Source organism: Bradyrhizobium sp. CCBAU 051011, from assembly GCF_009930815.1.
In the GTDB taxonomy this organism is placed as follows: Bacteria; Pseudomonadota; Alphaproteobacteria; order Rhizobiales; family Xanthobacteraceae; genus Bradyrhizobium.
Genome location: NZ_CP022222.1, coordinates 285,096 through 398,238 on the forward strand (window position 1 = coordinate 285,096; position 113,143 = coordinate 398,238).

General features: G+C 63.5%; 101 protein-coding genes, 1 other RNA gene and 3 pseudogenes (2 of these 105 only partly in view). 43 read left to right on the forward strand and 62 right to left on the reverse strand.

The window, feature by feature from the left end; all coding sequences use genetic code 11:
* From ACH79_RS01405 to ACH79_RS01425, 6 genes and pseudogenes are all read right to left on the reverse strand, one after another.
* On the reverse strand, positions 1-840 hold the 5' portion of the coding sequence (locus ACH79_RS01405) for a hypothetical protein (RefSeq protein ID WP_161849416.1). It extends 426 nt beyond the left edge of the window; the window shows 840 of its 1,266 coding nt (coding positions 1-840); the start codon lies at positions 838-840; its stop codon lies off the left edge, out of view.
* Positions 824-1,231, reverse strand: a complete 408-nt coding sequence (locus tag ACH79_RS01410) for a hypothetical protein (RefSeq protein ID WP_161849417.1) — start codon at positions 1,229-1,231, stop codon at positions 824-826. The genes ACH79_RS01405 and ACH79_RS01410 overlap by 17 nt, the downstream gene beginning before the upstream one ends.
* A gap of 76 nt (positions 1,232-1,307) precedes the next feature.
* Positions 1,308-4,409 (reverse strand): adenylate/guanylate cyclase domain-containing protein, encoded by a 3,102-nt coding sequence (locus ACH79_RS01415; protein WP_246738385.1) that lies wholly within the window; start codon positions 4,407-4,409, stop codon positions 1,308-1,310.
* A 111-nt stretch (positions 4,410-4,520) separates the two neighbouring features.
* Positions 4,521-4,637, reverse strand: a pseudogene (locus tag ACH79_RS44980) (zinc ribbon domain-containing protein); the annotation flags it as partial.
* Between the two features lie 193 nt (positions 4,638-4,830).
* Positions 4,831-5,808, reverse strand: coding sequence for a hydroxyacid dehydrogenase (locus ACH79_RS01420; RefSeq protein WP_161849419.1), 978 nt, complete (start codon positions 5,806-5,808; stop codon positions 4,831-4,833).
* 101 nt (positions 5,809-5,909) lie between these two features.
* A complete protein-coding gene (locus ACH79_RS01425; RefSeq protein WP_161849420.1) occupies positions 5,910-7,955 on the reverse strand; it encodes an adenylate/guanylate cyclase domain-containing protein in 2,046 nt (681 codons plus the stop codon).
* 198 nt (positions 7,956-8,153) lie between these two features.
* Here ACH79_RS01425 and ACH79_RS01430 point away from each other — a divergent pair, with 198 nt between their 5' ends.
* The 9 genes from ACH79_RS01430 (at position 8,154) to ACH79_RS01470 (ending at position 16,056) form a co-directional block, all read left to right on the forward strand.
* Positions 8,154-8,885, forward strand: a complete 732-nt coding sequence (locus ACH79_RS01430; protein ID WP_161849421.1) for a cytochrome c biogenesis CcdA family protein — start codon at positions 8,154-8,156, stop codon at positions 8,883-8,885.
* 137 nt (positions 8,886-9,022) lie between these two features.
* Positions 9,023-9,502 carry a DoxX family protein gene (locus ACH79_RS01435; protein ID WP_202639160.1) on the forward strand — a complete coding sequence of 160 codons (480 nt, stop codon included), beginning with the start codon at positions 9,023-9,025 and terminating at the stop codon, positions 9,500-9,502.
* 74 nt (positions 9,503-9,576) lie between these two features.
* Positions 9,577-11,361 (forward strand): thioredoxin domain-containing protein, encoded by a 1,785-nt coding sequence (locus tag ACH79_RS01440; protein WP_161849422.1) that lies wholly within the window; start codon positions 9,577-9,579, stop codon positions 11,359-11,361.
* Positions 11,362-11,760: 399 nt separating this feature from the next.
* Positions 11,761-12,024, forward strand: a complete 264-nt coding sequence (locus ACH79_RS01445; protein WP_202639161.1) for a hypothetical protein — start codon at positions 11,761-11,763, stop codon at positions 12,022-12,024.
* Positions 12,025-12,217: 193 nt separating this feature from the next.
* Positions 12,218-12,475, forward strand: coding sequence for a hypothetical protein (locus ACH79_RS01450; RefSeq protein WP_161849423.1), 258 nt, complete (start codon positions 12,218-12,220; stop codon positions 12,473-12,475).
* A 101-nt stretch (positions 12,476-12,576) separates the two neighbouring features.
* Positions 12,577-13,482: a DUF692 domain-containing protein gene (locus ACH79_RS01455; protein WP_161849424.1), complete on the forward strand. Its 906-nt coding sequence runs from the start codon at positions 12,577-12,579 to the stop codon at positions 13,480-13,482.
* Complete coding sequence (locus ACH79_RS01460; protein WP_161849425.1) at positions 13,479-14,264, forward strand: DNA-binding domain-containing protein; 786 nt, start codon at positions 13,479-13,481, stop codon at positions 14,262-14,264. Before ACH79_RS01455 ends, ACH79_RS01460 begins: the two co-directional genes overlap by 4 nt.
* Positions 14,265-14,281: 17 nt before the next feature.
* Positions 14,282-15,070 (forward strand): creatininase family protein, encoded by a 789-nt coding sequence (locus ACH79_RS01465; protein ID WP_161849426.1) that lies wholly within the window; start codon positions 14,282-14,284, stop codon positions 15,068-15,070.
* Positions 15,067-16,056, forward strand: a complete 990-nt coding sequence (locus ACH79_RS01470; protein WP_246738386.1) for a hypothetical protein — start codon at positions 15,067-15,069, stop codon at positions 16,054-16,056. The genes ACH79_RS01465 and ACH79_RS01470 overlap by 4 nt, the downstream gene beginning before the upstream one ends.
* Before the next feature lie 58 nt (positions 16,057-16,114).
* On the opposite strand, the gene ACH79_RS01475 is transcribed toward ACH79_RS01470, so the two are convergent.
* Both ACH79_RS01475 and ACH79_RS01480 read right to left on the reverse strand, forming a co-directional pair.
* Positions 16,115-16,813 (reverse strand): outer membrane protein, encoded by a 699-nt coding sequence (locus ACH79_RS01475; protein ID WP_161849427.1) that lies wholly within the window; start codon positions 16,811-16,813, stop codon positions 16,115-16,117.
* 224 nt (positions 16,814-17,037) lie between these two features.
* Entirely contained in the window at positions 17,038-18,432 is a 1,395-nt protein-coding gene (locus ACH79_RS01480; protein WP_371419440.1) for an FAD-binding oxidoreductase, read from the reverse strand.
* A 106-nt stretch (positions 18,433-18,538) separates the two neighbouring features.
* Between ACH79_RS01480 and ACH79_RS01485 the strand changes: the two genes are divergently transcribed.
* Complete coding sequence (locus tag ACH79_RS01485) at positions 18,539-19,063, forward strand: thioesterase family protein (protein ID WP_161849429.1); 525 nt, start codon at positions 18,539-18,541, stop codon at positions 19,061-19,063.
* Positions 19,064-19,072: 9 nt separating this feature from the next.
* Here the strand turns inward: ACH79_RS01485 and ACH79_RS01490 are convergent, their stop codons facing one another.
* Positions 19,073-20,608: a helix-turn-helix domain-containing protein gene (locus ACH79_RS01490; RefSeq protein ID WP_161849430.1), complete on the reverse strand. Its 1,536-nt coding sequence runs from the start codon at positions 20,606-20,608 to the stop codon at positions 19,073-19,075.
* 163 nt (positions 20,609-20,771) lie between these two features.
* On the opposite strand from ACH79_RS01490, the gene ACH79_RS01495 reads away from it, so the two are divergent.
* Together ACH79_RS01495 and ACH79_RS01500 are read left to right on the forward strand one after the other, a co-directional pair.
* Positions 20,772-21,614 (forward strand): class I SAM-dependent methyltransferase, encoded by an 843-nt coding sequence (locus ACH79_RS01495; RefSeq protein WP_161849431.1) that lies wholly within the window; start codon positions 20,772-20,774, stop codon positions 21,612-21,614.
* Positions 21,615-21,772: 158 nt separating this feature from the next.
* Positions 21,773-21,982, forward strand: a complete 210-nt coding sequence (locus ACH79_RS01500) for an alpha/beta fold hydrolase (protein WP_161849432.1) — start codon at positions 21,773-21,775, stop codon at positions 21,980-21,982.
* Positions 21,983-22,016: 34 nt separating this feature from the next.
* On the opposite strand, the gene ACH79_RS01505 is transcribed toward ACH79_RS01500, so the two are convergent.
* Positions 22,017-22,190, reverse strand: coding sequence for a DUF1328 domain-containing protein (locus ACH79_RS01505; RefSeq protein WP_082650163.1), 174 nt, complete (start codon positions 22,188-22,190; stop codon positions 22,017-22,019).
* Positions 22,191-22,480: 290 nt separating this feature from the next.
* Here ACH79_RS01505 and ACH79_RS01510 point away from each other — a divergent pair, with 290 nt between their 5' ends.
* The 4 genes from ACH79_RS01510 to ACH79_RS01525 all read left to right on the forward strand — a co-directional run bounded on the left by ACH79_RS01510 (position 22,481) and on the right by ACH79_RS01525 (position 28,039).
* Positions 22,481-25,099 (forward strand): ATP-dependent helicase, encoded by a 2,619-nt coding sequence (locus ACH79_RS01510; RefSeq protein ID WP_161849433.1) that lies wholly within the window; start codon positions 22,481-22,483, stop codon positions 25,097-25,099.
* A 185-nt stretch (positions 25,100-25,284) separates the two neighbouring features.
* Complete coding sequence (locus ACH79_RS01515) at positions 25,285-26,208, forward strand: ABC transporter ATP-binding protein (protein WP_161856165.1); 924 nt, start codon at positions 25,285-25,287, stop codon at positions 26,206-26,208.
* Positions 26,205-26,966: an ABC transporter permease gene (locus tag ACH79_RS01520; RefSeq protein WP_161849434.1), complete on the forward strand. Its 762-nt coding sequence runs from the start codon at positions 26,205-26,207 to the stop codon at positions 26,964-26,966. Before ACH79_RS01515 ends, ACH79_RS01520 begins: the two co-directional genes overlap by 4 nt.
* A 284-nt stretch (positions 26,967-27,250) precedes the next feature.
* Positions 27,251-28,039 (forward strand): L,D-transpeptidase family protein, encoded by a 789-nt coding sequence (locus tag ACH79_RS01525; RefSeq protein ID WP_161849435.1) that lies wholly within the window; start codon positions 27,251-27,253, stop codon positions 28,037-28,039.
* Positions 28,040-28,083: 44 nt separating this feature from the next.
* Here the strand turns inward: ACH79_RS01525 and ACH79_RS01530 are convergent, their stop codons facing one another.
* The 3 genes from ACH79_RS01530 to ACH79_RS01540 form a co-directional block, all read right to left on the reverse strand.
* Positions 28,084-28,542, reverse strand: a complete 459-nt coding sequence (locus ACH79_RS01530; protein ID WP_161849436.1) for a DUF6691 family protein — start codon at positions 28,540-28,542, stop codon at positions 28,084-28,086.
* Between the two features lie 3 nt (positions 28,543-28,545).
* Positions 28,546-28,971: a YeeE/YedE family protein gene (locus ACH79_RS01535; protein WP_161849437.1), complete on the reverse strand. Its 426-nt coding sequence runs from the start codon at positions 28,969-28,971 to the stop codon at positions 28,546-28,548.
* A gap of 63 nt (positions 28,972-29,034) precedes the next feature.
* Entirely contained in the window at positions 29,035-31,320 is a 2,286-nt protein-coding gene (locus tag ACH79_RS01540) for a spermidine synthase (protein ID WP_161849438.1), read from the reverse strand.
* A 168-nt stretch (positions 31,321-31,488) separates the two neighbouring features.
* Between ACH79_RS01540 and ACH79_RS01545 the strand changes: the two genes are divergently transcribed.
* On the forward strand, positions 31,489-33,090 hold the full coding sequence (locus tag ACH79_RS01545; protein WP_161849439.1) for an NAD(P)/FAD-dependent oxidoreductase: 1,602 nt from the start codon (positions 31,489-31,491) through the stop codon (positions 33,088-33,090).
* Positions 33,091-33,396: 306 nt separating this feature from the next.
* Here ACH79_RS01545 and ACH79_RS01550 read toward each other — a convergent pair whose 3' ends face one another.
* Entirely contained in the window at positions 33,397-33,558 is a 162-nt protein-coding gene (locus tag ACH79_RS01550) for a Flp family type IVb pilin (protein WP_057862367.1), read from the reverse strand.
* A 202-nt stretch (positions 33,559-33,760) separates the two neighbouring features.
* On the opposite strand from ACH79_RS01550, the gene ACH79_RS01555 reads away from it, so the two are divergent.
* Entirely contained in the window at positions 33,761-34,651 is an 891-nt protein-coding gene (locus ACH79_RS01555) for a 50S ribosomal protein L11 methyltransferase (RefSeq protein ID WP_161849440.1), read from the forward strand.
* A 4-nt stretch (positions 34,652-34,655) separates the two neighbouring features.
* Here ACH79_RS01555 and ACH79_RS01560 read toward each other — a convergent pair whose 3' ends face one another.
* A complete protein-coding gene (locus ACH79_RS01560) occupies positions 34,656-34,847 on the reverse strand; it encodes a hypothetical protein (protein ID WP_161849441.1) in 192 nt (63 codons plus the stop codon).
* Positions 34,848-35,036: 189 nt separating this feature from the next.
* On the opposite strand from ACH79_RS01560, the gene ACH79_RS01565 reads away from it, so the two are divergent.
* The 3 genes from ACH79_RS01565 to ACH79_RS01575 all read left to right on the forward strand — a co-directional run bounded on the left by ACH79_RS01565 (position 35,037) and on the right by ACH79_RS01575 (position 39,203).
* A complete protein-coding gene (locus ACH79_RS01565) occupies positions 35,037-36,872 on the forward strand; it encodes an aminopeptidase P family protein (protein WP_161849442.1) in 1,836 nt (611 codons plus the stop codon).
* Between the two features lie 230 nt (positions 36,873-37,102).
* Positions 37,103-38,380 carry a multidrug effflux MFS transporter gene (locus ACH79_RS01570; protein ID WP_161849443.1) on the forward strand — a complete coding sequence of 426 codons (1,278 nt, stop codon included), beginning with the start codon at positions 37,103-37,105 and terminating at the stop codon, positions 38,378-38,380.
* A gap of 217 nt (positions 38,381-38,597) precedes the next feature.
* On the forward strand, positions 38,598-39,203 hold the full coding sequence (locus ACH79_RS01575; protein ID WP_246738387.1) for a WG repeat-containing protein: 606 nt from the start codon (positions 38,598-38,600) through the stop codon (positions 39,201-39,203).
* A 184-nt stretch (positions 39,204-39,387) separates the two neighbouring features.
* Here the strand turns inward: ACH79_RS01575 and ligA are convergent, their stop codons facing one another.
* The 9 genes from ligA to murB all read right to left on the reverse strand — a co-directional run bounded on the left by ligA (position 39,388) and on the right by murB (position 52,310).
* Positions 39,388-41,535 (reverse strand): NAD-dependent DNA ligase LigA, encoded by a 2,148-nt coding sequence (ligA, locus tag ACH79_RS01580; protein WP_161849444.1) that lies wholly within the window; start codon positions 41,533-41,535, stop codon positions 39,388-39,390.
* 16 nt (positions 41,536-41,551) lie between these two features.
* A complete protein-coding gene (gene recN / locus ACH79_RS01585; protein ID WP_161849445.1) occupies positions 41,552-43,225 on the reverse strand; it encodes a DNA repair protein RecN in 1,674 nt (557 codons plus the stop codon).
* Between the two features lie 13 nt (positions 43,226-43,238).
* Positions 43,239-44,138, reverse strand: a complete 900-nt coding sequence (locus tag ACH79_RS01590; RefSeq protein WP_161849446.1) for an outer membrane protein assembly factor BamD — start codon at positions 44,136-44,138, stop codon at positions 43,239-43,241.
* Between the two features lie 322 nt (positions 44,139-44,460).
* Entirely contained in the window at positions 44,461-45,420 is a 960-nt protein-coding gene (lpxC, locus tag ACH79_RS01595; RefSeq protein WP_161849447.1) for a UDP-3-O-acyl-N-acetylglucosamine deacetylase, read from the reverse strand.
* 340 nt (positions 45,421-45,760) lie between these two features.
* The gene (ftsZ, locus tag ACH79_RS01600; protein WP_161849448.1) at positions 45,761-47,569 is read right to left on the reverse strand and encodes a cell division protein FtsZ; all 1,809 of its coding nucleotides are present in this window, start codon (positions 47,567-47,569) and stop codon (positions 45,761-45,763) included.
* An 88-nt stretch (positions 47,570-47,657) separates the two neighbouring features.
* Positions 47,658-48,977 (reverse strand): cell division protein FtsA, encoded by a 1,320-nt coding sequence (gene ftsA / locus ACH79_RS01605; protein WP_161849449.1) that lies wholly within the window; start codon positions 48,975-48,977, stop codon positions 47,658-47,660.
* Complete coding sequence (locus ACH79_RS01610) at positions 48,974-49,969, reverse strand: cell division protein FtsQ/DivIB (RefSeq protein WP_161849450.1); 996 nt, start codon at positions 49,967-49,969, stop codon at positions 48,974-48,976. Before ACH79_RS01610 ends, ftsA begins: the two co-directional genes overlap by 4 nt.
* A 313-nt stretch (positions 49,970-50,282) precedes the next feature.
* On the reverse strand, positions 50,283-51,275 hold the full coding sequence (locus ACH79_RS01615; RefSeq protein WP_161849451.1) for a D-alanine--D-alanine ligase: 993 nt from the start codon (positions 51,273-51,275) through the stop codon (positions 50,283-50,285).
* Between the two features lie 114 nt (positions 51,276-51,389).
* Positions 51,390-52,310 (reverse strand): UDP-N-acetylmuramate dehydrogenase, encoded by a 921-nt coding sequence (gene murB, locus ACH79_RS01620; RefSeq protein ID WP_161849452.1) that lies wholly within the window; start codon positions 52,308-52,310, stop codon positions 51,390-51,392.
* A 20-nt stretch (positions 52,311-52,330) separates the two neighbouring features.
* On the opposite strand from murB, the gene ACH79_RS01625 reads away from it, so the two are divergent.
* Positions 52,331-52,666, forward strand: a complete 336-nt coding sequence (locus ACH79_RS01625) for a GIY-YIG nuclease family protein (RefSeq protein WP_161849453.1) — start codon at positions 52,331-52,333, stop codon at positions 52,664-52,666.
* A gap of 56 nt (positions 52,667-52,722) precedes the next feature.
* Here ACH79_RS01625 and murC read toward each other — a convergent pair whose 3' ends face one another.
* The 13 genes from murC to rsmH all read right to left on the reverse strand — a co-directional run bounded on the left by murC (position 52,723) and on the right by rsmH (position 68,105).
* The gene (murC, locus tag ACH79_RS01630) at positions 52,723-54,126 is read right to left on the reverse strand and encodes a UDP-N-acetylmuramate--L-alanine ligase (RefSeq protein WP_161849454.1); all 1,404 of its coding nucleotides are present in this window, start codon (positions 54,124-54,126) and stop codon (positions 52,723-52,725) included.
* Between the two features lie 158 nt (positions 54,127-54,284).
* A complete protein-coding gene (gene murG / locus ACH79_RS01635) occupies positions 54,285-55,385 on the reverse strand; it encodes an undecaprenyldiphospho-muramoylpentapeptide beta-N-acetylglucosaminyltransferase (protein ID WP_161849455.1) in 1,101 nt (366 codons plus the stop codon).
* A gap of 38 nt (positions 55,386-55,423) precedes the next feature.
* Positions 55,424-56,575: a putative lipid II flippase FtsW gene (ftsW, locus tag ACH79_RS01640; protein ID WP_161849456.1), complete on the reverse strand. Its 1,152-nt coding sequence runs from the start codon at positions 56,573-56,575 to the stop codon at positions 55,424-55,426.
* 303 nt (positions 56,576-56,878) lie between these two features.
* Positions 56,879-58,327, reverse strand: a complete 1,449-nt coding sequence (locus ACH79_RS01645) for a DUF5107 domain-containing protein (protein ID WP_161849457.1) — start codon at positions 58,325-58,327, stop codon at positions 56,879-56,881.
* 109 nt (positions 58,328-58,436) lie between these two features.
* The gene (locus ACH79_RS01650) at positions 58,437-58,649 is read right to left on the reverse strand and encodes a hypothetical protein (RefSeq protein ID WP_161849458.1); all 213 of its coding nucleotides are present in this window, start codon (positions 58,647-58,649) and stop codon (positions 58,437-58,439) included.
* Positions 58,650-58,802: 153 nt separating this feature from the next.
* Positions 58,803-59,186 carry a hypothetical protein gene (locus ACH79_RS01655; protein ID WP_161849459.1) on the reverse strand — a complete coding sequence of 128 codons (384 nt, stop codon included), beginning with the start codon at positions 59,184-59,186 and terminating at the stop codon, positions 58,803-58,805.
* A complete protein-coding gene (gene murD / locus ACH79_RS01660; protein ID WP_161849460.1) occupies positions 59,186-60,586 on the reverse strand; it encodes a UDP-N-acetylmuramoyl-L-alanine--D-glutamate ligase in 1,401 nt (466 codons plus the stop codon). Before murD ends, ACH79_RS01655 begins: the two co-directional genes overlap by 1 nt.
* Positions 60,587-60,701: 115 nt before the next feature.
* On the reverse strand, positions 60,702-61,808 hold the full coding sequence (gene mraY / locus ACH79_RS01665) for a phospho-N-acetylmuramoyl-pentapeptide-transferase (protein WP_161849461.1): 1,107 nt from the start codon (positions 61,806-61,808) through the stop codon (positions 60,702-60,704).
* A 182-nt stretch (positions 61,809-61,990) separates the two neighbouring features.
* Positions 61,991-63,373, reverse strand: coding sequence for a UDP-N-acetylmuramoyl-tripeptide--D-alanyl-D-alanine ligase (gene murF / locus ACH79_RS01670; RefSeq protein WP_161849462.1), 1,383 nt, complete (start codon positions 63,371-63,373; stop codon positions 61,991-61,993).
* A complete protein-coding gene (locus ACH79_RS01675; RefSeq protein ID WP_161849463.1) occupies positions 63,370-64,827 on the reverse strand; it encodes a UDP-N-acetylmuramoyl-L-alanyl-D-glutamate--2,6-diaminopimelate ligase in 1,458 nt (485 codons plus the stop codon). Before ACH79_RS01675 ends, murF begins: the two co-directional genes overlap by 4 nt.
* Before the next feature lie 135 nt (positions 64,828-64,962).
* Positions 64,963-66,717 carry a penicillin-binding protein 2 gene (locus tag ACH79_RS01680; RefSeq protein ID WP_161849464.1) on the reverse strand — a complete coding sequence of 585 codons (1,755 nt, stop codon included), beginning with the start codon at positions 66,715-66,717 and terminating at the stop codon, positions 64,963-64,965.
* Positions 66,714-67,106 (reverse strand): hypothetical protein, encoded by a 393-nt coding sequence (locus ACH79_RS01685; RefSeq protein ID WP_065752716.1) that lies wholly within the window; start codon positions 67,104-67,106, stop codon positions 66,714-66,716. The genes ACH79_RS01680 and ACH79_RS01685 overlap by 4 nt, the downstream gene beginning before the upstream one ends.
* Positions 67,107-67,109: 3 nt before the next feature.
* Complete coding sequence (gene rsmH, locus ACH79_RS01690; RefSeq protein WP_161849465.1) at positions 67,110-68,105, reverse strand: 16S rRNA (cytosine(1402)-N(4))-methyltransferase RsmH; 996 nt, start codon at positions 68,103-68,105, stop codon at positions 67,110-67,112.
* Positions 68,106-68,650: 545 nt separating this feature from the next.
* Between rsmH and ACH79_RS01695 the strand changes: the two genes are divergently transcribed.
* The 3 genes from ACH79_RS01695 to ACH79_RS01705 all read left to right on the forward strand — a co-directional run bounded on the left by ACH79_RS01695 (position 68,651) and on the right by ACH79_RS01705 (position 70,295).
* Positions 68,651-69,436, forward strand: coding sequence for an N-acetylmuramoyl-L-alanine amidase (locus ACH79_RS01695; protein ID WP_161849466.1), 786 nt, complete (start codon positions 68,651-68,653; stop codon positions 69,434-69,436).
* Positions 69,437-69,465: 29 nt separating this feature from the next.
* Positions 69,466-69,681, forward strand: a complete 216-nt coding sequence (locus tag ACH79_RS01700; protein WP_161849467.1) for a hypothetical protein — start codon at positions 69,466-69,468, stop codon at positions 69,679-69,681.
* A 131-nt stretch (positions 69,682-69,812) separates the two neighbouring features.
* Complete coding sequence (locus ACH79_RS01705) at positions 69,813-70,295, forward strand: hypothetical protein (RefSeq protein ID WP_161849468.1); 483 nt, start codon at positions 69,813-69,815, stop codon at positions 70,293-70,295.
* A 72-nt stretch (positions 70,296-70,367) separates the two neighbouring features.
* Here ACH79_RS01705 and ACH79_RS01710 read toward each other — a convergent pair whose 3' ends face one another.
* The 3 genes from ACH79_RS01710 to ACH79_RS01720 form a co-directional block, all read right to left on the reverse strand.
* Entirely contained in the window at positions 70,368-71,612 is a 1,245-nt protein-coding gene (locus ACH79_RS01710) for an RNA polymerase sigma factor (protein ID WP_161849469.1), read from the reverse strand.
* Between the two features lie 14 nt (positions 71,613-71,626).
* Positions 71,627-71,977 (reverse strand): YciI family protein, encoded by a 351-nt coding sequence (locus tag ACH79_RS01715; RefSeq protein WP_161849470.1) that lies wholly within the window; start codon positions 71,975-71,977, stop codon positions 71,627-71,629.
* A 144-nt stretch (positions 71,978-72,121) separates the two neighbouring features.
* Positions 72,122-72,553, reverse strand: coding sequence for a PAS domain S-box protein (locus ACH79_RS01720; RefSeq protein WP_161849471.1), 432 nt, complete (start codon positions 72,551-72,553; stop codon positions 72,122-72,124).
* Between the two features lie 135 nt (positions 72,554-72,688).
* Between ACH79_RS01720 and rnpB the strand changes: the two genes are divergently transcribed.
* An RNA gene (gene rnpB / locus ACH79_RS01725) (RNase P RNA component class A) lies at positions 72,689-73,112 on the forward strand.
* A gap of 61 nt (positions 73,113-73,173) precedes the next feature.
* Here rnpB and ACH79_RS01730 read toward each other — a convergent pair.
* From ACH79_RS01730 to ACH79_RS01740, 3 genes are all read right to left on the reverse strand, one after another.
* Positions 73,174-73,902 (reverse strand): alpha/beta hydrolase, encoded by a 729-nt coding sequence (locus ACH79_RS01730; protein ID WP_161849472.1) that lies wholly within the window; start codon positions 73,900-73,902, stop codon positions 73,174-73,176.
* Between the two features lie 118 nt (positions 73,903-74,020).
* Positions 74,021-74,986 (reverse strand): AraC family transcriptional regulator, encoded by a 966-nt coding sequence (locus ACH79_RS01735; RefSeq protein WP_161849473.1) that lies wholly within the window; start codon positions 74,984-74,986, stop codon positions 74,021-74,023.
* Positions 74,987-75,146: 160 nt separating this feature from the next.
* A complete protein-coding gene (locus ACH79_RS01740) occupies positions 75,147-75,863 on the reverse strand; it encodes an alpha/beta fold hydrolase (RefSeq protein ID WP_161849474.1) in 717 nt (238 codons plus the stop codon).
* 209 nt (positions 75,864-76,072) lie between these two features.
* Between ACH79_RS01740 and ACH79_RS01745 the strand changes: the two genes are divergently transcribed.
* Together ACH79_RS01745 and ACH79_RS01750 are read left to right on the forward strand one after the other, a co-directional pair.
* The gene (locus tag ACH79_RS01745; protein WP_161849475.1) at positions 76,073-76,816 is read left to right on the forward strand and encodes a sulfite exporter TauE/SafE family protein; all 744 of its coding nucleotides are present in this window, start codon (positions 76,073-76,075) and stop codon (positions 76,814-76,816) included.
* 73 nt (positions 76,817-76,889) lie between these two features.
* Positions 76,890-77,825 (forward strand): DMT family transporter, encoded by a 936-nt coding sequence (locus ACH79_RS01750; RefSeq protein WP_161849476.1) that lies wholly within the window; start codon positions 76,890-76,892, stop codon positions 77,823-77,825.
* Here the strand turns inward: ACH79_RS01750 and ACH79_RS01755 are convergent.
* From ACH79_RS01755 to ACH79_RS01770, 4 genes are all read right to left on the reverse strand, one after another.
* Positions 77,807-78,244 carry a hypothetical protein gene (locus ACH79_RS01755; protein ID WP_161849477.1) on the reverse strand — a complete coding sequence of 146 codons (438 nt, stop codon included), beginning with the start codon at positions 78,242-78,244 and terminating at the stop codon, positions 77,807-77,809. The genes ACH79_RS01750 and ACH79_RS01755 overlap by 19 nt on opposite strands.
* A gap of 26 nt (positions 78,245-78,270) precedes the next feature.
* Positions 78,271-80,073 carry an ABC transporter ATP-binding protein gene (locus ACH79_RS01760; RefSeq protein WP_161849478.1) on the reverse strand — a complete coding sequence of 601 codons (1,803 nt, stop codon included), beginning with the start codon at positions 80,071-80,073 and terminating at the stop codon, positions 78,271-78,273.
* A 334-nt stretch (positions 80,074-80,407) separates the two neighbouring features.
* On the reverse strand, positions 80,408-81,991 hold the full coding sequence (locus tag ACH79_RS01765; RefSeq protein ID WP_161849479.1) for a DHA2 family efflux MFS transporter permease subunit: 1,584 nt from the start codon (positions 81,989-81,991) through the stop codon (positions 80,408-80,410).
* Between the two features lie 49 nt (positions 81,992-82,040).
* Positions 82,041-83,324, reverse strand: coding sequence for an HlyD family secretion protein (locus ACH79_RS01770; RefSeq protein ID WP_161849480.1), 1,284 nt, complete (start codon positions 83,322-83,324; stop codon positions 82,041-82,043).
* A gap of 179 nt (positions 83,325-83,503) precedes the next feature.
* On the opposite strand from ACH79_RS01770, the gene ACH79_RS01775 reads away from it, so the two are divergent.
* Positions 83,504-84,145, forward strand: a complete 642-nt coding sequence (locus ACH79_RS01775; protein ID WP_161849481.1) for a TetR/AcrR family transcriptional regulator — start codon at positions 83,504-83,506, stop codon at positions 84,143-84,145.
* 601 nt (positions 84,146-84,746) lie between these two features.
* On the opposite strand, the gene ACH79_RS01780 is transcribed toward ACH79_RS01775, so the two are convergent.
* The gene (locus tag ACH79_RS01780) at positions 84,747-85,880 is read right to left on the reverse strand and encodes a mandelate racemase/muconate lactonizing enzyme family protein (RefSeq protein WP_161849482.1); all 1,134 of its coding nucleotides are present in this window, start codon (positions 85,878-85,880) and stop codon (positions 84,747-84,749) included.
* A 209-nt stretch (positions 85,881-86,089) separates the two neighbouring features.
* On the opposite strand from ACH79_RS01780, the gene ACH79_RS01785 reads away from it, so the two are divergent.
* From ACH79_RS01785 to ACH79_RS01800, 4 genes are read left to right on the forward strand one after another with little or no spacing between them, the layout of a single operon-like run.
* Positions 86,090-86,443 carry a KTSC domain-containing protein gene (locus tag ACH79_RS01785; RefSeq protein ID WP_246738388.1) on the forward strand — a complete coding sequence of 118 codons (354 nt, stop codon included), beginning with the start codon at positions 86,090-86,092 and terminating at the stop codon, positions 86,441-86,443.
* Positions 86,444-86,502: 59 nt separating this feature from the next.
* Positions 86,503-87,159 carry a TetR/AcrR family transcriptional regulator gene (locus ACH79_RS01790; protein WP_161849483.1) on the forward strand — a complete coding sequence of 219 codons (657 nt, stop codon included), beginning with the start codon at positions 86,503-86,505 and terminating at the stop codon, positions 87,157-87,159.
* Positions 87,156-89,846 (forward strand): molybdopterin-dependent oxidoreductase, encoded by a 2,691-nt coding sequence (locus tag ACH79_RS01795; RefSeq protein ID WP_161849484.1) that lies wholly within the window; start codon positions 87,156-87,158, stop codon positions 89,844-89,846. The genes ACH79_RS01790 and ACH79_RS01795 overlap by 4 nt, the downstream gene beginning before the upstream one ends.
* Entirely contained in the window at positions 89,843-90,766 is a 924-nt protein-coding gene (locus ACH79_RS01800; protein ID WP_161849485.1) for a xanthine dehydrogenase family protein subunit M, read from the forward strand. The genes ACH79_RS01795 and ACH79_RS01800 overlap by 4 nt, the downstream gene beginning before the upstream one ends.
* 83 nt (positions 90,767-90,849) lie before the next feature.
* Here ACH79_RS01800 and ACH79_RS42825 read toward each other — a convergent pair whose 3' ends face one another.
* The 3 genes from ACH79_RS42825 to ACH79_RS01810 all read right to left on the reverse strand — a co-directional run bounded on the left by ACH79_RS42825 (position 90,850) and on the right by ACH79_RS01810 (position 93,647).
* A complete protein-coding gene (locus ACH79_RS42825; protein ID WP_202639163.1) occupies positions 90,850-91,035 on the reverse strand; it encodes a hypothetical protein in 186 nt (61 codons plus the stop codon).
* 164 nt (positions 91,036-91,199) lie between these two features.
* Positions 91,200-92,444 (reverse strand): extensin family protein, encoded by a 1,245-nt coding sequence (locus tag ACH79_RS01805; protein WP_161849486.1) that lies wholly within the window; start codon positions 92,442-92,444, stop codon positions 91,200-91,202.
* 357 nt (positions 92,445-92,801) lie between these two features.
* Positions 92,802-93,647 (reverse strand): DUF2147 domain-containing protein, encoded by an 846-nt coding sequence (locus ACH79_RS01810; RefSeq protein WP_161849487.1) that lies wholly within the window; start codon positions 93,645-93,647, stop codon positions 92,802-92,804.
* A gap of 189 nt (positions 93,648-93,836) precedes the next feature.
* Here ACH79_RS01810 and ACH79_RS01815 point away from each other — a divergent pair, with 189 nt between their 5' ends.
* The 3 genes from ACH79_RS01815 (at position 93,837) to ACH79_RS01825 (ending at position 96,818) form a co-directional block, all read left to right on the forward strand.
* Positions 93,837-94,562, forward strand: coding sequence for a DUF2147 domain-containing protein (locus ACH79_RS01815; RefSeq protein WP_161849488.1), 726 nt, complete (start codon positions 93,837-93,839; stop codon positions 94,560-94,562).
* 278 nt (positions 94,563-94,840) lie between these two features.
* Positions 94,841-95,164: a hypothetical protein gene (locus tag ACH79_RS01820; protein ID WP_246738389.1), complete on the forward strand. Its 324-nt coding sequence runs from the start codon at positions 94,841-94,843 to the stop codon at positions 95,162-95,164.
* A gap of 163 nt (positions 95,165-95,327) precedes the next feature.
* Positions 95,328-96,818: a FecR domain-containing protein gene (locus ACH79_RS01825; RefSeq protein ID WP_161849489.1), complete on the forward strand. Its 1,491-nt coding sequence runs from the start codon at positions 95,328-95,330 to the stop codon at positions 96,816-96,818.
* 12 nt (positions 96,819-96,830) lie between these two features.
* On the opposite strand, the gene ACH79_RS01830 is transcribed toward ACH79_RS01825, so the two are convergent.
* Together ACH79_RS01830 and asd are read right to left on the reverse strand one after the other, a co-directional pair.
* Positions 96,831-97,535, reverse strand: coding sequence for an NUDIX hydrolase (locus ACH79_RS01830; RefSeq protein WP_246738390.1), 705 nt, complete (start codon positions 97,533-97,535; stop codon positions 96,831-96,833).
* Positions 97,536-97,651: 116 nt separating this feature from the next.
* Positions 97,652-98,521 carry an archaetidylserine decarboxylase gene (gene asd / locus ACH79_RS01835; protein ID WP_161856168.1) on the reverse strand — a complete coding sequence of 290 codons (870 nt, stop codon included), beginning with the start codon at positions 98,519-98,521 and terminating at the stop codon, positions 97,652-97,654.
* Positions 98,522-98,555: 34 nt separating this feature from the next.
* Here asd and ACH79_RS01840 point away from each other — a divergent pair, with 34 nt between their 5' ends.
* Positions 98,556-100,220 (forward strand): aminotransferase class III-fold pyridoxal phosphate-dependent enzyme, encoded by a 1,665-nt coding sequence (locus ACH79_RS01840; protein WP_161849491.1) that lies wholly within the window; start codon positions 98,556-98,558, stop codon positions 100,218-100,220.
* Between the two features lie 285 nt (positions 100,221-100,505).
* Here ACH79_RS01840 and ACH79_RS01845 read toward each other — a convergent pair whose 3' ends face one another.
* The 3 genes from ACH79_RS01845 to ACH79_RS01855 form a co-directional block, all read right to left on the reverse strand.
* Positions 100,506-101,123: a hypothetical protein gene (locus ACH79_RS01845; RefSeq protein ID WP_161849492.1), complete on the reverse strand. Its 618-nt coding sequence runs from the start codon at positions 101,121-101,123 to the stop codon at positions 100,506-100,508.
* A gap of 122 nt (positions 101,124-101,245) precedes the next feature.
* Positions 101,246-101,935, reverse strand: coding sequence for a class I SAM-dependent methyltransferase (locus tag ACH79_RS01850; protein ID WP_161849493.1), 690 nt, complete (start codon positions 101,933-101,935; stop codon positions 101,246-101,248).
* Positions 101,936-101,995: 60 nt separating this feature from the next.
* Positions 101,996-103,051, reverse strand: a complete 1,056-nt coding sequence (locus ACH79_RS01855) for a glycosyltransferase family 1 protein (RefSeq protein ID WP_161849494.1) — start codon at positions 103,049-103,051, stop codon at positions 101,996-101,998.
* Between the two features lie 131 nt (positions 103,052-103,182).
* Between ACH79_RS01855 and ACH79_RS01860 the strand changes: the two genes are divergently transcribed.
* The 3 genes from ACH79_RS01860 (at position 103,183) to ACH79_RS01870 (ending at position 106,190) form a co-directional block, all read left to right on the forward strand.
* Complete coding sequence (locus ACH79_RS01860) at positions 103,183-104,577, forward strand: TAXI family TRAP transporter solute-binding subunit (RefSeq protein ID WP_161849495.1); 1,395 nt, start codon at positions 103,183-103,185, stop codon at positions 104,575-104,577.
* 115 nt (positions 104,578-104,692) lie between these two features.
* Entirely contained in the window at positions 104,693-104,893 is a 201-nt protein-coding gene (locus ACH79_RS01865; RefSeq protein ID WP_202639164.1) for a sulfite exporter TauE/SafE family protein, read from the forward strand.
* Positions 104,894-105,506: 613 nt separating this feature from the next.
* Positions 105,507-106,190 carry a L,D-transpeptidase gene (locus tag ACH79_RS01870; protein ID WP_161849496.1) on the forward strand — a complete coding sequence of 228 codons (684 nt, stop codon included), beginning with the start codon at positions 105,507-105,509 and terminating at the stop codon, positions 106,188-106,190.
* A 241-nt stretch (positions 106,191-106,431) separates the two neighbouring features.
* On the opposite strand, the gene ACH79_RS43655 is transcribed toward ACH79_RS01870, so the two are convergent.
* Positions 106,432-106,740 (reverse strand): ATP-dependent Clp protease adaptor ClpS, encoded by a 309-nt coding sequence (locus tag ACH79_RS43655; RefSeq protein WP_371419441.1) that lies wholly within the window; start codon positions 106,738-106,740, stop codon positions 106,432-106,434.
* Between the two features lie 90 nt (positions 106,741-106,830).
* Positions 106,831-108,132 (reverse strand): annotated as a pseudogene (locus ACH79_RS01875) (serine hydrolase); the annotation flags it as partial.
* A gap of 339 nt (positions 108,133-108,471) precedes the next feature.
* Here ACH79_RS01875 and ACH79_RS01880 point away from each other — a divergent pair.
* Both ACH79_RS01880 and ACH79_RS01885 read left to right on the forward strand, forming a co-directional pair.
* Positions 108,472-108,690 (forward strand): hypothetical protein, encoded by a 219-nt coding sequence (locus ACH79_RS01880; protein ID WP_161849498.1) that lies wholly within the window; start codon positions 108,472-108,474, stop codon positions 108,688-108,690.
* Between the two features lie 218 nt (positions 108,691-108,908).
* Entirely contained in the window at positions 108,909-110,477 is a 1,569-nt protein-coding gene (locus tag ACH79_RS01885) for a DUF4403 family protein (RefSeq protein ID WP_161849499.1), read from the forward strand.
* 102 nt (positions 110,478-110,579) lie between these two features.
* Here the strand turns inward: ACH79_RS01885 and ACH79_RS01890 are convergent, their stop codons facing one another.
* Positions 110,580-110,894 carry a hypothetical protein gene (locus ACH79_RS01890; protein WP_161849500.1) on the reverse strand — a complete coding sequence of 105 codons (315 nt, stop codon included), beginning with the start codon at positions 110,892-110,894 and terminating at the stop codon, positions 110,580-110,582.
* Here ACH79_RS01890 and ACH79_RS01895 point away from each other — a divergent pair.
* Complete coding sequence (locus ACH79_RS01895; RefSeq protein WP_246738391.1) at positions 110,884-111,738, forward strand: DUF4118 domain-containing protein; 855 nt, start codon at positions 110,884-110,886, stop codon at positions 111,736-111,738. The genes ACH79_RS01890 and ACH79_RS01895 overlap by 11 nt on opposite strands.
* 265 nt (positions 111,739-112,003) lie before the next feature.
* Here ACH79_RS01895 and ACH79_RS01900 read toward each other — a convergent pair whose 3' ends face one another.
* From ACH79_RS01900 to ACH79_RS01910, 3 genes and pseudogenes are all read right to left on the reverse strand, one after another.
* A complete protein-coding gene (locus tag ACH79_RS01900) occupies positions 112,004-112,219 on the reverse strand; it encodes a dodecin family protein (RefSeq protein WP_161849502.1) in 216 nt (71 codons plus the stop codon).
* A gap of 199 nt (positions 112,220-112,418) precedes the next feature.
* The gene (locus ACH79_RS01905; protein WP_161849503.1) at positions 112,419-112,958 is read right to left on the reverse strand and encodes a PRC-barrel domain-containing protein; all 540 of its coding nucleotides are present in this window, start codon (positions 112,956-112,958) and stop codon (positions 112,419-112,421) included.
* A gap of 95 nt (positions 112,959-113,053) precedes the next feature.
* Positions 113,054-113,143: pseudogene (locus ACH79_RS01910) on the reverse strand (PRC-barrel domain-containing protein) (it continues 289 nt past the right edge of the window).

A 113,143-nucleotide genomic window follows, 5' to 3' on the forward strand; every position in this document is an offset into this window, starting at 1 on the left:
CGCCGCGCTCGTCGGCGCCAGGTCCCGCGCCTGGTGTTCCGCAATGTCCATTGTCCTGATCATCGCTTCCTGGTCGCCGGCAGCTTGAGGGAGGAAGCCCATTCCGCGATGGAATCTGCTTTCAAGCAATCGTGCGGCAAATCCATTCTCGCCGTCCTTCACGGCGGCAAACGCGATCTCCAGCCGCTTGCTCCAATCATCGAGCTCCGCGAGGGGCGCGCGGGATTTGGCCTTCTGAACGAAGACCATTGCTGTTGCATTGAATCTTACCGCCCTGTCGGTCCGATCGTCGATCGCAATATTCTCAAAAGCCGACATGGTTTCGGATTCATAACCGGACGTTCGCTTTGGCAAATCGAGCATGAACTTTGCCGAGGCGCGGCAGAAAGCGAGTTGTGCCCCGCAGAGATCGGAAATGCTTGCACCTGACCAATCTACCGGGATGAGTTTGAGCAACGGCTCGTAGAAGCACATCGAGTGAAGCAGCATCGCCAACCGGCATTTGCGCGCCGACGAAAGCGTTGGCCAAAGCTCAAGGTCGTGACAAAGCTTGCGCCACCGATCAGTTCGCAGATCCTCGGCAAGGTCGCGGGGATCGTTGATTGCGTAAGGCGCGCCGGCCTGCTCCGCGAGCTGCATGCGGAAGCCGGGCGACAATGCACGTTGGGGAAGGAAGGAAGGGCTATCCAGATCGGCATTGGCTTGCCAACCGGCGTCAACCGATTTGGCATGGGTGGGGCCGACTTGGCACGGGCCCAGGTCAAGGTACGGACGAAGCAGCCAAGTGGAAAAGCGAGAGCCGAGGCGCTCGCCGGGTGCCTGGTTAGCCAAATCGTGCATGCAAGAGACCGCCGCAGGCGCGGCTCACATAATCGCCACTCTTCTTTTTCTTCTTCAGCCAGGCATGGTATTCGGCATTCAGCTTTTCAAACTCCGCGGCAAACTCCGGGACTTCCCTCCGGAAAATATCAATGGCCGGCTTGAGCTCCTTATACATGTGACATATCGGCGTAGCTTCGAAGATCTTGTCCTTGGTTCTGACACCGCGTATCAGAATCGCGATCGATTCCCATGTGACGCACAGGAGCTGAGCTGCCGCTTTCCCCTCCTTCGTCGCTCCAGGGGCGACCAAGGCGTCCGTACCTAGGTCGCGGCGCATCACTTCCGCCGCGTAGTAGTTGGAGTCGCTTCGCATTCTTTCGATACCAAGCAGAAGCTCATTCTGATCCATGGTGCCCCTCCAAATTGCTTTTGTACAAATGCCAAGCGCGAACGAAGCCTATCCCGACATCTCCAGCTTCACAAGCTCATCCCCAGAAACGCATTTCCATCGCCTCTGCCAGTGAATTTGAAATGCTGCGATGGTGCTCTGCATTCGATTTCTGATGGCTAAGATCGAACGCGTTGGCGAGCCCCTTATGGCAGTTCGCTTCCAGCGGCCGCATGCCTAATTCCTCAGCAAGCGTTACGCCTTGCGTGAGCCAATGCTTGGCATCACTGAGGTTTCCCCGATACAGATCCACCTCACCCAGCAACCGCAGTGAATAGGCTTCATTTGCCCGCTCCTCATGTTTGCGGGCCAGTTCGAGTGCTCGCGTGGCCGCCTTCAATGCGTCGCTCTCCCGGCCGAGCGAAAGGTAAGCCTCACTGACGTAAGCCAAGCGGAGCGAATGACGGGCGACGAAACCCTTGGATTCCGCAACCTCGATACTCTGCTCCAGAATTGGAATTCCCTCATTCGCCCGGCCGGCCAAAGCGAGGGCGTAACCAAAATGCAGCGCAACGTAGGCAAAGCCCACGGGACTATCTGCAAATGCGCCGGCTGCCAGCGCCCGCTCGAACGAGCGCAGGGCACGGCGCAAATTTCCCTGACGCAAGGCGACGACGCCGAGACCGAGATGCGCGTAACCGCAAGTGAAGGGATGATTCGCATTCTCTGCGATGCGAAGGGCGTCTTCGCCGACATTGAATGCTTCGGAAAATTGCCCGGTATCGGCCAAGCCCCAGGCGATAAAGCTGCGTGAGAACGCGGCCGGCAAGACGAACATTCCGAAACGCTGGCTGGCCAGGCCGCCTTCCAAATGGGCGGCGTTCCAACCGAAATGTTCGCGGGCTTTCTTGTAGTCTCCTCGGGTGTGGTGCGCGAGCCCGAGAGGCAAATTGGTCACGACCCGGAGCGGCAAATCCGCCTCCGCGACAGCGAGCGCCCGCTCTCCTGCCTCGATTGACTCCCTGTATCGGCCCAGCATCCAGAACTGTTCCGTCAAGTAGGACTGAACCCATCCGTTGCGCTGCCTGTCTCCGATCCGGTTTGCCAGCTCTTCCGCTTCGTTCAGACGAGCAGCAATTCGGTCGCGATCTCCGAGCGGTTGCAGCACATTGCGGATATCGAAACGGATATCGATCGCCTTCTGAATGGCCTCCTTGCTCTGCGGTAACCCAGCCAGCGCATCGAGCGCCTGCTCGAACAGGATTACAGCTTCGGGATAAGCTTCTCGATCCGCAGCCTTCGTTCCCGCTTGGCGCAGATACGTCACGGCCTTCTCCCGAAGCCCGCCACGTAGCGCATGATCGGCCAGGCGTTCGACCTGTTCTCCGATGCGGCCGGCATAAACCTTTTCTATCGCGACAACGACGCGCTGATGGATGTCGCGGCGCCGCTCGCTCCGCAGGCCTCCATAGGCGACGTCGTGAGTGAGCGCGTGCTTGAAGGAAAATTGAAGGTCAGGGAATAACTGGGTTGGAAACACAAATTCGGCCGTCTGCAAGCTGTTGAGAACGCCGCGAAGTTCGCTGTCGGGAAGACTGCTTATTTCTTTCAACAACGAGAGCGGAACGTCGTGTCCGATAACTGCCGCTTCCTGCAGCAGCCGCTTTTCGGCCTTTGCCAGCGCGTCGATACGTGCGGCGAGAACGGCTTGCACGGTGGGCGGTATTTCGTTTCCCGAAATCGGCTTGACCATCCTGTAGTTCTGTCGCGATCCCTCCAGAACCTTGCGGTCCACCAGCGTTCGAACCAGCTCCTCCACGAAGAACGGATTTCCGCCCGCGCGATCAAGGACAAAATTTTTGAGGTTTTCGAGTGCCGGATCCGATCCGAGAAGTGTATGCAGAAGTGTGGTGAGACTTTCGCTCGGAAGCGGCTCCAGCCGCAGATTGCGGTAATTCGGCCGCCCCTTCCAGCCGTCACTGAATTCCGGACGGTAGGTTACCAACAGCAACAAGCGCGCATCACGTGCATTGACGACGATTTCGTTCAGAAGACCCAGGGTAAGAGAATCGTTCCAGTGCAAATCCTCGAACACGGCGACGACGGGCTGCACATGGTTTTCGCGCAACAGCAATCTGGTAATTGCCTGGTATGTGTGCTGTCGGTGCTGCAGCGGATCCAGTGATTGGAACGGATGACCTGAATCCAAAGCGTCCAGCAGATCGAGCAGCGGCGGAATTACATCCTGCAGCGACGGATCGAGCGCCAGGATCTTTTCCGTCACCTTCTCGCGGATCGATTTGGCGTTGTCGCGTTGGCTGATCTTGAAGTAGTAATGCCTGAGCAATTCGATCACCGGCAGATACGATGCCGCATGGCCGTATGAAGCCGAATTTGTTTCGAGGACCAGGCAGTCTTCGGTCCGGGACGAATGAACGAATTCATGAACCAGGCGCGACTTGCCCATGCCGGGCTCGCCGACAACTGCCACGACCTGACCATGACCGCCGCGTGCATGATCCAGCGCCTTGGTGAGTTGTTGCATTTCGAGTTCGCGACCGACAAAAGGCGTCAACCCGCGCGAGGCGGCCGCCTGCAATTTTGTCCGCTCAAAGCCCCCTTCGGTGATCTCGAAGACTTCAACCGGATGCGCCAGTCCCTTTATCGTCATCTCGCCAAGCGATTTCGCTTCGACGTATCCTTCAACGAGGCGAATGGTGTCGGCAGCAGCGAGCACGGAACCCGGCATCGCCATTTGCTCCATGCGGGATGCCAAGTGGGCGGTCTGTCCCACAACCGTGTAGTCCATGTAGAGATCATTGTTGATTGAGGAGACGACGATCTCTCCGGAGTTGATCCCGACCCGGACGGTTATCGGTGCGCCATGAACCCGGCGGACCTCCTCCGCATAACGGGCAATCGTCTGCTGCATTCTGAGGGCTGCATAACATGCGCGCACCGCATGATCTTCATGCGCGAGCGGAGCTCCGAATAGCGCCATGATGCCGTCGCCCATGACCCGGTTCACCATGCCCTCATAATGATGGACGGCTTCGAGCATGAGATCGAGAACCGGATCGAGAAGCTTCTGTGCTTCCTCAGGGTCGCGGTCCGCTATGATCTTGAAGGACCCGACGATGTCGGCAAATAGCACGGTGACTTGTTTGCGTTCGCCTTCGAGATCGCGTTTCGTCGTCATTATCCTGACGGCGAGATGCTTTGGGGTATAGTTGTCAGGTGACAGGAAGCGGTTTACCGCTCGATGTTCTTCGTCAAGTCCAATTGGGTGGGCGCATTGGGAACAGAATTTGGCTCCCGGTGACACCAAGCTACCGCAATTGGGACAGCCGCGCTCAAAAGGAGCGGCACATTGCTCGCAGAACTTCGCTTCAGGCCGATTGTCGTGTTCGCACCTGGGGCACTTCATCTGAACCGTCAAGCTAAGCGGTTAGTACGCGGCGCAATATCCTACTTCGCCAAACCGCCTACAACAACCGGGAAGCGCAATCGCTTGCGCATGCCGACCATGCTTCGACTGGTCGCGACGCTTGTCGAGCCTACAGGCCGCTACTGTAGTCCCGTGGACGTTGAGAGGCAACATAGATGCTATCTTAACGGATTTACCCCCGCCGCTTCCAACGTTCGGCATTGACCGCGCCGGCCGGCACCTCTCCCGCAACAATCGCCTCGACCTGCTTCACCGTCTCCAGCGCCTGGCTCTCGATCGCCGGCGGCGTCAGGCCGCCGATGTGTGGCGTGGCGATGACGTTCGGCAGTTTGGCGAGCTCCGGCGACGGCATCTGGTCCAGCGCGCGGCCGACATCCATCGCGGCGCCGGCGATGCGGTTGTCGCGCAATGCCGCCGCCAACGCCGCCTCGTCGACGAGATTGCCGCGCGACAGATTGATGAAGAAGGCATGCGGCTGCATGCGCGCCAGCGCCGCCTGCCCGATCAGGTTTTCGGTTTGCTCGTTGGCTATCGCGAGGCAGACGACGTAGTCGGCGCGCGCCAGCAGATCGTCGAGCGGCACATGCCGGATGTCGGCGTCGCTGACGGCGGCATAAGGATCGGCGACCATGATCTCCATGCCCAGCACCTTGGCGATGTCGGCGAGGTAACGGCCGATGCTGCCATAGCCGATGATGCCGAGCCGGCTGCCGGCCAGTTGCCGGCCCATGATGATTTCGGGTTTGCGGGCGGCATGATAGTCGGCGGTGGCGCGTGATACGCCGCGCGACAGGTCGACCATGAGGCCGAGCGCAAGCTCGGCGACCGACTGGACGAAGCCGGGTCCGGCCCGCGTGACGAGGACACCGGCCACGGAAGCGGCGTCGACATCGATATTGCGGATATCAACGGCACAACGGACGAAGGCGCGCAGTTTTGGAAGTTTTGGAAATATCTCGCCCGGTCCCGCGGTGAGGCGGTCGGCGACGATGATATCGACGTCATCAGCCGCCGCGATCAGGCCGGCGGCGTCGAGCGCATCGTTTGCTTCATGCAGCTTCACCTGCGCGACGGCCTGCAGCCCGGCAAGGCTGCGCGCACCGTAATACTGGGCGCGAGACTGCGGCGTATGGGTCAACAGCACTTTCAATTCGGAACGGCTTCTCTATCAATTGCCAATGGATGTAGCTCCAAGGCCGGCACATCTATGGCCAAACGGCGTCCCGGGGCAAGGCGGCAAGGCCGCATCGTCTACTTGCTCCGCGCGACCGTCGTGCCGTCCCAATCCTCGCCGGTGGGATTTTCAACCTGCTGGCGGCAGCGTTCGATCATCAGGGATGAGGCGGCATCGTCCTTGCGGACCTCCAGCGCCTTCTCGAAGCCATCGATCGCGGCCATGAAGTCGCCCGCGCGCCAGGCAGCGAGGCCGGCCTCATAGGAAGTTACCCAATCGAGCTTGCCGTCAAACTCACCGGCCATCCCAAGCAATTCATAGATCTGCAGTCCACCTGCGCGGCCATAGACCGCCAGCCGGTCGAGCTCGCGGACCACGACGCTCTTCCCCGCGAGCCTTCGCGTCTCGGGTCCGATGATGATCGTGGAGCCGTACGTCTTGTTGGTGCTTTCCAGGCGGCTCGCGATATTCACGGCATCGCCGATCACGGTGTAGTTCAGCCGCACTTCCGACCCGATATTGCCGACCAGCATGTCGCCGGAATTGATGCCTATGCGGATCCTGACGCTCTGGCCGTGGTCATCGACGAGACCGGCCTCCTCCACCGCAAGCCGGCACGCCAGCGCGGCGCGGCAGCAATCGACGGCGTGATCGGGATTGGGCGATGGCGCACCCCAGAACGCCATCACGGCATCGCCGATGAATTTGTCGATGGTGCCGTTCTGATTTTGAATCTGCGCCGAAACGCAGTCGAAATAGCGCGACAGCAGTGGAATGATGCGGTCGCCGAGCCGCTCCGACATGCCGGTGAAGCCGGCGAGATCGATGAACATCACGCTCATCGGCCGCACCGCGCCGCCCAGCCGCGCGCCGTTGCCGTCGCTGATCAGGCGCTTGACGAGGTCGGCGGGAATGTATTTGCGAAACGCCGCCAGTCCCTGCGCCATGTCGCCGATCGCGCCCGAAAGATTGCCGATCTCGGTCAATCGCGACGGATGCCGTTGCACCTTGTCGAGATCGAAGCGCTCGACATGCCTGATCTCGTTGACCACCTTGATCAGGGGCGCTGCGATCAGACGCTGGGCGAGCCAGGCCGACAATAGCCCGGCAAAGACGATCAGCACCGCAAGGCCGATCAGCAAGTTCCGGATCGTCATCTGGACCGGTCCGAGAAATTCCGATTCCGGCACCACGGTCACCAGCGACCAGCCTGGAAAGGAAATTGGCGTGATCACCGCCTGATAGGCCTTGCCGTCCCGCGTCACCGTCGTATTGAACGGCTGCCCTTCGCCGGGTTCGTAGGCGCTGCCGGCGTTTCGGATTGCCTCGACCGCGACCGGAAACAGCGGATGATCGGTCTTCAGCGCCACCAGTTCGCTGGCATCGGGATCGGGCGAGGCCACCACCTTGCCGTCCCGTTCGAGAATGAAGGCGCCTGCCGATTTGCCGACCGTGAGCTGCGACAGGAAATTCGAGACGCGGGTCAGCTCGATGATGATGGCGACGACGCCGGCCGGCTTCTTGTCGATCTCGACCGGCGCCGAGAAAGCCGCCGCCAGCCGTTCGCCGCGCGGATGCGTCGTCAGCGTCGACCAGTGTTCGTCATTGGTCTCCCTGACGACCCGAAACCATTGCTGCTCCGTCAGGGAATAGTCGGTGTCTTCGAACCAGCTTGCCTTGAGCTTCAGATCGTCGCCGACGAATTCGTAGCGATTGATGCGCATGTTGCGGTCGGGCGTGATCTCGAGCATCTCGATGACGTTGTTGCCGAGTTTGTGCCCGGCAAAGAACGATCCGTCCGGCCATCCGAACGCTACCCAGGAGATGGTCGGCTGCGACAGCAATTGCGACCGGAATACGACTTCGCGTTTCCGGGCATCGCGTGGGTCGAACACTTTTTCGGCCAGCAGCGTCCGCACCGCCATCATCGACGACCGCGCCTCCGTCGTGACCGACTGCAATTCGTCGCCCACTGCCGAAACGATCTGGTCGTTGATGGTGTTGGCGAGCGTCTGGCTGACCTGGTGAGCCGTGCGCCACCACAACAAATGCACGCCGACGGCGCTGACGACGATGGACGTCAGCACGAGGGCTGAAATGGCGGTGCGGATGCCGAGGCGCATGCGGGGGTCCTGTTCGCGGGCCGTTACCGGCCTTACGAGACCATACCAGCGCCTGTTTCAGCCGCGAGGCCATTTCGGCGCCCTGGACACGGCTCTGTGACCGCAGTTGAGCCGTAATGACGACGAAACTTCGCGATTGGCTGTTCCGTACATGTCAGGACGGCGCTATGCCTTGTGGCAATTCTCGAAGGTCATGCAATGCACGATGTTTCCATCCCGGCGGCCCTGATTGCCGGTCTCGTCAGCTTCCTGTCTCCTTGCGTTCTGCCGCTGGTGCCGCCCTATCTGATCTATCTCACCGGCGCGACCATCGAGCATGTCGCCAATGACGGACCGACGCAGGCCTCCAAGCGCGCGGTGATGGCTTCGGCGCTGATGTTCGTGCTTGGCTTTTCCACCGTGTTCGTGGCGCTCGGCGCCAGCGCCTCGCTGATCGGCAGCCTGATCCGCGCCTGGTCGGCAGAGCTTTCGATCCTGGCCGGCATCGTGATCATCATCATGGGGCTGCATTTCCTCGGCCTGACCCGGATCGGGCTGCTGATGCGCGAGGGCCGGATGCAGATGCCGAAGCCGGTCGGGCTGTGGGGCGCCTATGCCATGGGGCTCGCCTTTGCGTTCGGCTGGACGCCCTGCATCGGCCCCATTCTGGCGGCGATCCTGTCGATCGCAGCGGCCGAGGCCACCGTCGCCAAGGGCGCGGGCCTGCTGGCGGTCTATTCCGCCGGGCTTGGAATCCCGTTCCTGCTGGCGGCCTTCATGATCGAACAGTTCTCCTCCCTTTTTGCGCGGATGAAGCGGCATCTCGGCAAGGTCGAGCAGGCCATGGGCGTCCTGATGGTCATCACCGGCATCGGCTTCCTGACCGGCGCCGTTTCCAGCATCAGCATCTGGCTGCTCGAGACTTTCCCGGCCCTGCAAAATTTCGGCTGAGGCTCCGTAACAAGCGGGCGGTCGCCTGCGAACCTGCTGTCGGAGCCGGATTTCGCGCGGCACTTTCGAGCGCGCCGGATTGACGGAGACTGCAGGCCGGCGGCCCCGTCACGACAAATACTTAGAGGGGAGGTCGCATGAATTTTATCATCAATCTTCTTGTCCTGTTACCCGCTCAGATCGCGTCACATTTTTCCTGGGCCGGTCCGCTGATCATGCGGCTGATCGTCGGTTACACCTTCATGCTGGCCGGCTGGGGCAAGCTCAACAACCTGACGCAGGTGACCGAAAACTTTATCGGCTGGGGCATACCGTTTCCTGGGATACTCACCCCCTTCGTGGCTGGCGTCGAATTTTTCGGCGGCGCGATGCTGATCGTCGGCCTGTTCACACGCATTCCGGCCGCAATGCTGGCGGTGGTCATGGTCGTCGCCATCAGGTCGGCAAAATGGGGCGATGTCGATTCACTGGAGACGCTGCTCGGCTTCGAGGAGGCGACCTACTTCGCCGCCTTCATGTGGCTCGCCATCGCAGGTCCCGGCGCCGCCTCTCTGGATCGGCTGCTGGTGAATGCCAGCGGTCACCGCGACCCGTCGAAGACGCTCACAATGCCGTGACATCGGCGAAAGGCTGAGCCCGGATCCTGCCGCCTGCGTATCTCGAAAAAACGCCAGCGCTTCCGGGAGCCATCATGAAATTCGTCCGCATTGTCGCCTTCGTCCTCGCCGCCTTTGCCGCCTCTCCGTCGCTCGCCGCGGACGGGCCGAAATGGAGCGAATGGAGCGGCGATTTGTTCGCTCGCGCGCAGGCCGAACAGCGTTTCGTCATCCTCGATCTCGAGGCGGTGTGGTGCCACTGGTGCCATGTGATGGAGAAGACGACCTACGCCGATCCCAAGGTTAGGGAATTACTGGCGGAAAAGTATCTGCCGGTGCGGGTCGACCAGGACGCCAATCCAGACCTGTCGAGCCGCTATGGCGACTGGGGATGGCCGGCGACCATCGTGTTCGGCCCTGATGGCACCGAGATCGCCAAGATCAGGGGATACATCGAGCCGGAACGAATGCAGGCGCTGCTCAAGGCGATCATCGATGATCCCACGCCGGGGCCGTCGGTCGGCGAAGCCTTTGAGGTGAAGCCATCCGGCTCCGCCTTCCTCGACAAGGAGCAGCGCGCCGCGCTGACAAAGAATGTCGACGAATCCTATGAAGAAAAGCTCGGCGGCTGGGGCGAGAACCAGAAATACATCGACGCCGACAGCTTGGATCTGGCGATCACCCGCGCCGAGGCCGGCGACACCATTGCGGCCAAGCGTGCCCGGCAGACGCTGGATGCCGCCATTGCGCTGATCGATCCGGTCTGGGGCGGCGTATACCAGTATTCCGAAGGCGGCTCCTGGACCCGCGTGCATTTCGAAAAGATCATGTCGTTCCAGGCGCAGTATCTCAGGCAATACAGCCAGGCCTACGCGCTGTGGAAGGATCCGAAATACCTTGCCGCCGCACGCAATATCGAACGCTATCTCGCGCAATTTCTGACGAGCCCCGAGGGTGCGTTCTATGTCAGCCAGGACGCCGATCTCGATCACGATACCGACGGTCATAAATACTACGCGCTGTCGGACCGCGAGCGCCGCAAGCTCGGCATGCCGCGCATCGACAAGAACCTGTACGCACGCGAAAACGGCTGGGCGATCTCGGGGCTTTCGGCTTATTACAACGTCACCAACGACGCCAAGGCGCTGGCGATCGCCGAGCGCGCGGCGAAATGGGTGATCGAAAACCGTGCACTGCCGGAAGGCGGCTTCCGCCATGGCGAAAAGGATCGCGGCGGGCCGTTCATCGGCGACACGCTGGCGATGGGCCAGGCCTTCCTCGATCTCTATGCTGCCACGGGAAATCGCGACTGGCTCACATCAGCCGCGAAGGCTGGCGATTTCGTCGCAACCTTCCGGGACGAGGCCGGCGGCTTCGTGACCTCGAAGACCGCGGAAGGCAAGACCGGCGTGCTCGCCAAGCCTGCGAAGCTGATCGAAGACCAGGTGCAGGTCGCAAGGTTCATGAACCTGCTCAACCGCTACTTCGGCGTTGATGCCTATCGCGAGCAGGCCGCACACGCGATGCGTTATCTTGCCAGCGCCTCGGCCGGGATGATGCGTCCCATGCCCGGCGTTCTGCTCGCCGACGAAGAACTCGCGGTGGAGCCGACCCACATGACGATCGTCGGACACAAGGACGACGCCCGCGCGAAAAGCCTGCATGCCCTGGCCCGCGCGCTGCCGGCCCGCTACAAGCGCCTGGAATGGCTTGATCCGCGCGAGGGTAAGCTGCCCAACCCGGACGTGGAGTATCCCGATCTCGGCGAACCCGCGGCCTTCGCCTGCAGCAACCGGATCTGCTCGTTTCCGTCCTTCAATGCCGAGGAGTTGCGCGCAACGGTCGCGCAGATGGCGAAGCTGAAGCCGGCGCGCGGATAGGCCGACCGAATTCCATTGTGCAATGCAACTCAGCGCGCGTCACGCCTAATCTCGCGCATCACGCCTAATCTGTTGAAGCGCGGCGCTTTCTGCGCGGCGCGCTCGCAGAGAGCGCAGCGCGCCAACGAAATACTCTCAGGCTGCTCGGGGTTAGAGATCCACGGAATGTCCAACCGCAAAAAAAGAAAATTTTCTTTTGAAACTCTGTAACCAAATCGCCTGATGCCCCGTAGCTGGTTTTCGGATGCGCACTCGGTCACGGACGCTTGACGGTTTCCAGCAAGCAACCCGCGACCCGATTGCCGTCCGTCACATCGCTTGCGTTGTGAGGGTCCGTGATCGGGCGATCAGCGGATGCTTGCGGCGTGTTGTCTTCAAACAATGATCGAGGAGATCGTCATGAAGTTGAATTCCAAATCCGGTGCGACGCTCGCCGCTGCCGCCGCCACGCTGTTCCTCGCCGGCTCGGTGGTGTCGACGGTGTCGACGCCTGCGAACGCGGCCCAGGGCAAGTGCATGGCCGGCAATGCCTGCAAGGGCCAGAGCGCCTGCAAGGGCTCGGCCAACGCCTGCAAGGGCCAGAACGCCTGCAAGGGCACCGGTTTCTCGATGACCTCCGAGAAGGCTTGCGCCGCCCAGGGCGCCAAGTTCGTCAAGGGTTGATCGAACGGACCAGATACCAGGAGGGCTCGGCGCTGCCGGGCCCTCATTGTTTCGGCCCCGCGGCTAAAATAAAATCGGCCCCGGGTGTAACAAAATTCAAACCCGCTGCGTAGCTCTCTCCGGGTGCCGTTTGTCGGCTGGAGCTGTCGCTGCTTGCGGGCGGTGCACCCTCACATTTCCTATGGAGGATACAATGAAGATGACTCCCAAGTCCGGCGCCGTACTGGCCGCAGCCGCTGCTACTCTGTTCCTGGCCGGCACCACCGTGTCGACCGTGACCTACGCTGCCGGCGAGGGCAAGTGCGTCGGCGCCAATGCCTGCAAGGGCCAGAGCGCCTGCAAGGGCAGCGCAAACGCCTGCAAGGGCCAGAACGCCTGCAAGGGTCAGGGCTTCTCGGCCATGACCAAGGAAAAGTGCGACGCCGCCAAGGGTAAGTTCATGCCGTCCTAGGTCATGATCCCCGTCGAGGCCCGGTGTAGGCCGGGCCTCGCATCCATGCTAGGTTGAAAGACACGCCGCCCCGTTTGGCTGCCCGTTCGAGCGGAGACGAGATGAACGTCGCAAGCAGATTGCCAGACACTTCTGCGGCCGCGCTTGCAGACGGTCCGGCGACATCGGCCAAGCCGCCCTTCCTCGGCTTCGGCCTCGGCCTGCGCCACCAGCATTACGACGAAATTCTCAGCGGTAATCCGCCGATCGACTGGTTCGAGGTCATCAGCGAAAACTACATGCTGCCCGGCGGCCAGCCGCTGCGCACGCTGGACCGGATCTGCGAACGCTATCCTGTGGTGATGCACGGCGTGTCGATGTCGATCGCCTCCACCGCACCGCCGAATTTCGAATATCTGCAAGGCTTGAAGGATCTCGCCAAGCGCGTCGAACCGAAATGGGTGTCGGACCATCTGTGCTGGACCGGCGTGCACGGCAAGAACCTGCATGATCTCCTGCCGATTCCCTACACCAAGGAAGCGCTCGATCACGTCGTCAGCCGCGTGCAACTGGTGCAGGATTTTCTTGGCCGCGCCATCGTGCTCGAAAACGTCTCGACCTACGTGCAGTTCAACAATTCCGAAATGACGGAATGGGAATTTTTGTCCGAATTGTCGCGCCGCTCCGGATGCTGGCTGCTGTTCGACGTCAACAACGTCTATGTCAGCGCCTTCAACCACGGCTATGATCCCATGACCTTCCTCAACGGCATTCCGGCGGATCGGGTGGTGCAGTTTCACATGGCCGGCCACAGCCATATGGGCACCCATATCATCGACACCCACGACCATCCGGTGTGCGAGGACGTCTGGGATCTCTATGCCGCGGCGCTGAAACGCTTCGGCCGGGTCTCGACCATGATCGAGCGCGACGACAACATTCCGCCGCTCGACGAACTTGTGCGCGAGGTTGTCAGGACCCGCAAAATGGCCGAGCAGATATTGCCGGCAGGCAGCCGCGCGGTATGAGCGATTTCGCCCGACAGCAGGCCGAATTCCAGCGCGGCATCCTCGATGGCGACGATGCGGTGCTGGCAGATATCCTCGACAGCCCGCGGGAGAAACGCGAGGCGCTGTTCGGGGTCTATCGCTACGCCTATGGCTCGCGGCTGGTCGAGGCCATGCGCAATGACCACGAGTTGCTGCATCTTTATCTCGGCGACGAAATGTTCGACGAGATGGGGCACGCTTACGTCAAGGCGCGCCCGTCCGAGCACCCGAACCTGCGCTGGTTCTCGCAAGGCCTGCCGGCGTTTTTGAAATCGACCGCGCCCTACGCCGAGCATCCCGAATTGTCCGATCTCGCCGCGCTGGAAAAGGCGCTCAACGACGCCTTCGACGCCGCGGAAGGCAGGGTCGTCGAGCTGAGCGACATGGCGGGCTTTGCGCCCGAAGCATGGTCGGGCCTCAGATTCCAGCCGCATCCAAGTGCATCCAGGCTAGACCTCGCGACCAACGCATCTGCGATCTGGCTCGCGCTCAAGAACGAGGAAACGCCGCCCGACGCGGTCGGACTGGAGCGACCTGCGCATCTCCTGATCTGGCGCCAGGACGTCACGCCGATGTTCCGCGAGCTTTCGGCGGAAGAGGCGATGATGTGGGATGAGGCCAAGAACGGTATTCCATTCGGCGTGCTCTGCGAAATGCTCGCGACCTATGACGATCCCGACAGCGCGGCGGGCCGCGGCGCGGGCTATCTGCACGGCTGGATCACGGCGGGACTTTTGACGGATGTTTCCGTCGGCTCATGAAGAGGAGCGCTCGGCGAATGGGAAGTGACACCGATCGCCATTTCATCGAGCGCATGCATTGGGACGATGTCGCGCGGCGCATCGGTGATGGCGCGGTGGCGATATTGCCGATTGGCGCTGCCGCCAAGCAGCACGGCTTCCACCTCCCCCTCAATACCGATCGCATTCAGGCCGAATGGCTCGCAGCCAGGATGGCGGAAAAAATCGACGCTCTGGTCTGGCCGACGCTGACCTATGGCCATTATCCCGCCTTCACCGACTATGCCGGCAGCAGCAGCCTGTCGATTTCAACCTTCGAGGCCTTTGTACGCGAAATTGCAGGCCAGATTCTTGGCAGCGGCTGCCCAAAGCTGCTCGTGCTCAATACCGGGATCAGCACCCTGGCCCCTGTCGATCGCGCCCTCGGGCGCCTCGACGGCGAACGGATCAGGCATTTATGGATCCATGAGGGTCCGCGCTATCCGCGCGTGGCGAGGCAATTGGCCGAGCAAGGCCATGGCAGCCATGCGGACGAGTTGGAAACCTCGCTGATGCTGGCGATGGCGCCGCATCTCGTTGACATGGCGCGCGCCGAAGCCAGCCCCGCTTTGATCCAGGAGACGCCGGGCGCATTGACCCCGTCTGATCCGAATTCGCCGAACTACAGCCGCTCCGGCTGCTATGGCGATCCGACGCGGGCGACAGCGGCCAAGGGCGAAGCCTTGCTCGCCGCCATCCTTGACGACCTCCACGAACAGGCCGCCGCGTTCATGGCGCAAGGGCCCGGCGAGCACCATTCGGCCGGGGCCCAAGCCGTGCTGCGATGAAGGCCGACGGCGCTCTTCGCTGGAGCGTTGCGGCCGCTGTCATCGCCGCGATGCTGGCAGGCACCGTTTCGTTCCGCGCCGCCGCGCAATCGGAATATATGCGCGGCGACCGCATGCCGTACGACGCGTTCGAGCGGCTGCCCCGGACCGACCTCGAGATAGGCGGCGGCACCATCCGTGTCGCGTTCGCGCCGGGCGACATGGCGCTACCGAGGGAAAAACTCCTCGACTGGATCAGGATGTCGGCCCGGGCCGTCTCGACCTATTACGGGCGTTTTCCCGTCAACTCGCTGCGGCTGCTGCTCGTGCCCGTCGATGGCGGGCGCATTCGCGGCGGCACGACCTGGGGCTATCGCGGCGCCGCCATTCGCATTCCGCTCGGCCGCGATTCCACCGAGGACGTGCTGCGGCGTGACTGGGTGATGGTGCACGAGATGGTGCATACCGCCCTGCCCGACATGCCCGCCCGCTACGCGTGGCTATCGGAGGGTCTCGCCGTCTATGTCGAGCCGGTCGCGCGGGTGCAGGCCGGCGACCTCTCCGCGCAGGAAATCTGGCAGGCGATGATGCGCGACATGCCGAAGGGCCTGCCGCAGGCCGGCGATGAGGGCCTCGACAACACTCCCACCTGGGGACGGAAATATTGGGGCGGCGCGATGTTCTGCCTGCTCGCCGATATCGAAATCCGCAAAGTGACGGGTAATCGCCTCGGCCTGCAGGACGCCATGCGCGGCGTGCTCGCCGCCGGCGGCAATCACGAGCAGAGCTGGCCGATCGAGCGCATTCTTGCAACAGCCGACAAGGCCGTCGGCGTCGACGTGCTGACGCGTCTGCACAACGAGATGGGACCGAAGCCGGTGACGCCGGACCTTGCTGCGCTCTGGCGCGATCTCGGATTGAGGCGGATTGGCGAAGATATTGAATTCGACGACACCGCACCACTCGCCGCGATCCGCAAGGCGATCACCGCGCCGCACCGACCATAATGCATTTGAGAAGGATGATCCGGCCGCCGATCGCCGCCGGATCACCTTGAGCGGAGTATCAGAACCGATAACTGGCGCCGACGCGCACGAGGTGCATCTCGTTGCGGAATTCAGTTCGCGTGCGGTCCCGGCTGGACAGCGTCACGCTGCCATAATCGGCGTAGAGATATTCGCCGCGCCCGACGAAATGCTTGGTAAAGGCATACTCGATGCCGGCGCCCGCGATCAGCCCGGCCTTGACCTGTTCGTCCCAGATCATTTCCTGCACGGTGTCGCAACCCTTCTGCACCGTATAGCGATAGCCATTGCCGATGCTGGCCACGCCGACACCGACGGCGCCGTACGCCAGCAGGCGGTCGAACGCGTAGCCGGCACGCAGGCGAGCCGCACCGAACGCGCCGAAGCTCGATAGCAAGGCGCTGTCGCCAAAGATCAGTTCGTCCCGTGACGAGGAGGACTTGCCCCACTCGAACTCGCCGCCGATCACGAACCGGTTGGCAAACTGGTAGTTGTAGCCGCCATAGACGCCCACCGCGAAGCCGCTCGCCTGCCCCTCCGCATGACGACACGCACCGTTTCGGCAGTAGTGGGCAGCCCATGCCGCATACCCGCCACCGCCATAGATGCCGGCATAAAATCCGGTCCAGTTGTAGTGAGGCGAAGGCAGGTCCGGAACACGGATTTCGGCAGCCTTCGCCGCCGGACCTGCCAGTAAAAAGCCGCAAGCGGCAACAATCCCCCAGGAAACAAAACGCATCAACGCACCTCATCACGCACGCACACGCAACACATGTTGCGGAACCAAGCTGAAGAGGGCAGTTCAGGCGCGACGATGTTTAAGTCAGGCGGCGCCGTGTTGAAACGAGGCTATGTTTGGAACCAAACTGAGACGGCCGCCACAATGTACAACCTGTGAGCGAAGAACGTCATTGCAGGACTTCGACCGCCACCTGCGGTTTCAACGCGAAGGTGGCGGGCAGTCTAGTTCACCGGCACGATCTTGCCGGGATTGAAAATGTTCTGCGGATCGAGCGCCTGCTTCAGCGCGCGCATGGCGTCGATCGCCTCGGGGCCGAGCTCGGCCTTTAGGTATTTCTGCTTGCCCTGCCCGATGCCGTGCTCGCCGGTGCAGGTGCCGCCCATCGCCTGCGCCCGCTCGACCAGGCGGTGCATGAAGTCCTCGCCGCGCGCCATTTCTTCCTTATTGTCGACGTCGCAGACCAACGAGCAGTGGAAATTGCCGTCGCCGACATGGCCGACGATCGGCGACAAGAGACCGAGCCGCTTCAGATCGTCCTCGGTCTCGGTGACGCAATCGGCGAGCCTGGAGATCGGCACGCAGACGTCGGTTGCCACCACGCCGGCGCCGGGGCGCAGCGCCTTGACGGACCAGTAAGCGTCATGCCGGGCCTGCCACAGCTTGGTGCGGTCCTCCGGCTTGGTGGTCCAGGTGAAATCGCCACCGCCGCATTCCTTGGCGATTTCGCCAAAGTTCTTCGACTGTTCGGCGACCTCGATCTCGCTGCCGTGGAATTCCAGCAGCAACAGCGGCGTCTCCGGCAGGGTGAGCTTGGAATAGGCATTGCAGGCCCGCACCTGCTCGGCGTTGAGCAGTTCGATCCGCGCCAGCGGAATGCCGGTCTGAATCGCGAGAATGGTCGCCTGGCAGGCGCCGCGCACGGTTTCGAACGAGCAGGCGGCGGCCGCAATCGTCTCGGGAATACCGCGCAGCTTGATGGTGAGCTCCGAGATGATGCCGAGCGTGCCCTCGGCGCCGACAAACAGATGCGTCAGGTCATAGCCGGCGGCGGATTTCTTCGCCCGCGTGCCGGTCGTGATGATCTCGCCATCGCCGCGCACCACTTTCAGCGCCAGCACGTTTTCACGGATGGTGCCGTAGCGCACCGCGTTGGTGCCGGAGGCCCGGGTCGAGGTCATGCCGCCGAGCGAGGCGTCTGCGCCGGGATCGATGGGGAAGAACAATCCCTGGTCGCGCAGATGTTCGTTCAGTGCCTTGCGGGTGACGCCGGGCTGGATCACGCAATCGAGATCCTCGGCATGGACTTCGAGAATCCGGTTCATGTCGCGCAAATCGATGCAGACGCCGCCGGCGGGCGCGTTGACCTGCCCTTCCAGCGAGGTGCCGGTGCCGAAGGCGATCACGGGAACACGGTGCCTGGCGCAGATCCGCACCACGTCTTGGATGTCGGCGGTTTCTTCCGCCATCACCACCGCATCCGGCGGCTGCGTCGGCAGCCATGTTGTGGTGTGGGCGTGCTGCTCGCGCACCGCCTGCGAGGTGATCAGCCTGTTGCCGAACCGCGCCGCCAGCGCCTCGACCGCGCTTGCCAGCGCCTGCGGCTCCGGCCGCTTCATACTACCCGATATCGTCGTCGCCACGTCAAATTCCTCCGGATTTGAGCGGACCGTGGCAAAGGATATAAGGGGGGTCAAGAGCGCGAAAACAACCACGGGATCAATGATGACGACCGCTGCTGCCGCCGGGGAAAACCTGAAGAATATGCCGCTACCGCCCGTCCCGTTCCTGTCCTCGGTGATGCAGATCGAGCCGCAATGGATCGATTACAACGGCCACCTCAACATGGCCTATTACAATGTGATGATGGACCGCGCGATCGACGAAATGTGGCTGCAACTCGGGATCGGGCCGGCCTACATGAAGGAACGCCAGTGCTCGACCTTCACCGCCGAGGCCCATGTTCGCTATCTGCGCGAGATTCATCTCGGCGATCCCGTTCAGATTTCGGTTTATCTGTTAGGTAACGACGCGAAGCGGCTGCACACGTTCGAGGAACTGCGCCACGCGAGCGAAGGCTGGCTGTCCGCGACGTCGGAAAACATGACGCTGCATATGGACATGAAGCAGCGGAAGGTGGCGCCCTTCCCGCCCGATATTCGCGCGCGCATCGATGCCGTCGCCGCTTCTCATGCCGTCGTGCCGCGGCCCGAGGGTATCGGGCGCAAGGTCGCGATGCCGCCGAAATAGCGGAAACCTTCAGGCTGGCAGCCCGGCCTCCTGCAGGGCGCCGACCACCAGTTCGCACTGGCTTGGCGGCAGTGGCGGCATGCCGCGCTGAACTTCCGTGACCGTGAGATCGGGATAATGCTGCCGCAGGGCGCCGAGGCTGCGGCGGGCCTGCGGCGCCTGCCCGGCGAGCACATAGGCCGGGCACAGCGTGCGATGCACCCAGCTTGCGGAGGGATGTTCCGCCAACGCACGCTCCTGCCACTGCGCGCCTTCGGCGTATTGACCGGCGATGAACAGCGCGCAGCCGATCCCGACCATGCTGTTGAAGGCCAGCGGATCGTGGGGCGCGAGATCAAGCGCGATCTTGAAGCGCTCGATCGCCGATTGCGGATCGCCCTTGTAGACATCGATCCATCCGCTGCGGCTCCATGCCCAGGCCGATCCGCCGTCCATCGCCAGCGCCTTGCGCGTGACGAGATCGGCGGTATCGAACTCGTTGAGCAGCGACAGCGCGTTGCCGAGGATCGCCAGTACGGTGGCTTCGCCGGATAGCCCCCTCGCCCGGCTGGTCAGTTCGAGGCTGCGGGCGCGCTCTTGCTGCGGCGCATGGGTGAAGTGATAGACCACGCGCTGGACATGCGCCCACGCCGCCAGCGCGGTGGCCAGCGGGTGGTTCGGGTTCTGATCCATCGCGCGCTCCAGCAAATCCAGCGCGCGCGCATTGCCATTGGCATCGAGCGAGAGAACGCCCGGCATCGCCCGCAGCGCTAGGTCCTGCGCGCCGAGGCTGGTGATCGGCTTTCGCAGCGCGCGGTCGATCTCCGCCAGCCGCAGGCATGGCTGCAGCGCCGCAGCAATCCTGATAGCGAGATGTTCCGTCGTTGACGTATCGTCGCGAAGGACACCGTCCGCGCGATGGGCCCAGAGCTGACCGCCGGTTTCGGTGTCGATCAGGCGGATGGTCAGGTGCGTCTGCGCGCCCGATCCCCTGATCGCGCCGCCGAGATGATAGCGCGCCGCCATTGACCGCGTTGCGACCGCGATGCCGGCGCGGGTCAATGCGGTGACGAGATCGTCGGCGATGTCAGCCGCGACAGCCAGATTTTCCGCCGTCGCCTCGATCGGACCGAAGGCGATTGCCGGCCGCTCCCGCGTCGGCACAAACAGCGAGGGCATTGCGCCGAGCGCGTCGGTGAGGACCTCCTGCCGCTTCAGCGTCTGCGACGGCGTCTCGCCATAGCGACGCCGATAGGCGATCGAGAATCGCCCGAAATGCGGGAAGCCGCAGCGCAGCGACACGTCCATTATCTTGGTGTGCGGCGTTCCCTGCAGCAGTTCGCGTCGGGCGCATTCGAGCCCGATCTCGCGCAGCACCGCGCGCGGGGTGTTGCCGACAAAGGTAAGGAACTGCCGCTGCAAGGTTCGGGCGGATACGCCGGCGATAGCGGCAAGCTCCGTCAGCCGCCAAGTGTGGCCGATATTGGCACGCATCGCATCCAGCGCACGCCTGACGCCGCGCGGCAGCGGTGACGTCACCGTTGAAACGTCCTGGCTGGCAATCATCCGCAACTCCGAAGGCCCCTGGTGGTGAGTCCTGGGAGCAGCGGAAAGGTTCACGTTCGGGATAGCCGTGTCGCGAACTGGATAGGTATCGGGCGGCCCTGGGGACTAATCCGGCAGCACGCTGAAATCGGAAAAATCCACCGTCCCAAGAGGAGAAAATGACATGGCAACAACCGCCGCCGCCCAAGCCCAGCAACCCGGCCAGATCGACCTTTCCGCCCTGAAAACCAAGCAGCACGGCGCCTGGTCATCAGGCGATTACGCCGTCGTCGGTACCACGCTGCAGATCGTGGGCGAGGAGCTGTGCGAGACGCTCGACCTCCGGGCCGGCCAGAAGGTGCTCGACGTCGCCGCCGGCAACGGCAATGTCACGCTCGCCGCGGCCCGCCGCTGGTGCGACGTCATGTCCACGGACTATGTGCCGAGCCTGCTCGAGCGCGGCCGCGCGCGTGCCGCGGCGGAAGGCCTGTCGGTCCAGTTCAAGGAGGCGGATGCGGAAGCCTTGGATTTTGGCGATGCGACGTTCGACGTCGTCGTCTCGACCTTCGGCGTAATGTTCACGCCGGACCAGGACCGCGCCGCTGCCGAATTGCTGCGGGTGTGCAAGAGCGGCGGCAAGATCGGGCTCGCCAACTGGACACCGGATGGCTTTATCGGGCAGCTGTTCAAGACGCTCGGCAAGTACCTGCCGCCGCCTGCCGGCGCGAAATCGCCCGCGCTGTGGGGCACGCAGGCGCGCATCACCGAGATGTTCGGAACATCAGCTGCCTCGATCAAGGCCGAGAAGCGGCACTTCACGTTCCGCTACCGCTCGCCGCTGCATTTTCTCGACGTGTTCAGGAATTACTACGGCCCGACGCTGAAAGCCTTTGCCGCGCTTGATGAAACCAACCAGCGCCGTCTCGCCGACGATATCCTGACGCTGATCGCGTCGATGAACCGCGCCGAGGACGGCACCATGGTGCTTCCAAGCGAATATCTGGAAATCGTCATCGTCAAACGCTGACGGATTCAATCGTGACGCGGCGGCCCAGGCCGCCGCGATTGCTGCGTTCGCAAGGAGTTTGAGATGATTTTCGAGACCCTTGGCCCGATCGACTACCACGAAAGCGGAACTGGCCCGACAGTGGTACTCGTGCCGGGATCGTGCAGCACCGGCTCGGTGTGCCTACGCTGGTCGTTTGGGGAGAAGCCAGCCATCCGGCTGTGGGCCGGGCGAATGATCTGCTGGGCCGCTGTATCCCGGGCGCCGACCGCGCGACGATTGCCGGCGCGGCACATTTCATGATCGCGACGCACCCGAAGCCATTTGCGGACCTGGTCTCCTGCCACGTCAGGGAGTCCAGTCTCGAACTGGCCACTGCCGCGCGCTAGCTTGCGCGCGGCAGTGTGCTTTGGGTTGCGCCTGCTAGACGTTGCTACGTCCGCGCACCAATCCGACCACGGCCGAGATCAGAAACAGGATCACGGCGATGAAGAAGATGGCCTTGGCGATTTCGACGGAGACGCCGGCGATGCCGCCGAAGCCCAGAACACCCGCGATCAACGCGATGATCAGAAACGTTACGACCCAGCTCAGCATGATATGACCTCAATTGCCTGTTGCTCTCTCGACGGCGGCGGCTGAATCGTCGCGCATCGACTGTTGAAACAATCCGCCCCGGAAACGATGGTTCCGGCCGCAAAAATCCCGAAATTTGACGATTTCGGCGGAACAAAATCATCCTCGAAGCACAAAATCGGGCGCGGAAAAGCGCCGCGATAAAACCTGTCAAAACGGCCGGACAGGCCCCATATGACCCGCAATCCCTGCTAAGAAGGCTCCCCTTTACCGCCTCACGGTGCCATCGTGGGGCCGAGACGATTCGACCAATGACCGAGCCGAGCAAACTGCCGCATCACGGCGTCCCCGAGCACCAGCCCGTGGCTGGCGGCATCGCCGCGCGTGCGCGGGCCGCGGCCGGCCCGCAATATCTCAACGGGCTCAATCCGGAACAGCGCGAAGCTGTTGAGACGCTCGATGGGCCGGTTCTGGTACTGGCCGGCGCCGGCACCGGGAAGACCCGCGTGCTGACCACGCGCATCGCTCACATCCTGAGCCAGGGCCGCGCGCGCCCGCATGAAATCCTCTCCGTGACCTTCACCAACAAGGCCGCGCGCGAGATGAAGCTGCGCCTCGGCCAGATGCTCGGCCAGGCCGTGGAGGGCATGCCGTGGCTCGGCACCTTCCACTCGATCGGCGGGCGCATCCTGCGCTTCCACGCCGAACTGGTGCAGCTCAAATCGAATTTCACCGTGCTTGATGTCGACGATCAGGTCCGCCTGCTCAAGCAGTTGCTGCAGGCCGAGAACATCGACGACAAGCGCTGGCCGGCGCGCATGCTGGCCGGGCTGATCGACGGCTGGAAGAACCGTGGCCTGACGCCTTCGCAGGTGCCATCAGGCGAAGCCGCGATGTTCGGCAACGGCAAGGGTGGCAAGCTCTACGCCACGTACCAGGAGCGGCTGAAGATTCTCAACGCTGCCGATTTCGGCGATCTGCTGTTGGAGAACATCCGGCTGTTCCGCGAAAACCCTGACGTGCTCAGGCAATACCAGAACCGCTTCAAGTTCATTCTGGTCGACGAATATCAGGACACCAACGTCGCGCAATATCTGTGGCTGCGGCTATTGTCGCAGGCGCCGTCGCGACCGGGCGTGCCGCTGTCGGCGATCATTCCGGGAGCCCTTGATTCCCCGGTCATTCCGGGGCGCGTCGAAGACGCGAACCCGGAATCTCGAGGTGAAGAGGACTCAACTCGAGATTCCGGGTCTGCGCTTTCAGCGCATCCCGGAATGACGACCGCTGCGGCCCCCACCTCACCCCCCAAAAACATCTGCTGCGTCGGCGACGATGACCAGTCGATCTATGGCTGGCGCGGCGCGGAAGTCGATAACATCCTGCGCTTCGAGCACGATTTTCCTGGCGCAAAAGTCATCCGGCTCGAACGCAATTACCGGTCCACCGGTCATATCCTCGCCGCCGCCTCGCATTTGATCGCGCACAATGAAGGCCGGCTCGGCAAGACGCTGCGTACCGAGGACGTCGACGGCGAGAAGGTTACGGTGACCGGCTCCTGGGACTCGGAAGAAGAAGCCCGCGCCATCGGCGAGGAGATCGAGGAATTGCAGCGCGCCGGCGACAACCTCAACGAGGTCGCGATCCTGGTGCGGGCCTCGTTCCAGATGCGCGAGTTCGAAGATCGTTTTGTCACCCTCGGCCTGCCCTATCGCGTGATCGGCGGCCCGCGGTTCTACGAGCGCGCCGAAATCCGCGACGCGCTGGCTTACCTGCGCGTGATCAATTCGCCCGCCGACGATCTCGCCTTCGAGCGCATCGTCAACGTCCCGAAGCGCGGGCTTGGCGACGCCACCGTGCAGTTGCTGCACGACCATGCCCGCAAGCGCCGCATCCCGCTGTTCGAGGCCGCCCGCGCCGTGGTCGAGACCGACGAATTGAAGCCGAAGGCGCGCGGGAGCTTGCGCGAGCTCATTCTGCAGTTCGACCGCTGGCGCGCCCAGCGCGAGGTCACCGCGCACACGGAGCTGGCCGAAATCGTGCTGGACGAGAGCGGCTATACCGAGATGTGGCAAAAGGACCGCTCGGCCGACGCGGCAGGCCGTCTGGACAATTTGAAGGAACTCGTGCGCTCGATGGAAGAGTTCGAGAACCTGCAGGGATTCCTCGAACACATCTCGCTGGTGATGGACCGCGACGGTGGTGCCGAAGACGAAGCGGTGTCGCTGATGACGCTGCATTCGGCCAAGGGCTTGGAGTTCGACAACGTCTTCCTGCCCGGCTGGGAGGAAGGCCTTTTTCCAAGCCAGCGCACGCTCGACGAACAGGGCCGCGCCGGTCTCGAAGAGGAACGTCGCCTCGCCCATGTCGGCCTGACGCGCGCGCGCCGCCGCGCCAAACTCTATTTCGCGACCAACCGGCGCATTCACGGCACGTGGTCAACCACGATCCCCTCTCGCTTCCTCGACGAACTGCCGTCGGCCAATGTCGAGATCACGGAATCGAAGGGCGGCGGCTGGGGCGGCAGCGGCGGCTACGGCCCCTCGCGCTTCGACAATGTCGAATCCTTCGGCTCCAGCTACTCCACGCCCGGCTGGCAGCGCGCGCAGGCCAACCGCAACCGCAGCCAGACAGGCCGCAGCGGGCAGGCGCGCGGCGGGTTTGAGGAAAGCCAGTCGTCATTTTCAGGCTCGCGCAGCGATGCCTTCTCAAGTGGCGGATACTCGCGCAACAAGCGCGGCCCGATGGTGATCGAAGGTGAGCTGGTCGCGAAATCGACTGGCACCGTCTCGGAATTCTCGCTTGACGATCGCGTATTCCACCAGAAGTTCGGTTACGGCCATGTGGTGAAGATCGACGGCAACAAGCTGACGATTGCGTTCGAGAAGGCCGGCGAGAAGAAGGTGGTCGATAGTTTCGTCGAGCGGGTATAGGGGCAGCTATACTGACTTGCCGCTGCAGGTCGCCGGCATGCCGAAAGCAGCATAATTTTTCCTCGTGCGATTGCATAAGCAGCATCGCGTTCCTATCTCCCGGTTCCCACCCCTCCTCCGCCTCGATCCGGCCGAAGCGCCGCTTCGACGCTGGCCACATTCCGTTTCAGACTGCCATGCTCGCGATGCCCACCATCATATCCGTCTCAAATCTGTCAAAGACCTACGGCTCCGGTTTCAAGGCGCTGAATGGTATCAATCTCGACATCAGGCGCGGTGAAATCTTCGCGCTGCTCGGGCCGAATGGCGCCGGCAAGACCACGCTGATCAGCATCATCTGCGGCATCGCCAATTTGAGCGAGGGCAGCGTCAGTGTCGGAGGACATGACATCAACAAGGATTATCGCGCGGCGCGCTCGCTGATTGGCCTGGTGCCGCAGGAACTGCATACCGACTCCTTTGAAACCGTGTGGGCGACCGTCAGCTTCAGCCGCGGCCTGTTCGGCAAGCCGAAGAACCCGGTCCATATCGAAAAGGTGCTGAAGGACCTGTCGCTGTGGGACAAGAAGGACTCCAAGATCATCACGCTCTCCGGCGGCATGAAGCGCCGCGTGATGATCGCAAAGGCGCTCTCCCACGAGCCGCAGATCCTGTTCCTGGACGAGCCAACCGCGGGCGTCGACGTTGAGTTGCGCAAGGGCATGTGGGACGTGGTGCGCGCGCTCCAGGCCTCCGGCGTCACCATCATCCTGACCACGCATTACATCCAGGAGGCCGAGGAAATGGCCGACCGCATCGGCGTCATCAACAAGGGCGAGATTATCCTGGTCGAGGACAAGGCCGGGCTGATGCAGAAGCTCGGCAAGAAACATTTGAAGCTCTATCTGCAGGGCAAGATCGACGCGATCCCCGCCTCGCTTGCCGCCTACCACCTCGAACTGTCGGACGACGGCCGCGCCGTGATCTATAACTACGACACCAAGGGCGAGCGCACCGGGATTACCAGCCTCTTGAGCGACCTCCGCGACGCCGGCATCCGCATCTCGGACCTCGACACCAGCCAGTCTTCGCTCGAAGACATCTTCGTCAGCCTGGTGAGGGCACCATGAATTTCCGGGCGATCCAGGCAATCTATCTGTTCGAAATGGCGCGCACCTGGCGCACGCTGCTGCAGAGCATCGTCTCTCCGGTGGTTTCCACCTCGCTCTATTTCGTGGTGTTCGGCGCCGCGATCGGCTCGCGCATCACCGAGGTCGAGGGCGTCAGCTACGGCACCTTCATCGTCCCCGGGCTGGTGATGCTGTCGGTGCTGACGCAAAGCATCGCCAACGCCTCGTTCGGAATCTACTTTCCGAAATTTGTCGGCACTATTTATGAAATCCTCTCGGCACCGGTTTCCTATGTCGAGATCGTGATTGGCTATGTCGGCGCGGCCGCGACCAAATCCATCATCCTCGGCCTGATCATTCTGGCGACCGCCGCGCTGTTCGTGCCGCTGCACATCCATCACCCCTGGTGGATGCTGACCTTCCTGGTGCTGACCGCAGTGACCTTCAGCCTGTTCGGCTTCATCATCGGCATCTGGGCCGACGGTTTTGAAAAGCTGCAGATGATCCCGATGCTGATCGTGACGCCGCTGACATTTCTCGGCGGCAGCTTCTACTCGGTGAACATGCTGCCGTCGGGCTGGCGCACCATCACCCTGCTCAATCCGGTGGTCTACCTGATCTCGGGCTTCCGCTGGAGCTTTTACGAGATCGCCGACGTCAGTGTGGCCCTGAGCCTCGGCATGACGCTCGGCTTCCTCGCCATCTGCATGGCGCTGGTGTGGTGGATCTTCAGAACGGGCTACAGGTTGAGGAATTGACCGACGTAGCCTGGATGGAGCGAAGCGCAATCCGGGAGGACGCCGCGGCACCGTTCCCGGATTTCGCTTCGCTCCATCCGGGCTACAGGCCTCGGCGCGCGCACTCGCGAAAATGTCAGCACTTCGCGCCCCATTGCGCCGTCCTGCCGCCTTGCTTGCGCCGTCGGGGGCGTTAACGATTACGGCCGCGGGCCACTGGAACCAGTGCCGGTTTCCGGGCATATTCGATGCTTGGGGACGGAGAGCCGGCGTTTTTAGTACAGGGCCCGGAGGCCAAAGGTAAAATGCGTTCCTTCCTCATTGCCGTCACCGCCCTGACGCTGTTCGCCTCGGGCGCCGTCCAAGCCAAGGTCGCCATCACAGTCGATAAGGACAACCAGCAGATGACCGTCGCCGTCGACGGCGTCGAGCGTTACCGCTGGCCGGTGTCATCGGGCCTTCCCTCCTACGAGACGCCGAACGGCAGCTTCCGCGCCTTCCGCATGGAGGAGGATCACTACTCCAAGGAATTCGACGAAGCGCCGATGCCACACTCGATCTTCTTCACGAAGATCGGCCACGCCATCCACGGCACGGATTCGGTCAACCGCCTCGGCTCACCCGCGTCGCATGGCTGCGTGCGGCTGTCGCGCGAGAATGCCGCCAAGCTCTTTGCGCTGGTCAAGGAGCAAGGCGTGCTCAACACCACAGTGACGCTGTCGGGTTCGTCCCAGGTCGCACTGGCGCGCAATCCGCGGCAGCGCGGCAATACGGCGGTCGCCCGCCGTGCGCCGCTGCCGCAATATGAACAGCAATACGATTCCGCCGCCGGCGATCCCGTCGTGATCACACCGCAACAGCAGCGCGTGTCGCCGCAGGCGCGGGCCGACGATGGCTACATCTATCCCGCCGATGGTACTTCGACCGAAGCGCGCTATCCCGCGCCCCCGAGCCGCCGCGTCTACGACACTCAGGCCTATCAGCAGCAGCCGCAATATTACGACAACCGCGGCTATGCACCGGCGCCGCAGGGCTACTATTACCAGCCGCGGCAACAGTACTATCAGCCGCGCGGGCTATTCGGTCAGAACTAGCCGGATGAAGAGGTGCGGTCGCAGACGGATCTGCGACCGAGGTCTCAGCCGTCGGTCGCGCTCGCAAGCTGCCGGTCGCGTTGCGCGGTCAGCCCCGACTGTTGCCAGGCGTCGTGAGCAATCATCCCTGCTGCCATCGCGACGACGAAAACGATGACCCCGGGCGACAATGTCGCGAGGCTCTCCAGCGCCGGTCCCGGGCATAACCCGACCAGGCCCCAGCCGATTCCGAACATCGCAGCGCCCGCCACCAGCGGCAGATCTAATCCCGATTTGCCCGGCCGGAAGTATTGTCCGGCAAACCAGGGCCGCGTGCCGCGATCGGCCAGCCGGAAGCCGGGCACCGAGACCGCAAGCGCCGCAACCATCACCACGAGCAGGCTCGGATCCCACGCGCCAAAGATATCCAGGAAGCCCAGCACCTTGGTCGGCTGCACCATGCCGGATATCAGGAGGCCCGCACCGAACACGAGGCCGCATAACAGGGGAGCAATGATCCACATGGTTCAGCCTCCCAAGACATGATGGGTGATGGCGACGGTAACGATCGCCATCACCATAAAGATGGCCGTGGCGGCAACGGACCGCGGCGACAGCCGTGCTACGCCGCAGATGCCGTGACCGGACGTGCAGCCACCGCCGAGTCGCGTGCCGAAGCCGACCAATAGCCCCGCCACGACAATGACGATCCAGTTCGACGGCAGCTTCGGCGGCGACATGCCGTAACCAATGAGGCCGGCGATGACAGGCGCCAGAATGAGCCCGGCGACAAAGGCGATGCGCCAGCCCTTGTCCTCGCCGCGCAAATTCAACAGGCCGCTGAAGATGCCGCTAATGCCGGCGATGCGCCCGGTCGATAGCATCAACAGGACCGCGGAAAGTCCGATCAGCGCGCCGCCGATCGCAGCCGACACGGGAGTGAAATTGGCCATCGTCGCTCCATCGGTTCAGGGCACACCATGATCATAGGCGCGCCCTGCCCGGCTGCAAGACGGCTATTCCTCGCCCTTTCTGAGCCGACGCCACACCGCGCCCAGCACATTGGAATAATCGTCGGTCCAGACCCGCTGGTCGTCTTCGGCCTCGGTGAGCGCCCACTGGTCGGAGGATGCGAGCTTGCCGACATCGGTCTCTTCCCGCGCCGAGACCACGACCGAGGTCGAGAAGATATATTCACTGTCGCGACCGGTATCCTCGCTGTAGACCCAGCTCTTCAGATCGTTGGCATCGGCGATGCCGACGACCACGCTCGACAGTTCCAGATGCCGATTGGAGACGTGCATCACCACCGCGCCCTGCGGCGCCAGCTTGGACTTGTAGATCTCCATTGCCTCTTCGGTCGCCAGATGAATCGGAATCGCATCCGACGAATAGGCGTCGACGATGATCAGATCATAAACGCCGTCGGGCTCGCGCGCGAAGGTCAGCCGCGCATCGCCGATCACGGGTTCGAGATTCGGCTCGCAGACCTGGATGTAGGTGAAATATTTCGGATCGCGGGCGGTATCGACCATGGTCTGGTCGATCTCGAAGAATTTCCACTCCTCGCCGGGTTCGGACGCGCAGACCAGCGTGCCCGAGCCGAGCCCGATCACCGCCACGCGCAACGGCGAGCCCTTGCGCGCGCGGATCGCGGTGATCGCCTGACCGATGCCGCCGTCCTTGTGGTAGTAGGTGATCGGCTCCGGCTGGCCGGTGACCGGCGTACCATCGTCGTTCTTGAATTTCTCGGCGCCGTGGATCGTGGTGCCATGCATCAGCACGTGATACTGGCCGTTCGGCGTCACCACGATCTTGTGGACGCCGAAAAAGCTGCGCACGGTTTCCACCCGCCCGTCGTCGGACGGATAGGCGCGCAACAGCACCAGCGCGACCACAACGGTTGCAAAAATCTTCCAGCGGTTGGCGTTGAGGCCAAGCGCCAGCAGCGCCGCCAGCACACCGACCGCGCCGATCATCCAGACGCGATGATCTTCCAGCCAGTTGAATACTTTCCCGGTCGACCATGTCGGCAGAAGCAGCGCCACCGCCAGCGCGGCGAGGAATGGCCAGTACCATTGGCTCCAGCGCGACAGGCGTTCGTTGCCGGGCGGTCGGCACAGCGCCGCCAACGCCAGCAGGATCGGATACTCCGCGACCCATGAGAAGGTGAACGGCGCAATCAAGCCGGCGAACAAGCCGCCGACCATGCCACCGAACGACAAAGCAACATAGAAGCCGGTGAGATATTTCGCCGCCGGGCGCGTGCGCGCCAGTTCGCCATGGCAGGCCATCGCAATGACGAAGAAGCAGAACTGATGCCCGCCGAGTGTCAGCAGCAGATTCTGCTCGCCGCCGAAGGCGAGCAGCACCACGGTGCCGGCGATCGCCAGCGGCTGCGCCAGCAGCATCCATTTGTGCGGCAGCAACGGCCGCGACTGGAACACCAGCACCCAGGTCAACAGATAGAGCGATAGCGGCAACACCCACAGTAGCGGCGCCGCGGCGACGTCGGTGGAAATATGCGCGGTCACCGCAATCAGCAGCCCCGACGGTACGGCGGCGAGGAATATCCAGCGTGCACGCAGCAGCCAGGATGGCGCCAGCGCGTCGGTGTCATCGGCCGGCATGTTCAGTTCCGCCGCCTTCGCCGGCGAGCGCAGCAGCAACACGCCGCTGGTTGCGATCAGCAGGATCAACAGGCCATAACCGCCAGTCCAGATCAGGTTCTGCGTGCGTAGCGTGAACATCGGCTCCAGCAGCACCGGATAGGACAACAGCGCCAGGAAACTGCCGATATTCGAGGAAGCGTAGAGGAAGTACGGATCGGGACCGTTGGGGTGTCCGGTGCGGACGAACCAGGCCTGCAGCAAGGGGTTGTTGGCCGCGAGCGCAAAGAACGGCAATCCGATTGACACCGCGAACAGGCCGAGCAGCCAGAGCGCATAGCCTGAAGTCGGCGGATCGCCCCACCCGCTCGCGATCGACAGCGGCAGCGTCAGCATCGCAACCGCGAGCAGCACCAGATGGACCGCCACCGGAAGCTTGCGGTTGCGGAGTTGCATCAGGAAATGCGCATAGGCGTAGCCGCCAAGCAGCAGCGACTGGAAGAACACCATCGCCACCGACCACACCGCAGGCGAGCCCCCGAGCCGCGGCAATACCATCTTGGTGAACAGGGGCTGCACCGAAAACAGCAGCAGCGCGCTGACGAAGATCGCGGCGGTGTAGACGACCAGGACCAGCCGGTTCCGACGTTCGGAAGGCAGGTCCGCTGAAACGGACAGATCGGAAGAAGTCATCAAAACTCCGGCTGGAAACCGGCGGGCACCGGTGGCGGGATGCCCGGCAGGGCCGCCGGCGGGCCGCAATGGAGCATAGGGCGACACGGCGAGCAATGCGGGATAAGAAAGCACGGATAGGGCGCTTCGCGCCCTTCCCGATCAAACCTTCTTGAAACTGAAGCTAGCATGAACGAGACGGATGTTGTCATCATTGGGGCGGGGCATAACGGCCTCACCTGCGCGGCCTATCTCGCGATGGCCGGGCTGCGCGTCAAAGTGGTGGAGCGCCGCAAGGCGGTCGGCGGCGCGGCGGTGACCGAGGAATTCCACCCCGGCTTCCGCAATTCGGTCGCCGCCTATACGGTCAGCTTGCTCAACCCGCAGATATCAGCCGACCTGAAGCTCGCCGAACACGGCTTGCGCATCGTCGAGCGCCACGCGCAGAATTTTCTGCCCGCGCCCGACGGCAGCTATCTCCTGACCGGTGAAGGCCGCACGCGGGCCTCAGTTGAAAAACTCAGCAAGCACGATGCCACGCGTATCGACGCCTTCTCGCGCGAACTGGAGGGCATCGCCGACGTGCTGCGGCAATTCGTGCTGCGCGCGCCGCCGAACCTCGTCGAGGGTTTTGGCATCGGTGCAATCCGCGAAGCGTTCAACGCCATGAGTACCGCCGGCATCCTGCGCAAACTCACGCTCGAACAGCAGCGCAGCCTGCTGGACCTGTTTACGCGGTCGGCCGGCGAAATGCTGGACGAGCGTTTCGAGAACGACCTGGTGAAGGCGCTGTTCGGCTTCGACGCCATCGTCGGTAATTACGCCAGCCCTTACGCCGCCGGCTCCGCGTATGTGATGCTGCACCATGCGTTCGGCGAGGTGAACGGCAAGAAGGGCGTGTGGGGCCACGCCATCGGCGGCATGGGCGCGATCACGCAGGCGATGGCGCGCGCGGCGCGCGGGGCTGGCGCGGAGATCGAAACCGAGGCCGGCGTGCGCGAGGTGATCGTCGAGAGTGGCCGCGCCGCGGGCGTGGTCCTCGACAACGGCGAGACCATTCGCGCGAAATATGTCGTCTCCGGCGTCAATCCGAAATTGCTGTATACGCGGCTGGTACCGTCGAACGCGCTGGCGCCGGAATTCCTTGAGCGCATCGGGCGCTGGCGCAACGCATCAGGCACTTTCCGGATGAATGTCGCGCTCAATGCCCTGCCTTCCTTCACCGCCCTGCCCGGCTCGGGCGATCACCTCACCGCCGGCATCATCCTCGCGCCGAGCCTTGGCTACATGGATCGCGCCTGGCAGGACGCGCGCAGCCACGGCTGGAGCCGCGAGCCTGTCGTGGAAGTGCTGATCCCCTCGACGCTCGACTCGTCGCTCGCGCCGGAGGGCCAGCATGTCGCGAGCCTGTTCTGCCAGCACGTCGCGCCGGAATTGCCGGACGGGAAATCATGGGACGATCACCGCGAGGAAGTCGCCGACCTCATGATCGCGACGGTGGATAAATTCGCACCGGGTTTCGCAGCCAGCGTGATCGGCCGTCAGGTGCTGTCCCCGCTGGATCTGGAGCGGCAATTTGGCCTGCTCGGCGGCGACATCTTTCACGGGGCGCTGACGCTCAACCAATTGTTCTCGGCGCGACCGATGCTGGGCCATGCCGATTATCGCGGGCCGCTGAAAGGCCTCTACCATTGCGGCTCAGGCGCGCATCCCGGCGGCGGCGTCACCGGCGCCCCCGGCCACAACGCCGCAAAGGTGATCCTTGGCGATCACCGCGCGCTCTTCGGATAGGCTGACAAGCACACCGCGTGGTGAACGAAATCCTAACCCGCCATGGCCGGCTCGTCTCCCGCCCACAAATGGTGTGGAACAGGCTGTGGACGGCCGGTGGGTAACGCGCGGGAAAGCCTGTGGATTGGTTGTCGAAAACCCGCCGTAGCGGCGGTGGAAGGCATCGGTATGGCTACCGGGATAACTGGATCAGCAGGGCCCCGCTCGACTGTGGATAAGCGGTGGAAATGACCGGCAATGCCGGCCCAAAAATAACGGACCGGGCGCGCGACGCGCCCGGTCCGTTATGCCCCCGATACTTGGCAATTACTTCAGCGACGAGCTGATAGTATCGAAGTTGGTGCTGAGCTTGGTGCCGAGACCGTTCACGGCGGTGATGATCGCAATCGCGATACCTGCTGCGATCAGGCCATACTCGATGGCCGTGGCTCCCGATTCGTCCTTGAAGAATGACTTAATGATCGACATTGGCTGGTTCCGACCTGGGTTGATGTTCGTGGAACCGAGGTTCCCCCTGCAGTTCCTGTCCCGGAACCTACTGGGATGAATCTAAGGCCGCGCTAACGTCGGACCCGCAACTTTTCCGAGTATTACAACGTGAAATTTGCTCAAATTTGAATGAATCACCCTACCACCAATCGCGCGCTCCTCCTTTCCTCCAGGCTCTTCAATGACTTATCTCGCGCCCACACATCGCGTCAATTTTGCCGTCGGTGACGAGCATACAGCCAAGGGTGTCGTCGATGTCCTGACCGAAGTTTTTTTTGAAGGCCAGGCCGCAATCGCCGCGTTCGAACGGCCGGATGGGCGATGGGACGTCACGGTGCATTTTGCGGAAGCACCCGACCAGGCGCTGATGCGCGAACTCGTGGCCAATGCCGCCGGCGCTGACATCGCCGCGGGCATCGTCTTCGACACGGTCGAAGCCAAGGATTGGGTCAAGGCCAGCCTCGAGGACCTCGTTCCCGTGCCCGCCGGCCGCTTCGTCGTCCACGGCCAGCATGACCGCGAGCGGATCGCACCCAACAAGCTCGGCATCGAGATCGAGGCGGCGCTGGCGTTCGGTACCGGCCACCACGGCACCACGCGCGGCTGCCTGCTGCTGCTCGATCATGTCCTGAAAGCCTGGCGCCCACGCCGCGTGCTCGATCTCGGCACCGGCACCGGCGTGCTGGCGATCGCCGCGGCCCGGGCGCTGCATGAAAAGATCCTGGCCAGCGATATCGATCCGCCATCGGTGCAGGTCGCGCGCGACAATGCGCGGCTGAATGTAGCGGGACATCTGGTGTGCGCGGTCCGCGCCACCGGCTTCTCGGCGCCGCAATTTGCACAAGCCGCGCCGTTCGATCTGGTGCTGGCGAATATTCTCGCCAATCCGTTGCGGCAACTGGCGGGGCCGATGGCGCGGCATCTGGCGCCGTCGGCGCTAGTCATCCTCTCAGGGCTGCTGACGCATCAGGCGCCCGCCGTCATCGCCGCCTATCGCGCCCGCGGGCTGGTGCCGGTCCGCCACCTTCGCATCGAAGGCTGGAGCAGTCTGTTGCTGCGCAAGGTGAACTGAAACTCTATTCGGACGGTCTGTTCCGATTGCGGGCGATGACGCCCTTCTCTCTCTGCAACGACCGCTTGACGCGCGCCTCCGCGAACCGGTCGAGGATCTGAACGATGACGCCGCGCTGTTTCTTGTTAGCGACCGGCGGCGCCGGACCGCGATCGACCGGCGGTGGCGTAATCTTCTCGAACATGAAAGCAGGCATGGTGTATCCCCTCTTCGTTGAGTTGAAACACTCCTGGAGCCTCCCGGTATTCTTGAGCCGAACGGCCTGGGGCGTAAAACCATTCGTCCGACTAACGCGGACGGATATAGTGAAGCACGGAATATGCCAAATTGTGGCGAACTCCGCCCGATTGCGGACGTCTCCGCCCAACTCTAAAGTGACCCGGCGATGTTCGAAGCCCATTTCCAGACATTCGAAGAACCCGAAGGCGGCGTGGCGCTCGCCGCACGTCTTGGCACCTTTCGCGAGGAACTGGCACAGCGGAAGCTGACCGGATTCGTGATTCCACGGGCAGATCAGCAGCAAAACGAGTATGTCGCGGCCTCCGAGGAGCGGCTGGCCTGGCTCACCGGCTTCACCGGCTCGGCCGGCATGGCGATCGTCCTGACGCGCGAGGCCGCTGTTTTCGTCGATGGCCGCTATACGCTGCAGGCCGCCAAACAGGTCGACCGCAAGGCCTGGCACATCGAGCCGCTGGCCGATCCGCCGCCGGAACACTGGCTGTCCCGGCACCTTGCGGCCGGCGACCGCCTCGGTTTTGACCCGTGGCTGCACACTTCGGCGGCAGCGGAGCGTCTGGCCGCCGCCTGCGCCAAGGCCGGCGCGGAGCTGATCGCGGTCGAGAGCAACCCGCTGGACCAGATCTGGACCGAGCGCCCGGCCCCGCCGCGCGGCCCCGTCGCCATTCATGGCGTGCAGTTTTCCGGCGAGATCGAGGCCGAGAAGCTCAAGCGCATCCGGCTCGAGATCAACAAGCTCGGCGTCGATGCGCTGGTGCTGTCGGATAGCCACGCGGTGGCCTGGACCTTCAACATCCGCGGCGCCGACGTCTCGCACACGCCGCTACCTCTGTCCTACGCGCTGGTGCCGAAGGACGGCCGCCCCACCGTCTTCATCGATCACCGCAAGCTTTCCAACGTGACGCGCGACCATCTCGAACAATCCGCCGACGTCAGCGAGCCCGACGCGCTGGTGCCAATGCTGACCGAGCTCGCGCGCGGTGGCACCGCAATCGCGCTCGACAGCGCTACCGCAGCCGACGCGCTGAGCCGCCTGATCGCGGCCGCCGGGGGAAAACCGGTGCGCGGCAACGATCCGGTCAGCCTGTTGAAGGCGGTGAAGAACATCACCGAAATCGAGGGCACGCGGACCGCGCATCAGCGCGATGCGGTGGCGCTGACGCGCTTCCTCGCCTGGATCGACCGCGAGGCCCCCTCCGGCGCGCTGACCGAGATCGACACCGTCGAGGCGCTGGAAACTTTTCGCCGCCAGACCTGCGCGCTGAAGGACGTCTCGTTTCCCACTATCGCCGGCACCGGGCCGAACGGCGCCATCGTGCATTATCGCGTCACCCGCAAGAGCAACCGGCGGATTTCGCCCGGCGATCTGCTGCTGATCGATTCCGGCGCGCAGTATGAAGACGGCACCACCGACGTCACCCGCACCATCGCGATCGGCAATCCTACCGACGAAATGCGCGACCGCTTCACGCGCGTGCTGCGCGGCCACATCGCAATCGCGCGCGCGGTGTTTCCCGACGGCACCACCGGCGCGCAGCTCGACAGCTTTGCGCGGCAATTTCTGTGGCAGGCCGGCCTCGATTTCGAGCACGGCACCGGGCACGGCGTCGGTAGCTATCTCTCGGTGCATGAAGGCCCGGCGCGGATTTCAAAACTCGGCACCACGCCGCTGAAACGCGGCATGATCCTCTCCAACGAGCCCGGCTATTACAAGACCGACGCCTATGGCATCCGGATCGAGAACCTCGAACTCGTCATCGGCACCGACGTGCCGGGCGCCGAGAAGCCGGTGAACGCCTTCGAGACGCTGACGCTGGCGCCGATCGATCGCCGCCTGATCGACGTCAACATGCTGAGCGCAACAGAACTGAAGTGGCTCAACGACTACCACGAGCGCGTCAACCGCGCGGTGCGTCCCCATCTCGACGACAACGCCACCAAGCTGTGGCTGGATGAAGCCACCGCGGCGCTGCTGCCGCTTTGAGCAAGTGTTGCCTAATGCCCGGCCGTCGTCCCCCGCGAAGGCGGGGGACCCAGTACGCCGCGGCCTATCGATTGAATCGCTGACGTTTCTGGAATACTGGGTCACCCGCCTCCGCGGGTGACGACAGCGGAGTGTGCTGTCCGAAATCGGCATGGCCGCATGCCGAAACGTCCCTATTCCCGCTGGGCCATCTGGGTAAAAGTCAGTTCAACCAACAGGATCTGAACTGAATGCACGGCGTTATGGGCAAGCCGCCCGGCGCGGCGGCGAATGCCGTTGCGACCTCGAAAATCACGCTGCTGATGCTGGTCGCGATGACCGGCGTCGCGCCGATCTCGCTTTACATGCTGGTGCCGGCGTTGCCCGTGCTGGCGACCACATTCGGCGGCGATATCTCGGTGGCGCAGATGACGGTGTCGCTCTACATGGTCGGCATCGCCTGCTCGCAGCTCATCATGGGACCGCTGTCGGACAAATTGGGCCGCCGCCCGGTGCTGCTCGCCGGCCTTGCCCTGATGGTGGTGGCCAGCATCGGCTGTTCGCTGGCGCAGACGCTGCCACAACTGATTGTCGCGCGCTTCCTGCAGGCGCTGGGCGGCGCCACCGGCATGGTGGTGAGCCGCGCCATCATCCGCGACCTCTACAGCCGCGACCGCATCAGCTCCATGATCAGTCTCGTCATTGCCGTCATGATGATGGCGCAGATGCTGAGCGCACTCGTCGGCGGTTTGCTGGAAACCGCGTTCGGCTGGCGCGCGATCTTCTATTTCATCACGGCGGCTTCGCTCAGCGTCGCGGTGCTGATCGCCATGGCGCTGCCCGAAACGCGCCGCGTCCGCAGCCAGAGCAGCAGTTTTCGTGGCGATATCAGCAGCCTGATCCGCAACCGCGCTTTCATCGGCTATGTGCTGTGCCAGGTGCTGGCGTCGCAGATCATTTTCATGTTCGCCGGCGGCGGACCCTACATCGTGGTGACACAGATGGGCCGCACCACGGCCGAATACGGCGCCTGGTTTGCGACGACGGGTTTCGCCTATCTGATCGGCAATGTGTTCTGCGTCCGCTTCGCGCCGCGCCAGCCGCTGGAGCGGCTGATCTGGTTCGGGCTGGCGCTGCAATTCGCCGGCGCCCTCTTGAACCTTGTCTTCAGCCTCACTGGCACCAATCAGGCGCCGCTCTGGCTGTTCGGTACCCAGATGATCGTGATGGTCGCCAATGCCTTCGTGATGAACAACGCCGCGGCCGGTGCCATCAGCGTCCGCCCCGAAGCCGCTGGCACCGCCTCCGGCGCCATGGGCTTTCTGCAGCAAGGCGTCGGCGCGCTGGTCTCGCAATTCGGCGCCTACCTCGGCGGCCACTCTACCACCACGTTGCCACTGACCGCCGCAATCTTCGCACTCTCGATCGCCTGCGCCTCGGCGATGTTCTTTCTCGTGCCGCGGCGAAACGTCGTAGTCAGTGAGGAACTGAAGGAGAAGGCGGAGGAGGAAGAACAGGGGATGTTATGAGGAGCGCGAAAATTGCCGGCACCGTCATTGCGTGCGCAGCGAAGCAATCCATAGCGCCGCTTTGGGGTAGATCGATTGCTTCGTCGCTTCGCTGACGAACCTGTCCTGCCTCACGACGCAATTGCCAGCCAAACAAATCAATCCCATTACTTTCTTACGCCGCAATGGGATTGCTTCGCTTCGCCCGCAATGAGGACTGCAACGACGAGCGTACATCATGCCTGATTTTCTCAAGATCGCTGCGCTGGGCGCCCTCCTCGTACTCTCATCCAGGCCGGTCATGGCGATTGACCGGGGCACGGTTACGCCGGCGGTCTTCGACTGCTGGGAGCCCGAGCGCATTTTCAAGCAATGCGCGGCAACCGGCCCCGACGGGCGGCCGCGCCTGAAGCGGGCCTTTTTGGCTCGACTTCGATATGACCGCGATGGGTTGGCTTCCGTCTTGCTAATGGATGGGACCGACAAGCAAAAAAGCCAATGGTATTACGTTCGACGCGGCGTCATCCCGGTGCCGGTCAAAGTGATGGATAACGGGCCGGACTATTTCGAGGACGGTCTCGCGCGATCGCCGGTCGGCGGCAAGATTGGATACATCGACCGCAAACTCAATCTCGTGATCCCGGCGACGTATGATGGCGCCTATCCATTCAAGGATGGAGTTGCCGTTGTCTGCACGGCTTGCACGCTTGTCTTTGACAGCACCGTCACTGAAGGCGAGCGTAGCTGGTACGAGGGCGGACAATGGGGACGCATTGACCGCAGGGGACGCGTGGTCTCACCCTTCCGGCCGTGGGAGAAAGGCAAGCGCTTCGATTTCGACTGACGGGTGAACTCTTGTGATTTTATCCGAAAGCCACTGCTCGCAGCTCTCCCTCCCGTCATTGCGAGCGGAGCGAAGCAATCCATCGTGCCACACGCTGAGAATGGATCGCTTCGTCGCGGAGCCTGTCATCGGGCGCGCATTCGCGCGACCCGTTGGCTCCTCGCAATGACGGCGAGAGAACCGCTCACTCCCCGATCAGCTTCAGCCACTCGTCCTCGGTCAGCACCTGCACACCGTGCTTCTTGGCCTCCGCCAGCTTTGATCCCGCGCCCGGCCCGGCGACGACATAGTCCGTCTTCTTCGACACCGAGCCGGCGGCCTTGGCGCCCAGCCGCTCAGCCTTCGCCTTGGCCTCATCGCGCGTCATCTTTTCCAGCGAGCCAGTGAACACCACAGTCTTGCCGGCGACGGCCGAATTGCTCTTTGGCTTTTCGGCGTCGATGATCTCGTTGAGTTCCTTCACCAGCCGCTCGACGATGCCACGGTTGTGGCTCTCGCCGAAATAGGCGGCGACGCTCTTGATCACGGTATCGCCAATCTGATCCAGGGCGTCCATCTCCGCGATGGTCTCCTCGTCGCCCTTGGCGACCGCAAGGCAGGCGTCGTGGAACGCGTCCCACGAACCGTAGCCGCGCGCCAGCGCCAGCGCCGTGGTCTCGCCGACATGGCGCATGCCGAGCGCGTAGATAAAGCGCTCCAGTGCAATGCGTCGGCGGTTCTCGATCGCAGCGAACAGGTTGCGCACCGAAGTTTCGCCGTAACCCTCGATCTCTTCAAGCTTGAGCTTGGCGTTGCGCTTCGGCAGCGTGAAGATATCAGCCGGTTCGGTCACCCATCCATGATCGAAGAAGTACTGAAGCTGCTTCTCGCCGAGCCCGTCGATGTCGAAGGCCCGTCGAGACACGAACAGCTTTAAATGCTCGATCTTCTGGAACGGACAGGCGAACTCGCCGGTGCAGCGGGCGCGCGAGCCCTCCTCGCCGGTGGCCGTCTCCTCGCGCACGACGTCAGTGTGCAGCGGGCACGGGCATTTCTTCGGGAAGTGAAACTCTTTTGCGCCTTTCGGCCGCTTGTCGATGACGACATCGACCACCTGCGGGATCACGTCGCCGGCGCGCTGGATCACGACGGTGTCGCCGATCCTGATATCGCGGCCCTCGCGCAACACTTCGCCCTTGTTGCCGATGCCCTTGATGTAATCCTCGTTGTGCAGCGTGACGTTCTGCACGATGACGCCGCCGACGCCGACCGGCTCCAGCTTGCCGACCGGCGTGAACGAACCGGTGCGGCCGACCTGGATCTCGATGTCGCGCAGCACTGTCATGGCGCGCTCGGCCGGAAATTTGTGCGCGACGCCCCAGCGCGGCGTGCGCGAAACGAAGCCCAGCCGCTCCTGCCAGTCGATGCGGTCGACCTTGTAGACGACGCCGTCGATATCGTAGTCGAGCTCGGCGCGCTGCTCCTCGATCTTGCGGTGGAAGGCGATGAGTTGATCGACCGAATGACACAGCTTGGTCAGCGGATTGGTCTTGAAGCCGCAGCGCTCGAACCAGTGGATCATGCCGGTCTGCGTGCCTTCCGGCATCGCGCTCATCTCGCCCCAGGCATAGGCGAAGAAGCCGAGCGGGCGCGATGCCGTGATGCTTGGGTCCTTCTGACGTAGCGAGCCCGCAGCCGAATTGCGCGGATTGGCGAAGATGGTGTCTCCCGCGGCTTTCTGGCGTTCGTTGAGAGCAAGGAACGCCTTCTTGGTCATGTAGACTTCGCCACGCACCTCGCAGATGTCAGGCACGTTGCGGCCCTTGAGCTTCTGCGGCACATCTTCCAGCGTGCGGATATTGGCAGTGACGTCCTCGCCTTCCGCGCCGTCGCCACGGGTGGCAGCGGTGACGAGTTCGCCGCCCTCGTAGCGCAGCGACATCGAGAGACCGTCGATCTTCGGCTCGGCGGAAAAGTCGACCTTGTCATCCGGCAGCTTCAGGAACCGTGTGATGCGGCCGACGAAGTCGATCACGTCCTGCTCGGCAAAGGCATTGTCGAGCGACAGCATCGGCAGCGCATGCCGGACCTTTTTGAACCGCCCCGACGGCGCGGCGCCGACCTTTTGCGACGGCGATTCCGCGCTGACGAGTTCGGGAAATCGTTTTTCAATGGCATTGAATCGCTGCCGCAACGCGTCGTATTCGGCGTCGGTCACGCTTGGCGCGTCTTCCTGATAATAGCGCTTGTCGTGCCCTTCGAGCTCCAGCGCCAGCCGCATGTGCTCGACCTTGGCCTGCGCCTTGGTGAGCTTTTCGACATCGACGAGAGTCTTTTTCGCTTTCACAGCCATGGCCGCGTGCCACCGCCTACGCCGTCGCCGCGCGCAGCAGCCGCTCCGCCGCTGCCCGCGCCTCCGCGGTGATCTCGGCGCCGGCCAGCATGCGGGCGATTTCCTCGCGGCGGTGGTCGGCGGCGAGCGCGTTGACGCGGGTGGCGACGCGCTTGCCCTTGTCGAGCGCGTCCTTGGATATCAAAAGATGCTGGCTGGCCCTTGCAGCCACCTGCGGCGCGTGCGTCACCGCCATCACCTGGACCTGGCCGGCCAGGCGCGCCAGCCGCGAGCCGATCGCGTCGGCCACGGCGCCGCCGACGCCGGTATCGATTTCGTCGAACACCAGCGTCGGCGCCGAACCGCGGTCGGCCAGCACCACTTTCAACGCCAGCAGGAAGCGCGAGAGCTCGCCGCCAGAGGCGACCTTCATCAGCGGCCCCGGCTTCGTCCCCGGATTGGTCTGCACCCAGAACTCGACGCGATCGATGCCTTGCGGTCCCGGCGACTTCGCATCCGCTTCGACCTGGGTCGTGAACTTCGCGCGCTCGAGTTTCAGCGGCGCCAGTTCGGCATTGACGGCCTTGTTGAGTTTTTCGGCTGACTTGATCCGGGCCGCGGACAGTTTTTCGGCCGCCGCGCCGTAGCGCTGGTCGGCCTCGGCAGCAGCCGCTTCCAGTTTCTTCAGCCGGTCGGCGCCGGCATCGATCAGCGCGACATCGGAGACGAATTTCGCGGCGAGCGCCGCGAGCCCATCCACCGGTGTCGAATATTTGCGCGAGGCGGCGCGCAGTGCGAACAACCGCTCCTCGATGCGCTCGAGCTCGGCCGGATCGAAATCGGCCGCGACGAGCGCTGCACTGAGATGCTGGTCCGCCTCTTCCAGCGCGTTGATCGCGATATCGATCGCCCGCACCGCCGGCTCGACCAGCGCCGGCGAATTGGCGGCGCGACGTTCCAGGCGGCGCACGGCAGCCGCCAGCGCCGGCACCGGCGAGTTGTTGCCGCCGACCGCCTCCTGCGCCTCGCGCAGGTCGCTGGCGATCTTCTCGCCCTGCATCATGATGGTCCGGCGTTCGGCGAGCGTCGTCTCCTCGCCGTCCTTCGGCTTCAACGCTTTGAGTTCGTCGGCGGCGTGGCGCAGATAATCCGCCTCGCGGGCGGCGCGCTCCATGCTGGCGCGGTGCTCACCCAGCGCCTGGTTGGCCGTGCGCCGCACCTCCCACAGCGTCTCCAGCGCCGCGACTTCCTTCTCCAGCCCGGCAAAGGCATCGAGCAACTGCCGGTGCGTCGAGGCATCGACCAGCGCGCGCTCGTCATGCTGGCCGTGAATCTCGACCAGGACGGCGCCGACGGCCTTCAAGGTCTGAACGCTGATCGACTGGTCGTTGATGAAGGCGCGGGTGCGGCCGTCGGCAAGCTGCACGCGGCGGAGAATCATCTCGCCGGTGTCGTCGAGACCGTTCTCGGAAAGGATCTTCGTCGCCGGGTGGCCCTTGGGCACATCGAAGGTGGCGGTCACCTGGCCCTGTTCCGCGCCATGGCGGACGAGGCCCGAATCGCCGCGGCCGCCGAGCGCCAGCGCGAAGGCATCGAGCAGGATGGATTTCCCCGCGCCGGTTTCGCCGGTCAGTACCGCGAGGCCACGGGAGAATTCGATATCGAGCCGTTCGATCAGGACGATGTCACGGATCGACAGACGCGCGAGCATGCGAAGTTATTTCCTAGCCGAGACCCATCTTCTTGAAGGCCCTGGAAATATAGGAACCCTTGTTCTCGCTCGGCTCGAGACCGCCGGACTTTACAAGATTATAGGCGTCCTTGTACCAGCGGCTGTCAGGAAAATTGTGCCCAAGTACGGCCGCTGCCGTCTGCGCCTCGCCGACGATGCCGATCGACATATAGGCCTCGGTCAAGCGCGCCAGCGCTTCCTCGACATGCCGCGTGGTCTGGTAGCGGGTGACCACGGTCTTGAAGCGGTTGATGGCGGCGGTGTAGTCACGCCGTTCCATGTAATAGCGGCCGACGTCCATTTCTTTGCCGGCGAGCTGGTCGCGCGCGCCTTCGAGCTTGGCCTTGGCGGAATTGGAGTATTCCGAGGTCGGATATTTGCGAATCACCTCTTCCAGCGCCGCGATCGCCTTTTCGGTGCGGGCCTGGTCGCGGGAGATGTCCGGGATCTGGTCGTAATGCGAGGCCGCGATCAGGTATTGCGCATAGGCCGCATCGGGGCTGCCGGGATGCAGCGTGACGTAACGGGTCGCAGCGCCAATGCAGCTATCGTAGTCGCCCTGATTGTAGAAGGAATAGGCCGACATCAGCAGCGATTTGCGCGCCCAGTCCGAATAAGGGTGCTGACGGTCGACTTCCTCGAATTTCTTCGAGGCCGCCTTGTTATCCTTGCGCTGGTTCATCAGGTACAAGCCCTCATTGTAGAGCTTGTCTGCGGGCTCCTCGTTGAAGGTGTCGTCCTTCTGGGTGAACTTGTCCCACAGCGCGCCGGTGCCGCAGCCGCTCAAGGGAATCGCGAGCGCAATCAGGCCCGCTGCCAGCCGCAACGACCGTCCGAGGCTGGAAAGCCTGAGTGAATTGCTGGGTTCAAGCGTCATACGCTGTGCCGACATGGAATCTGTGACCTGACGCCCTGTGATGCGACTGATGAATGAGCCCGCCCGTCCGTGAACCGTCGTCATGGACGTCATATTCCCCGTGCCCATTCCCCGAACTCAATGCGTTTGGTGCCCAATTCTTCAAGGCCCGTGGCGCACTTCGTGCAGCCGCTGGCCTCTCTAGCCGAAAAATGGTTCTCGACCAACCGAATACGCAGCCAATTCGCCCGGATTAAGGCGGCTCGCCTGCCTCGTTACCAATTGTGGTTATTACGGAAAATGCGCCCATGCGGCGCAAAACGGCTCAGAAATTCAAAGATATTACAAAGACGGAGATTCAGGAAACGTCCGGGCCGTAGGCCGGGGCGATCATGCCGCCCACCATGCCCGCGCCTGCCTCGACATGGCTACGGGGACGGCGTGCCGGCTCAGCATCGACCACCCGCCAGGCGCTGCGATCGGCCAGCAGGGCCGTCAGCACGGCGTGGTTCAGCTTGTGGCCGCCGCGCACCGAGCGATAGGCGCCGAGGAGCGGCAGACCGGCCAGGGTAAGATCGCCGACCGCGTCCAGCACCTTGTGACGGGCGCATTCGTCGCTGAAGCGGAAGCCTTCGGGGTTGAGCAGGCGGGTATCGTCGAACACCACCGTATTCTCAAAGGAAGCGCCGAGCGCAAAGCCGGCACTCCAGAGCCGCGCCTGGTCGTTCATGCAGCCGAAGGTCCGGGCGCGGGAAATCTCGCGGCGGAAGCTTTCGGGGCTGAGATCGATCGAATAATTCTGGCGGCCGATCACGGGGTTGGCGAAGTCGATCTCGACCTCGACACGGAACCCGTTGGCATGCGGGCGTAGCTCGCCAAAGCTGTCGCCGATCGCGACCTGGACCGGCTTCAGCACCTGAATGAAGCGGCGGGAGGCCGACTGGGTGACGATGCCGGCCTGATCGATGGCGGCAACGAAGGCAGCCGAGCTGCCGTCCATGATCGGAACTTCGGGGCCGTCGACTTCGATGATGGCGTTATCGACTCCCATGCCGCGCAAGGCAGCGAGGACATGTTCGGCGGTGGAAACCAGCGGGCCCTCGCGGTCGCCGAGAACGGTGGCAAAATCGGTGGCGGTAACGGATTCCGCGATCGCGGGAACTTCGCGGTCAGCCTCATCGAGGCCGGTGCGGACAAAAATAAAACCCGCATCCACGGGAGCAGGTCCAAGCGTCAGGCTGACAGGTAAACCGGAATGAACGCCAACGCCCGTTACGGTGGCTTGCGCACGAAGCGTCGTTTGGCGGCTGAATTTCATCGATAACTGCCCACTACCCGACTTAACCTAAAGACAGGAACCGCGCGCTAGCGCCGATTCGCGTTCTAGGCATCCCCAAGTCACGGCAGACCATAATCATTTCCCAAAGGTCGCCAACTCACGCTTCTTTACGGATTGTTACCCTATCTCTGCCGCATTCACGCCAAGGGTTAACCAAATTCCGGCACGGCCGCCTCCGGTTCCAACTGTGACATTTGAGCACTAAAAGCATAATTAATTCTTTAAAATCAGCTGGTTAGAGAAACACCCACCGTTCCAAAGAGAAAGGCCCCGGCGAGGTCAGCCGGGGCCTTGCGAGTCGCCTCAATTGTTACAAAGCTCAGTTGGCCTGCCTTCGCAGGAAGGCCGGGATATCAAGATGGTCGTCTCCCTGTGGCGCCGAGGCAACAGGTGCGGGGCGGCCATGAACGTCCAGCCCCTGCGGCGCCGGCCGTTTTGCGTACTCGGATACCGGGTCGTGATTCGCCATTTGCTGGGCGACGGTGCGCTGCGGCTTGCGCTCGGGGAGCGGCGGCAGCGGCGCCATTGCCGGGCCGGAGGCACGCGCCGCGATCGGCGGCTCGTTCTCCTCGTCGCGGCGGCCGAGGCCGACATTGGCCAGCCGCTGCAACAGCGACAGCTTGGACTTCTGCGGATGCTCTTCCTCTGCCTCGCCGCGGGCCTGCCGGATTTCGGCCTGCGCCGGCATCGGGAGATCCTCGAACTTCGGCATCCGCGGCGTGCGGACCGGCGGACGTTCGGCGGCCTGCGGGATGAAGGTTTCGGGCGCCGACGGCTCGGGCTCGACGCGAGCGGCTTCCTTGTGGTCCGGGAACAGCGACGGCTTCTGCGCAATCGGGCGAACCGTGACATCGCCATAGGAGGCCGGCTGGATCGGCGCAGCGGCGGCAGGTTCCGGCGCGACCGCCGCGGCGATCGCGGCGAGCGCCGCGCGCTCGACATTGCCGCGCGGGGCCGGCGCAGCGCCCGGTGCGGGAGCCGGAGCGATCATCTGCGGCGCAGCCGTCGGCTCGAGCTTCTGGGCGCGCTCGGCCAGACGCGCATTATCGGCGCGCAGGCGAGCGGTCAGTTCGGCCAACCGGTTGTCCGGCGAAGCCGGGGTAGCGGCGGCCGGGGCAGCGCCAGCAGCGGCAGCAGGGGTGCTCGCGTTGCGCGCGATCTGCGACTGGTCGATGCCGGTCGCGACCACGGACACGCGGATGATGCCGTCGAGCGATTCGTCGAAGGTGGCGCCGACGATGATGTTGGCGTCCTGGTCGACTTCCTCGCGAATCCGGGTGGCGGCTTCGTCGACCTCGAACAGGGTCAGGTCCTTGCCGCCGGTGATCGAGATCAAGAGGCCGCGCGCACCCTTCATTGATGAATCGTCGATCAGCGGGTTGGCGATCGCAGCTTCCGCCGCGGTCAGCGCACGCTTCTCGCCGGTCGCCTCGCCGGTGCCCATCATCGCCTTGCCCATCTCACGCATCACGGCGCGGACGTCGGCGAAGTCGAGGTTGATCAGGCCTTCTTTCACCATCAGGTCGGTGATGCAGGCGACGCCGGAATAGAGCACCTGGTCGGCCATCGCGAAGGCGTCGGCGAAGGTGGTCTTTTCGTTGGCGACCCGGAACAGGTTCTGGTTCGGGATGATCAGCAGCGTGTCGACCACCTTGTGCAGTTCGGCAATGCCGGACTCGGCGGTGCGCATGCGGCGCTGGCCTTCGAAGTGGAACGGTTTGGTGACGACGCCGACGGTGAGGATGCCCATGTCGCGCGCGGTCTTGGCAATCACAGGCGCTGCGCCGGTGCCGGTGCCGCCGCCCATGCCGGCGGTGACGAACACCATGTTGGCGCCCGAGAGGTGGTCGCGCAGCTCGTCGATGACTTCCTGCGCCGCCGCCGCGCCGACATCAGGCTGGGACCCCGCGCCGAGGCCCTGCGTCACCTGGGTGCCCATCTGCACGATGCGCTGGGCCTTCGACATCGTCAGCGCCTGCGCGTCGGTGTTGGCGACGACGAAATCGACGCCCTGCAACCCGGCAGTAATCATGTTATTGACGGCATTGCCGCCTGCTCCACCGACGCCGAAGACGGTAATCCGCGGTTTCAGCTCGCTGATGTCAGGGGGGGTCAGATTGAGTGCCATGGTTGCCTCTCCTACGACGCGCGCGTTGGTTCGCCCCGGCCGACGGCCGCGGGATTTGGTGAAAATCGTTTGGTCATTGGACCGGTCATCAGAAGCCCTCGCGAAGCCATCGTCCGACCTTTCCGAAATAGCCGTCAGTCCCTGTCCTGAGCTGCCGCGTATGCCGCGGTTCGACGTGTTCCAGATGAGCGTATTGCGGATAGACTAGGAGGCCTGCGGGCACCGCGAACGAGGCGCTCTTGGCCTCGTTGGGCAGCCGGCCGAAGCCGAGCGGACGGCCGATGCGGACCGGCCGGTTGAGAATGCGGGCGGCGAGTTCCACGGTGCCGGTGAGCTGGGAGGCGCCGCCGCTCAACACAACCCGCGCCCTCGGCTCTGCCGCAAAGGGGGAATCCGCGAGCCGGTCCCGGACCATTTCAAAAATCTCCTCCGCGCGATGCCGGACGATGTTGGCAATCGTGGCGCGCGAGACGATCTGCGGCGCATCGTGTTCCTCGCCCGCAGTCGGTACAGACATCAGCTCGCGCGCATCGGACCCGCCGGTCAGCACGGTGCCATATAACGTCTTGATTCGCTCGGCATCCGCAATGCATGCGCCGACGCCGCGTGCAAGATCCATCGTGACGTGCTGGCCGCCGAGCGCAAAACCGCTCGCATGGACGAACCGGCCGCCGGAATAGGTCGCGATCGTGGTCGAACCTGCGCCCATTTCGACCACGGCGGCGCCGAGATCCGCCTCGTCGTCGGTCAGCACCGACAGGCCTGCGACATAAGGACTCGCCGCCATGGCCTCGACGTTCAGATGGCAGCGCTCGACCACCAGCATCAGATTGCGGGCAACGGTGGCATCCACCGTCACCACCTGCATGTCGACGCCGAATTGCCGGGCCACCATGCCGCGGGGGTCCCGGATGCCCTTGACGCCGTCGAGCGCATAGCCGACGGGGAGCGCGTGAAGCACCGTGCGCCCCTCGCCGGTGGCGTGGCGCATGCCGGTGGAAGTCACGCGGGTGACGTCGTCGGAGGTGACCGCGCCGCCCCTGATATCGGCGGCAGCCTCAACAAGCTGGCCCTGCAACCGGCCGCCGGAAACCGACAGCAATACCGACTCGACGCGGACCTTGGCCATGCGTTCGGCCAGCGCCACCGCCTGGCGCACCGCCTGCTCGCATTCGGCGAGATCGATCACCGCGCCGGCCTTGACGCCGCGCGACTGGATCTGGCTGTAGCCGATCAATTCCACCGCATGGCTGCGGCCGCGCAGCGCCTCGCTCGGCGGCGACGGCTTCAGCCGCGCGATCATGCAGGCGATCTTGCTGGTGCCGATATCGAGCGAGGCCACCAGCGCCGTGCGCTTGTGGTCGACGGGCCGCGTCTTCGGGGTCTGGTTGCGATCGAGGCCGGTCATGCTGAATCACCGGGCTTTTTCTTGGTCTTCTTGTCCTTGAACAGCTCTTCGCGGGCCTTCGCCGCGTCTTCCGACAATTGCACCGTGAGCCTATCAGGCAGGCGCATGTCGACGGCAACGATGTCGCGCGAGAACAGCCGGTCTTCCTTGTCGAGCTTGCTGAGCATGGCCAGCGCGTTGCCGACGTCGTTTTCCGGCAGGCGGATGTCGAGGCCGTCCTTCAGCCGCAAATTCCAGCGCCGCTCGCCGACGAGGATCGCGGCCTTGGTGACCGCGCGAACCTGCGGGTATCGGTCGAGCAGCGCGAGGAAATCGCGGGCCTTGAGGTCGGCGCCCTTTCCCACCACCAGCGGCAGCGTCACGAAGCGGCGCGACACATAGGGCTCCAGCACGGCGCCGTCGTCGGAGATCACGGACAGCCGGCCACCCTGCTGCCACAGCGCGAACGCCGTGCGCTCGACGAGGTCGATCTGCAACTGGCCGGGATAGAGCTTCAGAATGGTCGCATCAGCGATCCACGGATTGGCCTTGAGCTTGTCGCGCAGGGTAGCAGCATCGAGGAACAGCAGCGAGGAGCGGCCATTGACGCCGCCGATCGCGAGCACCTCGTCCTGGCTCAATTGCCTGCGGCCATTGATGATGACTTCGGTAATGCGGAAGCCGGCCGAATTGGCCAGCGCATTGCGCGTGTCGCTGAGCGCGGTCGTGAATGCGTCGAGGTGACCACCCTTGACGATGCCAAAGCCGGCGCTGCCGAGCAGCATCAGGACGGTCAAGGCGACGCCGAGGCGATTCGGAAGGTAGCGCTCGACCAGACGGACCATGCGATTCGATGGCTCGCGATCAATCACAGGTTTGGCCGAGGTCCGGGCACGGGCGCGACGGCCCAGCCACTCGCGCAGCAGCACGACCGCTCCAATAGCGGCTGCTTTCAGGTCAGCCTGGGGCCCCACCGATCTCACCGACCGCGTGAGGCGTCCTGCACCATCCATTGCACGAGCCTGTCCAAGTGTTGTTCCCGCAAGCGTTTTTGCGGGTCTTCGCGAGTCTTGGCTCAGATGACGTCTCGGCCGTGCCGGACTTAAGTGCTGACCTGAAGTCGGAACAGCGCACACCCCGGCAGCCAAGCGCCACATGCGCCGCCAGCGTTAACCTTCGGACTTACTGGTAAACAAAGTGTAAAAACGCGGGGGTGCGGGTGCGTTTTGATACGTCTTTTGAGTAGTTTGCCGCTCAACTGTTAGGATTTTGAAACAATTTTAGTGGTCGAGCCCCCGGTTCCCCGTTAACTCCCGGCCGGGACAGTCAAGTCCGGCCGCGGGCGCGCCGTTCGGCCAAGGCAATCTGATCGCGCAAAAAATCCGGAAATTCGATCCCCTGGACCTTGAGCGCCTTCGGGTAGAGCGAGGCCGCGGTCAGGCCCGGCAAGGTGTTGGTTTCCAGATAGACCAGCCCCCTCTCCGAGACGATGAAGTCGGTTCGGGAATAGCCGGTGCAAGACAGCGCCTTGTGCGCGCGGAGCGCCTGATCCTGCAGTTGCGCCGTGATTTCAGGCGAGAAGCGCCCCGGGCAGATCTCCTGAGTCGATTTCAGCAGATATTTCGCCGTGTAATCGAAGGCGCCCTCCTCCGGGACAATCTCGATCGGCGGAAGCGACATTGTTGTCCCATCCGATTGCTCCAGCACGCCGCAGGTCGCTTCCACGCCCGCGATGTACGCCTCGATCAGATATTCCTCGGTCTTGGCGGCGTTGCGGACCGCGACGAGATCCTGCTTGGCGTTGACGAAGATCAGGCCATAGCTCGAACCGTCGCGCGCCGGCTTTGCGATCAGCCTGCCGTAATCGGCAAACGCCGCGTCAAGGTTTTCCAGGGCGACGCCGTCCGGCGTTGCAACCCCCGCAATCGCCACAAACCGTTTCGCCGCGGTCTTGTCGAAGGCGAGGTTCGACGACGCCGAACCGGAGCCGGTGAAGGGAATGCCGCGGATTTCGCACATCGCCTGCAGCTCGCCGTTCTCGGCCCGGCCGCCGTGCAGGCCGAGTACCAACACTCGATCCTCGGCCTTGGCCTTGTCCAGCGCCGCCTCGAGCGCGATGCCGCGGTTGGCCGGCTTGAACTCATCCTCGAAGGGACGCGAATGCTCTAGCAACGCCTTCGAATCGACCTCATGAACGGTATCCGCCACATGCCAGAACCAGAGATCGGCTTCCGGCAAGGCGCGGTGCAGCGCCTGCGCGCTCGCCACCGAAACCAGTCGCTCTTTATTGGTGCCGCCGAAGAGAATGGTTGTCCGCATCAGCCTCTACCTGTCCGTCATTCCGGGGCGATGCGAAGCATCGAACCCGGAATCTCTTTCCGTAATACTGTGTCGAGATTCCGGGTTCGCGCTGCGCGCGCCCCGGAATGACGACTATGCGGGAATCCCGATCCGCTTGATTTCCCAATGTAGCTCTATGCCCGAATTCGCTTTAACCCGCTCGCGCACGGTTTCGCCCAAGGTTTCAATATCATGGCCGGTGGCGTTGCCGGTGTTGATGAGGAAATTGCAGTGCATTTCCGACACCTGCGCCCCGCCGACGCGCAAGCCCCGGCAGCCGGCGGCGTCGATCAGTTTCCAGGCGCTGTTGCCGGGCGGATTCTTGAAGGTCGAGCCGCCGGTCTTTTCGCGAATCGGCTGAGCGGTTTCGCGGTGATTCTGCACCTCGTTCATCCGCGCGCGAATGGTTTCAGCGTCGGTGATCTGCCCGCGAAGACGCGCGGAGGTAAAAATGACCGAAGTGTCGACACCGCTGTTGCGATAGACGAACTTCATGTCGGCATTGGAGAAGACATGCCTGGTGCCGTCGCGGCCGATGCCGACAGCATCGAGCAGCACGTCCTTGGTCTCGCTGCCATTGGCTCCAGCATTCATCCGCAGCGCGCCGCCGATCGTGCCGGGAATGCCGAAGAAGAATTCCATGCCGCCGATCGTGGCAGCCGCCGCCGTTTCCGCCACGCGCTTGTCGAGCGCGGCCGTGCCGGCGCTGACGACGTCGCCCTCGGCTCTGGTCTCGCCGAACGCCCGTGGCGACAGGCGGATCACCACACCTTCCATGCCGCCGTCGCGCACGATCAGGTTGGAGCCGACGCCGACGACATAGACCGGCAACTCCTTCGGAAGCAGCTTCAAGAAGTAGGCGAGATCGTCTTCATCCGCCGGCGTAAACAGCACCTGCGCCGGCCCGCCGACGCGAAACCAGGTCAACTCCGCCAACGACTGGTTTGCGAGCAACCGCCCGCGCAGTTGCGGCATTGCGGCTTTCAGATCATGCGTGATGTCGGGAAAGGTCATGCGAACTCTCTCAACTCGTCATGGCCGGGCTTGTCCCGGCCATCCACGTCTTGCAGACTATCCGCATGGCAGGCGGCTATGTTTACATTCTGACGAACCGACCGAACGGCATCCTGTACGTTGGGGTGACAAGCGATCTTGTCCGCCGGATATTCGAACATCGCTCGGGATTCGTCGACGGCTTCACCAAGCGATATGGTTTGAAACGATTGGTCTATTTCGAGCAATTCGACGACATCCGAGACGCCATCCAGCGCGAACACAACATCAAGCATTGGCCCCGGGCCTGGAAAGTTCGGAAGATCGTCGCCATGAATCCGGATTGGAACGACCTTTTCGATACCATCGCGACCTAAAGACGTGGATGGCCGGGACAAGCCCGGCCATGACGAAACTGAGAGCGATGAGCCCATCACCCCAACGCCTTCAGTTCGCCGGGCAGTGCGTAGGCCCATTGCGTGATGTTGCCGGCGCCGAGGCACACGACGAGGTCGCCAGAGCCTGCGAGGCCGTGAACGATTTTTGCCAGCTCCGCCGAACCCGGTAGCGGGATCACCTCGCGATGGCCGTGGGCGCGCAGGCCGGTGACGAAATGGTCGCGGTCGATACCTTCGATCGGCGCCTCGCCGGCCGGATAGACCTCGGCGACGATAACCGCATTGGCATCGTTGAAGCAGGTGCAGAACTCCTCGAACAGCGACTGCAGCCGGGTGTAGCGATGCGGCTGCACCACGGCGACGACCTTGCCGTTGGTGGATTCACGTGCCGCTTTAAGAACAGCCGCGATCTCGACGGGGTGATGGCCGTAATCGTCGATTACGGTAACGCCGTTCCACTCGCCGGTCCGGGTGAAGCGCCGCTTGACGCCGCCAAAACCTGCGATCGCCTTGCGGATCGCGTCGTCGGACATGCCGAGTTCATGCGCCACCGCGATCGCCGCCGTCGCGTTCGAGGCGTTGTGGCGCCCCGGCATCGGCAGCATGAGATCCGCGATCTCACGCGTGGCGTCGGTCTTGCGGTTGCGGAACACGACCTTGAATGTCGACCCGCCGCCGTTCGGCGTCAGGTCAACCAGCCGCACGTCGGCCTGCGGGTTCTCGCCATAGGTGATGATGCGGCGGTCCTCGATCTTGCCGACCAGGCTCTGCACCACGGGATGATCGGTGCACATGACCGCAAAGCCGTAGAACGGTACGTTCTCGACGAAATTACGGAACGCCTCCTGGATCGCCTCGAATGTCTTGAAGTGATCGAGATGCTCGGGGTCGATGTTGGTGACGATCACGACATCGGACGGCAGTTTCAGGAACGTGCCGTCGCTCTCGTCCGCCTCGACCACCATCCAGTCGCCCGCCCCGAGCCGCGCATTGGAGCCGTAGGCGTTGATGATGCCGCCGTTGATGACGGTCGGATCGAGACCGCCGGCATCGAGCAGGGTCGCGACCATCGTGGTCGTCGTGGTCTTGCCGTGGGTGCCGGCGATGGCGACGCAGCTTTTCAGCCGCATCAGTTCTGCCAGCATTTCGGCGCGGCGCACCACCGGAATGCGCTGGGCGCGCGCCGCCATCAATTCGGGATTGTCGCGCTTGATCGCGGTCGAGACCACGACGACGTCGGCGCCGTCGACATTCTCTGGCCTGTGGCCGACCGAGACCTTGACGCCCTTCTCCCGCAGCCGGGCGACATTGCCGCTCTCGGAGGCGTCCGAACCCTGCACGATGTAGCCGAGATTGACCAGCACCTCGGCGATGCCGCTCATGCCGATGCCGCCGATCCCGACGAAGTGAATGGGTCCGATCTCGCGCGGCAGTCTCATGAAGTGTTCCCTGTCGTCATCATCCGCCTTGTGCGCAATTGCACACAGGAACGGATGATCCAGCATTCCGCGAGGCCGAGGATCAAATCAGGCGCCGCGGAGTAATGGATGCCCCGCTTTCGAAGGCGCTGACAAGGGGCTATTTTGCGGACAACCGCCTAGATTCCGGCGGTTTTCATCACCAGATCGGCCAGCCGTTCGGCAGCGTCGAGCCTGCCGACCTGGCGGGTGGATTCAGCCATTGCGGTCAGCCGGGCGGGCTCGGCGGCAAAGGCGGAGATTTCGGCCGCGAGCCGATCGGGCGTGAATTCGCCTTGCGGGATCCGCAAGGCGCCCTCCACCTTGGCCAGCACGCCGGCATTGGCGAACTGGTCCTGGTCGATCGCACCGGGCAGCGGCACCAGAATCGAGGGCCGGCCGATCGCGGCGAGTTCCGCCACGGTGCCGGCGCCGGAACGCGAGACCACGAGATGGCTGGACGCCAGCCGCGCCGGCAGGTCTGTGAAGAACGGCGCGAGTTCAGCCTTGATCTTGAGCCGGTCATAGATCGCGCGCACCCGCGCCATGTCTTCCTCGCGCACCTGCTGGGTCAGGACCAAGCGGCTCCACAGCACCGGCTCGAGCCGTTCGACGGCTGGCGGCACGATGTCGCTCATCACCCGCGCGCCCTGGCTGCCGCCGATCACCAGAAGACGCAGCGGCCCGTTCGGTTCGGGCGACGCGAACGGCTCCGCGGCTGCGGCAAGGATCGCAGGGCGCATCGGTGTGCCGACAGTCGTGGCCTTTCCCGCGAGCGAGGGATCGCGATCGAGCACGCCCGGCAGCGAGGTCGCGATCGCGTTGACGCGGCCGGCGAGAAAGCGGTTGGCCCGGCCGAGCACGGCATTGGCATCGTGAATGATGGCGGGTACGCCAAGCAGCCGTGCCGCGATCAAGGGCGGCAGCGTCGGATAGCCGCCGAAGCCGACCACGGCCGCGGGCTTTAGCCGCCTCACCAGGTTGATTGCGACGCCCGTTCCATAGCCGAGCGTGATGACGGTGCGCGCCAGCGACACGGGATTGCGGCCGCGCACGGTCTCGCTCGGCACCACGTCGATATTGTCGCGGGTAAAGAGCCCGCTGTAGCGCAGCGCGCGGGCATCGGTGGCGAGCCGCACGCGCAGGCCACGTTTGATCAGTTCGACGCCGAGCGCTTCGGCCGGAAACAGATGGCCGCCGGTACCCCCGGCGGCCAGCAGAATGAGAGGCGCATTGTCCATGGCTTCAAATAGCTGACGCCGCGGCGCTAGTCACGCCCTCAGGCGTATCCGCGCGCCACGCCGGCGGCGTTCATCGATTCCACCTCGGTGCGCGGACGCTGCCGCGTCAGCGCCAGCATCATGCCGACGCCATAGGCCAGCGAGATGATCGACGAGCCGCCATAGGAGATGAAGGGCAGCGTCATGCCCTTGGCCGGGATCAGTTGCAGGTTCACCGCCATGTTGATCGCCGCCTGCACGCCGAACAGGATCGCGAGCCCCGAGGCCGCAAAGCGCGCGAACATGTCCTCGCTGGCATAGGCGCGCGTCAGCGTGCGGATCACGACGAAGGCAAACAACGCAACCAGCGCCAGGCAGAGGATGATGCCGAATTCTTCCGCGGCCACCGCGAACACGAAGTCGGTGTGGCTGTCCGGCAGGCTGCGCTTGGCGATACCTTCGCCGGGCCCGAGCCCGAACCAGCCGCCGTTCCAGAACGCTTCCATCGCCATGTCGACCTGGAAGGTGTCGCCGGAGGCCGGATTCATGAAACGCTTGATGCGGCCCGCGACGTGCGGAACCAGCAGATAGGCGCTGAACAATCCGGCGGCGGCCGCGCCGGCAAGGCCGGCCACCCAGATCATCCGCATGCCTGCGATAAAGAACAGCGCGCCCCACACCATCAGGATCAGTATGGTCTGGCCGAAATCCGGCTCCATCACCAATAGCGCCACCAGCATCAACAGCAGCGCCATCGCCATCGAGGTCGCCGGCATTTCCGGCCGCTTGGTCGATTCCGCAAACAGCCACGCCGCCATCACGACGAAGGCAGGCTTGGCGGATTCGGACGCCTGGATGTTGACGCCGAGCAGCGTGATCCAGCGCCGCGATCCCTTCACCTCGGCGCCGAAGACCAGCGTCGCGACGATCAGGATAACGCTCACCACGAACACCAGTAGCGCCAACCGGCGGATCTGCTTCGACGACAGGAACGACACCCCGACCAGCACTAGCAGAGACGGCACCAGGAACAGCATGTGCCGGCTGAAGAAGTGGAAGGGATCGAGCCCGATCCGGGTCGCCACCGGCGGGCTCGCCGCCAGCGACAGGATCACGCCACCCAGCATCAGCGCCATGATCGCGCCGAGCAGCAGCTTATCCACGGTCCACCACCAGTCCGAAAACGGGGTGCGTTGGTCACGGTGGAGCATGGGCGTCCCCAAATGGCAGAGGTATGCCCATTGGTGGAGCAGGATGGTTTATGGGGGGTTAATGGGATGGGTAACTTTTTAGATAGAACTCGGTCGCGTCCAACTAAAAGTCGTCATACCCGCGAAGGCGGGTATCCAGTACGCCGCGGCTTCTCCGTTCGATTACCGGCGTCTCTGGAATACTGGGTCATCCGCTTTCGCGGGTGACGACAGTTCGTAGGATGGGTGGAGCGAAGCGATACCCATCAATTGCGTTGGCGAAAGATGATGGGTTTCGCTGCGCTCTACCCATCCTACGGTCAATTACTTTACTCTCGTCTCCGCCGCGATCAGCTCTTTGCCTTCCGCGGTCCTGATCGTGAGCTTCACCTGTTCACCGCTGCCGCTGGCCGGGATCGTCGCGGAAATGCGATTTCCGTTCTTCGGGTCGGCTTTCACGGCGTCGTCGAACAATATTGCATCGCCGCGTTTCAACGTTACGCGCAACGGCGTTGCCGGTTCGATACTGAAGAACTGAAGATGCACGCCCGCTGCCGCGGCTGACAAATTGATCAGGATATTCTCGTTCGCATGTGTCACGTTGCTCATGCCGACGGTCGGGCTGTAGGTTTCAGGAATTGACACTTCGCCCCGTGCCGGAAGCCTGGCGCGATGGAAAAACTGGTCCGACACGCCCGCCCACAATTCGACGTAAGGCCGCGCTTCGCTCGGATCCTTGCGGACGTCGGTTTCGTTCGCGAACGACGAAAATCCCCACGTCCACATCTTTAGGCCCGGCGTGACCGTATTGTCCGCGATCCGGATGATCCCCTCTTCATTGTCGTGATTGATCACACCCCAGAAATTCCCGCCCTGCATATCGGGCGCCGCGTACGCGATGCCCATGGTCGGCCAGTTCTTGAAGTGGCGCAGCTTTTCGAAACGGCTCCTGCCCGTGCCTGCGCTCTCATCGCCGCGGGACAGATTGGCCGACCAGGCGGGCGTGGTGTAGGCCTCGATCGGCGCGATGATTTCGGCGTCGCCGGTTGTCTTGGGATTCTTCGGGTCCGATCCTGGTGCGAGCGTCGTGCAGGTCCAGTACTCGTACTCGACCGCCTTATCGTGCGGATTCTTCAACACTACCCGCGCATCGAGCGCGGCGCGATCAGCTTTCAGCGTGACGTAGTAAGTCGCTTCGATACCTGTCGCCCCCTTCAGGAAACGCCCTGGCGCGGCGGAATACGCGAAATCATCTTTGAGCGACATCGACACCGTCACTTCGCTGGCGCTCGCCTTTACGACCTTGAAATCCCACGGCTTCAGCCACGCCTTGCCATGCTCGGCATCGGGGAACGTCGGGAAGATGCCGCCATACACCATCAGCCAGTCGTAATAAAAATTGCCGGCGTTCATCCCGTAGGGCACACCAACCTCCGTGCGATAAAGTTGTTCGTGGCCGGTCGGCTTGTAGATGATGGAAAGAATGCGGCCGCCAAATTCCGGGACGAGCGTTACCTTCAGATAACGGTTCTCGAGCACGTGGGTCTTGAACGTGCGATCGACGATGGTCTGCTTGTCGAGCGACCCGTCGACGAATCCGTTCTCCGCGGAGGTCGCGTACTTGACGGTGCTCCACGTGATCGTCGACTCGCTGAGAGACACGCCGTCGGGCACCGGCGAAGCCGCATCTGCGACGAGGTGAAGCGCAAAGGTCGTTGAAATAAAAGCAAACGCAAAGGCAGCAAGGTTGCGTGAGGGAACATGAACTGCCATTTGCGACGCCCTCGAACGAGTAGGATGAATAGAGCGAAGCGAACCCATCAATCTGGTACCGCAGCGATGGGTTTCGCTGCGCTCTACCCATCCTACGCCATCGGCATCCTCACGCCACCGGCTTGACACCCGGCAGCGCTGCTTGCGCGTTCTGCAACGCCTCGATCAGTTGTCCCAATTCTTGCCTGCCAAAAAAGACTTCAATATCGCCGTTTTGTCTGAGAGACAGTGCAAGTCCGACGATCTCACCTTCGACGCGGACCAAAGCGAAAGCTTCATCTCCGCTATCGCGGTCTGTAAAGGGGATCATGGCAACCTGCATCGGAATTGCCCTCTTTCCGGTCCTAGCCTTGGAGGATGGGTTTCGCTTCGCGATACCCATCCTCCGATTACTAAGGGAACCGATGGGTTTCGTCGCGCTCAATTACGGTTCGGAATACCGGGGCGCCCGCCTTCGCTGAACGGTGATCGGCTCTCACACCGGCTTGATGTCCGGAAGTGGTGGGCCGAGAAGTGGGCTCCGATCCATGTATTCGCCGTCGTCTTCCTGGGCGAGCAGGATTCCTGCAACGATAAACCCTCGCCACCCGATTCCCCGCAGGGCGTAAACCTTATTCCCAGGCTCGATCATCTCAATCGGGTTGCTGCGAAACTCGCGCAGGTACTCTCGATCTTCCTCCACGATTTCGAAGCCTTCGAACCAAGAGCGGATCTCCATAGCGCGCACGTCCCGGACCAGCACATCGATGCGTGTGTGATGCTCGTTCGTCTTCCCGCTTCTAAGCAATAGGAGTCCGTGACTTGCTTCGTAGCTAAATATGGAAAATTTTCTGTCCGATTTGAATGATGAGATTGCCATCACACCACCGGCTTCACGCCTGGCAGCGCCGTGACGAGATCGCGGAACGCGGCGCCGCGGATTTCGAAATTACGGTACTGGTCGAACGAGGCACAGGCGGGCGACAGCAGCACCACGGGATCGGCAATCCCCGACGCCTCCGCATCGCGCGCGGCGCTGGCCACCGCAACATCGAGCGTTTCCGAAATCTCGTGCGGCACGCGTTCGCCCAGCGTTCCCGCAAACTCCTGCGCGGCCTCGCCGATCAGATAGGCTTTGCGGATGCGCGGAAAGTATTCGGTGAGGCCGGTGATACCGCCCTGCTTCGGCTTGCCGCCGGCGATCCAGTAAATATCGGCGAAGGAAGACAGCGCGTGCGCGGCGGCATCGGCATTGGTGCCCTTGGAGTCGTTGACGAACAGCACGTTGCCGCGGCGGCCGACCTGCTCCATGCGATGCGCCAGACCCGGAAAGCTGCGCAGGCCGTTTTGCAGCGTATCGGTCGAGATACCCATTGCGAGCGCGCAGGCCGCGGCGCAGGCCGCGTTCTGCGCGTTGTGCAGGCCGCGCAGCGAACCGATACCGCCCAGCCTTGCGACCTCGCGGCGCGCACCGCCGGACGCCTGCACGATGGTTTCGCGCTCGACGTAGACGCCGTCGGGCAGCGGGTTCTTCACTGATATCCGCGCCACGCGCTTGCCAGACTGATCGAGGCGATCGGCGATGTTGCGGCACCAGCCGTCATCGACGCCCACGATCGAGGTGCCCTGCGGCTGCACGCCGGCGACGAGCCGCGCCTTCACGGCAGCGTAGTGCTCCAGCGTGCCGTGGCGGTCGATATGGTCTTCGCTGACATTGAGGAGAATGCCGACGGACGGATCGAGCGAGGGCGCGAGGTCGATCTGATACGACGACATCTCGACCACATGCACGCGCCCCATCCGCGGCGGCTCCAGCGACAGGATCGCGGTGCCGATATTGCCGCCCATCTGGGTGTCGTAGCCTGCCACCTTCATCAGATGCGCGATCAGCGCGGTCGTGGTCGACTTGCCGTTAGTGCCGGTGATGGCGACGAACGGCGCGTCCGGCGCATGACGGCGGCGCTCGCGGCAAAACAGTTCGATGTCGCCGATCACCTCGCAGCCGGCCTGCCGCGCCATCAGCACGGACCAATGCGGCGCCGGATGCGTGAGCGGCGCGCCGGGCGTCAGGATCAGCGCGGAAAAGTTCGACCACGACACCGTGCGCAGATCGGCCGTGGTGAAACCGGCCTGCGCCGCCTTGGCGACGTTGTCGGCACTGTCGTCGCCCGCGATCACCTCCGCGCCGCCGGCCTTCAGCGCGTGGCAGCTCGCAAGGCCGGAACCGCCGAGACCGAAGACGGCGACCGTCTTGCCTGCGAATGACGTGACGGGGATCATGCGGCACACGTCATTCCGGGGCGATGCGCCAGCATCGAACCCGGAATCTCGAGATTCCGGATTGCCGCTTCGCGGCCTCCGGAATGACGGTTGATAGAAAAACTCCCCAAGAACATCACCGCAGCTTCAGCGTGGAAAGGCCGGCGAGCGCCAGCATCACCGAGATGATCCAGAACCGGATCACGATCTGCGGCTCGGTCCAGCCCTTCTGCTCGAAATGATGATGCAGCGGCGCCATCCGGAACACGCGTTTTCCCGTCAGCTTGAACGAGGTCACCTGCACGATCACCGAGACCGCTTCCAGCACGAACAGGCCGCCGATCACGGCGAGCACGATCTCGTGCTTCACCGCCACCGCGGTCGCCCCCAGCATGCCGCCGAGCGCGAGCGAGCCGGTATCGCCCATGAAGATCGAGGCCGGCGGCGCGTTGAACCAGAGGAAGCCGAGACCGGCGCCGAGCACCGCGCCGCACAGCACTGCAAGCTCGCCGGTGCCGGCGACATATCGGATCTGCAGATAATCCGAAAACACCGCGTTGCCGGTCAGATAGGAGATCATGCCGAAGCTGGCGGCGGCGATCATGACCGGCACGATGGCAAGCCCATCGAGACCGTCGGTCAGGTTCACCGCATTGCCGGCGCCGACGATGACGAAGGCACCGAAGATCACGAAGAACCAGCCGAAATTAATCACGACGTCCTTCAGGAAGGGAATCGCGAGCGACGTCGATGTCACATCGCGGCCGAGCCGCACCAGCGCGTAGCAGGCCACAAGCGCAATCACCGCCTCGATCAAAAGCCGCAGCTTGCCGGCGAAGCCGCTGTGGCTCTGCTTGGTCACCTTCAGATAGTCGTCGTAGAAGCCGACGAAGCCGAAGCCGAGCGTCACCGCCAGCACGATCCAGACATAGGGGTTGAGCGGGTTGGCCCACAGCAACGTCGAGACGACAAGGCCGGAAAGGATCATCAGCCCGCCCATTGTCGGCGTACCCTTCTTGGAGATCAGGTGGGATGCCGGGCCGTCGGTGCGGATCGGCTGGCCCTTGCCTTGCCGGAGTCGCAGATGATCAATGATCCAGGGCCCGAACAGGAACACGAACAGTGCGCCCGTCACCATCGCCCCGCCGGTACGGAAAGTGATGTAGCGAAATACGTTCAGCGCGCCGCGGAAGATGCCAAAACCGGGAACGGTGTTGGAAAGCTCGATCAGCCAGTAAAACATTCAGGTAGGCCCTATCACGCGGCTTGGTTGCGCCGTCTTTGGAGGGAAGCGCTCCGGGAACGTCTTCGTTCCGGGAGCGCCTTGATAATCGTTTTCATCCTCAAACCAAGCAAATCCTGGTCATGCATGGGGTATTGACGAATCGCCTCTCGTGGAAGCAACGGCAGCCGGGTGCGGCCAGTCTACGCCTTTGCCTGCAAGGCGGCCAGCAGGCGGGGCACAAACTTGTTCACCCAGAACATCTTTTTGCTGCCCTTGACCACCACCACGTCCCCGTCCCGCAGCAATGCGGCGATTTGTTGGGGATCGAGCGTGGCCGGATCTTCATGCCAGCCGAGCGCCCGCTCCGCCGGGACGAGATCATATAAATGACGCATCAAGGGACCGACGCAGTAGATGCCGTCGATATCAGGCAGGTCTGCCGCGAGCTTCACGTGATAGGCGGGCGCATCAGCACCCAATTCCAGCATGTCGCCGAGAATAGCGATGCGCCGGCCAGATTTCACCGGCCGCGCCTTCAGGCTGCCGAGCGCGGCCACCATGCTGGCGGGGTTGCCGTTGAAACTGTCGTCGATCACGATGACACCATTGGCCGACTGTTCCACGCCGCGGCCGGTCATGATGCCGACATGACCGAGTTCTTTCGCCAGCGCCGCCGGATCGAGCCCGGCCGCATGGATCGACGCCAGCGCGGCGAGCGCATTCTGCAGGCGGTGCGGCGCGCCGGGCGTCAGGCCGAATTCGATCGGCTTGCCGTTGACCTGAACGGCAACGTTCCAGCTCTCGCCCTCGGGCGTGTGCTTCAGTTCCCGCACCTCGGAGGCTTCGCCGAAGCGAACGACCTTGCCGTTCCATTCCGGCGCCGCGACATCATCAGGCAACACCAGCACGCCGTCCTTGGGCAGGCCCTGCGCGATGCTCACCTTCTCGCGCCGGATCGCTTCCAGGCTGCCGAGCTTTTCCAGATGCACCGGCTGCACGTTCACCACCAGCGCCACCGTCGGCTTTGTCAGTTCGCTCAGCCGCGCGATCTCGCCGGTCTGGTTCATGCCCATCTCGACGACCCACACGCTCGCGCTTGGGCTGGCATTGCACAGCGTCAGCGGCACGCCCCAGAAATTGTTGAAGCTGCTCGGGCTCGCGTAGGCATTCGGATAGGCGGCGAGGAATTCCTTGGTGCTGGTCTTGCCGGCGCTGCCGGTCAGGCCGATCACCGGACCGTTGAAGCGCGCCCGCGCCGCGCGCGCGAGCGTCCAAAGCCCGTCAATCAGCGTATCCTTCACGACCAGTTGAGGAACGCTCACGCCGGCAATTCGATGCGGAACGATCATTGCCACCGCGCCGGCCGCCTCCGCCTTGTCGGCAAACTCCCAGCCATCGCGCGCGCTGGCGAAACTGGAGATGAAACCGCCGCTTGGCGTGCCGCTCAGCGCCACGAACAGGCTGCCCGATTTCACCAGGCGGCTGTCCTGCGTGACGAAATCAATCGGCGTGCCGGGGAATTCACCTGACAGCCCCAGCGCGCGCGCAACTTCGGCAACCGTCCACAATGGCGTAGCGCTCATACCACCCTCGCTGCGAGCGCGGTCGCCACCGCCTCATGATCACTGAACGGCAAGACCCTGTCGCCGACGATCTGCCCGGTCTCGTGGCCCTTGCCGGCGATCAACAGCGCATCGCCGGGCTGCAGTGCCGCGATCCCTGCCCTGATCGCCTCGGTGCGATCGCCGATATCGGTTGCGCCCTTCGCTTCGGCCAGAATGGCGGCGCGGATCGCAGCCGGATTTTCGCTGCGCGGATTGTCGTCGGTGACGATGACGTGATCGGCATTCTCGGCCGCGATCGCGCCCATGATCGGGCGTTTTCCCGCGTCGCGGTCGCCGCCGGCGCCGAAGATGACGATCAGCTTGCGTTTCGCATAAGGCCGCAGCGCCTGCAGCGACTTCGCCAATGCATCCGGCTTGTGCGCGTAATCGACGAAAATCGGCGCGCCGTTGTATTCGCCGACCCGCTCCAGCCGCCCCTTGGCGCCTTCGAGATGTTCGAGCGTTGCGAACACCTCGGCCGGATCGCTGCCGGTTCCGATTGCGAGCCCCGCTGCAACCAGCGCATTCTCGATCTGGAATTCGCCGACCAGTGGCAGCTTGATCGTGTAATTGCGCCCGCGATGCTCGAGCGCGAGGTTCTGCGCAAATCCTTCGACGGTGACACCGACAAGGCGGATACCTTCGCCGTCACCATCGGTATTGCCGCCGACGGCAATGATACGCAAGCCCCGCGCCTGCGCCGCATCGATCACTTGCGGCGAGCAATCATGATCGGCCGAAATCACGGCCGCGCCACCAGGCGCGATCAGATCGCGGAACAGCCGCAGCTTGGCAGCGAGGTAATGCGCCTCATCCGGATGGTAGTCCATGTGGTCGCGCGACAGATTGGTAAAACCGCCGGCGGCGATGCGGACGCCATCGAGTCTGAACTGGTCGAGCCCGTGCGAGGATGCCTCGAAGGCGAGATGCGTGACGCCGTCGCCCGTGATCTCGTCGAGCTGCTTGTGAAGCGCGATCGGGTCCGGCGTCGTCAGCGAGCCGTAGACCGTGCGTTTTGGCGATACCAGACCGATGGTGCCTATGCTGGCGGAAGCGTGGCCGAGCCGTTCCCAGATCTGCCGCGTGAACGCCGCCACCGAAGTCTTGCCGCTGGTGCCGGTCACCGCCGCAATCGTCGCAGGCTGACGCGAATAGAATCTCGCCGCCGCCAGCGCCAGCGCGCGGCGCGGATTTGGCGTGACGAGGAACGGCACGCGCCGGTCTGACGAGGCACGGTCAGCCGCTACCGCCACCGCGCCTGCGGCGATTGCCGAATCGATGAAGCGCGAGCCGTCGGTCTTGCTGCCGGCGAGCGCAAAGAACAGGTCGCCCGGCTTCACCGCGCGGCTGTCGAAGCTGAGGCCCTTCACATCGACAGCTTCCGCCTGCGGCTCGATCGCCGCGTCATCGCTGAAGAGATCGCGAAGTTTCATGGTGTTCCAGTCCGGCCCGGCGCAGCACTGCTGCCAGGATAATGATCCGAATCGGATCTTATCCTCTCTATTTTGGGAGCATGATCTTGTCGGAAAACTGGTTTCCACTTTTCCGGATCATGCTCCTGATACGCCTTACTGGGTTGTCCTCGATGCCGCAAGAATAAGGCGGTCGGACGGCGGCAGATCGAACCGCGGTTCGATGCCCAGAAGCGGTCCGATGCGGGCAATCACCTTGCCGCCGGTTGGCACCGCGTTCCAGCCCGAGGTGATGAAGCCATGGGTTTCCGGCAGCGCCTTCGGCTCGTCCAGCATCACCAGGAGCTGATACTGCGGATTGTCAGCCGGGATGATCGCGGTGAAGGAGTTGAGCACCTGCTTCTTGGAATAGCGGCCGTTGACCACCTTTTCCGAGGTGCCGGTCTTGCCGCCGATATAGTAGCCCTTGACGTCGGCCTTCTTGGCGGTTCCGATCTCGGCATTCAGCCGCATCAGATAGCGCATCTTGTCGGAAGTTTCGGTTCGCAGCACCTTCTTGGCCATCGCCCTCGCCTCCTCTTCCGACCGCTTGAGGAAGGTCGGAGGGATCAAAAGACCGCCATTGATACAGGCATTGATGCCCATCACTGCCTGCAGCGGCGCCACCGCGATGCCGTGACCGAACGAAGCCGTGATGGTGTTGAGTTCGCTCCAGCGCTTCGGCACGATCGGGGACGCGCTTTCCGGCAGCTCGGTGCGCAGACGGTCCATCTGGCCGAGCTTCTTCAGGAACGCCTTGTGCGCTTCCACGCCCTGCGCCAGCGCGATCTTGGCCGCGCCGACGTTGGAGGAGAAGGTGAACACTTCCGCCAGCGTGATGTTGCGGCCGACCGGATGGGTGTCGTGAATGGTGAACTTGCCGAACTTCAACGCCCCGCGCCCGTCATATAGCGTGTTGAGGTTGGCCTTGCCGGAATCCAGCGCCATCGCCAGCGTCAACGCCTTGAAGGTCGAGCCCATTTCGAACACGCCCGTGGTCAGGCGGTTGATGCGCTCAGGGTCGTGCGCCTCCTTCGGGTTGTTCGGATCGAAATCCGGCAGCGACACCAGGGCCACGATCTCGCCGGTCCTGACATTGGAGACGAGGCCGGAAGCCGCCTTGGCCTTGTACTTCTCCTTCGCCTTCAGCAATTCATCGCGTAGCGCGTGCTCGACGCGCAAGTCGATCGACAGTTCCACCGGCTTCTGCAGCCGATCGGTGGCAAAGCCGGCGCGGTGCAGATCGGCCAGACCGTTATTATCCAGCCACTTCTCCATTCCGGCGATGCCCGCGTTGTCGATGTTGACGAGGCCGATCAGATGGGCAACGGCCGCGCCGGTCGGGTAGACGCGCTTGTTCTCACGCAGGAAACCGATGCCGGGAATGCCGAGCTTGTGGATGTCATGCTGCTGCTTCGGCGAGATCTCGCGCTTCAGCCAGACAAAACCCTTGCGCGACGAGAGGCGCGCACGCGCCTCTGCGGTATCGAGGTCCGGCAGCGCCGCGGTCAACAGCTCGATCGCCTCGTCCTTGTCGATGATGCGCCGGGGCTCGCCGAACAGGCTCGGCGCCTTGACGTCGGTCGCCAGCACCTCGCCGTTGCGATCGACGATGTCGGGCCGCGCGGTCGCAATCGCGTCCTGCGAGGCGGTGCGGCGCGCGCCATGGCTGTCGGCGCCGACTGCGAACATCACCAGACGTCCGGCCAGCACCGCATAGACCGCGGCGAACAGCAGGATCGCAAGGCCGACACGCGCCCGCGCCTTGGCGGCGCGATCGACATTGCGCCCGTAAAGCAGGCTGCGGATCAAGCGCTGACGCCACGGTTCCGCAGGCTTTCTCGTCGTATGGGTCAACGCCCGGCCGGTCATTGCTGATCTCCCGCTGCCGGAACGGAGCCGGTCGTGGGCGGCGCCTCGGCGGCAGCCTCGATGGTGTTGATCATGGCGCCGATCGGATCGGGCGCGCCGGGCCGCGCAAATGCCGGTGGCCGTTCCGGTAAATTCTTTAGCTGGTCATATTGCGTGGCGACCAGCGGCTTCAGCCCGAGATGGCGCTCGGCCAGTCCCTGCAGCCGCAGCGGCGCATCGAGCTTGGCCCATTCCGCGCGCAGCGCCGCGATGGCGTCGCGCTGCTCGCGAATTTCGGCGTTCAGCCGCAGCACGCGCTCGACGCGCGAGGTCGATTCCATCTTGATCCGGTAGACATAGGCGGCCGCGAACACCAGAACGCCGATGACGAGGAAGTGGATGATCCGCATCGGTCAGCCTCCCCTCATCACGTCGGCGAGAACAGGCCATGCGGGCAAGCGATCCGCCGCATGCGCGGGAGCTGTGGTGCGCTCGGCCGCGCGCAGCTTGGCGGAACGCGCGCGCGGATTGGCAGCCACTTCGGCGTCCGTTGGCGTGACCGGGCGCTTGGTCAGGATCTGAAAGCTCGGCGCGGCCTGCGCCACTTCGGGCAGATGGCGCGAGCCACCGCCGGTCTTGCCGCGCGCGTTGAAGAAATCCTTGACGATGCGGTCTTCCAGCGAATGAAACGACACCACCACCAGCCGCCCGCCGGGCTTCAGCACCCGTTCGGCCGCCGAAAGCGCCAGATGCAACTCGTCGAGCTCGGCGTTGACGAAGATCCGTAAGCCCTGGAACGTGCGCGTCGCCGGATGAATCTCGTTCGGCTTGGAGCGCACTACCTTGCCCACGATATCGGCGAGCGCTTGCGTGGTCGTGATCGGCGCTTCCTTGCGCGCCGCCACGATCGCCCGCGCCACAGCGCGGGAATGCCGTTCCTCGCCGAAGATATAGATGATGTTGGCAAGATCGGCCTCGGAGGCCTTCGCCACCACGTCGGCGGCGGTCGGGCCGTCACGGCCCATCCGCATGTCGAGCGGGCCGCCGAGCCGGAACGAGAAGCCGCGCTCGGCCTGATCGAGTTGCATCGAGGAAACACCGACGTCCATCACGACGCCGTCCACCGTGGCGATGCCCTGGCTTGCGCAGACTTCCGCCAGGTTAGAGAACCGGTCCTCGACCAGGGTCAGCCGTCCCTCGGACTGTTCGACCAGATCGAACCCGCCGGCAACCGCTGACCGGTCGCGGTCGATGCCGATGACCCGTGTTCCCGCCACGGTGAGGATGGCGCGGCTGTAGCCGCCGGCCCCGAAGGTGGCGTCGACATAGACACCGCCGTCCCTGGGATTGAGCATCGCGACCGCCTCGCGGCCGAGCACGGAGATATGGCGTGGCGCAGCCTCGCTCATGCGCCATCCTCTGGCGTTTTCCAGTCTGCGATATGAAAACTGGACGCGAACCGGCCCATTGCGCCTCGAATCTCTGCGCTTCGCCGGGCTTTTCCGACCAAAAGGCCGCGCCCTCGCGCGACTGCCGCTTCTCACCTGGCCTCGCGCCCGCTCATTTCCAAACGGAATTTGCTGGGTTGCCATGGCATTTCGAGCGTGAAACGGGGCCTCGGCCGTCCCCAACCCGGTTCGGCTCTTCACCACTTAGTAACGGCACTTAGCGTTAAGAAAGCGTTGATGATCCCCGACGGGTTTTGCTGGTATTCTAGACGCTGAAAAATGGTGATGCGCCTTGCACACACCTGGTCAAAATGCGAGGTGGAACTCAGCCGGCAATTGCGCCGCGTCTAACGTAAATGAACAGTAAATGATATTGCCGTTTGAACACGATGTTGCCGCTCTGTCGCCCCGTTTGGGTTTAAAAAATGACTACTGGTTCGTTCGCATCTGCTGGTATTGATTCGAGGCGTCAACGCGCCCTTCCCGTGCCCAGGGCCAACGCCGACATGAAGACCTTTACCCCCGATTCCTCGATCGCCTCCGACGTCATCCCCTCGCCGAACCATGGCGACCGCAACAACGGCCGCCTCGCCGACATGATCCTGCTGCACTACACCGGCATGCCGGATGTGGAAGGCGCGATTGCCCAGCTCTGCACCCCCGGAACCGACGTATCGGCACATTACATCGTGCTGGAAGACGGCCGCATCGTGCAGTCTGTGCCGGAAGCCAAGCGCGCCTGGCATGCCGGCGTCTCCTCCTGGGCCGGCGAGGAAGACATCAATTCCTGCTCGATCGGGATCGAGATCATCAACCGCGGCCACGACTGGGGCTATCCGGATTTCCCGTCGCGCCAGATCGCCGCCGTGATCGCGCTGTGCCGCGGCATCATCCTCCGCCGCAAGATCGCTGCGCATCGCGTGCTCGCGCATTCCGACGTTGCTCCCGCGCGCAAGAAGGACCCCGGCGAAAAATTCCCGTGGCACTTGCTGGCCAATTCCGGCGTCGGCCATTGGGTGCAGCCGGCGCCGATCGTGCGCGGTGAAACGCTCAAGCTCGGCTTGATCAGCGACGACGTCGCCAACATGCAGGCGGCGCTGGCCAAATACGGCTACAACGTCCCGACCCATGGCAAGTTCGACGGTCCGACCATGGAAGTGGTCACCGCCTTCCAGCGCCACTTCCGCCCCGCCCGCGTCGACGGCATCGCCGATCACTCGACCATGAGCACGCTGCACGCGCTGCTGGCGAGCCTGCCGGCGGATGCGACGACGGTGGCTGCGGCGAAGTAGTTAGCTCCTCCGATCTTAGACCTCTCGTCATGGCCGGGCTTGTCCCGGCCATCGACGTCCCCGCGCTGGCGCTGCTTGGGGTGCGGGACAAGGCGAGGGCCGCTGTGCAGGCCGGACTTGCGCTCGATCGGTGCTTCACCATCAGCAGGTTCCGCGCCAATACACCGAGCGATGATCCGACCTTCCTCGTCAAACGCGAGCGCGTTTACGAGAGTATGCGCATCGCCGGGGTGCCGGAAGGATAGCTGTTCGCAGCTTGGTGGACGAGAGGCTGCAGCCTTAAGGCGGCGACGGTGTTAACCATCCGTTAACCATAGCTTTTCATGATGCTGCTCGTGTGTCTGTGTGTGCGTGTGTTCGCGACGGGGTTTGAATTATGGCGCAGCGTAATTCCAGAGCGTCAACTGAAGAGGACGAGAACGTCCTGAGCTTTCCCCCAGCGTCGGCACCCGACAAGGGAGCAACAGCCCTCGATATGGTTTATCAAGCGGCCGCTGTCTTCCGCAGTATGGAAGCGCATGCTCGCGAGACCGAAGCCCACGCCCAATCGCTTTGCAGCAGCGCCTTGGAAAGATTGCAGCTTGCCGAAATGCGAGCTGAGGCCGCCGAGCGGGCGCAACGTGAACTCATCATCACCGCCGAACATAAGCTGCAATATGCGTGCAAAGCACTAGAACAGGCCCGGTCGTGTATTGAAGCCCAAAAGGATAAGCTGACGGCTGTAGAACTTCGTGCCGAAGTGGCTGAAGCCGAAGCGCGACAAGCCAAGGAAGCGCTCGCGCTTGTTGAAGAGGCCATTCGCAAGCGTCTGCTTTGCGCAAACCCAGATGTCGATGGCAGGTTGACAGCAGTAGCTTGATACATTGCGACCGTCTTTGGCTCAAGCCGAAGAGGAAGACGGGGATGCCCGGGACAAGCCCGGGAATGACGGTTACGAATCCAGCTCCGCAATCCGCCGCGCATAGTACCGCCGCAACGGCTCGAGCTGCGTTGCCGCCGTCGCCGCCAGATAGGCTTCGCGCGCCGCGTCGTGCCGATGCAGCCGGCGCAGCAAATCGGCGCGTACGGCCGGCAGCAATTCATAGCCTTTCAGCCCGCCCCGCGCGTCCAGCGCATCGACCAGATCGAGCGCCCTCGCCGGCCCGTCGACCATCGCGATGGCCGCGGCGTGGTTGAGTTCGATCACCGGCGACGGGCTGATCCGCAGCAGCACTTCATAGAGACCGGCGATCTGTGGCCAGTCGGTATCTTCATAACTGGTCGCACGCGCATGCAGCGCAGCGATCGCCGCCTGCACCGCGTAAGGCTGCGGCCGCCCCGGCATCCGCAACGCGTCTTCAACCAGCACCAAGCCCTCGGCGATCTGGCGTTGGTCCCACAGGCTGCGGTCCTGCTCTTCCAGCAGCACGATGTCACCGCCGGCGGTCTGGCGTCCGGCGCGGCGCGCATCGTGCAACAGCATCAGGGCCAGCAACCCTTTGGTCTCGCCACGGCTCGGCATCAGCGCATCGAGCAACCGCGCCAGCCGGATCGCCTCGCGCGCCAGATCCGGCCGCATCAGCTCCGCTCCGGAGGTTGCTGCGTAGCCTTCGCTGAAGACGAGATAGATCACGGCGAGCACGCCGCGCAGGCGTGGCTCCAGCGCTTCGCGTTCCGGAACCTCGTAAGGGATGCCGGCGAGACGGATCTTCTGCTTGGCGCGCAGCAGGCGCTGCGCCATCGCTTCCTCGCTTGCGAGAAACGCGCGCGCGACCTCGGCCGTGGTGAGGCCACACACCGTTTTGAGCGTCAGTGCGACCTGCACTTCGGCGGCAAAGGACGGATGGCAGCAGGTAAAGATCAGCCGGAGCACGTCGTCGTCGAACCCGCCGTCGGATGGCTCGTACGCGTACGGCCCTGACGCATTGAGCAACAAATCATGCGTCAATTCCTGCTGCTTGCCGCGGAACGCAATGTTGCGCCTGACACGATCGACCGCCTTGTTCCGGCCGACATTGACCAGCCAAGCGCGCGGATTGGACGGCACGCCGGCGGAAGGCCAACGTTCGAGCGCTGCCGCAAACGCATCCTGCAAGGCATCCTCAGCCAGATCGAAATCGCCGACGAGGCGGATCAGCGTGGACAGCGCCCGCCCCGCCTCGTCGCGGAATATTTTCTCGATCTCGCGTGGTGTCATGCCATCGCTGGATGTCAATCATAGGCCATGATCGGCCTGACCTCGATCGAACCAACCTTGGCGGTGGGAATCCTGGCGGCAATGCCCAGCGCGGTATCGAGATCCTTGGCCTCGACCAGATAATAGCCGCCGAGCTGCTCGCGCGTCTCTGCAAACGGACCGTCCGTGGTCAACATCTTGCCGTCGCGAACGCGCACGGTGGTAGCCGTCGCTGTCATTTGCAGGGCGTCGCCGGCCTTGAAGTTGCCGCTCTGGATGATGGATTGGGTGAATGCGCGGTATTCCGCCGTCATCTTCTGGAGCTCGGAAGCGTCCATCTTTGCCTGCTCGGCTTCGTTTCGATAGATCAACAACAGATACTGCATTTTGAAACTCCTTCTGACCGGCTGGATCGCCGACACCCAGTCGAATGAACTTCCCGCAAAACGACATCGTCGCGGAAATTTATTTTTGGCGGTAGGCCGCCCCCAAGGAGGGACATCGGAAACATGAACAATGCCAGCGGACATTCAAGACTTCCCGCCGGCCTCCGCAAGCTTACGCCTCAGCTCCCTGACTTCCTCAAACCGATTCGTCACGTCGCGCATGACAGCCACGGTGCCCGCGACCTCCTGCGACGAGTCCCGCAGCAACACGATCGTGAATTCGACTGAGATGCGGCGTCCATCGCTGGTCAGCGCAGGCACCGACAGCATGTCGCCCTGGCCGTAACGGCTCGTTCCCGTTTCCATCGTGTGACGAAAGCCAGCCCAGTGCCGCGCGCGCAAATTCTCGGGGATAATAAGGTCGAGCGATTGGCCGATGGTCTCGCCGGCCGAAAATCCGAAGATCCGTTCGGCGCCGGGATTCCAGAACGTGATGTGGCCCTCACGATCGGTCGCGATGATCGCGTCGGAGGAGCTATGCAGCAGGGCTTCGCCAAGACCGGCAGGAATATTCATCGGGCGTCACCCCCTAGCCTATGCTCACCGGCATCAAATGCCGCCGTGCAGCGTCTGTCAAAATCGTGCACATGGAACCCAATTAACCATCGCGGTCGCTTGACGCGGCGCGCCGGAGTCCCCATTCGTAAGCCGTCAGTCGGCCGGACGGCCGCTCCCGCTATGGTCGAAAGGCTGCGGGGGAGGAAAGTCCGGGCTCCATCGACATACGGTGCCGGATAACGTCCGGCGGGGGCAACCCCAGGGAAAGTGCCACAGAGAACGAACCGCTTCCCCACCCGAAAGGGCGGGGGCAGCAAGGGTGAAAAGGTGCGGTAAGAGCGCACCGCGTATCCGGCAACGGAAACGGCATGGCAAACCACACCGGGAGCAAAACCGAATAGGGACGGCAACGCGGTAAGTTCGCCGCAAGGCGATAACACCGCAGGGTGATGTCAGGCCCGCCGTCCGGGTAGGTTGCTCGAGGCCATGTGCAAGCATGGTCCCAGAGGAATGGCCGTCACGTACCATTCGCAAGAATGGTGCCCTACAGAACCCGGCTTACAGGCTGGCTGATATCTGATGAATGAGGGGCTCGGCGAAACACGCCGGGCCCCTCGCCATTCGCGCACGCAACGACCTCAATCGCGCCCCGCCTCGCCGATCGCCTGCGCCAGCCGCGCCGGATTGCTGAAGAACATTTCATGGCTGCCGTCGCATTCGACCAGGCGGAACAGCCCCAGCCGCTCCGACAATCGCGGATGCCATGGCATGCCGTGCGGCAAGGCGATGTCCTGCCGGCAATTGACGTAGGATTTGCCGACCGGCAATTCCGCCAGCGGGCGCTTCAGCGCGATCCTGTCGGTGAAGGTCTTGTAGGGATGCAGGTTCAGTTTGGCATAGGCGGATTTTGCCAGTTCGAGGTCGGCATCGTTGATGAAGGCATCGCGCCAGATTTCGAACGGCAGCATCACAGCGCCGTTGTTGGCGGCGGCCACCGCATCGAACAGGCCGACATAATGCGGCGGCACCATGTCGTTGAGGCATTCCCCGTCCAAGGGCACGAAGGCGTTGACGTAGACGAGCCGCTTGACTCTGTCCGTCAGGCGGTCGGCGACACCCGAGATTACCATCCCGCCATAGGAGTGGCCGACCAGGCGGATGTCGCGCAGATTGTTCGCCTCGATGTAGGCGACGATCGATGAGATCGCCTGCTCGAGGCCAGTCTTCTCGCGATCGTCGTCCCTGTTGTTGCCGGCCACCGTCGGGCAATGCACGACATGGCCGCTCTTTCGCAGATGTCCGGCCACCGCTTCCATTTCCGCGCCGGTGTGCCACGCGCCGTGAACCAGTACATAAGTGTCTGCCATTGCCGTCTCCCCTCGATTTCGACAAATCGAACCTTGATAGAGATGGCGTCTCGTCCCCGATGGCCGAATTCGGCCACCGTTGTCGCCTGATTGCGCCAAGGGATGCTACAATAATGCGTCAGCGCTGCCGCCGGAATGCGCCCGGGGTCATGCCGAGAAACTTTCGGCACTGACGGATGAAGTGGGATGGATCTGATAGCCCAACCCGCAGCCCGATACCGCCGACGCTGATGCGATCGAACCGCGGCTCGCTCAGCATCCTGCGCGCCGCCGCCATCCGGCAATCATTGAGCAGTCCGCTGAACGTCAGGCCCGCTTTGTTGAGGCAGCGGTGCAAGGTCCGCTCCGAGACACGCAAATCCTCAGCGACCACCACAGCCGTCAGCCCCGGTTCGGCGTAGCGCAGCCTTATGACACGGCCGATCTGGTCCAGGAGTCTTGCCGCATCACGCTGCTCGGCGGGTGTAGCCGGAATCTCGCTGCTGAACCCAAGCGCCAGCAGCGCGCCGAGCTGGTCGGTCAACACCCGCGCCGGCAGCGGCCGGTCCGTGGCGAGCTGCGGAGTCAATTGGCAGGCAAATGCGCTGAGCGCCGCACCCCAGCCGGCGCGACCGTCGATGCGCTGCCCAATGCGCCGCTCCGGATCTGATATCCACGATTCGACCCAATGGATCGGCAGCTCCAGCGACAGCGTGTCCGCGTTCACCGGAAAGTTGAATTCATAGCAGCGCCGGGAATCCAGCAGGACGAGATCCATCGGCCGCATCCGCGACGCGTGACCGTTCTGCATGACCGTCCAGTCGTTGTCGGTCTTGCACAGCAGGTAATAGTAGTTGGCAGTGCTGCGGGCGACGCTGGCTTTCCGACGGTAGACGTGCTGCGCCGAGCCTTGCACGTGGTTGATGCCGATCGTGTCGAGTTGCCCGCGCTGAACGGAGCAGTCGAAGCCTGATCGAACCTGCGTCGTGATATCCATTTCGAGAAAACATTCGCAGACGGCGCCGATCCAATAATCCAGGCGCCGTTCCGGCTCGACCAGACCGGTCGACCACCTCTCGATGACTGCCGTCGTTCTGGCCGCCATGGCCTTGCCCTCCGCGGAGGCCTACCTTGTTGAGCGGATGGTGGAGAGTCAATCCTCGCAGAGGTGTCTCGTAGCCCGGATGAAGCGCAGCGCAATCCGGGATTCTCGGGCCGTGGCGCGCAGACCCCGGGTTGCGCTGCGCTCCACCCGGGCTACGGGACTACCCCGCAATCTTCTGCAGCAACGCCATCAGCGCTTCCGGCGCGGTGACATTCGGCGAATGGCTGGTGTCGATCTCGTAATAGCTCCAGGCCGCATCCCCCTTCGTCATTTTGGCGAACGGCCCGAACGTGTCGGCCGGCGTGATGCGGGTCGCGTAGATATAGCTGCGCGGCAAGGTCAGCGGCCCGCCCTGCAGCTTGAATTTTGTTTCAAAGCATTTGATCGGCATGTCGACGCGGCGTGCGCTGAGCCATTCGACGTCGGCGGGCGCAGTATCCGGCGGCGTCGGGTTCGGCGGCACGCGCCAGCCGTCGCCGCTCGTTGCGAGCTCCTGCATCCGCGCCCGCGCCGCCTCGTTCAGGTCGAGCAGCGATTGCCCGCCTTCGGGCACGAAGGCGTCGATATAGATGAGCTGCCTGACCTTGTCGCGGGCGCGGTCGGCGACACCGGTCGCGACCATGCCGCCATAGCTGTGGCCGATCAGCACGATGTCGCGCAGGTCTTCATACCTGTTGCCGGCAAGCATGTCCTCGATATGCGAATTGAGATCGATCGCCGGACTAGCCAGATGCGCGCGCTCGCCAAGGCCGGTGTAGCTCGGCGTGATCAGGCGATGCCCGGCGGCCTGCATCAGCGGATGCATCTTCTTCCAGGCCCAGCCCGCGGACCATGCGCCGTGACAGACGAGGAAGGTTTTCGAGGGAGTTGCGCTCATCGGACCGTTTCCACCGGGTTGTTGTTGAAGGCTTCGATTGCGATAGTACCTGCTAGCTTCGTCGTGTAAACGTCGCTGCAAAATCGTCACTGTCATTCCGGGGCGCATCGAAGATGCGAACTGGGATGTGCGGTTGCACATCAGAGAATCTCGAGATTCCGGGTCTGGTCCTTCGGACCATCCCCGGAATGACGGGAGGAAAGAGAAGAGTGGACGCATCCACCTACGCCATCTTGTTGGCCGGCGCGCTCGCCGGCGGTTTCGTTTCGGGTCTCTCCGGCTTTGGCACCGCGCTGATGGCGCTGGGGATCTGGCTCTATATCGTGCCGCCGGCCATTGCCGTGCCGTTGGTCCTGATCTGTTCGGTTACGTCCCAGATATCGACGCTGCCGTCGATGTGGAAAGTTCTCGACTTCAAACTGGCCTGGCCCTTCGTGGCCGGCGGTCTCGTGGGCATGCCGATCGGGGTGCTGCTGGTCGAGCGCGCCGACCCGCAACACTTCAAGCTGAGCGTCGGTGTGATGCTGCTGGTATTTCCCACCGCACTCTATTTCATCCGCAAGCCGATGGCGTTTCGCTTCGGCGGCCGCATAGCCGACGTCTGCGTCGGATTTGCCGGCGGCATTCTCGGCGGCCTTGCCGGCCTATCGGGCCCGCTGCCGACCCTGTGGGCCAGCATCCGCGGCTGGACCAAGGATCAGCGCCGTGGCGTTTTTCAAATATTCAACGGCAGCGTGCTCGGCGCCGCGCTCATCCTGCAGATCGCCAGCGGTTTCGTGAAATTGGATGTGCTTTGGCTGGCCATGCTGGCCTTGCCGGGTACCCTGATCGGCGCCCAACTCGGCATGCGAACCTACCACGCGCTGAACGATCGTAATTTCTACGATGTCGTGCTGGCGTTGCTGTTTATGTCAGGCGTCGTATTGGTATGGAGCAGCATTGCTCCGAGGTAAGCGGCGCATGGCCGCCATGTGCTCCGAGTAGATTGCTGTACGCTCACCGGCAAAGCGGCTAACCAATCGCGTCATGAGCTCCCCTGCTTCGCGCGAGCGTCTCGGCCTGGTGCTGGGCTTCATCGGCATGGCGATCTTCGGCGGCACGCTGCCGGCGACGCGGATCGCCGTTGCGGAAATTGATCCGATTGCACTGACCTCGCTGCGCACCGCGATCGCCGGGCTGTGCTCGCTGGTGCTCCTCCTGGCATTGCGTCGTCCCTTGCCACCCCGTGCGCTGTGGGGGCAACTGGTCATTGCGATGCTATGCGTCGCCGTCCTGTTTCCACTCCTGATGTCGCTCGGGATGCAGACAGTCGACGCTTCGCATGGCGGAGTGGTGCTCGGGATTTTGCCGATCGCCACCGCGCTCGTCGCCGTCGCCATCACCCACGAACGGCCGAGGCCGCTGTTCTGGATCGCTTCCCTCGCGGGCGCCGCGCTGGTGATCGCGTTTTCGCTGCGCGAAGGCGGCGGCGCATTCTCGACCGGAGATCTGCTGCTGTTCGCCGCCGTGGCCGTCTCCGCCATCGGCTATGCGTTCTCCGGTCGGCTCACGTCGCACATGCCGGGCTGGGAAGTCATAAGCTGGATTCTCGTGATCGGCCTGCCGCTCTCGATCCCCGCCGCAGCGCTGACCCTGCCGCATGATGTCGGCCAGATTGCCCTGAAGCCCTGGCTTGGCTTGCTCTATGTCGCGCTGTTCTCGCAATGGATCGGGTTCTTTGCGTGGAACGCCGGCCTCGCAATGGGCGGCATCGCGCGGGTGTCGCAGATCCAGTTGCTGCAGCCCTTCGTCACCTTTGCGCTGGCCGCGTTCTTCAACGACGAAACCATCACGCTGCAGATCCTGCTGTTTGCCGCCGCCGTGGTGGTGACGGTCGCGATCTCGACGCGCACGCGCGGCGGGGCCGCCACGCCCGCACCGCCGCAGCGAGACCGCGAGCCGCCTCAGCTCGTGGCGTCCTGATCCCTGAGCACCGGATGATCTGCCATCAGTTCGGCGCGGCTTTTCTCTGAATGGATAGCCCGAAGCAGCACGCGCGCGGTCTTCAGATGCTCGACCTTCACGCATAGCCGGATGATCTGGCCGAGCGAGGCGTCACGCATGGCGTCATCGGAGATTTTCGTGGCGATTTCGAGCGTGCATTTGATCGCTGCCTGATATCGCGCGGCATCGACGGCCCGATCCTTCTCGGCATGGCGGCCACCGGCCGCCATTTTTTCCGCGATGGCCCCGGCCACAGCGCAGATGTCGCGGATCCTGTGCGCCGCGGCGATATCGTCCAGCGGCTCGTCGCCGGCAACTTCCCAGATGTCCGGCTGCGGATCTTTTCGAAACCAGCCCATCGCACGAGCCCTCTCGATGCCGGAAATATATTCCGGCATCGAGCGGCTCCGCAACAGCGGGCCTCCTACTCGGCCGCCGTGATGCGGCCGAACTCGGTGGCCTGCAGCTCGAACAGGCCGCGATAGATGCCGCCGGGGCGCGTCGTCAGCACGGCATGGGTGCCCTGCTCGACGATCTCGCCGCGGTCGAACACCAGGATGCGGTCGAGGCTGCGCACCGTCGACAGCCGGTGCGCAATCACGATCGAGGTGCGGCCCTTCATCAGCCGCTCCATCGCCTGCTGGATCAAGCCTTCCGATTCCGAATCGAGGCTCGAGGTCGCCTCGTCCAGGATCAGGACCGGCGCGTCCGCCAGGAACGCGCGCGCCAGCGCGACGCGCTGCCGCTCGCCGCCCGACAGCTTGACCCCGCGCTCGCCGACCAGCGTGCCGTAGCCTTTCGGCAGCCGCAGGATGAACTCATGCGCATTGGCGAGCCGCGCCGCCTGCTCGATCGCCGCCATGCTGGCGCCCGGCCTGCCATAGGCGATGTTCTCGGCCAGCGTGCGGTGAAACAGGATCGGCTCCTGCTGCACGATCGCGATCTGGCTGCGCAGCGAATGCTGCGTCGCCAGCGCGATGTCCTGACCGTCGATCAGGATCTTGCCGCCGCTGACGTCGTAGAGCCGCTGCACCAGCTTGACGAAGGTGGTCTTGCCGGAGCCGGAGCGGCCGACCAGACCGACCCGCTCGCCCGCGCGAATCTCCACCGACAGGCCGTCATACAGCGGTGCGCGATGGCCGCCGTAATGGAACGTCACGTCGTCGAACACGATGCGGCCGCCCTGGATGTCGATCGGCTTCGCATCCGGCGCATCGGCAATGCCGATCGGCTCGTCATGGATCGCAACCAGCTCCTCCATGTCGTTGACCGAACGTTGCAGATTGTTGATGTGCATGCCGACGTCCCGCAGGTAAGCGTGAATGATATAGTAGCTGGTCAGCACATAGGTGACGTCGCCCGGCGTGGCGCGGCCGGCAATCCACAGCAGGATCGCCCCGCCGATCACGGAGGCGCGGAAGCACAGCAGCACCGCGAGCTGCGCCGTGCTCGTGTAGTTGTAGCGATACCATGTCCTGCGCACGCGCGTGCGCCACCGGCTGACGACGCCGGCCAGCCGCGCGTCCTCGCGCGCTTCCGCGCCGAAGGATTTTACCACCGCATTGCAGGTCAGGGCGTCTGCCAGCGTGCCGCCAACCTTGGTGTCCCAGGCGTTGGAGACGCGCGCGGCTGGCGCGATATAGTTCACCGAGAAAGCCATCGTCATCGAGACATAGATCACGGTGCCGACCGCAATCACCGCGCCGAGCACCGGCCAGTGCAACCCAAGCAGGATCATCGAGCCGACCAGCACCAATAGCGAAGGCATCAGCGCCATCAAGATGGTGTCGTTCAACAGATCGAGCGCCCACATGCCGCGCGTGATCTTGCGCACGGTCGAACCGGCAAACGAGTTGGCGTGCCAGTCGGTCGAGAAGCGCTGCACGCGCGCGAAAGCGTCGCGCGACACGTCCGACATCGTCTTCAGCGTGAACGGCACGATCGCCTGCAGACCGGTCAGCCGCAGGATCATCGACATAAGGCCCAGCGCGACGATACCGCCGAATGCGACGAACGCAGCATGCCGCGCCGCCGGATCGGAGGTGCCCAGCGTCAGCGCATCGACCAGACGGCCGGAGAAGATCGGCATGAACAGGTCGGCCGCGGTCGCGCCGAGCAGTCCGCCGGAGACCACGGCGGCGCGGCCGGGCTGCTGCAGCCAGTGGCGGAACACGAACGGAATCACCACACGTATAGCGGCGGGACGCTTGTCTTGATGAACGGTCATGGCGTCATCCGGCTGCGCGCAAGGCACACGCCGGCTCCATCTGAAATGACGGCGCGACGGCCAGAGGCCAGACGCATGCGTCGTTGAAAACTGTCGTTAAGTCGTTGGGAAGCCTGGAAAGATCGGGCGTCAGTCCCGATCAGGGCCGGCGGAGATCGCGCTCAGCAACGCGACCGAAAAACCAGCACGGGCATCGGACGCGAGGACGCGATCTGCGAATACATCGAAATCATGCAAATCTCCCCGGTGCGAGCGACAATGCCGCTGCTTATAAATGCATCACGGGTGATTTGCAACATGACAAGCGCGTGATCGCGCGTGGTTGCATCTTCGCTCAATGCGCGTCGCCGCCGATCACCGTGGCGGAAGGCTTCTTGAGCGTGAGCACGAGCAGGCTCAGGCCGAAATAGAACACGGTGAGCATGAAGAAGGCGTCGCCATAGCCCATGACCACGGCCTGGCGGTGCACGATCTGCGACAATTGCTTCATCGCCATCAGCGCGGCATCGCCCATGCCCTGCAGGCGCTGGGTGAACATGTTGAGCGTCTCGACCGCGGTGGCATTGCCCCAGGTGACGCGGTCGTGCAGGCGGGCGATGTGCAGGTCGGTACGCTCGTTCAGCACCTGGTTGATGACGGCCAGGCCCACCGCCCCGCCGAGGTTGCGCGTCAGGTTGAAGAGGCCGGAAGCGTTCTTCACCCGCTCCGGCGCCAGCGTGCCGAGCGCGATCGTATTGGTCGGCACCATCGCCAGCATGATGCCGGCGCCGCGCAAAATCTGCGGCAGCAGCAATTCGTAGAAATCATATTCCTTGGTGATCCAGGTCATCTGGTAGGAGCCGAGCGCGAACAGCACCAGGCCGATCGCGATCAGATAGCGCATGTCGTACTTCGCCATCAGCCGCCCGACGATCGGCGCGGTGAGGAACATGGCGACGCCGGAGACGAACATGGTCTCGCCGATCATCAGCGGGCTGTAGCCGCGCACTTCGGCGAGATAGCGCGGATACATGTAGGTGAGGCCGTAAAGCCCGATTCCGACGCAGAACGAGATCAGGCAGCCGACGCCGAAATTGCGGTCGGTGAAGGTCCTGATATCGACGATCGGCTCGCGCGCGGTCAGCACGCGCCAGAAAAAGGCGATGGCCGAGACCGCGCAGATCGCCGCACACACCGCCACCGAGGTGTCTTCCAGCCATTGCGACTGCGGCCCCTCCTCCAGCACATATTCGAGCGTGCCGAGGAAGCCCGCCATGAACAACAGGCCCCACCAGTCGAAATGATCGAGCAGCGCAAAATTGGGCCGGTCGAAATCGCACAGCATCCACACGCCGATGGTGATTCCGATGCCGGGAACGATGTTGATGAAGAAAAGCCAGTGCCACGACATCATGTCGGTAATTATTCCGCCGACCGTCGGTCCGATGGTCGGCGCCAGCGTGGCGACCAGCCCGATGATCGGGCCGACGATGTGAAACTTGGAGCGCGGAAACACCGTGTAGGCGGATGCAAACACGGTGGGGATCATGCCTGCGCCCAAAAATCCCTGGATCGCGCGCCACAGGATCATCTGCTCGATGGTCGAGGCGAAGCCGCAGAAGAAGCTTGCGACGGTGAAGCCGGAAGCGGAAATCGCAAACAACAGACGCGTGCCGAAGGCGCGCGACAGGAAGCCGGAGAGCGGGATCGCGATCACCTCGGCGATCAAATACGAGGTCTGCACCCACGATACTTCGCTGGAGCTGGCGGAAAGCCCCGCCTGAATCTGCTGCAGCGACGCCGAGACGATCTGGATGTCCAGGATCGACATGAACATCCCGAACACCATGATGAGAAACGCGAACAGCCGCCGCGGCGGGACATGGTCATCGGCCGCGGCGTTTATCATCGAAGGCGATGCGGTGCTGGCGTCAGCCATGGTCAACTCGGAATACGCCGGGCGCTTCGCCCAGGGCTTTTAAGAAGAATTAGTTCGGTTGAACCGTCCCGGGCGCGTCGAGGTCCGCTTCGCTGTCGGCGTCGGGCGCGCCCTCGCGGGTGTCGACGGTGGTGTAGACCGACATGCCGGCGCGCAGCAGGTTCTGCCTGGCGACCTCCTTCGGCACGCGAATGCGAACCGGCAGCCGCTGCACGATCTTGGTGAAATTCCCGGTGGCATTGTCCGGCGGCAGCAGCGTGAACACCGATCCCGCAGCGGGCGAAATGCTGTCGACGACGCCGGCGAACTTGCGATGACCATAGGCGTCGACCGAGATCTTCACCGGCTGGCCGGGACGGATGCGCTTGAGCTGGGTTTCCTTGTAGTTGGCGTCGATGAAGACGTCATTGAGCGGCACGATATTGGCGAGCCGCTGCCCGGCCTGGATGAAATCGCCGGCATTGACCAAACGATTGGAAAAAGTGCCGTCGACAGGCGCGCGCACCGCGGTGAAGGCAAGGTCGCGCTCGGCCTTGGCAAGCTGGGTCTGCAATTCCGCAAGCTGCGCGCGGGCCTCGGCCTGCTGCGCTTTCGTCACCTCGACATTGTCGCGTGCGGCGTCATGGGCCGCCTGCGCCGACCTCACCGCAGCGACGCCCTGATCGCGGCTGGCTTCTGAGACCTCGAAAGCGGCGCGCGAGGCAAACCCCTTGGTGCTCAGCGTCTGCTGGCGATCGAAGTCGAGACCGGCCCGCTTCATCGCGGCTTCCGCGGAAGCGAGCTGCGCCTTGGTCTGCTCAACGGCGCTTTCGAGCGCGGTGACCTGACGGCCGATGCGGTCGATGACGGCCTCTTGCGTTGCGATCTTGCTGCGCGCGGCTTCCACCGCGATGCGATAGTCGCCGTCGTCGATCCTGAAAATCACGTCGCCGGCGCGAACCAGCGAATTGTCGCGCGGCAGGATCGCCGCGACATGGCCTGAGACTCGGGCGCCGAGCGTGGTGTTGTTGGCGCGAACATAGGCATCGTCGGTCGAGACATAGAAGCGGCCGACGAGAACGTAGTAGACGCCGTAACCGGCGGCCGCGAGCGCGAGCAAGCCGAGCACGCCCATCATGACGAACTTGCGCTTGCCTGGTTTCGCCGGTGCCGCGGCGGCGCCGGCGGGCGACTCAACCGGCTGTTCCGTTACCGGCGCGCCGGGCGCATCCGCAGAGCGGCGCCTTGCCTCTTCCGCAGCAAGGCGCAGCTGAGCCGCGACGTCGGCTTCATCCTCCGCCGTTTCAGGTCCGGTGCGAACAACGCGCGCGGCCTGATCTCTCGCTCCGGCCATCACCGAGCCTCCCCATAAGAACGCGCAGCACCAGCGAAGCTTCGCGCCGGCACCATCGGGACAAAATGTAGCCTTGACCGAACGGTTCGGTCAACATAACCATTCAGGAGTAGACCATAAAGCGAAGGCATCTGCCGGCCTGCATCACGGGTTGAATTCTTTCGCGAGAAGATAAACCAATGGTTGCACCCACATCAAACTCCATTCACCCCTTGGGCGAGGAGGATAGCGCCAAGCGCCGCCAGATTTTGGATGGCGCGCGAAAGGTGTTCATGGATCTGGGCTTTGATGGGGCGAGCATGAACGAGATCGCCCGCGCTGCCGGGGTTTCCAAGGGCACGCTTTACGTCTACTTCGCCGACAAGAGCCGGCTGTTCGAAGCCATCCTCGAGGACGAAGCGCTCGAAAAGGGCAAGATCGCCTACAATCTCGACCCCAAACGCGATGTCGAGACCACCCTGCGGGAATTCGGCCAGACCTATATCGGTTCGATATGCCGCCCGGGCGGCGGATCGTCGATCCGCACAGTCATGGCGATCGCCGAGCGGATGCCGGATGTGGGGCGCCAGTTCTACGCGAACGTGCTGGCGAAGACGATCAACCGTCTCGCCGATTATCTGCAGGCGCATGTCCGGCCGAACGATCTGGCGATCGACGACTGCCAGCTTGCCGCCGCGCAGTTCCTGCAGATGTGCCAGGCGACGCTGTTTCTGCCGTTCGTGTTCCAAGCCGAGCCCGCGCCATCGGCGGAGCGCATCGCGCGCGTCGTCGACAGCGCGACGCGGATGTTTTTGGCGACGTATCGGGCGAAGCGGGCGTAAGCCGCCCGCCCCTTCCTGACGCCAGCTAGTTTAGAACCTGTACGTTGCGCTACCCAGCACGGTGCGACCGATCCCGAAGAAGCAGTCGCCACGGGCGAGGCACGTAGTGACATGGCGCTTGTCGGCAAGAGTTGCTGGCGTTGACCTGAAAGCGCCACGGCCCGGTTTTCGTAGCGAATCATGGCGTCGAACAGCGTGTAATCAGGCGTGCGGATTTTGTCGGCGCCGTCCCAGGACTCGCCGATGTAGCGCACGCCGCCGCCGACGGTCACGCCCCGACGTCGTTCGCTTCCTGACGACCAACCTCAACGAAGAGAAGGCCGCCAATACCAAGCTCAACACGGTCGCGCTTCGCAAAGGCGTCAACAAGAAAGCCCTGGCCTAGGAACCAAAGTTCGGATCGACAGTTGTCTTGGCCCCCGGGAGGGCAGGATTATGTCTGTTAAGAGCGCACTTTTCTGGCTGACTGGCGTGCCGCTATCGATCATTCTCCTGCTCGCACTTTTCCTGCATCCCGGCTGACGCGCTCGCTCACGAACGCGTCGCACCGGAATTTCCAGGACGGCGCCATATGCCCGTTAACGGGCAAACGGCCCTCACGTCACCTCACCGCAAATCGCATCAGCGCGTCGCGGTCGATCTCGATGCCGAGCCCGGCCCCATCCGGTACGGCAACGAGGCCGCCCGAATGTTCGATCGGCCGGGTGAGGATCGCCTGGCGAATCGGGTGCTCGGTGCGGTCGAATTCCAGGATCGGCTCGAGCGGCGCCAGCGACCGCGGCGTGTGCGACGGCAGGACGGCAAGGAGCTGCAGCGATGCGGCGATCGCAACCCCCGTCCCCCAGCCGTGCGGGTTGTACCTGATACCGAACGCCTCGGCCATGTCGGCAATCTTCTTGCATTCGGAAAGCCCGCCCGCCGCGCAGGTATCGGGCTGGATGATGTCCATCGCGCGTGACACCAGCACATCGCGGAAGCCGAACCGCGTGAATTCGCATTCGCCGCCGGCGACCGGAATCGAGATCGCGGCTTTCACCTCGCGGTACCCTGCGAGATCCTCCGGCGGCACCGGCTCCTCGAACCATCCGATGTCATAGCGCTCGATCATCCGGCCGAGACGGATCGCAGCCGTCGCATCATAGGCATGGTTGGCGTCGACCATCAGCGCAATGCCGGGCCCGATCGCCTCCCGCACGGCGCGCGTCACCGCGGCATCTTCCTCCACGCCGAAGCCGACTTTCAGCTTCACCGCCTTGAATCCTTCGGCGACGTAGCCCGCCGCCTCATCCGGCAGATAGCGCAGCGGATCGCCGGATTTGCGCCGGTAGAGTCCCGTCGCATAGGCCTGCACCTGGCTTCGGCTCGCACCTCCGAGCAATTGGTGGACGGGAACGCCGAAAAATTTTCCCTTGATATCCCAGAGCGCGATATCGATTCCGCTCAGCGCCTCGATGACCACGCCTTTCTGGCCGTGGTCGCGCAGCGCGGAATAGACTTTTCGCCACAGAAAATCGGTTCGCAGCGGATCCTCGCCGACCAATAGCGGCGTCACGCTTTCGACCGCCGCTGCGGTGATCCGCGCCGGCCCGTAGCATTCGCCCCAGCCGGTCAGGCCGTCACTGGTCTCGACTTCGACTACCATTGCGGCGCGCGTGTCATACCAGGCGCGGGAGTAGGCAAAGGGCTGCGAGAGGGCCGCTTCAAGGACGCGGGCGCGAACGCTCCTGATTTTCATGACCTGGCTCTCCCTCGCGGGATTTTGGATGCAGCCCGCTTGAACGCAACGATAGGCGGATCGGCCGAGGACGAAAACCCCCGGTGACGCAACGGTCTCGCTTCCACATATGCGCCGGCGGGATCGCGACAGCGCCAGCACCCGGCGCTTGTTGTCTCGCCGGTCAGGGTGCAGACTTCTGCGTCCCCGATGCCGGTGCCGGAAACGAAGTGACCCGTCTCGCTTTCATGCTCGCGCTGCTTTTCACCGCGCCCTGGGAGGAAGCGGAGATCATTGACGTCAAGGACCGCGGCCCGGTCGATCTTGCGCCATTCACCTGTCAGGACGTCACCCGCAGCAGTGTCATCAGCCGAGTGTGCTACGATACCGAGAGCCGGCGCATGCTTATCCAGCGCCACGCGGCCTACCACCAATATTGCGATGTGCCGAAGGACACGATTGATGCGCTGCTGAATGCGCCATCGATGGGTCAGTACTTCAATGCCAACATCAAGGCGGCCGCCGGCCACGACGGCAACGTGCCGTACGACTGCCGGATACACAAAGCGCCGTCATATCAGTGAGATCGCATCCTCGCGCCGGCGTGATTTGACATTTCGTCTTCTTTTGTCAAGTTCGTCAAATGGGCCCGCGTACCCGCATTCTCGACGCCGCGATGCTGGTGTTCCGCCGGCACGGCTTCCGCCGTTCGTCGATCGAGCAGGCGGCGGAGGCCGCCGGCCTGACGCGGCAGGCGCTCTACCACCACTTCAAATCCAAGGAAGCCCTGTTCCGCGCCGTCATCGAGCGGCTGCATGAGGACGCGCTCGCCGCCGAGATCGCGGCGGCCAGCGCTGCGGAAAAAGCCGGCGGCAGCCTTGCCGACATTCTCGTCGCGTCCGTCACCGCCAAGCTGGGGCAACTCGCCGCTTCGCTCGACGGCTCGCCCCATGTCGAAGAACTCTTTTCCGAACATCTCGTCCAGGCGCGCGACCTCTACCAGAAATACACGGCAGCCTATGCGGAGCAGCTTGCGGCGACGATTGTGCGCGTCTGCCGCAAGCAGGATCTCACCCTCAGCCCCGGCATGACGCCGCGCGATCTGGCGCGCTGTGTCGAGATGGCGGTCAACGGCACCAAGGCCGCCTACCCGGCGCTGCAGCCGGCCGGCGCCCTCCTGAAGGATCTCGAAATCATGCTGCGCACGCTGATCGCCGGCGCCCTCAGCCCGACGAAACCGCGCACGGCTCAACCAAAGCCAGCGAAGAAATCCGCCCGCAAACCTGGAGATCGCAAATGAGCACCATGACGATCAACGGCAAGCTCGCTTCCCTTCCCGACGATCCAGATGCGCTGCTGGTCGATGTCGTGCGCGACGCGCTCGACCTCACCGGCACCAAGCTCGTCTGCGGTGCCGGCGTCTGCGGCGCCTGCACGGTGCTGGTGGACGGTGAGCCCGCCGTGAGCTGCCTGATGCCGGCTCGATCAGCCGCGGATCGGAACGTGACCACGGTCGAGGGCATCGGCGCAGCAAAATTGCATCCGGTGCAGAAGGCCTTCATGGCACACGACGCCCTGCAATGCGGCTTCTGCACGCCGGGCTTCATCGTCGAGGCTGCTTCGTTTCACGATTCCTGGCGCGCGGCGAAGGGAACGGCGGTGCCCTCGCGCGAGGAAATCGGCGCGGCGCTATCGGGCCATCTTTGCCGCTGCGGCGCCTATGACGGCATCTTTCGTGCGGTGGCCGACGCCTGTGCCGGCCGCTTCGACGGCAACGACATCCTGCCGCCGCGCATGGAGGCACGCGACAAGGTCACGGGATCGGCGAAGTATACCGTCGACATCCAGCATGATGGCCAGCTCGAAGGCGTGATCCTGCGCTCGCCATTCGCACATGCGCGGATTGGCGAACTCGATCTCGCGCCCGCGCGCGCGATGCCGGGCGTCAGCGCCGCGATCCCGCTGCTCGGCGACGATCGCATCGTTCGCTATGTCGGCGAACCCATCGCAGCCGTCGCTGCCATCGATCGCAAGACGGCGCTCGCCGCCATCGCCGCGATCAAGGTCGTCAGCGAGCGCCTGCCCTCCACGATCGGACTCGATGAAGCGCGCAGGGCCGACGCGCCCGTCGTATTCGAAAAATCCGCGCGCAAGAAGGCCGGCAACGTCTCCGAAGGAGGCGGTGCGCCCGCCTCATGGAAAGGCAATGTCCGCGGACCGTCGGCGGCCTTCTCGAAGAAGCCGAGAAAGGTACGAAGCTGGGTCGACGGTGCGCGCGCGGCGAACAATCCATTGCTGGTGGAAGGCACCTTCCGCACCGGCACGCAACAGCATGCCTGCCTGGAGCCGCATGCGGCGGTGGCGCGCTTCGACGGCGACCGGCTCACCGTGCATGTGTCGACGCAGGCGGTGTTTCACGTGATGGAGCTGATCGCCAAGCGTTACAAGCTCGACCACGACAAGGTGCGCGTGATTGCCGACCATGTCGGCGGCGGCTTTGGTTCAAAGGCTGCGCTGGGCGTGGAAACGACCACCGCGATCGAACTGGCGCGCGAGGCCAGGGCGCCGGTGCGCGTCGCCTATGACCGGCACGAAGAGCTTTCGGTCACCGGCTATCGGCCGGCGACGGAAATGAAGATCGCGCTGCTGCCGTCCGAGCAGGGCGAATTGAAAGCGTTGTCGTTCACCGCGCATGCCGACACCGGCGCCGCGACCAATTCGACCATCGCCGCCCTCGCCCGCCTGATCTATCCGGCGGAAGCAAAAGAGCTCGCCGATTTCGACGTCATCAGCAATTTGCCGGCCGGCGCTCCCTTCCGCGGTCCTGGCGGCCCGCCGATGGCGTTTGCGCTGGAACAGGCAATCGACGAAGCGGCACTACGCATGAACGTCGATCCGATCGCGCTGCGCAAGCGCTGGGATCCCGATCCCAACCGCCAGCGACTCTATGATTGGGCCTCAAGCCTGGAGGTCTGGCGCAACCGCAAACCGCTCGCCGCGCAAAGCGGTCGTCATCGTCGCGGTGTCGGCGTCGCCACCGGTTACTGGCTTTATCTGTGGCAGCCCGGCTCGAAGGTCGAGGTGGCGGTGAAGGGCGGACGCCTGATCGCCAGCACCGCGACGCAGGATATCGGCACCGGCACCCGCACGGTGATCGCCAATACGCTCGCGCGCGAGTTCGGGCTGGAGCCGCATGAGGTCGAGGTCCGGATCGGCGATTCAAAACTGCCGGAAGGGCCGGGCTCCGGCGGCAGCCGGGTCACGGCGTCGGTGATCCCGCCGATGCTGCTTGCGATCGAGCAGTTGAAAGCCGCGATCCAGCAAAGCACAAAACGGCAGCCGGTCCCCGGCTCGAACGCGCCATGGCGCGAAATGCTCGCTTCATCGCCCGACCTCAGCGTTTCCAGCGTGCGGCCGGAAGACAGCAGGCCGACGGTGCCGGGCGTCCAGTCGCCGCTGAAGCAGGCCGGCTTCTTGGGCTGGATCTTCGGCTGGATGATGCGGCGCTTTTCCAACCTTGCGATCGGCGCGGGCGTGCCGAGTTCGGTGCAGGTCGTCGAGGTCGAAGTCGATACCTGGCTCGGCCATGTCCGCGTCGTCAAGGTTCACACCGGCATTGCGGTCGGCAAAATCGTGGCGCCGGCACTGGCGCACAGCCAGGCGGCCGGCGCTGTCATTCAAGGCATCGGCTACGCGCTTTATGAAGCACGCGAAGTCGATTCCCGCACCGGCGACGTGCTCAGCGGCGGCATGGAGGACTATCGCATTCCCGGGATCGCGGACACGCCCATCATCGACGTGCATTTCGACCAGGGTGGTTTCGATCACGTGCTCGGCGGCAGCGTCGGTATCGGCGAGGTCGCCACCGTGCCGACCTCGCCGGCGGTCGCCAACGCGATTCAAAATGCCACCGGCGTTCGGCTGACCGAAACGCCGATTCGTCCCGACCGTCTCGTCGCCGCACTCAAAGGGAGGGCCGCCGCATGACACCGATAGCCTCGACCGCCGCGCAAGCGGGCGAATTCCGCGCTGCCGGCACCGACCTCTCCGAGCGGCGCCGCAGCGGCGTCTCGACGGGACCCTTGATCGACATTTCAGCCGCGCCCGATACGATCGGAATGCATTGGAACGCCGACGGCAGTGTGCGCCTCGGCGCCTTCACCACCATTGCCGCCATCGCCGCCGACGCGCGCCTCGCTGCGGCCTATCCGGGCATCGCGGCCTCCGCGCAAGGCCTGGCGACGCCGCAGATCCGCCACCTCGCCACCCTCGGGGGCAATCTCGCGCAACGTTCGCGCTGCTGGTATTTTCGAAATCCGCATATCGCCTGCCTGAAGAAAGGCGGGGCGGATTGTCCGGCGCGATCGGGCAATCATCTCTATCACGTCGTCTTCGATCTCGGCCCTTGCGTGGCGCCGCATCCTTCGACGATGGCGACGGCGCTGCTTGCCTATGAGGCAAAGGTGACGACCGACCAGAGAAGTTCGCTGACGATCGGCGACCTCCTCGGCGACGGCTCCAACGGCACCGCCGACAATGCGCTGCAGCCGGGCGAGATGATCAAGAGCATCGAGCTTCCCGTCCCGCTGCAAGGCGAGCGCGCCCTGTACAAGCGCGCGATCAGCCGCACCCATGCCGAATGGCCGCTGGTCGAGATCTGCGCCCGCGCCGTGGTCAAGGACGGCACGTTCCAGTTCGTCCGCCTCGCCGCCGGCGGCATCGCCCCGGTGCCGCTACGGCTCGCGGCTGCGGAAGCGGCATTGCAGGGCAAGCCGGCCAACGCAGGGACCATCGCCGGCGCGGCCGAACAGGCGATTGCAGGCGCAAAGCCGCTGCCGATGACGGGCTACAAGCTCGATCTCTTGAAGGGCGTGGTGAGGGATTTGCTGGAACGGCTGGCGGCTTAAGTTCGTAGGATGGGTCGAGCGAAGCGATACCCATCAACGCACGAGCGATGGGTATCGCTTCGCTCGCCCCGTCCTGCAAGCCGCTACTTGCCGGCAGGCAGCTTGACCGGGATGTGGCGGGAGGTGCTTACCACGCGCGGGCTCCCGTCGGGGTTGCTGTGGCTCTTGATCGTTTCCAGGATCAAAATGAATTTTTCGGCAAGCATGTGCGTCGCCTCAATGGATGGTTGCTCTTTCCATTGGTCCGCGGCAATCGCCAGGAAATTCAATCAACTATTCGAGAGCGCGCCTTGCCGAGGTGATCGCTGGTCGGATCTCGTGATTTGTAGGATTGGCTGAGCTCTTGCGAACCTATCACCTCGCGAACGGAATCGATGGGTACCGCTTCGCTCCACCCATCCTACGCGTCTAATCCGCTACGAAGCCAAGAACGCTAATGATCCTCGAACTCGTCTTCCTCGTTGACCTTGCTTCTGCCCCCGAACCATCGCGAGATCGACTTCTTGGCTCCGAGCGACCCCGTCGGATAGGGCTCGCGTGAAGCATAGGGGTTACGCTGGGCGCGCGCGGCGACCTGTTCGCCCGACACCGCGGCCGGCTGGCAGATGGTGCGGCGCGAGGCGCGGCGCATCAGGTCGACGTGGATGTGATCCTCGTGGTGGGAGTTGGAGCCGGGCGCCAGCACGGTGTTGAACTGCTGACAGGCGCTTGCCTGCACGTCGCGCAAAAAGCCCTGCTCTTCCGGCATGCCGCGCCAACCGCCCTTGACCGTGATGCGGCGGCCGTCGGCGAGCGTGAAGGCCGCGATGTCGAGCGCGTTGCCGAACGCGTGCTCGGAAATATGAGCATGCGGATTGCCGTTCATGCCGCGGCAGGAATAGGCGGAGATCTGCTTGATCTCGACGACGCGCGCGCCGAGCCAGCGCATCGCCGCCGGCTGCACGGAATCGGTGAGCCAGCGGTCGAGCGCGGAGACGATCGGACACGCCAGCGTCGCCGCCGGCTTCATCGAGACCTGGCCGAAGGCGCTGACCGAATTACCTTGCGCGGGCCCGAGCCGCGGCGCGGCCGGTGATGGCGGATAGGATGGCGGCGAATACGGTGCAACAGACGGCGCGGTATAACGGCCCTGGGACGGATAGGAAGGCGGCGCCGCATAGCCGCCGCCGCGCGATGACGGCGCGCCTTCCGGCGGCAGATCGATGTCATCCTGCTGCGAGGCAACGCCCGGCGCGGAGAGCGAGATCGGCCCGTTCGACGGTGCCGCATAGTTCGGCTGGCGCGGCGCCGGTTCCGGATAGCTGCTGCCCGGATAATTTCCCGAATAGCTCTGCTGGGGCGGAGCTGCCGCCGGCGCACGGTTGATCGGCCAGCGCGGCTGATTGCCGATATTGCCCGGAGGCCGCAGGCTTTCGTCGGCAAAACCGAACGAGGTTATGTTTTCGCCGAGCGCCGCCACTTTCAGCGGGTATTCCGCACCGCACACGCCGGGACCGGAAATCGGGTCGATCCGGACCACTTCCGCGCTCTCCTTGACCGCGCCGGACTTCAGACAAGCGACTTCGGCCTCGGTACGCCACGGTTCGCGCTCGGCGGACTGAAAAAATCCGCGGCCACAACCCGCTAGCGAGACGAGGACGAAGGAGCCGACGAGATACAAACGAACTCCGCGCGTCATCGCCGCGCACGTTCAACTAATTTATTTAAAGACTCTTCAACATGTTGTTTTTACAAATTTTTTACCATGTTTATCGGCCGTTCGGCCGTGGCAAGCCCCTGGATGGACAGCAACGCTGACTTTTTTGGGCCGGGAACGCTTTGCTAACCTAAAGTGTTACTTGCGGGCACGACGTGAACCCAGGGAGCTTTCCCAATGGATTTCGTAAGTCCTCTCGTTAGCAGACTTGGCGTTGTAACAGCGTATGTTGCATTCGCTTTCGTCGCCGCGATTGTGCTTGGCGTTTTCTAGAACTACCCGTCCAGACAAGTGGACCCGAACGCCCGGTGACGCCGTCACCGGGCGTTTTCGTGGGCGCTACGAGCGCGGCGGCGCGGCGGACACCATCATCAGGCTGTCGGCGCGGCGCATGACGCGGCTCCAGTTGTTGCCGGAGCAGTAGAAGCGGAGAAACGCGCAGGCCTCGACGCGAAGCGTGTTGATCCCCTTCATCGACATCGTGCCGTAATAGGTCTCGCGACTGTCCTGGCTGTAGACGCTGCCGGTCCATTGCCGCTCGGTCTTCGGCTTCATGTTGACCAGGATTGCCTCGCCCTTCTCGGACGATGCACTGAGCGCGTAGCCGCACAGCGCGTCGCCGCATTTTGCGATCCGCACCGTTCCCTTGCCTTCGGTCTGCCAGTCGCCGATCGGCGAATCCGATGGCTCTTCCTCCGGCTGATGCGCGACGCGTTCAACCTGTTGCGCCGGCTGCGCGGTCTCGACCGGCTTCGCAACCGGCGGAGGCGGCGGCAATGGAATCGAAACCTGCTGAGCCGGCGGGGGAGCTGGCGGAGATGGCGGTGATGCTTCGACGATCTGGGTCGTTGATTCCGCCGTGGTGTAGACGGCCGGTGGCGCGGTGACGATGGTCTTGGACGGCGGCGTGGGCGGTGGCGGCGCGGGTGGCGAAACCGTCTGTGGCACAGGCGGCACGGGCTTCGCCGGCACCACGCCCACATCGCGATCGTCGCCATAGCGGTCGCGCCTGTGACGCCAGTTGAGGCTTCGGGAGACCGACGTCGAGGCGCACGACGCTGAGCGGCAATGCCTGGAGGATTCGATGTACACCCGGTGGCCACCGATGCTGAATGAAATCGAGCGGCCGGCGTGGGCCGAAGAACTGAGCAGCATCAGCACGGCGAGAAAACAAAACCATTTCATCGAAGCCTCCCGCGGGTGATCGCGGAAAAACTAGTCGCGGGGGACTTCAACGGGATGTGATTTGAATCACCGAGCCAACCTGCCGCTTCCAGGAGTCATGTGACGTACCGCACAGAACGTGCCCTCGCTCCCGCATAGGGTCTGCCCACGTTCACCGCCAGCGCTCACAGGCCGCTCAGGGAGGCCCTCATGAAGAAGCTCTACATCCTCGCCGCATTGTTGATGGCCACCACCTCGGCGCAGGCCGGCGGCATTACCTTCCAGGTCAACGGCGAGCGCATTCGCGTCGACGCGCCGCGCAACTGCAACGCCCTTTCCTGCATCAAGATCACCGCGCCCGGCTATAACGGCACGCTCGGCAATATCGACCTCAAGGGCATGGGCTCGAAGAGCAAGGACGACGATGACGTCGTGACGGCTGCGCCGGCGAAACCGGCGGCACCGGCTCCGGTTCAGGCGACTGCGCCGCAGCCCCCGGCTCCCGCTGCTGCGCCCGCACCTGCACAAGCAACCGTCGCGGCCGCTACCCCGGCACAAGCCGACGTCGCGCCGCCCGCTCCGCCCCCGCCCCCCGCACCGGTCGCTGCCGCGCCTGCACCGCAGCCGGCTCCCGTGGCCGCCGCGTCCGATCCGAACTCGCCGGTCGGCGTCTGGGCGACGGAAGAGAACAAGGGCAACGTGCGTATCGAGGAATGCGGCGCCAATATATGCGGCTATTCCGTCAACACCGGCGCAAGGATTCTGATCAACATGAAGCCACAGGGCAACAAATGGACCGGCCGGATACATGACCCCGACAGCGGCCGCAATTACGACTCGACGATCGCCCTGAAGGGCACCAACACGCTCAAGGTCCAGGGCTGCGCCTTCGGCGGCATGTTCTGCGGCGGCCAGACCTGGAAGCGCGTGAGCTGACTACCTCTTCCTGAAACTTCTTCTCCCTTCCTCCCTGAGACTTGGGCCCCGTGAGATTTCACGGGGCCCTCTTTATGTACGCTGTCGCGGATGGTTGAGCGTTCGTTAAGATGCTGCGCGACGAAACAAATCGCCTCCGCGACGAAATACTCTTCTTATCCCGACGAAAAAATCCCGAAACCGGGGCCACGTAGTTCTCCTCTCCAACGAGGCGCCACTTTCGGCGCGCAACTCGGTAGCGCGTTCTGCGCTGACACCATCCACAAGGGGGACATTCGATGGCTTTCACCGGTTCGACCATGCGCAATTGCAAGATGCTGATCGCGACCACGTTTGCGCTTGGCCTGCTGACCACGGCCGCCAACGCCTACACGCAGGAGCAGGAGCAGATGTGCACCGGCGATGCCATGCGGCTCTGCTCTTCCGAAATTCCCGATGTCGAGCGCGTCACCGCCTGCATGGTCCAGAAGCGCGCGCAGCTCAGCGATGGCTGCAAGGCCGTCTTCCGTTACGTGCCACCGGCCACCGCGACGCCCGTGAACTACGCGCCCACGGCAAAGCCTTCCAAGCCGCTCAACCTGACCTCGGTCAAGCGCGGCTGAATCATCCTCAGACGCCACGTCACAGCGCCACGCCCGCATACGCCGGGCGTGGCGTTGATCGTTTGCGGCGACAACAAGCGGCCATGTTCATCCCGCATTCAGCCCGGCCGCGCTGAAATCGCGGCCCCGCCGCCTGCCGTCTCCCGCCCACGGAAATATCCTGATGCCGCGCCATCTTTCCTTCGCGCTTGTGCTGCTGGCCGGCAGCACGATGATCGGCGCGACGGACGCTTTCGCGGCTGCTTCCGAACCGACGCAACTGGCGCAGGCTCAGACCGATCCTTCGCAGTCCGCTTCACCGGCGACACCGGCGCCCGATGCGTCCGCGCCCGCCACCGATGCGCAGGTGCCGGAGGAGCCGATCGGCAACGTCGCCACCGTGACCGGCAGCGCCAGCGTGATCCGCAACGACGCCACCACGCCGCTCAAGGTCAAGGACGACATCTACCTCAACGATATCGTGCAAACCGGCGCCAATGCGGCGCTCGGCATCACCTTCATCGACAACACCACTTTCAATCTCAGGGCCAACACCAAAATCACCATCGACAATTACGTCTATGAAGACGGCGGCAAGAGCAACGCGGCGATCTTCGACGTCGCCAAGGGTACCGCGGCATTCGTCGCCGCGTCGGTTGCGAAAACCGGCGACATGAAGATCACGACGCCAACGGCGACGCTTGGCATTCGCGGCACCACCGGTCTGGTCGAGGTGCCGGAGGGTGCTGCCGCCAACAAGCCGAACAATGTCGCGGTCAAGCTCTATCCCGACGCTGACGGGCGGGTCGGCCGCATTGAGGTCAATGACCGCGCCGGCGCGCGGCTCGGCTTTCTGACGCAGGGCGCGAGCGGCTTCACCATCCGCCCCGGCGCGGGCGGCGTGCGTTTTGCAGCGGTGCCGCTGGTTATTCCGCAAGCCGCGATGCTGCGCGACCAGGGCTTTGTGCGGCAGCTTCACTCGACGCAGAATCTCGGCCGGCAAGTCGTGTTCCAGCAGCGCGAATTCCGCCGCGCCAATCCCGGTTTCCTCAATCCGAACCGCCCGATCCGGCAGCTTCAGCCTGGCCGGCAGCGGCCGAATGGTCTGCCCGGACAAGTCAGGCCCGGACAGCAGCAGCCCGGTCAGTTGAACCGTCCCGGACAGCAACAACCCGGTCAGATCAGGCAGAACGGCCTGCCCGGACAACCCGGTCAACCGCCACTGCCGGCCGTGCCGAACCAGGGACAGCAGCCGCCTGGCCAGCTCAATCGTCCCGGACAGCCGCAAGCGCCGGGTCAATTGAACCGGCCCGGTCAGCAGCAGCCGGGCGCGCCGAACCGCCAGGGACAGCAGCAGCCACCTTCGCCGACACGGCCGGGCCTGCCGCCACGCGCAGGCCAGCAACAGCCGGCTTCGCCCAATCAACCGGGCCTGCCGCCCCGCGTCGGACAACCCACATCGCCGGGTGCTCCACCGGCCGGTTTGCCGCCACGCGTCGGACAACCGCAACAACCCTATGCGCCCGCGCAGCCCGGTGCGCCGCAGGGACGACCGCTGCCGAACCGGTTCGGCATTCCCGGACTGCAGCGTCCGCCCGGTGTTCAAGGTGCGCCCGCCGCGCCGCGACGGCCCGCGCCGCAACGGGGCAAACCGCCGCCGAGGGACCTGCGCTAGGGAAAGATTGAGTCAGGCCGCGCGCCGCAGCCAGTCCCGGACTCTCTCAAAGAAGTTTCTGAGCGACTGCTGTCGCGTTCGCATCTCGGCCGCGTCGACGGCCACCGGCTCTATCTCCGGAGCAAATGACGATGTGACAGCGGGCTGCGCTTCTTCAACGGATGCAGTGGCGGTCGCGTCCATCACCTCCGTCACCTCGTCCGGCTGCACAAGCTGCGGCGAGGGTTGATCGGGCAGCGGCGACGCAAGCGTGGGAGTGACCGCGGGAGGCACTGTCACGCCAGTCCGTCTCGTCCGGCGCTTTTCCGGCACCGGTTGTTTGACCCGCGCTTTGCGGGCATGCGCGGCCGCGGAGAGCGCAATCGGGCCTACATTTTCCAGAAACGCGCGCTCGTAACCACGCGAGAGCCGGTCGACGGCGTCGCCAAGCGGCAGCCAGTCCACGGCCCTCACATCCCGCATCAGCTCGTGAACCGCGTCACCGCGCGCTTCCATGCGCCAGTAATGCACGACCTTGGAGCCGCCGCGGGATTCGTAGACCAGCGTGCCCAAGAATTCGTGCACGGAAACGTCGTGCCCGGTTTCTTCCATCACCTCGCGTTCGGCCGCCGCGCGCGGCGTCTCGCCGTCGTCAAGCTTGCCCTTGGGCAGGACCCACTCATTGCGCTTGCGCAGGCGCACTACGGCGACCAGCGGCGTCTTCGCCTGCCGCAGCACAATACCTCCCGCCGCTAGCACAGGCGTTCGCGCCATCTCTCTCTTCCCGTGTTATCGCACCTAGCGAATCCGGTGCGACCGCGAGCTTATAAAGACATGAGCGCTGAGAATCGAGATCAAACCTGAGGTTTCTTCAACAACGGCTCGCCGGCGCGAATGCGTGTTCCCTCCGCGACACCGTCGGCGAACTCGAAACTCTCCGGCGCCAGCACGATGATGGTCGAGCCGTGCTCGAACCAGCCGAGCTCGTCGCCTTTCTTGACCCGCGCAAAGCAGGCGAAGTCCACCGGTCCCTTGCTCTGCGCGTTGAGCGTGACATCGAGGAAATGCAGGCGGATACTGGCTACCAGAATGGCGGCGACCGGCACCAGCGTCAGCGCCTCGCCGGTCGAAAGCCGCGAGCGCAGCACCGCGCGCTCGTTCTTGCAGAACAGACGCTCCACTCGCTTCAGCGCGATCGGATTGACGTTCCAGACATCGCCATGGATGAACGTCACCCTCTTGATGGTGGCGTCATAGGGCGCGTGAAAGCGATGATACATGCTCGACGTCAACCTGAGCGTCAGGAAGCGGCCGTTGCGGTGTTGCTCCACCAGCGCGGGATCGCCGAGCAGATCCAGCAGCGAATAAGGCGCGCCCTTGATCTGGAACAGCTCGGTATCGGCGATTTTGCCGAACGCGCCGATGATGCCGTCAGAAGGACTGGCCACGATGGCCGGGTCGGGATCCGCCGGCCGCAGCCCCGGGCGCAGCTCCCGCGTAAAGCAATCATGCAGGCTTTTGAATTCGGTCTTTTTGGCTTCCGACAGATCGAGATCGGAAAATAGCCGCCAGCACCCGATCGAGAAATCGCGCACCAACGGGTTCTCGATCTTGCTGAACCAACCCATGAAGCGTGTCAGCGCCGCCCGCGGGACGCGGTTGGTCAGCAGAAAATTGAGGTCCTCCTGCTGGGTGAAGCGGGCGATCAGGCCCCGGATTGTCATCAATCTGTCAGGTGGATTGGCTAGCGCTTCAGGCATGGATTCATCCCTTCCGATTCTTTCGCTGTCCGCCGCTGCGATCGCTAGCGCCGCGGCAGTCTTTCCCAAATTGCAGGCCCGGCTGGCGCTGTCGCGCGCCAAGCACCGTTCGCTGACCGGACATTCCAAAATGTCCAAAATGGTCGCGCGGCTGGTGCCGCATTACGAGTTCGACATCCACGATTTCTTCGCGTCCGACGGCGCGCCCGTTGACGTCGCCATGCAGCGCCAGGACGCTTTCTTCCGGCTCGCCTGCCTCTTTGAGGAGCGCTACGCCAAGGGTCGGAAGATGACGGCCGAGGCGGCCGAACACATCTCCGACCTTCAGTTCACGGAAACCTACCGGGTGCCGTTCCAGTACAGCCGGCTGGTGCGCGAAAATCTCGGCACCGGCGCGTTCATGGAATCCTCGGCCGGCGTCACCGTCACCGACGTCGACGGCAATGTGTTCTACGACCTGACCGGCTCCTACGGCGTCAATATTTTCGGCAACGACTTCTACAAGGAGTGCATCACGGAAGGCGAAAAGCGCGCCCATGCGCTCGGCCCCGTGCTCGGTCCCTATCATCCCGTCATCACCGACAACGTCCGCCGGCTGTGCGGGATTTCGGGACTCGACGAGGTCTCGTTCCACATGTCCGGCACCGAAGCGGTCATGCAGGCGGTGCGGCTGGCGCGTTACCACACCCGCCGCTCGCACCTGGTTCGCTTTGCCGGCGCCTATCACGGCTGGTGGGGCGACGTGCAGCCCGGCGTCGGCAATCCGGTTTCGCCGCACGAGACCTATACGCTGGCCGACATGTCGGAGCGGACGCTGCATGTGCTGCGCACACGCAAGGACATCGCCTGCGTGCTGGTCAATCCGCTGCAGGCGCTGCATCCGAACGCCAATGCTCCCGGCGATTCCGCCCTGGTCGACTCCTCGCGCAAGGGCGCGTTCGATCGCGCGGCCTACACCGAGTGGCTGAAAAAATTGCGCGAGGTTTGCACCGAGCGCGGCATCGTTCTCATCTTCGACGAGGTCTTCGTCGGCTTCCGTCTCGCCGCCGGCGGCGCCCAGGAATATTTCGGCGTTCGCGCCGACATGGTGACCTACGGCAAGAGCCTTGCCGGCGGCCTCCCCGTCGGCGTGGTGTGCGGCCGCAAGGAGTTGATGCGGCGCTTCCGCGACGATCGCCCCGCCGACGTCTGCTTCGCCCGCGGCACCTTCAATTCGCACCCCTACGTAATGACGGCGATGGACGAATTCCTCAGCCGCCTCGCCAGCCCGAACTTCAACGCGGTCTATCAGGGACTCGACGAGACCTGGGACGGCCGGGCCAAAACCTTGAACGAGCGGCTGGCCGCAAACGATCTGCCCGTCCGCGTCAGCAATCTCTCCTCGATCTGGACGGTGCAGTATACCGAGCCGTCCCGCTACAACTGGATGCTTCAATACTACCTGCGCGCCGAGGGGCTGGCCTTGAGCTGGGTCGGCACCGGCCGGTTGATCTTCAGCCTGAACTATACCGACGCTGACTTCAACGAAGTCGCCGACCGTTTCGTTACGGCGGCCGACAAGATGAAGCGCGACGGCTGGTGGTGGCATGAGGCTTCGCTGACCAACAAGGATATCAAGCGGCGGATTCTGAAAGAGATGCTTGCCAAACGATTTGGGCGCTAAGGGCGCGCTTCCGTTTGCAGTCATCGTCAGGCTGTCCCTTCGTCATTGCGAGGAGCGAAGCGACGAAGCAATCCACCTATCCCCGCGCGGAGAGGTGGATTGCTTCGCTTCGCTCGCAATGACGAACTGAGAGAGTTCGGAACACGCAGATAATTGCCTTTCGTCATGGCCGGGCTTGTCCCGGCCATCCACGTCTTTCTTGCTACTAACATTGCAGATTGCTGGCGCCCAAGAACGTGAATGCCCGGGACAAGCCCGGGCATGACGGTGACCATGTTCGGCCACTCACGCCGGCTTGACGTGCTTCTCCAGACCCGGGTCGATCAGCTCGCCCTTCATCAGAGCCAGCGGCGCCTTGTAGTACAGCTTGAGATCGCTGAAGGGATCGGTGAGGATCTTGGTCATCCAGACCAGGCCGGTCTCGACGTCGCGGATGAAGAACAGGTGCACGGTGCGGAACAACAGCCCGCCGATTCCGACCGCCAGCCACACCTTGGCCACCTGCCGCATGAAGTCGGCGTTCGAGGTCCAGGGCTCGACCAGGCCGAACAGCGTCGGGCTGAAATACAGCACCAGCGGCGACAGCGCCCAGATCGTCATCAGCACGACCTTGCGCTGCAGATTGTAGCCGACCTTGATCTCTTCCTTGTGCTCATGGGTCGCCTGGTTGACGTGGTCATAGCCCTTGGGCTCGAAGAAGAAGTGACCGGCCTGGCGCGTCGTCATCGAGACCAGCCAGCCGACCAGCGCCGACACCACGGGATCGAAGAACAGCATGACATAAGCGAACAGGAAGCTCGCGGCGCTGACGAAGTGCAGCGACTGGTTGATGCGGCTGTGGTGATAGTAGCGATGGTCATCCCAGCGCTGGGTTCGCAGTTCCTGCAGGAAGTTCTTGATCATTCTCTACCCCCTCGTTCTTTCGCGTGTGACGTTTATCGGGATTCGATGTCCGGCATGTGACATCATGAAGTTGACATGTGACTGTTCGCAGCGACGCGATGACGCAAGCAGCAACGCTTGCGTCAGGCCGCCGCGGCGACGTCGATTTTGCGGAAACGCACCAGCGAGAAATGCCCGAGCGGCGGCACCAGGCGGCGCTCCGCCAGCTCCATGCCACGCGCGCCGGCCAGCCACTGCGCATAGCGCGACCACGCGAACTCGGCGGTGCGGAAGCCGAGCGGGCGCACCACCGGCTGCAGCCGCTGCTCGATGAAGCGGCGCATGCCGGCATCCGCGCTGACGCGGGTGAGGATGATGAGCTCGCCGCCCGGCCGCAGCACGCGGGCGAATTCGTCGAGCGCCTTTTCCGGGTTCGGCACCGCCGTGACGACATATTGCGCCATTACCACGTCGAAGGAATCGTCCGGAAATTCGAGGTTTTCGGCGTCCATCACCGCGAGGCCCTCGACGTTCTTCAGGCCGAGTTCGTCGACGCGCTTTTTCGCCTTCTCCAGCATCGCTTCCGAAATATCGGTGCCGAAGATGCGCAAGTGCGGCGCGTATAGCGGCAGCGAAATGCCGGTGCCGACGCCGACCTCGAGCACGCGGCCGCCGATCTTGTTGGTCGCCGCAATCGCCGCCTTGCGGCCCTTGGAGAACACGCCTCCGAACACCAGGTCATAAACTGGCGCCCAGCGGTCATAGGCCTGCTCGACCGTTTCGCGGTCGAAATCGAGCGGCCTCGTGCCGTCAAGCTTGATGATGTCTGCCATGATTGTCCTGCCTTCTCGTCTTACGCATATGACTGGTTTGATGGTCGAACGTTCGCAGCCCTACCCCTGCACGGCGCTGGTCGCGGGCGCCCGGCGCACCGGCCGCAGCGCGCGGCTCGGCTGCAACGCGGTCAGATTGCCGATGAACTGCCGCGCGCTGTTTTCCCAGGAGCGCGAAAGCGCAAAATTCCGGCAGGCCTCGCGCGACATCGTCAGCGCGCGCAGGCACGCGCTGCGCAGGTCGGTGTCGATTGCACCGATCGGATGATCGGCAATGACATCCTTCGGACCGGTAACGGGGAATGCAGCAACCGGCGTGCCGCACGCCAAGGCTTCGAGCTGCACGACGCCGAACGTATCGGTGAGGCTCGGAAACACGAAGACGTCGGCGGCGGCGAGATGCGCGGTCAGGTCCGCGCCCTTCTTCTCGCCAAGGAAGATCGCGTCGGGGAATTGCTTTGCGAGTTGCGCCCTCTGCGGCCCGTCGCCGACAACTACTTTCGATCCCGGCAGGTCGAGCGACAGGAACGCCTCGAGATTCTTTTCCACCGCGACACGGCCCATGGTCATGAAGATCGGCCGCGGCAGGTCGAGCGTCGCAGGTGCATGCGGATTGAACAGTTCGGTGTCGACGCCGCGCGTCCAGAAGCCGAGCTTGCGGAAACCCCGCGCAGCAAGCTCCTGTCGCAGCGAATCGGTTGCGACCATGGTCGTGGAGGCCGCAGCATGAAACCGCTGCAACACTGCATATCCGACAGCGACCGGGAGACCGATGCGGACGGCGATGTATTCAGGAAAACGCGTCGTGTAGGACGTGGTGAACGCAAGCTTGCGGCGGCGGCAATAGGCCCGCACCATCCAGCCGATCGGCCCTTCGGTTGCGATATGGATGGCGTCGGGCGCGGCCTCCTCGATCCGCCGCGCGATCTCGCGCCGGCTCGGCAGCGCGATGCGCAACCCCGGATAGGTTGGCAGCGCCATCGAGGGAAACCCGTCCGGGGTCAGGAAGCTGATGTCGGCATCGAGCGTTGCGGCGCTGCGCGCCAGCGACGTCAGCGTGCGGACGACGCCGTTCACCTGTGGATGCCACGCATCCGTCGCAATCAAGATCTTCATGGCTCGAATCCGAGATTAACGATTCTCAAATCCGACGTTGGGACATGGATATTTCAGGCGTATGACGTCATCGTTCTGTAAGGTTGTTTTTTAAACCCATCTCCACGGATTTCAGGTAACGTGACAGAATGATGTCAGACCCGAACGACAATTCCGCACGATCCCGCCGCCGGCGAAAGCAGAAGAGCTACGCGCTGCTGATCCTTGCCGCGGGCATGCTCGCATTCGGCGTCGCTGCCGGCACGCTGTATTACGTGCTGCGGCCGACCACGTTGCGGATCGCGGTCGGTCCCGCCGGCAGCGATGACCAGAAACTGGTCCAGTTGATGGCGCAGACGTTCGCACGCGAGGGAAGCTCGGTGCGGCTGTCGTTGGTCACGACGGAAGGAGCGGCGGAAAGCATCGCGTTGTTCAGGGACGGCAAGGCCGATCTGGCGGTGGCGCGCGGCGACCTGAACCTGCCGGAGAATGCCGAGTCGGTCGCCATCCTTCGCAAGAATGTCGTCGTGCTGTGGGCGCCTTCCGGCCTTCCCGCCAAGGGCTCGAAGAAGCAGGCCACACCCAAGATCAAGAGTCTCGAAGAACTCGCCGGCCACCGCGTCGGCGTGATCGGGAGGACGCAGGCCAATGTCACACTGCTGCGCAGTATTCTGAAAGAGTCCGGCATCAATCCCGACAAGGTCACAATCAGCCAGTTCGCCACCGACAAGATCGGCGAGATGGCGAAAGATCAGTCGGTCGACGCATTCATGGCGGTCGGCCCGCTCAAGAGCAAGATCACGGTGGACGCGATCGCGGCAACGGCGACCGCCCGCGGCGAGCCGAAGTTCCTGCCGATCGACGTCGCCGACGCGATCGCGAAGAAGAACCCGATCTACGAATCCGAGGAAATTCCCGCCAGCATCTTCGGTTCATCGCCGCAGCGGCCGGAAGACAAGGTCGATACCGTTGCCGTCAACCACCTGATCATCGCGCCAAAGTCGTTGTCGGACACTGCGGTGGCCGCCTTCGCCCGCCAGCTCTTCACCAACCGCCAGCAACTGGCGCGTGAACTGCCGACCGCCTCGCAGATCGAAAAGCCCGATACCGACAAGGACGCTGCGTTACCGGCGCATGCCGGCGCGGCCGCCTATATCGACGGCAACGAGCGAACGTTCCTCGAAAAATACACCGACTACATCTGGTTCGCGGTCCTGATCGTCTCGGGCCTGGGCTCGGTGGGCGCATGGTTCAAGCATTACTGGAACAAGGACGAGCGCGAGCAATACATCGCGCATCGCGATCATCTGCTGGAGCTGATTGCGAAGGTGAGAAAGGCCGAGACGCCGGAAGAGCTGGCAGACATGCAAAATGCGGCCGACGGCATGTTGCGCGAAACCCTCGATTGCTATGACGACGGCACCGTCGAGGAAAGCGATCTGTCGGTGATCGCTCTCGCGCTCGAACAATTCCATCATGCCGTCACCGACCGCCGCGCAGTGCTCGGCGCGGGCTCGGCCGACATGCCGCGCATGCGCGCGAGCTAGCCGCGAACGATGCTCTCGCGCGCATTGTACCTGCTGCCGCTCGGCATGTCGAAGGCGCTCTATGCCGGCACCACGAGCCTGTTCTTCACGGTCGGCAATCTCCCGAAGGCCGCCCATGGCTCGTGCTCGCCACGCCCTCGAAGAGCCTGTGGATGCTGCCTTCTGCGCACCGGCCGTGCCTGTGGGCGTCTGGGCCGGATGGCGGCTGCACGAGCGCCTCGACCAGCGCGCGCTCTACCGCGCAGTTTACGGAATTCTGGTCGTCACCGCGGCAAAACTGTTGTGGGATGAGCTGGCCGGATACATCAGGGCCTAGATACCGAATGCACGCGCTTCTGACCAACTGCCAATTGCACAGCGTTCAACCTCTGGCCCTCGGCCAAGAATTGTGACGCCGCCACCGATTGCGAACGCAGTTCGTCCCGCTGGTTGGCGTCAGCGCCAATGGCGGCGGTGATAACGATGGCTCCAGGAGTGCCGATATCCCGATCGTTGCCAGCCATAGCTCGTGTAGGGATTACCCCGCCCATAGTTCTGGCAATTTGAGTTCGGATAGAACTGGGCGCACTTGCCCGGATTGGTAATGACGTGCTGCGCCGATGCCGGATTGGCAGGAACGAATAGGAGCAGCAAGGCAACGGCACCAAATAAAATCGTTGATCTCGTCATGGCGGTCTCGCTTATCTCTGGACTGCAACGCCAACGGCGCCGGGTCCCATGAGTTCCTTTTTGACCCCATTGAAAGCTCGGACCAGGCGCGTGCCTGGTGCGCCCTCCCGCCGCCAACGAAACCTTAACGAAACAATTCCCTAACGCCACGAAACCATTTTGGCGATTTCGTGCAAATGTCCTGAAACGGTTCATCGGTACAGGTTTCCCCAACGACGCGCCGAGAACGGCGCGACAGGAATTTAAAACAGGGGCGACCAATGTTTAATTCATTCAGGCTGAACACCCGCTTTGCTGCCGCCACTCTGGGCGCACTCGTGATCGGCGCCACCGCATTTTCCGCACCCGCCACTGCTGCTCCGCTGCCGCTGTTTCCGTTCTTCCTGCCGCAGATCGAGGCGGCCCCGCCGCCGGTCGCGGCTGCGCCCCGGGATGAAGACGACCGTTCGGTCGAGCTGCCGGCCCGTCTGCGCCGCCAGGTCGTGAACTACTATACCCGCGAGGCGCCAGGCACGATCATCATCGATACGCCGAACACCTATCTCTATCTCGTGCTCGGCAACGGCCAGGCGATGCGCTACGGCATCGGCATCGGCCGCGACGGCTTCACCTGGTCGGGCACCCAGACGATTACCCGCAAGGCGGAATGGCCGACCTGGACCCCGCCCCCGGAAATGATCGCCCGCCAGCCCTATCTGCCGCGCCACATGGCCGGCGGCCCCGGCAACCCGCTCGGCGCCCGCGCGATGTATCTCGGCGGCACCATCTATCGCATCCACGGCACCAACGCGCCGGAGACGATCGGAACCCGCGTTTCTTCGGGCTGCCTGCGCCTCACCAATGAGGACGTCAAGGACCTCTATTCGCGGGTGAACGTCGGCACCAAGGTGATCGTGCTGCCGATGACCGATCGCCGTGCCGATCTCGGCCGCATCATCCGCTGAACCATTAGCGTTTCTTAATATGAAAAGCGGCCCCGGCATTTGCCGGGGCCGCTTTGTATTGATCTAGGGCGTGTACGCACAAATTGCGTTGGTCCGGCAATCGCTGGTCTGCTTTGCCCCCGAAAGCGACCAATAGCAGAGATCTCGATCTGTCCGCTGAGTGCCCAACAGCGGAGTGATGCTTACCGTCGTAGAACCAAGCCGCTGGCAGTGTAGCAGCCTATATCGGAGCTTGCGAAAACTAACAGGCGGACGTGATTCGCTCGCGCACGCATTGCAGTGGATGCTTATGCTGGCGTGCCAGGTCAAGTACCTCGGTCACCTTCGCGTCAGCGACGTGGTGGGGATAGATACCGCACGCACCGACACCCGCATTATGGATCTCAAGCGTGATCCGAGTGGCGGTCTCGCGGTCCTTACCGAATACCCACTCCAATACGTAAGCCACGAACTCCATCGGAGTGTAGTCGTCATTCAGGAGCCGTACTTCGCTTAATAGTCCCGAGGCTAGGTCCGAGATGCTGTGACGTTCGGTTTCTTTCGTCTCCATCCGTTTCGGCGCGGCGTGGTCGCCATTCTGGTGTAGTACAAGTCCATCCACCGCGCCCTCAGGATTACGCTTAAAGGTCATGCTGATTCCGGCGACCCTGGCGAAAAACTCGTTGGGCGCGGACGGGAAAATGGGGATCGCATCTTGTCCGATCGCCTGGGTATAAAGCCTGTCGTTCATCCGGAACACCTTCAGCGGGAAATTGTCGGCAAGCTTGTAGATTCCTACATATTCATCAAGCGACGCACTGGGCAGAACAGTCGCCTTATATGCAGGCGCAAGCGGCGCATCCGCGTCGAGCGTGGCGAAACCCAGATCATCAGGGTCCGCGGACGTGTTAGTGAGGATGATAACGCCCCGTTCCCGATTAGCTGTGAAACCGAGAAAGCTTCTGTACCCGCCAGTCCCGCCGTTGTGCCAGACGATCCCTTTATCGGTCGTCACCCAGGCCAGGCCGACGCGTATAGTTTTTGCCATGTCGCTGCGCGGCCGTTGCGCGAAGTTCATCGCGGCGGCCAATGGCGACTGACCGATGCCCATATTGGCCTTCAGATAGCGCAGCATGTCATTAGCCGTGGATCGGAGGGCGCCCGCGCCTGCTAATGCGTCGAGGTCCCAGTTCTTCGCCGCTTTGCCCGTATCGTCGTGACCGGGAGCGAGATGGGCGCGCATTGCGTCGGTGAACGCCGTACCGCTCATCGTCATGCCGAGCGGCTTCAGAATTTCGTCGTTGGTTAGGGTGCCATACGTCGTGGGCACAAATTGCGCAAGCGCATGGCCCAGGAGCCCGAACCCCAGATTGGAGTATTCGTAGGAGGCCCCTGGATCGCGCGGCAGTTGGTATCCCGCAAGAAACACCTTCAGCTTCGCCGCATCGTAGTCGGCATAGGGATTGGCTGGGTCGTTCGGCGTGAAGTTAGACGGCATCCGCGGCAAGCCGGAGTGATGCGTGGCAAGATCGCCGAGCGTAATTTCTTTGTCACCGCCGGACGGGATTTTGAAGTCCGCCAGAAGTCGTGCCACCGGCGTGTCGAGCATCAAGCGCCCTGAGAGCACTGCCTGTGCCAAGAGTGTGGCTGTGAAGGTCTTTGTTATCGAACCAATTTCATAAACCGTCTCGCCATCGGGCGCCTTGCCATCATGGAGCTTGCCGAAGGCCACAACCTCGCTCTTGTCACCATCCACGACGCCGAACACCAGCGTCGGGTAGGTGCCCGCCGCAATCCGTTCCTGCGCGGCCTTTTCGACGCGATCGGGTAGAGGTCCTGCGTTCGCCGACGTGCTCGTCATGAAGCATAATCCAAAAAACAACCGCGATCCGTCATGAAGGCACGCGCCATAGAGAAAAACAAGTTTCGTGGCTGATGAATATAGCGAAGAAAAACGAGTCATAATGTCTGGCACGTCCGAAGCTGTCCGCTCATTGTTCCGGCGAGGAAGAACTACCAGATGCAAAAAGCTGGTGCTGTCGCAGAGCGACTAGTCTATGTCCGCTTTGGAGCGCATCCCGGCCTCAGCGCCGCGCTTTTTGTGCTCAAACATGTCGCTTTGGGTCAAAAGCGTCGTTCTAGTCGCCGCTAGTCACATCCGGTCTGCTCCGATGGACGGACGATTGGGGGCCCGCCCATGGGCAATCGCGTGAGGTTGATCCCTGGGGCGGTCCAATCGCATACCGCCCAATTTTCATATGTGCTACCTAGTTCGGTAGCAAGATGATCAGGAGAGCCGATCATGACTGACGATCAGATCAATCTCGTCGTTCAGCACCTTTGCGAGCAATTGCACTTGGCGCTCCGATTGAAGGACAGCGAGGCGCATCCACCAAACGCCAAGGATATTGGATTTGACCCTGCCTCTGTAAGAACTGTATTGCTGACCGCGTTGCGTTCGGCGGGTGTCACGATCCACCACGAGGCAGCCGGGGCGAGCGAAGAGCCGCCGTGGTCCTGAACGCAAAACGCGGGACAGAAGCCCCGCGCCAATGTCTCAGTCGGCTCACAAGCGGAAATACTCACACTGAGCAGATGTGGTCGCTTTACCCCTAGGAGCGGACATCCGATCTGCGCATTCATGTGTACACGCCCTAATGCAGCCTTATTGCGCAGTGGCGTCCCCCTCGCCGCCCCTGTAAGTTGTTCTGGGGCGTTTCAATGGGAACCGGGGGCACGATGCGTCTGCCGATGCATCTGAGGACGATTTCGATCGCGCTTGTGGTCGTCGTCGTCTCGTTTGCCGCAAGCCTGAAGCTCATGGACGTCGTCGCGCCGCGCGCCACGAACCGCCCGCCGCCGCTCGCCGAATTACCGCCGCTGCCGCCGGCGCCGCGCGCGTCCACCGTGATGGCGCCGATTGCAGTGACGCTGTCGGCAATCCGTGACGCCGCCGACCGCGGCGCGCCGCGCTCTTTCGCGGGCAAGGCCGACAATCCGATCTCGCAGATCCTGCAGAACGCCGATATCGGCTGGACCGCGTCGCGAGGGCCGATCAGCGCGACCGGAGCGCCGGACGTGCTGTCGCTGGCGACGCCGCTGACCGGCACACTGAACGTCACCGGCTCGCTGTCGGCAAAGGCAACCGGGGCGGTCGGCGAGGCGCTCGGCGGCCTGCTCGGCGGCAACGTCGCCAAGCAGATCGGCAGCGTGAACATCAAGAACCTCAACGCCAGCGCCGAGTTCAAGGGCAACGTCGTCATCACCTCGCGGCCGAAGATCGCCGCCAACTGGCGCATCGAGCCGAATTTGGCGGCGCAGGTCAATCTCGGCGACACCAGCCTCACGGTGGCCGGCGCGCGCGTCAACGTGCCGGCGCAGGTGAAGCCGTTGATCGACCAGAACGTCGCCGAGCAGATCGCGCTGGTGCAGACGCGCCTGCAGAACGATCCGACCTTCGAACGGAACGCGCGGGTGCAATGGGCCAAGGCCTGCCGCTCGATCCCGCTACAAGGCACGACAGCCGGATCGACCATGCCGACGCTGTGGCTGGAATTGCGCCCCACACGGGCAATCGCCGCGCAGCCGCGCATCGATACGGCGAATCTGACGCTGACGCTCGGCATCGAGGCGGAGACCCGCATCACGCCTGCCGAGACCAAGCCGTCCTGCCCGTTCCCCGCCACCATCGCCATCGTGCCGCCGACGCCGGGACGCGTCGCCATCGGCGTGCCCATGGACATGCCCTTCACCGAGATCAACAAGATCGTGGAGGCGCAGTTCGCTGGAAAGACGTTTCCGGAAGACAGTTCGGGCGCGGTCGACGTCACGGTCAAGCGCGCCAGCGTGGCCGCATCCGGCAACCGTCTGCTGATTTCACTGCTGGTGAACGCCAGGGAGAAAAAGAGCTTCTTTGGCCTCGCCGGTGAAGCCAATGTGCACATCTGGGGGAAGCCGGTGCTCGATCAGGCCGAACAGACACTTCGGCTGGCCGATATCGAGCTCGCCGTCGAGTCCGAAGCCGCCTTCGGGCCGCTTGGCGCCGCGGCGCGCGCGGCGATCCCGCACATGCAGAAGACGCTGGCGGAAAAAGCTGTCGTCGACCTCAAGCCGTTCGCGAGCAATGCGCAAAAGAAGATTGCCGCCGTCATCGCAGACCTCCAGAAGAACGAGGACGGCCTGCGCGTCTCGGCCGAGATCAGCAAGCTGCGGCTTGCCGACATCGCCTTCGATTCCAAAACGCTGCGCGTGATCGCGGAAGCCGAAGGCGCGATCAACGTCTATGTGAGCGCGCTGCCGGCGTTGTGACGCAGCGACCATCACACCATCGCGTGAGGAGGTGACAGCGGGCCGCCGCGGCCCCCATGACGGGTTCCGCGCGAGCGACGGCACTGGACCTTTATGCCGTTCCTATAACGCCGGCCAAACACTGCTCTCGATTTTATATACCGGAAGGCCGATCTCTTCCGCGCGGTCTAGAACCGCGATCGACGGAATGGAGAACGAGTCGTGCGTGCGCAGGCTGTTGTTCAGGCCGCGGCGTCCTTCTGCGGACTGGATGTCGAGCAAGTCCACGCGCGTGGCCGCACTGCTCGGTGTCCTCTTGAAGATCAGCGTTGCGGTCAACGCACTGACAATCATCGCCGATGGCAGCAGGCCATAATCGTGACAGGAGATGTCCCGGCTGCGCCATTTCAAAGCGGGAGTTGAGCCGGTGACCAGCATTGAATCGAAACTGCAGCAGGACGTCACCCAGGGGCCCGATGCCGGTCTCCTTTTAGGCCCGGCAGCGTCTGAGGTGGCGCGCTACCTTGCTTCAATCGCAATGACCGCCCTCGCAACCGTCGTGGCTGTCGGTGTCGACAGCAAGTTGACGATTCCCAACCTGTCCCTCGTGTTTGTCGTGCCAGTTATCGTGGCGGGTGTCACCCTTGGCTTGGGTCCATCGCTCTGCTCGGCGGTGCTTGGCGCGCTGGCCTTCAATTTCTTTCTTACTGAGCCGCGCTATTCACTCGCCGTTGATGACGCGGCAAACATCTGGGCGATTGGGCTGCTGTTTGTCGTCGGGCTCATCGTCAGCGGCGTTGCCTTCACTTCTCACCAGAGGGCCGCCGAGGCTGAACGGTTGAAAAGGCAGGTAAGTGTGCTGCAAGGCTACTGCCGCGACATTGCCGCAGCCGGCGGCACGAAGGCGGTCGTCTCGATCACTTCCAAGGCACTTGCTGCACTCTTCCAGGTTCCTGTCGCCGTGATGCTTGTTACGGAAGGCAGGGTGGTTCTGCTCGATCAGGTCGGTGACGTGGAGCCGCAAGAAGCCGACCTGGAAGTGGCACGATCTGCTGTTGCGACCGGAACGGTGATGCGCAGCGGCGTCTACCCGAATCTCGCTTCGCGCTTTGACTTTTGGCCGGTGAAAACGGCAGCAGCTCAAAATGCCGTCATCGGACTTGCATTCGATCCGGACGAGCCTCCCTCGAAGCCAGAGGCCCTCGTCGACGTCATTGCGCGTGTCCTGGCCCTGACGCTTGAGCACCAACATGCTGAGGGTCTCGGCAGAAACCAGCAATAGCGGCTCGCCGCCATCGCCTTCGATTCCAATACGCTGCGCGTGATCGCGGAAGCCGAAGGCGCTATCAATGTCCACGTGAGCACGCTTGCCGGTGCTGTAGGCGGCCTGCAGCGCAGCTCCCGCGCCGTCATTGTAAAGCGCAACGAAGCAATCCGCGTTTCCCCGCGAGGAGAGATGGATTGCTTCGTCGCTTCGCTCCCTTGCGCAAACGCCTCGCGTTTGTCGCAGGCAATGACGGTTCACCGCGCAAGAGCGCCGACGCCGACTACGACCCTTCGAACTTGAACGAGACCTTCACCTTGGCGCGGTAGGCTTCGACCTTGCCGCTGGTGTCCAGTTGAAGATCGAGCTGCACGATCTCGGCGACGCGCAGATCGCGCAGCGATTCTCCGGCGCGGCTGACCGCAGCCGCCGCGGCCTTCTCCCAGGAATCCTTGCTGGTGCCGATCAGCTCGATGACCTTGTAGACACTCTCAGCCATGTCGTCCTCCCGTTGATGCAAAGGTCGATGGAAGGCAGGAGGCAGGTGCTCCTGCCGCGCTTGCAACCTAACATCGGGACGCCGACGCCGATAGGATGCGCCGCACCATGCACGAGGGGTACTTGCAAAACAAAATGGCCGGGCGGCATCACGCCGTCCGGCCATTTTGAGGAAGCTTGCGGTTTTTGAGGCCGCGGCGTTACTCGGTCGTATACTTGAACTCCGGCATCGCCTTCAGCTGATCCTTTGTTGCACTGAGCGTGGCGTGATCCGGATACCACGGATTCTTCTTCACGGCCGGCGCAGCAGGCGCGGTCGCCGCACCCGTCGTCGTGCCCGTGCCGGTCGCAGGCCTTGCGCCGCCGGTCGCAGGCTGGGTCGAGGCGCCGGTATAGGCGATCGGCTCCTCGACGAACTTCACCTTGTCCATCGGCACCGCGACGAGATGCTCACCGACGCCGAGGAAGCCACCGACGCCGATCACCACGGCTTTGATATCGCCGTTCTTGTCGGTCAGGAGATCGTTGATCGATCCGAGGCTTTCGTTGCTGTCGTTATACACGTTCAGGCCAACCAGCTTCGAGGTCCGCCAGTTGCCCTTGAACGACGAGGTATCGGACGCAGCCGCAGGCGCGGCGGTGGTTGCTTTATCCGTCGTTGCCGACGGAGCTTGCGCAAACGCAACACTCGCCAGCAGCGCGGAGGCCGCGATGCCGGCAACGGCATATTTGGTCAACATATCCGTTCTCCTCAGTTCAGAAACGCTTTGAGGAAAACCCGGCACATTAACAAGTGTTCCATATATATTACGCGGGAACACTCGCTTTGCGTGCGTCAGAAGCCGCCCCAGTAAGGCGGCATGCCGTAATAGCGATGCAGCTCTGCTTCCTTAGCGCGATCGCCCCAGTCGAAATCCATGTCCGC

Excerpts from the sequence above, each read along its gene's own strand:
- ACH79_RS01880 (WP_161849498.1), top strand. The coding sequence starts at position 108,472 with ATGACTGACGATCAGATCAATCTCGTCGTTCAGCACCTTTGCGAGCAA.
- ACH79_RS01565 (WP_161849442.1), top strand. The coding sequence starts at position 35,037 with ATGTTCGAAGCCCATTTCCAGACATTCGAAGAACCCGAAGGCGGCGTG.
- ACH79_RS01890 (WP_161849500.1), bottom strand. The coding sequence starts at position 110,894 with ATGCTGGTCACCGGCTCAACTCCCGCTTTGAAATGGCGCAGCCGGGAC.
- ACH79_RS01460 (WP_161849425.1), top strand. The coding sequence starts at position 13,479 with ATGAGCGATTTCGCCCGACAGCAGGCCGAATTCCAGCGCGGCATCCTC.
- ACH79_RS01855 (WP_161849494.1), bottom strand. The coding sequence starts at position 103,051 with ATGAAGATCTTGATTGCGACGGATGCGTGGCATCCACAGGTGAACGGC.
- ACH79_RS01530 (WP_161849436.1), bottom strand. The coding sequence starts at position 28,542 with ATGTGGATCATTGCTCCCCTGTTATGCGGCCTCGTGTTCGGTGCGGGC.
- ACH79_RS01900 (WP_161849502.1), bottom strand. The coding sequence starts at position 112,219 with ATGGCTGAGAGTGTCTACAAGGTCATCGAGCTGATCGGCACCAGCAAG.
- ACH79_RS01850 (WP_161849493.1), bottom strand. The coding sequence starts at position 101,935 with ATGGCAGACATCATCAAGCTTGACGGCACGAGGCCGCTCGATTTCGAC.
- ACH79_RS01550 (WP_057862367.1), bottom strand. The coding sequence starts at position 33,558 with ATGTCGATCATTAAGTCATTCTTCAAGGACGAATCGGGAGCCACGGCC.
- ACH79_RS01615 (WP_161849451.1), bottom strand. The coding sequence starts at position 51,275 with ATGCGGACAACCATTCTCTTCGGCGGCACCAATAAAGAGCGACTGGTT.
- ACH79_RS01775 (WP_161849481.1), top strand. The coding sequence starts at position 83,504 with ATGGTTGCACCCACATCAAACTCCATTCACCCCTTGGGCGAGGAGGAT.
- ACH79_RS01730 (WP_161849472.1), bottom strand. The coding sequence starts at position 73,902 with ATGGCAGACACTTATGTACTGGTTCACGGCGCGTGGCACACCGGCGCG.
- ACH79_RS01540 (WP_161849438.1), bottom strand. The coding sequence starts at position 31,320 with ATGACTTCTTCCGATCTGTCCGTTTCAGCGGACCTGCCTTCCGAACGT.
- ACH79_RS01570 (WP_161849443.1), top strand. The coding sequence starts at position 37,103 with ATGCACGGCGTTATGGGCAAGCCGCCCGGCGCGGCGGCGAATGCCGTT.
- ACH79_RS01515 (WP_161856165.1), top strand. The coding sequence starts at position 25,285 with ATGCCCACCATCATATCCGTCTCAAATCTGTCAAAGACCTACGGCTCC.
- ACH79_RS01435 (WP_202639160.1), top strand. The coding sequence starts at position 9,023 with ATGAATTTTATCATCAATCTTCTTGTCCTGTTACCCGCTCAGATCGCG.
- ACH79_RS01555 (WP_161849440.1), top strand. The coding sequence starts at position 33,761 with ATGACTTATCTCGCGCCCACACATCGCGTCAATTTTGCCGTCGGTGAC.
- murC (WP_161849454.1), bottom strand. The coding sequence starts at position 54,126 with ATGAGACTGCCGCGCGAGATCGGACCCATTCACTTCGTCGGGATCGGC.
- ACH79_RS01680 (WP_161849464.1), bottom strand. The coding sequence starts at position 66,717 with ATGACCGGCCGGGCGTTGACCCATACGACGAGAAAGCCTGCGGAACCG.
- ACH79_RS01475 (WP_161849427.1), bottom strand. The coding sequence starts at position 16,813 with ATGCGTTTTGTTTCCTGGGGGATTGTTGCCGCTTGCGGCTTTTTACTG.
- ACH79_RS01610 (WP_161849450.1), bottom strand. The coding sequence starts at position 49,969 with ATGGATGGTGCAGGACGCCTCACGCGGTCGGTGAGATCGGTGGGGCCC.
- ACH79_RS01780 (WP_161849482.1), bottom strand. The coding sequence starts at position 85,880 with ATGAAAATCAGGAGCGTTCGCGCCCGCGTCCTTGAAGCGGCCCTCTCG.
- ACH79_RS01810 (WP_161849487.1), bottom strand. The coding sequence starts at position 93,647 with ATGAAATGGTTTTGTTTTCTCGCCGTGCTGATGCTGCTCAGTTCTTCG.
- ACH79_RS01865 (WP_202639164.1), top strand. The coding sequence starts at position 104,693 with ATGGCTCGTGCTCGCCACGCCCTCGAAGAGCCTGTGGATGCTGCCTTC.
- ACH79_RS01740 (WP_161849474.1), bottom strand. The coding sequence starts at position 75,863 with ATGAGCGCAACTCCCTCGAAAACCTTCCTCGTCTGTCACGGCGCATGG.
- ACH79_RS01905 (WP_161849503.1), bottom strand. The coding sequence starts at position 112,958 with ATGTTGACCAAATATGCCGTTGCCGGCATCGCGGCCTCCGCGCTGCTG.
- ACH79_RS01645 (WP_161849457.1), bottom strand. The coding sequence starts at position 58,327 with ATGGCAGTTCATGTTCCCTCACGCAACCTTGCTGCCTTTGCGTTTGCT.
- ACH79_RS01720 (WP_161849471.1), bottom strand. The coding sequence starts at position 72,553 with ATGAATATTCCTGCCGGTCTTGGCGAAGCCCTGCTGCATAGCTCCTCC.
- ACH79_RS01825 (WP_161849489.1), top strand. The coding sequence starts at position 95,328 with ATGCCGCGCCATCTTTCCTTCGCGCTTGTGCTGCTGGCCGGCAGCACG.
- ACH79_RS01655 (WP_161849459.1), bottom strand. The coding sequence starts at position 59,186 with ATGGCAATCTCATCATTCAAATCGGACAGAAAATTTTCCATATTTAGC.
- ACH79_RS01415 (WP_246738385.1), bottom strand. The coding sequence starts at position 4,409 with ATGACGACGAAACGCGATCTCGAAGGCGAACGCAAACAAGTCACCGTG.
- ACH79_RS01430 (WP_161849421.1), top strand. The coding sequence starts at position 8,154 with ATGCACGATGTTTCCATCCCGGCGGCCCTGATTGCCGGTCTCGTCAGC.
- ACH79_RS01560 (WP_161849441.1), bottom strand. The coding sequence starts at position 34,847 with ATGCCTGCTTTCATGTTCGAGAAGATTACGCCACCGCCGGTCGATCGC.
- ACH79_RS01465 (WP_161849426.1), top strand. The coding sequence starts at position 14,282 with ATGGGAAGTGACACCGATCGCCATTTCATCGAGCGCATGCATTGGGAC.
- ACH79_RS01760 (WP_161849478.1), bottom strand. The coding sequence starts at position 80,073 with ATGACCGTTCATCAAGACAAGCGTCCCGCCGCTATACGTGTGGTGATT.
- ACH79_RS01520 (WP_161849434.1), top strand. The coding sequence starts at position 26,205 with ATGAATTTCCGGGCGATCCAGGCAATCTATCTGTTCGAAATGGCGCGC.
- ACH79_RS01765 (WP_161849479.1), bottom strand. The coding sequence starts at position 81,991 with ATGGCTGACGCCAGCACCGCATCGCCTTCGATGATAAACGCCGCGGCC.
- ACH79_RS01425 (WP_161849420.1), bottom strand. The coding sequence starts at position 7,955 with ATGCGCCTCGGCATCCGCACCGCCATTTCAGCCCTCGTGCTGACGTCC.
- ACH79_RS01485 (WP_161849429.1), top strand. The coding sequence starts at position 18,539 with ATGACGACCGCTGCTGCCGCCGGGGAAAACCTGAAGAATATGCCGCTA.
- ACH79_RS01450 (WP_161849423.1), top strand. The coding sequence starts at position 12,218 with ATGAAGATGACTCCCAAGTCCGGCGCCGTACTGGCCGCAGCCGCTGCT.
- ACH79_RS01870 (WP_161849496.1), top strand. The coding sequence starts at position 105,507 with ATGTTTAATTCATTCAGGCTGAACACCCGCTTTGCTGCCGCCACTCTG.
- rsmH (WP_161849465.1), bottom strand. The coding sequence starts at position 68,105 with ATGAGCGAGGCTGCGCCACGCCATATCTCCGTGCTCGGCCGCGAGGCG.
- ACH79_RS01795 (WP_161849484.1), top strand. The coding sequence starts at position 87,156 with ATGAGCACCATGACGATCAACGGCAAGCTCGCTTCCCTTCCCGACGAT.
- ACH79_RS01770 (WP_161849480.1), bottom strand. The coding sequence starts at position 83,324 with ATGGCCGGAGCGAGAGATCAGGCCGCGCGCGTTGTTCGCACCGGACCT.
- murD (WP_161849460.1), bottom strand. The coding sequence starts at position 60,586 with ATGATCCCCGTCACGTCATTCGCAGGCAAGACGGTCGCCGTCTTCGGT.
- ACH79_RS01445 (WP_202639161.1), top strand. The coding sequence starts at position 11,761 with ATGAAGTTGAATTCCAAATCCGGTGCGACGCTCGCCGCTGCCGCCGCC.
- asd (WP_161856168.1), bottom strand. The coding sequence starts at position 98,521 with ATGACAATCCGGGGCCTGATCGCCCGCTTCACCCAGCAGGAGGACCTC.
- mraY (WP_161849461.1), bottom strand. The coding sequence starts at position 61,808 with ATGTTTTACTGGCTGATCGAGCTTTCCAACACCGTTCCCGGTTTTGGC.
- ACH79_RS01650 (WP_161849458.1), bottom strand. The coding sequence starts at position 58,649 with ATGCAGGTTGCCATGATCCCCTTTACAGACCGCGATAGCGGAGATGAA.
- ftsA (WP_161849449.1), bottom strand. The coding sequence starts at position 48,977 with ATGACCGGCCTCGATCGCAACCAGACCCCGAAGACGCGGCCCGTCGAC.
- ACH79_RS01695 (WP_161849466.1), top strand. The coding sequence starts at position 68,651 with ATGAAGACCTTTACCCCCGATTCCTCGATCGCCTCCGACGTCATCCCC.
- ACH79_RS01490 (WP_161849430.1), bottom strand. The coding sequence starts at position 20,608 with ATGATTGCCAGCCAGGACGTTTCAACGGTGACGTCACCGCTGCCGCGC.
- ACH79_RS01590 (WP_161849446.1), bottom strand. The coding sequence starts at position 44,138 with ATGTCGGCACAGCGTATGACGCTTGAACCCAGCAATTCACTCAGGCTT.
- murG (WP_161849455.1), bottom strand. The coding sequence starts at position 55,385 with ATGGACAATGCGCCTCTCATTCTGCTGGCCGCCGGGGGTACCGGCGGC.
- ACH79_RS01410 (WP_161849417.1), bottom strand. The coding sequence starts at position 1,231 with ATGGATCAGAATGAGCTTCTGCTTGGTATCGAAAGAATGCGAAGCGAC.
- ACH79_RS01845 (WP_161849492.1), bottom strand. The coding sequence starts at position 101,123 with ATGATCAAGAACTTCCTGCAGGAACTGCGAACCCAGCGCTGGGATGAC.
- ACH79_RS01820 (WP_246738389.1), top strand. The coding sequence starts at position 94,841 with ATGGCTTTCACCGGTTCGACCATGCGCAATTGCAAGATGCTGATCGCG.
- ACH79_RS01440 (WP_161849422.1), top strand. The coding sequence starts at position 9,577 with ATGAAATTCGTCCGCATTGTCGCCTTCGTCCTCGCCGCCTTTGCCGCC.
- ACH79_RS01715 (WP_161849470.1), bottom strand. The coding sequence starts at position 71,977 with ATGCAGTATCTGTTGTTGATCTATCGAAACGAAGCCGAGCAGGCAAAG.
- ACH79_RS01575 (WP_246738387.1), top strand. The coding sequence starts at position 38,598 with ATGCCTGATTTTCTCAAGATCGCTGCGCTGGGCGCCCTCCTCGTACTC.
- ACH79_RS01480 (WP_371419440.1), bottom strand. The coding sequence starts at position 18,432 with ATGAAGCGGCCGGAGCCGCAGGCGCTGGCAAGCGCGGTCGAGGCGCTG.
- ACH79_RS01705 (WP_161849468.1), top strand. The coding sequence starts at position 69,813 with ATGGCGCAGCGTAATTCCAGAGCGTCAACTGAAGAGGACGAGAACGTC.
- ACH79_RS01495 (WP_161849431.1), top strand. The coding sequence starts at position 20,772 with ATGGCAACAACCGCCGCCGCCCAAGCCCAGCAACCCGGCCAGATCGAC.
- ACH79_RS01700 (WP_161849467.1), top strand. The coding sequence starts at position 69,466 with ATGGCCGGGCTTGTCCCGGCCATCGACGTCCCCGCGCTGGCGCTGCTT.
- ACH79_RS01455 (WP_161849424.1), top strand. The coding sequence starts at position 12,577 with ATGAACGTCGCAAGCAGATTGCCAGACACTTCTGCGGCCGCGCTTGCA.
- ACH79_RS01710 (WP_161849469.1), bottom strand. The coding sequence starts at position 71,612 with ATGACACCACGCGAGATCGAGAAAATATTCCGCGACGAGGCGGGGCGG.
- lpxC (WP_161849447.1), bottom strand. The coding sequence starts at position 45,420 with ATGAAATTCAGCCGCCAAACGACGCTTCGTGCGCAAGCCACCGTAACG.
- ftsW (WP_161849456.1), bottom strand. The coding sequence starts at position 56,575 with ATGCTCCACCGTGACCAACGCACCCCGTTTTCGGACTGGTGGTGGACC.
- ACH79_RS01840 (WP_161849491.1), top strand. The coding sequence starts at position 98,556 with ATGGATTCATCCCTTCCGATTCTTTCGCTGTCCGCCGCTGCGATCGCT.
- ACH79_RS01750 (WP_161849476.1), top strand. The coding sequence starts at position 76,890 with ATGAGCTCCCCTGCTTCGCGCGAGCGTCTCGGCCTGGTGCTGGGCTTC.
- recN (WP_161849445.1), bottom strand. The coding sequence starts at position 43,225 with ATGCTCGCGCGTCTGTCGATCCGTGACATCGTCCTGATCGAACGGCTC.
- ACH79_RS01545 (WP_161849439.1), top strand. The coding sequence starts at position 31,489 with ATGAACGAGACGGATGTTGTCATCATTGGGGCGGGGCATAACGGCCTC.
- ligA (WP_161849444.1), bottom strand. The coding sequence starts at position 41,535 with ATGGCTGTGAAAGCGAAAAAGACTCTCGTCGATGTCGAAAAGCTCACC.
- ACH79_RS01535 (WP_161849437.1), bottom strand. The coding sequence starts at position 28,971 with ATGGCCAATTTCACTCCCGTGTCGGCTGCGATCGGCGGCGCGCTGATC.
- ACH79_RS01685 (WP_065752716.1), bottom strand. The coding sequence starts at position 67,106 with ATGCGGATCATCCACTTCCTCGTCATCGGCGTTCTGGTGTTCGCGGCC.
- ftsZ (WP_161849448.1), bottom strand. The coding sequence starts at position 47,569 with ATGGCACTCAATCTGACCCCCCCTGACATCAGCGAGCTGAAACCGCGG.
- ACH79_RS01755 (WP_161849477.1), bottom strand. The coding sequence starts at position 78,244 with ATGCCGGAATATATTTCCGGCATCGAGAGGGCTCGTGCGATGGGCTGG.
- ACH79_RS01805 (WP_161849486.1), bottom strand. The coding sequence starts at position 92,444 with ATGACGCGCGGAGTTCGTTTGTATCTCGTCGGCTCCTTCGTCCTCGTC.
- ACH79_RS01815 (WP_161849488.1), top strand. The coding sequence starts at position 93,837 with ATGAAGAAGCTCTACATCCTCGCCGCATTGTTGATGGCCACCACCTCG.
- ACH79_RS01625 (WP_161849453.1), top strand. The coding sequence starts at position 52,331 with ATGGCCGGGCTTGTCCCGGCCATCCACGTCTTGCAGACTATCCGCATG.
- ACH79_RS01885 (WP_161849499.1), top strand. The coding sequence starts at position 108,909 with ATGCGTCTGCCGATGCATCTGAGGACGATTTCGATCGCGCTTGTGGTC.
- ACH79_RS01470 (WP_246738386.1), top strand. The coding sequence starts at position 15,067 with ATGAAGGCCGACGGCGCTCTTCGCTGGAGCGTTGCGGCCGCTGTCATC.
- ACH79_RS01790 (WP_161849483.1), top strand. The coding sequence starts at position 86,503 with ATGGGCCCGCGTACCCGCATTCTCGACGCCGCGATGCTGGTGTTCCGC.
- murF (WP_161849462.1), bottom strand. The coding sequence starts at position 63,373 with ATGAGCGCTACGCCATTGTGGACGGTTGCCGAAGTTGCGCGCGCGCTG.
- ACH79_RS01505 (WP_082650163.1), bottom strand. The coding sequence starts at position 22,190 with ATGCTGAGCTGGGTCGTAACGTTTCTGATCATCGCGTTGATCGCGGGT.
- murB (WP_161849452.1), bottom strand. The coding sequence starts at position 52,310 with ATGACCTTTCCCGACATCACGCATGATCTGAAAGCCGCAATGCCGCAA.
- ACH79_RS01735 (WP_161849473.1), bottom strand. The coding sequence starts at position 74,986 with ATGGCGGCCAGAACGACGGCAGTCATCGAGAGGTGGTCGACCGGTCTG.
- ACH79_RS01675 (WP_161849463.1), bottom strand. The coding sequence starts at position 64,827 with ATGAAACTTCGCGATCTCTTCAGCGATGACGCGGCGATCGAGCCGCAG.
- ACH79_RS01860 (WP_161849495.1), top strand. The coding sequence starts at position 103,183 with ATGTCAGACCCGAACGACAATTCCGCACGATCCCGCCGCCGGCGAAAG.
- ACH79_RS43655 (WP_371419441.1), bottom strand. The coding sequence starts at position 106,740 with ATGGAGACGAAAGAAACCGAACGTCACAGCATCTCGGACCTAGCCTCG.
- ACH79_RS01800 (WP_161849485.1), top strand. The coding sequence starts at position 89,843 with ATGACACCGATAGCCTCGACCGCCGCGCAAGCGGGCGAATTCCGCGCT.
- ACH79_RS01525 (WP_161849435.1), top strand. The coding sequence starts at position 27,251 with ATGCGTTCCTTCCTCATTGCCGTCACCGCCCTGACGCTGTTCGCCTCG.
- ACH79_RS01510 (WP_161849433.1), top strand. The coding sequence starts at position 22,481 with ATGACCGAGCCGAGCAAACTGCCGCATCACGGCGTCCCCGAGCACCAG.